The organism is Streptomyces iconiensis (assembly GCF_028657195.3).
Taxonomy (GTDB): Bacteria; Actinomycetota; Actinomycetes; order Streptomycetales; family Streptomycetaceae; genus Streptomyces; species Streptomyces iconiensis.
In genome coordinates this window covers 115,344-215,287 of record NZ_JANCPR020000011.1, presented here as the reverse complement: position 1 = coordinate 215,287, position 99,944 = coordinate 115,344, and the positions used below count along the sequence as shown (strand labels likewise).

Annotated in this window: 73 protein-coding genes and 1 tRNA gene (1 of these 74 only partly in view); 33 read left to right on the top strand and 41 right to left on the bottom strand. The window is 71.4% G+C overall.

Annotation, left to right across the window (positions count from 1 at the left end; all coding sequences use genetic code 11):
- Window positions 1–386: zinc-binding dehydrogenase (locus NMN56_RS13935; RefSeq protein WP_283742485.1), on the top strand; the 386-nt coding region annotated here is incomplete at its 5' end.
- The gene (locus NMN56_RS13930) at window positions 383–1,354 is read left to right on the top strand and encodes an NmrA/HSCARG family protein (RefSeq protein WP_274041239.1); all 972 of its coding nucleotides are present in this window, start codon (window positions 383–385) and stop codon (window positions 1,352–1,354) included. The genes NMN56_RS13935 and NMN56_RS13930, both read left to right, overlap by 4 nt.
- 344 nt (window positions 1,355–1,698) lie before the next feature.
- Here the strand turns inward: NMN56_RS13930 and NMN56_RS13925 are convergent, their stop codons facing one another.
- On the bottom strand, window positions 1,699–3,525 hold the full coding sequence (locus tag NMN56_RS13925) for a bifunctional metallophosphatase/5'-nucleotidase (protein WP_274041238.1): 1,827 nt from the start codon (window positions 3,523–3,525) through the stop codon (window positions 1,699–1,701).
- Between the two features lie 438 nt (window positions 3,526–3,963).
- On the opposite strand from NMN56_RS13925, the gene NMN56_RS13920 reads away from it, so the two are divergent.
- Entirely contained in the window at window positions 3,964–4,215 is a 252-nt protein-coding gene (locus NMN56_RS13920; RefSeq protein WP_274041237.1) for a hypothetical protein, read from the top strand.
- 524 nt (window positions 4,216–4,739) lie between these two features.
- Here NMN56_RS13920 and NMN56_RS13915 read toward each other — a convergent pair.
- Both NMN56_RS13915 and NMN56_RS13910 read right to left on the bottom strand, forming a co-directional pair.
- Complete coding sequence (locus NMN56_RS13915) at window positions 4,740–5,486, bottom strand: MIP/aquaporin family protein (RefSeq protein WP_274041235.1); 747 nt, start codon at window positions 5,484–5,486, stop codon at window positions 4,740–4,742.
- Between the two features lie 167 nt (window positions 5,487–5,653).
- A complete protein-coding gene (locus NMN56_RS13910) occupies window positions 5,654–6,424 on the bottom strand; it encodes a VOC family protein (RefSeq protein WP_274041234.1) in 771 nt (256 codons plus the stop codon).
- 138 nt (window positions 6,425–6,562) lie between these two features.
- On the opposite strand from NMN56_RS13910, the gene NMN56_RS13905 reads away from it, so the two are divergent.
- The 3 genes from NMN56_RS13905 (at window position 6,563) to NMN56_RS13895 (ending at window position 14,253) form a co-directional block, all read left to right on the top strand.
- Complete coding sequence (locus NMN56_RS13905; protein WP_274041233.1) at window positions 6,563–12,778, top strand: type I polyketide synthase; 6,216 nt, start codon at window positions 6,563–6,565, stop codon at window positions 12,776–12,778.
- Window positions 12,775–13,527, top strand: a complete 753-nt coding sequence (locus tag NMN56_RS13900) for a thioesterase II family protein (protein ID WP_274041232.1) — start codon at window positions 12,775–12,777, stop codon at window positions 13,525–13,527. The genes NMN56_RS13905 and NMN56_RS13900 overlap by 4 nt, the downstream gene beginning before the upstream one ends.
- A gap of 351 nt (window positions 13,528–13,878) precedes the next feature.
- On the top strand, window positions 13,879–14,253 hold the full coding sequence (locus NMN56_RS13895) for a hypothetical protein (RefSeq protein WP_274041231.1): 375 nt from the start codon (window positions 13,879–13,881) through the stop codon (window positions 14,251–14,253).
- 148 nt (window positions 14,254–14,401) lie between these two features.
- On the opposite strand, the gene NMN56_RS13890 is transcribed toward NMN56_RS13895, so the two are convergent.
- The 3 genes from NMN56_RS13890 to NMN56_RS13880 all read right to left on the bottom strand — a co-directional run bounded on the left by NMN56_RS13890 (window position 14,402) and on the right by NMN56_RS13880 (window position 17,451).
- Complete coding sequence (locus tag NMN56_RS13890; protein ID WP_274041230.1) at window positions 14,402–15,025, bottom strand: GyrI-like domain-containing protein; 624 nt, start codon at window positions 15,023–15,025, stop codon at window positions 14,402–14,404.
- Between the two features lie 232 nt (window positions 15,026–15,257).
- Complete coding sequence (locus NMN56_RS13885) at window positions 15,258–15,578, bottom strand: SCO5918 family protein (protein WP_274041229.1); 321 nt, start codon at window positions 15,576–15,578, stop codon at window positions 15,258–15,260.
- Between the two features lie 349 nt (window positions 15,579–15,927).
- A complete protein-coding gene (locus NMN56_RS13880) occupies window positions 15,928–17,451 on the bottom strand; it encodes a DEAD/DEAH box helicase (protein WP_274041228.1) in 1,524 nt (507 codons plus the stop codon).
- Window positions 17,452–18,469: 1,018 nt separating this feature from the next.
- Between NMN56_RS13880 and NMN56_RS13875 the strand changes: the two genes are divergently transcribed.
- Window positions 18,470–19,264 (top strand): maleylpyruvate isomerase family mycothiol-dependent enzyme, encoded by a 795-nt coding sequence (locus tag NMN56_RS13875; protein WP_274041227.1) that lies wholly within the window; start codon window positions 18,470–18,472, stop codon window positions 19,262–19,264.
- Between the two features lie 42 nt (window positions 19,265–19,306).
- Here NMN56_RS13875 and pip read toward each other — a convergent pair whose 3' ends face one another.
- Window positions 19,307–20,266, bottom strand: a complete 960-nt coding sequence (gene pip / locus NMN56_RS13870; RefSeq protein WP_274041226.1) for a prolyl aminopeptidase — start codon at window positions 20,264–20,266, stop codon at window positions 19,307–19,309.
- 116 nt (window positions 20,267–20,382) lie between these two features.
- Complete coding sequence (locus tag NMN56_RS13865) at window positions 20,383–20,997, bottom strand: nitroreductase family protein (protein ID WP_274041225.1); 615 nt, start codon at window positions 20,995–20,997, stop codon at window positions 20,383–20,385.
- Window positions 20,998–21,104: 107 nt separating this feature from the next.
- Between NMN56_RS13865 and NMN56_RS13860 the strand changes: the two genes are divergently transcribed.
- From NMN56_RS13860 to NMN56_RS13840, 5 genes are all read left to right on the top strand, one after another.
- Window positions 21,105–21,692: a DNA polymerase ligase N-terminal domain-containing protein gene (locus tag NMN56_RS13860; protein WP_274041224.1), complete on the top strand. Its 588-nt coding sequence runs from the start codon at window positions 21,105–21,107 to the stop codon at window positions 21,690–21,692.
- Window positions 21,689–22,705 carry a non-homologous end-joining DNA ligase gene (gene ligD, locus NMN56_RS13855; protein WP_274041223.1) on the top strand — a complete coding sequence of 339 codons (1,017 nt, stop codon included), beginning with the start codon at window positions 21,689–21,691 and terminating at the stop codon, window positions 22,703–22,705. The genes NMN56_RS13860 and ligD overlap by 4 nt, the downstream gene beginning before the upstream one ends.
- Window positions 22,706–22,885: 180 nt before the next feature.
- Window positions 22,886–24,448 carry an aminotransferase class I/II-fold pyridoxal phosphate-dependent enzyme gene (locus tag NMN56_RS13850; RefSeq protein WP_274041541.1) on the top strand — a complete coding sequence of 521 codons (1,563 nt, stop codon included), beginning with the start codon at window positions 22,886–22,888 and terminating at the stop codon, window positions 24,446–24,448.
- On the top strand, window positions 24,445–25,131 hold the full coding sequence (locus NMN56_RS13845) for an HAD family hydrolase (protein WP_274041222.1): 687 nt from the start codon (window positions 24,445–24,447) through the stop codon (window positions 25,129–25,131). The genes NMN56_RS13850 and NMN56_RS13845 overlap by 4 nt, the downstream gene beginning before the upstream one ends.
- Before the next feature lie 177 nt (window positions 25,132–25,308).
- Window positions 25,309–25,920 (top strand): hypothetical protein, encoded by a 612-nt coding sequence (locus tag NMN56_RS13840; RefSeq protein ID WP_274041221.1) that lies wholly within the window; start codon window positions 25,309–25,311, stop codon window positions 25,918–25,920.
- 19 nt (window positions 25,921–25,939) lie between these two features.
- Here NMN56_RS13840 and NMN56_RS13835 read toward each other — a convergent pair whose 3' ends face one another.
- Window positions 25,940–27,433: a cytochrome P450 gene (locus tag NMN56_RS13835; RefSeq protein WP_274041220.1), complete on the bottom strand. Its 1,494-nt coding sequence runs from the start codon at window positions 27,431–27,433 to the stop codon at window positions 25,940–25,942.
- Between the two features lie 114 nt (window positions 27,434–27,547).
- Between NMN56_RS13835 and NMN56_RS13830 the strand changes: the two genes are divergently transcribed.
- From NMN56_RS13830 to NMN56_RS13805, 6 genes are all read left to right on the top strand, one after another.
- Complete coding sequence (locus NMN56_RS13830; protein WP_274041219.1) at window positions 27,548–27,724, top strand: hypothetical protein; 177 nt, start codon at window positions 27,548–27,550, stop codon at window positions 27,722–27,724.
- A 124-nt stretch (window positions 27,725–27,848) separates the two neighbouring features.
- Complete coding sequence (locus NMN56_RS13825) at window positions 27,849–28,274, top strand: ester cyclase (protein WP_274041218.1); 426 nt, start codon at window positions 27,849–27,851, stop codon at window positions 28,272–28,274.
- Between the two features lie 230 nt (window positions 28,275–28,504).
- Window positions 28,505–31,774 (top strand): AfsR/SARP family transcriptional regulator, encoded by a 3,270-nt coding sequence (locus NMN56_RS13820; RefSeq protein ID WP_274041217.1) that lies wholly within the window; start codon window positions 28,505–28,507, stop codon window positions 31,772–31,774.
- A gap of 36 nt (window positions 31,775–31,810) precedes the next feature.
- A complete protein-coding gene (locus NMN56_RS13815) occupies window positions 31,811–32,521 on the top strand; it encodes a DUF2165 domain-containing protein (RefSeq protein ID WP_274041216.1) in 711 nt (236 codons plus the stop codon).
- 170 nt (window positions 32,522–32,691) lie between these two features.
- Window positions 32,692–33,705 (top strand): ATP-binding cassette domain-containing protein, encoded by a 1,014-nt coding sequence (locus NMN56_RS13810; RefSeq protein ID WP_274041215.1) that lies wholly within the window; start codon window positions 32,692–32,694, stop codon window positions 33,703–33,705.
- Window positions 33,702–34,496 carry an ABC transporter permease gene (locus tag NMN56_RS13805; RefSeq protein WP_274041214.1) on the top strand — a complete coding sequence of 265 codons (795 nt, stop codon included), beginning with the start codon at window positions 33,702–33,704 and terminating at the stop codon, window positions 34,494–34,496. The genes NMN56_RS13810 and NMN56_RS13805 overlap by 4 nt, the downstream gene beginning before the upstream one ends.
- On the opposite strand, the gene NMN56_RS13800 is transcribed toward NMN56_RS13805, so the two are convergent.
- The 4 genes from NMN56_RS13800 to NMN56_RS13785 all read right to left on the bottom strand — a co-directional run bounded on the left by NMN56_RS13800 (window position 34,477) and on the right by NMN56_RS13785 (window position 39,985).
- Window positions 34,477–37,695, bottom strand: coding sequence for an ATP-binding protein (locus NMN56_RS13800; RefSeq protein WP_274041213.1), 3,219 nt, complete (start codon window positions 37,693–37,695; stop codon window positions 34,477–34,479). The genes NMN56_RS13805 and NMN56_RS13800 overlap by 20 nt on opposite strands.
- Window positions 37,696–37,837: 142 nt before the next feature.
- On the bottom strand, window positions 37,838–38,305 hold the full coding sequence (locus NMN56_RS13795) for an SRPBCC family protein (RefSeq protein WP_280842687.1): 468 nt from the start codon (window positions 38,303–38,305) through the stop codon (window positions 37,838–37,840).
- Window positions 38,306–38,545: 240 nt separating this feature from the next.
- Window positions 38,546–38,899, bottom strand: coding sequence for a VOC family protein (locus NMN56_RS13790; protein WP_274041211.1), 354 nt, complete (start codon window positions 38,897–38,899; stop codon window positions 38,546–38,548).
- 3 nt (window positions 38,900–38,902) lie between these two features.
- Complete coding sequence (locus tag NMN56_RS13785; protein ID WP_274041210.1) at window positions 38,903–39,985, bottom strand: Glu/Leu/Phe/Val dehydrogenase family protein; 1,083 nt, start codon at window positions 39,983–39,985, stop codon at window positions 38,903–38,905.
- Between the two features lie 78 nt (window positions 39,986–40,063).
- Between NMN56_RS13785 and NMN56_RS13780 the strand changes: the two genes are divergently transcribed.
- The gene (locus tag NMN56_RS13780; RefSeq protein ID WP_274041209.1) at window positions 40,064–40,522 is read left to right on the top strand and encodes an Lrp/AsnC family transcriptional regulator; all 459 of its coding nucleotides are present in this window, start codon (window positions 40,064–40,066) and stop codon (window positions 40,520–40,522) included.
- A gap of 302 nt (window positions 40,523–40,824) precedes the next feature.
- The gene (locus tag NMN56_RS13775) at window positions 40,825–41,424 is read left to right on the top strand and encodes a LuxR C-terminal-related transcriptional regulator (protein WP_274041208.1); all 600 of its coding nucleotides are present in this window, start codon (window positions 40,825–40,827) and stop codon (window positions 41,422–41,424) included.
- Between the two features lie 111 nt (window positions 41,425–41,535).
- On the opposite strand, the gene NMN56_RS13770 is transcribed toward NMN56_RS13775, so the two are convergent.
- From NMN56_RS13770 to NMN56_RS13745, 6 genes are all read right to left on the bottom strand, one after another.
- The gene (locus NMN56_RS13770) at window positions 41,536–43,320 is read right to left on the bottom strand and encodes an ATP-binding cassette domain-containing protein (RefSeq protein ID WP_274041207.1); all 1,785 of its coding nucleotides are present in this window, start codon (window positions 43,318–43,320) and stop codon (window positions 41,536–41,538) included.
- Window positions 43,313–45,121: an ATP-binding cassette domain-containing protein gene (locus NMN56_RS13765; protein ID WP_274041206.1), complete on the bottom strand. Its 1,809-nt coding sequence runs from the start codon at window positions 45,119–45,121 to the stop codon at window positions 43,313–43,315. The genes NMN56_RS13770 and NMN56_RS13765 overlap by 8 nt, the downstream gene beginning before the upstream one ends.
- Before the next feature lie 67 nt (window positions 45,122–45,188).
- Window positions 45,189–45,320, bottom strand: a complete 132-nt coding sequence (locus NMN56_RS13760; RefSeq protein WP_274041205.1) for a SapB/AmfS family lanthipeptide — start codon at window positions 45,318–45,320, stop codon at window positions 45,189–45,191.
- 31 nt (window positions 45,321–45,351) lie between these two features.
- A complete protein-coding gene (lanKC, locus tag NMN56_RS13755; RefSeq protein ID WP_274041204.1) occupies window positions 45,352–48,138 on the bottom strand; it encodes a class III lanthionine synthetase LanKC in 2,787 nt (928 codons plus the stop codon).
- Between the two features lie 155 nt (window positions 48,139–48,293).
- Window positions 48,294–49,868: an alkaline phosphatase D family protein gene (locus NMN56_RS13750; protein ID WP_274041540.1), complete on the bottom strand. Its 1,575-nt coding sequence runs from the start codon at window positions 49,866–49,868 to the stop codon at window positions 48,294–48,296.
- 285 nt (window positions 49,869–50,153) lie between these two features.
- On the bottom strand, window positions 50,154–51,224 hold the full coding sequence (locus NMN56_RS13745) for a helix-turn-helix domain-containing protein (protein ID WP_347178593.1): 1,071 nt from the start codon (window positions 51,222–51,224) through the stop codon (window positions 50,154–50,156).
- A 51-nt stretch (window positions 51,225–51,275) separates the two neighbouring features.
- Between NMN56_RS13745 and NMN56_RS13740 the strand changes: the two genes are divergently transcribed.
- Window positions 51,276–51,671 carry a cupin domain-containing protein gene (locus NMN56_RS13740; RefSeq protein WP_274041538.1) on the top strand — a complete coding sequence of 132 codons (396 nt, stop codon included), beginning with the start codon at window positions 51,276–51,278 and terminating at the stop codon, window positions 51,669–51,671.
- 179 nt (window positions 51,672–51,850) lie between these two features.
- Here the strand turns inward: NMN56_RS13740 and NMN56_RS13735 are convergent, their stop codons facing one another.
- Genes NMN56_RS13735 through NMN56_RS13720 form a run of 4 tightly spaced genes read right to left on the bottom strand, consistent with a single transcriptional unit; the run spans window position 51,851 to window position 60,008 of the window.
- The gene (locus NMN56_RS13735; RefSeq protein ID WP_274041203.1) at window positions 51,851–52,507 is read right to left on the bottom strand and encodes a 4'-phosphopantetheinyl transferase family protein; all 657 of its coding nucleotides are present in this window, start codon (window positions 52,505–52,507) and stop codon (window positions 51,851–51,853) included.
- Complete coding sequence (locus tag NMN56_RS13730) at window positions 52,504–58,206, bottom strand: SDR family oxidoreductase (RefSeq protein ID WP_274041202.1); 5,703 nt, start codon at window positions 58,204–58,206, stop codon at window positions 52,504–52,506. The genes NMN56_RS13735 and NMN56_RS13730 overlap by 4 nt, the downstream gene beginning before the upstream one ends.
- Window positions 58,203–59,561 carry an acyltransferase domain-containing protein gene (locus NMN56_RS13725; RefSeq protein ID WP_274041201.1) on the bottom strand — a complete coding sequence of 453 codons (1,359 nt, stop codon included), beginning with the start codon at window positions 59,559–59,561 and terminating at the stop codon, window positions 58,203–58,205. The genes NMN56_RS13730 and NMN56_RS13725 overlap by 4 nt, the downstream gene beginning before the upstream one ends.
- Before the next feature lie 12 nt (window positions 59,562–59,573).
- Window positions 59,574–60,008, bottom strand: a complete 435-nt coding sequence (locus NMN56_RS13720) for a carboxymuconolactone decarboxylase family protein (RefSeq protein ID WP_274041200.1) — start codon at window positions 60,006–60,008, stop codon at window positions 59,574–59,576.
- Between the two features lie 495 nt (window positions 60,009–60,503).
- Here NMN56_RS13720 and tsaD point away from each other — a divergent pair, with 495 nt between their 5' ends.
- From tsaD to NMN56_RS13705, 3 genes are all read left to right on the top strand, one after another.
- Window positions 60,504–61,565, top strand: coding sequence for a tRNA (adenosine(37)-N6)-threonylcarbamoyltransferase complex transferase subunit TsaD (tsaD, locus tag NMN56_RS13715; protein ID WP_274041199.1), 1,062 nt, complete (start codon window positions 60,504–60,506; stop codon window positions 61,563–61,565).
- 32 nt (window positions 61,566–61,597) lie between these two features.
- Window positions 61,598–64,270 (top strand): alanine--tRNA ligase, encoded by a 2,673-nt coding sequence (gene alaS, locus NMN56_RS13710; RefSeq protein ID WP_274041537.1) that lies wholly within the window; start codon window positions 61,598–61,600, stop codon window positions 64,268–64,270.
- A 138-nt stretch (window positions 64,271–64,408) separates the two neighbouring features.
- Complete coding sequence (locus NMN56_RS13705) at window positions 64,409–65,047, top strand: nucleotidyltransferase domain-containing protein (RefSeq protein WP_274041198.1); 639 nt, start codon at window positions 64,409–64,411, stop codon at window positions 65,045–65,047.
- Between the two features lie 166 nt (window positions 65,048–65,213).
- On the opposite strand, the gene NMN56_RS13700 is transcribed toward NMN56_RS13705, so the two are convergent.
- Window positions 65,214–65,960 (bottom strand): HAD family hydrolase, encoded by a 747-nt coding sequence (locus NMN56_RS13700; RefSeq protein WP_274041197.1) that lies wholly within the window; start codon window positions 65,958–65,960, stop codon window positions 65,214–65,216.
- Between the two features lie 571 nt (window positions 65,961–66,531).
- Between NMN56_RS13700 and NMN56_RS13695 the strand changes: the two genes are divergently transcribed.
- Both NMN56_RS13695 and NMN56_RS13690 read left to right on the top strand, forming a co-directional pair.
- The gene (locus tag NMN56_RS13695) at window positions 66,532–67,803 is read left to right on the top strand and encodes a CapA family protein (RefSeq protein WP_430542562.1); all 1,272 of its coding nucleotides are present in this window, start codon (window positions 66,532–66,534) and stop codon (window positions 67,801–67,803) included.
- A 165-nt stretch (window positions 67,804–67,968) separates the two neighbouring features.
- A complete protein-coding gene (locus tag NMN56_RS13690) occupies window positions 67,969–69,540 on the top strand; it encodes an alpha/beta hydrolase (protein ID WP_274041196.1) in 1,572 nt (523 codons plus the stop codon).
- Between the two features lie 74 nt (window positions 69,541–69,614).
- On the opposite strand, the gene NMN56_RS13685 is transcribed toward NMN56_RS13690, so the two are convergent.
- Window positions 69,615–71,045: a GntP family permease gene (locus tag NMN56_RS13685; protein WP_274041195.1), complete on the bottom strand. Its 1,431-nt coding sequence runs from the start codon at window positions 71,043–71,045 to the stop codon at window positions 69,615–69,617.
- Between the two features lie 276 nt (window positions 71,046–71,321).
- Between NMN56_RS13685 and NMN56_RS13680 the strand changes: the two genes are divergently transcribed.
- Window positions 71,322–72,140, top strand: coding sequence for an SAM-dependent methyltransferase (locus tag NMN56_RS13680; RefSeq protein ID WP_274041194.1), 819 nt, complete (start codon window positions 71,322–71,324; stop codon window positions 72,138–72,140).
- A 187-nt stretch (window positions 72,141–72,327) separates the two neighbouring features.
- Here NMN56_RS13680 and NMN56_RS13675 read toward each other — a convergent pair whose 3' ends face one another.
- From NMN56_RS13675 to NMN56_RS13640, 8 genes are all read right to left on the bottom strand, one after another.
- Window positions 72,328–74,961, bottom strand: coding sequence for a GDSL-type esterase/lipase family protein (locus NMN56_RS13675; RefSeq protein ID WP_274041193.1), 2,634 nt, complete (start codon window positions 74,959–74,961; stop codon window positions 72,328–72,330).
- 651 nt (window positions 74,962–75,612) lie between these two features.
- A complete protein-coding gene (locus tag NMN56_RS13670; RefSeq protein ID WP_274041192.1) occupies window positions 75,613–76,500 on the bottom strand; it encodes a metallophosphoesterase family protein in 888 nt (295 codons plus the stop codon).
- A 387-nt stretch (window positions 76,501–76,887) separates the two neighbouring features.
- Window positions 76,888–77,853 carry a class A beta-lactamase gene (gene bla, locus NMN56_RS13665; protein WP_274041191.1) on the bottom strand — a complete coding sequence of 322 codons (966 nt, stop codon included), beginning with the start codon at window positions 77,851–77,853 and terminating at the stop codon, window positions 76,888–76,890.
- 218 nt (window positions 77,854–78,071) lie between these two features.
- Window positions 78,072–79,655, bottom strand: coding sequence for a penicillin-binding transpeptidase domain-containing protein (locus NMN56_RS13660; protein WP_274041535.1), 1,584 nt, complete (start codon window positions 79,653–79,655; stop codon window positions 78,072–78,074).
- A 598-nt stretch (window positions 79,656–80,253) separates the two neighbouring features.
- Entirely contained in the window at window positions 80,254–81,246 is a 993-nt protein-coding gene (locus tag NMN56_RS13655) for an aliphatic sulfonate ABC transporter substrate-binding protein (RefSeq protein WP_274041190.1), read from the bottom strand.
- A gap of 201 nt (window positions 81,247–81,447) precedes the next feature.
- Entirely contained in the window at window positions 81,448–82,227 is a 780-nt protein-coding gene (locus NMN56_RS13650; RefSeq protein WP_274041189.1) for an ABC transporter ATP-binding protein, read from the bottom strand.
- A complete protein-coding gene (locus tag NMN56_RS13645) occupies window positions 82,224–83,042 on the bottom strand; it encodes an ABC transporter permease (RefSeq protein WP_274041188.1) in 819 nt (272 codons plus the stop codon). Before NMN56_RS13645 ends, NMN56_RS13650 begins: the two co-directional genes overlap by 4 nt.
- Window positions 83,043–83,058: 16 nt before the next feature.
- Window positions 83,059–84,345, bottom strand: a complete 1,287-nt coding sequence (locus NMN56_RS13640) for an ROK family transcriptional regulator (protein ID WP_274041534.1) — start codon at window positions 84,343–84,345, stop codon at window positions 83,059–83,061.
- A 366-nt stretch (window positions 84,346–84,711) separates the two neighbouring features.
- Between NMN56_RS13640 and NMN56_RS13635 the strand changes: the two genes are divergently transcribed.
- Both NMN56_RS13635 and NMN56_RS13630 read left to right on the top strand, forming a co-directional pair.
- Entirely contained in the window at window positions 84,712–86,241 is a 1,530-nt protein-coding gene (locus tag NMN56_RS13635) for a sulfatase family protein (RefSeq protein ID WP_274041533.1), read from the top strand.
- The gene (locus NMN56_RS13630; RefSeq protein ID WP_430542561.1) at window positions 86,238–87,203 is read left to right on the top strand and encodes a formylglycine-generating enzyme family protein; all 966 of its coding nucleotides are present in this window, start codon (window positions 86,238–86,240) and stop codon (window positions 87,201–87,203) included. The genes NMN56_RS13635 and NMN56_RS13630 overlap by 4 nt, the downstream gene beginning before the upstream one ends.
- Before the next feature lie 116 nt (window positions 87,204–87,319).
- Here the strand turns inward: NMN56_RS13630 and NMN56_RS13625 are convergent, their stop codons facing one another.
- Window positions 87,320–88,690, bottom strand: a complete 1,371-nt coding sequence (locus NMN56_RS13625) for a family 43 glycosylhydrolase (protein ID WP_274041187.1) — start codon at window positions 88,688–88,690, stop codon at window positions 87,320–87,322.
- A gap of 568 nt (window positions 88,691–89,258) precedes the next feature.
- A tRNA-Pro gene (locus tag NMN56_RS13620) sits at window positions 89,259–89,335 on the bottom strand.
- 518 nt (window positions 89,336–89,853) lie between these two features.
- Here NMN56_RS13620 and NMN56_RS13615 point away from each other — a divergent pair.
- Window positions 89,854–92,496, top strand: a complete 2,643-nt coding sequence (locus NMN56_RS13615; RefSeq protein WP_274041186.1) for an ATP-binding protein — start codon at window positions 89,854–89,856, stop codon at window positions 92,494–92,496.
- Window positions 92,497–92,614: 118 nt separating this feature from the next.
- Complete coding sequence (locus NMN56_RS13610) at window positions 92,615–93,982, top strand: MFS transporter (RefSeq protein ID WP_274041185.1); 1,368 nt, start codon at window positions 92,615–92,617, stop codon at window positions 93,980–93,982.
- 31 nt (window positions 93,983–94,013) lie between these two features.
- Here the strand turns inward: NMN56_RS13610 and NMN56_RS13605 are convergent, their stop codons facing one another.
- A complete protein-coding gene (locus NMN56_RS13605; RefSeq protein WP_274041184.1) occupies window positions 94,014–94,586 on the bottom strand; it encodes an isoprenylcysteine carboxyl methyltransferase family protein in 573 nt (190 codons plus the stop codon).
- A gap of 27 nt (window positions 94,587–94,613) precedes the next feature.
- Window positions 94,614–95,702 carry a type III polyketide synthase gene (locus NMN56_RS13600; RefSeq protein WP_274041183.1) on the bottom strand — a complete coding sequence of 363 codons (1,089 nt, stop codon included), beginning with the start codon at window positions 95,700–95,702 and terminating at the stop codon, window positions 94,614–94,616.
- Window positions 95,703–96,000: 298 nt separating this feature from the next.
- Between NMN56_RS13600 and NMN56_RS13595 the strand changes: the two genes are divergently transcribed.
- Entirely contained in the window at window positions 96,001–96,510 is a 510-nt protein-coding gene (locus tag NMN56_RS13595; protein ID WP_274041182.1) for a mycothiol transferase, read from the top strand.
- Between the two features lie 7 nt (window positions 96,511–96,517).
- On the opposite strand, the gene NMN56_RS13590 is transcribed toward NMN56_RS13595, so the two are convergent.
- From NMN56_RS13590 to NMN56_RS13580, 3 genes are all read right to left on the bottom strand, one after another.
- Window positions 96,518–97,006 (bottom strand): DUF488 domain-containing protein, encoded by a 489-nt coding sequence (locus NMN56_RS13590; protein ID WP_274041531.1) that lies wholly within the window; start codon window positions 97,004–97,006, stop codon window positions 96,518–96,520.
- Window positions 97,007–97,093: 87 nt separating this feature from the next.
- Complete coding sequence (locus tag NMN56_RS13585; RefSeq protein WP_274041181.1) at window positions 97,094–97,594, bottom strand: hypothetical protein; 501 nt, start codon at window positions 97,592–97,594, stop codon at window positions 97,094–97,096.
- 206 nt (window positions 97,595–97,800) lie between these two features.
- A complete protein-coding gene (locus NMN56_RS13580) occupies window positions 97,801–98,118 on the bottom strand; it encodes a DUF2795 domain-containing protein (protein WP_274041180.1) in 318 nt (105 codons plus the stop codon).
- Between the two features lie 390 nt (window positions 98,119–98,508).
- Here NMN56_RS13580 and NMN56_RS13575 point away from each other — a divergent pair, with 390 nt between their 5' ends.
- The gene (locus tag NMN56_RS13575) at window positions 98,509–99,492 is read left to right on the top strand and encodes an SAM-dependent methyltransferase (protein ID WP_274041179.1); all 984 of its coding nucleotides are present in this window, start codon (window positions 98,509–98,511) and stop codon (window positions 99,490–99,492) included.
- Window positions 99,493–99,556: 64 nt separating this feature from the next.
- Here NMN56_RS13575 and NMN56_RS13570 read toward each other — a convergent pair whose 3' ends face one another.
- Window positions 99,557–99,944, bottom strand: partial view of an aconitate hydratase gene (locus NMN56_RS13570; protein WP_274041178.1) — the final stretch only. The gene runs 1,634 nt beyond the window's last position; only the last 388 of its 2,022 coding nucleotides appear in the window; its start codon lies beyond the right edge, outside the window; the stop codon is at window positions 99,557–99,559.

Sequence of the window (99,944 nt, the reverse complement as noted above, 5' to 3'; positions counted from 1 at the left end):
GCGCCGACGAGACGATCGACTACACCCAGCGGCGGTTCGAGGACGCCACCGGCGGAGTCGATGCCGTCATCGACCTGCTCGGCACGCTGGACGAGACCGATGTGCGGTCCGTGTCGGTGACCCGGCCGGGCGGCATCGTCGTCTCCGTACCCGGCGGCGTCTCCCCCGGCCTGGCCACCGCAGCGGGCCGGGCGGGCGTGCGCACCAGCCCGCTCCTGGTCGAGCCGGACGCGGCGGCACTGACGGCCATCGCGGGACTGGTCGACGCCGGCGCCGTCCAGGTCGAGATCGAACGCGCCTTTGCCCTGGAAGAGGCCGCCGAGGCCCACCGGCTGGGCGAGACCAACCGCACACGCGGCAAGCTCGTACTGGAGGTCGCGAAGTGACCGGGACGACCGCCCTCGTGATCGGGGGCACAGGAGTCATGGGCGCCCGCGTCGTCCGTACGCTCGCCGCGCGTAGCGGCGACGTCGTACGGGTGCTGACGCGGAACCCGTCCTCCGAGCGGGCCAGGGCCCTGGTCGGTGACACGCCGGGCGACGTGCGGCTCGTACGCGGCGACCTGGACGACGAGGAGTCGCTGAAGGCCGCCTTCCACGGCGTCGACCAGGTCTTCTGCAACACCGACTTCTTCGCGACGGCCAGCCCCGAGGGCGAGTACGCACAGGGTCTGCGGGCCCTGCGCGCGGCCCGGGAGGCCGGGGTCGACCGGTTCGTCTGGTCGTCGCTGGACAACGCGGCGGTCCTCACCGACGGGCGGATCCCGGTTCCGCACTACGACGCCAAGGCCGCAGTGGAAGCCCGTATCGCGCTCCACCGCTCCGAGGAGGCCATGCGGCAGGAGCCGGACGGCTGGTACTCGCGGCACGTCGCCGTACTCGTGACGGCACCGTATTTCGAGAACCTGTACGACCTGGCGCCGCGCAGGACCCGGCTGCCCGACGGCCGCGACGGCCTCCGGTTCGGCCTGCCGCTGGGCGAGGCCGGGCGCTGGCCGCTGATCGCGCTCGACGACATCGCCTGGTTCGCCCGTCATCTGCTCGACCACTGGGACGAGTGGGGCGGCAGGACGCTGCGCGTCGCGGCCGACAGCCTCACAGGGGACGAGATCGCGGCGGCGTTCGAGAGGGTGACCGGTGTGCCGAGCGCCTACGAGGCGGTGGAACTCGACGAGTTCGCACGCTCCATACCCGGGGTCGGCCATGATCTCGCCGCGATGTTCGCGTTTTTCCAGGAGCGCGACATCCTCTCCCGCGACCGTGACCTCCCGGCCCTGCGTGCCCGGCACCCCCAACTGGCCACGTTCACCGACTGGTTGACCTCCACCGGATGGGACGGCACCGCCCGCGGATGACACCGGGCGACCGCCCGGGGTGGCAGGGGACGGGAAGGAAGCCCCGGCGGTGGAACCGGCCCTCGGCCCCACCGCCGGCGTCCGGCCGCACCGTCCGGGCGCCCCGTGCGCCTTCCAAGCGCCCGGCCGCCCCCTCACAGCAGCCAGGCGCCCGCCGTGGCCACGTCCGTCCAGTCGCCGCCGCGCCCCCAGCCTCGTCAGCCCGGCGAGCAGGGCGTTACGGGGCTGGAGGACATCGGTGACGGCGCGGGCTGGTCTCACGGTCGCTGTGCTCCTGGTGAGCGGGGGGGGCGGGAGCACCCACCGCAAGTCCCCGTGCCAGAGCCGGGGTCCGCGCCGGGGCCCTACTGGAAGGTGATGCGGTCGGCGGCGGGCGGGTCGATGGGCTTCTGGGGCGAGGAGTGGTTCTTGAGGTAGTCCGTGAAGGCAGCCAGGTCCGTTGCGGTGCTCTCGCGGTGCGTGCCCTCCTTGAGCACGGTGAAGCCGTTGCCGCCCTCGGCCAGGAAGTCGTTGACGGTCACGCGGTAGCTGCCCGAGGCGTCGACCGGCTTGCCGTTCACGCGGACGCTGCCGGCCCGCAGCCGCTCGGCGCCCTGCCGTGACATGTCGACGTCGAACTTCAGGGCTGAGGAGATCTGGAGCACCTGCGCGTAGCCCTCGTTGGCACCGGAGAACTGCTGGCGCAGCACGTCCATGAGCTGCTTGCCGGTCAGTGTCATCGTCACCAGCGGATTGTCGAACGGCTGTACCTGGAAAGCCTCGCCGTAGGTGACGACGCCGTCCCCCTCCTTGCCGGAGGCTCGGTACACCAGGTCGGAGCGCATACCGCCCCAGTTGAGCAGCGCCAGCTCGGCGCCCTCGCCGCGGGTGGCCTCCACCTGTGTGTCGGTGATCAGGTCGCCCAGTGGCGTCTCCGGCTGGTCGGAGCCGCGCCCGGGGATGTCGCCCGAGATGTACCCGACCGGCTTGTTCGCCAGATCCGCCGAGCGCGCGCGCCACCTCTCGACAGTCTTGGAAACGGCGGGGTGCGCCGGCGTGTCCAGCGTGACGATGTGGTTGCGTGCCGAGGCCGAGGAGCGCACGATGTCGCCGCTTCCGCGGTCGATGTCGAAGCGCAGATCCGTGTACGTACGCCCGAAGGACGCTGCCTGCGTCACCAACCTGGGCCGCCCAGCAGGGTCGTTGACCGTGCAGACGTACGGCTCGTGCGAGTGACCGGTGACGAACATGTCCACCTTGGACGACGTCTTGCTCGCGATGCCCTTGATACGGCCGTCGATCCCGCTCGCCGGGCCGTCCTTGTCGCAGTCGGCGTCGTACGTCTTCCCCTTGGGCTGCGCACCCTCATGGACGAGTGCGACGACGGACTTCACGCCCTTGCGGTCGAGTTCCTCCGCGTACTTGTCGAGGGTGGCGACCTCGTCCTCGAAGACCAGGTCCTTGGTCATCGAGGCGCTGACGGCGGCCGGGGTGTCCTTGGTCGTCAGGCCGATGAAGCCGACGCGCTCCCCGGTGGGCAGCTTCTTGATCCAGTACGGCGGAAGGATGGGCCCTCTGTTCTTGGCCGCCCTCTTGGCGCCGGCGGCCTTCTGCCCGGCCTTGGGCAGCACATTGGCGGCGAGGTAGGGGAAGTCGGTGCCGTCGTACGGCTTGTCCGGTTCGGCGCAGCCGTCCTCCGGGTGGCAGCCGCCGTTCTTCATACGGCGCAGCTCAGCCGGGCCCTCGTCGAACTCGTGGTTGCCGACGGAGGTCACATCCAGGCCCATGGTCTCCAGGGCCTCGACGGTGGGCTCGTCGTGGAAGGCGGCCGAGAGCAGCGGGCTGCCGCCGATCATGTCTCCGGCGCCCACGGTCAGGGAGTTGGCGCCCTTCGCGTCGGCGCGGGCGCGGTCGAGCAGCGTCGCCAGCCGGGGTACACCACCGGCCTGCACCTTCTCCGGCTTTCCTCCGGGCCCGTCGCGGAAGACGGCGCCCGCGGGGCCCTCCACGGCGTCGAGGTTGCCGTGCAGGTCGTTGACGGCGAGCAGTTGTACGGGTGTGGTGCGGCCCTCGCCCGGGCCCGCCGCCGGGGCCGAGGGCGCGAGGGTCATCGCGGGAAGGAGGGCGAGCGCCGAGATGCCGCCGGCGAGAGCCAGCCGGCGGGCGAGGAGGCGGGGTGCTGGTGCGTGCAAGGTGGCGCCTTTCCAGGGGTGAGGAAACGGTGGTCAAGTGACCGCTGTGATCAAATCGCCCCGGCACCGCGCGGACACCCGCATCGCGCCCGTTCCACCCATAGGAGTGGCCCACCCGCTCCGGCCCGCCGCCCGCTCGGTGCCGTAGGGCGCACGCGTTGCCATGCCGGTCCATGGCCGCACCCTCGTCACGGCTCGCTGATTGAACTACGTACGGGTAGCCCAAGAGAGCGAGCGTGTACGGGAATCCGGCCACCTGGGCACCTGCCCTCTCGCCAGGAAATACAGGAAACTCCGGAATTGCGGGGTCGACGGAGCTGACAACTCGGCTCCGCCTGCGCCTTTTGTTACAGCACGTATGCGTTCATGTGCCTGTGAAAGGCCGGGATGTCAGCATGAGCGACGCACAAGGAAACATTCACGAAGAATCGGGGGATCATGAAAACCAGGCTCACGCACGGTGAGATCGGAAAGATGGTGCAAAGCCTCTTCGGCGCGGGGGTCTTCGACCGGGGGACGACGCTGGAGAAACTGCTGGAGGCGCAGTATTCCTCTCTCGCCGAGGGAGCGTCGGACGATCTGAGCCTTCATGTCCTGTGCTGCAACGAGTACTTCCTCGTGACCGAGGTGGTCGAGCAGCCGGCGGCGACATCGGACTCCGCGGGGGGTGTGCGAGGCGACCTTGCCTAAGGGCTGTCCCGTAATCCCCGGTGGATCAGCGAGCGGCGTCAGATGCGGTCAATCGCAAGGCAGCGAAGCGTCCTCATAGTGGGCCTATTCGGATGTTTCGACGGAAAAGGATTCGCGGGTGGCGGACGGAGTGCGTGCGCTGTGCGAAACACTCGTACCGCTCGCGCGCGGCGAGGACAACGCGGAACTCCTGACCCGCTGCCCGGCGGCGGCCGGTCCGTCGGCATTTCCCATCTGATGCTCGGACACATGGGATTTCCGGACCCCGCCTATGACGCCGTCCACCTGGCAGCGGCAGCCGCGGCGCCTCCCGGGTGCCCGAACGCCTTCCCTGTCGGCATATGGAACAGCCGGCACATGGAACAGGAGTGGCTGGCCACGCTCGCTGGCCCAGCAGCTCGGCCGGGGCACGGCGGGCGGGGGCGGCCGGAGTCCGACGGCGCGCGCTGCGGCCGGCTGCCCCGCCCGCCGGCGCGCCCCGCCTCGGGCGCGTCAGCGCGGGTCGGCACGGGTGAACGCGGCGGTCACGCCGCCGGATAGGCGAGGAAGAGCAGCGCCGCCAGCACCCCGCCCAGCAACGGGCCGAACACCGGAACCCATGAGTAGCCCCACTGGGCGATGCCCTTGCCCTTGATCGGCAGAACGAACGCGTACGCGATACGGGGTCCGAGGTCGCGTGCCGGGTTGATGGCGTACCCCGTGGGGCCGCCGAGCGAGGTGCCGATGACTAGCACGACGAATGCGACACCTGCGTAACCGAGTGCGGAATTCCCGAAATCGGGGATTCCGCCTTGCCCCTTGTCGTAGCCCGGCGAAAAGAGTACGAACGCGACGAGGACGAAGGTGCCCAGGGTCTCCGTGACCATGTTCCAGAACTTATGGGGAATCTGGGGTTCCGTGGCGAAGATACCCAGTGTGGCGGCGGGCTTGTCGTGGTCGTCGAACTGCAGCTTGTAAGTGGCCCAGCAGAGCACGGCGCCGAGCACGCCACCCAGCATCTGCGCGAGGAAGTAGACCGGCACATCCGCCCACTCGGTTTTGTCGGCGACGGCCATGCCGAGCGTGATGGCCGGGTTGAGATGCGCGCCGCTCGGTGCCCCGAGACTCGCGCCGGTGAACACGGCGAAACCCCAGCCGATGTTGACGAACAGCGTTCCGGTGCTGTTGCCGTTGGTCCTGCGCAGTACGTTGTTGGCGACGACGCCCGTACCGAGCATGACGAGCACCGAAGTGCCCAGTAGTTCCCACAGGAAGATGGAGCCCGCGGTCATCAGTAACCTCCACAGCTTCGCGGCTCAGCACGCCGTTCTCATGACGGCGAGTGGTCGCGCACCCTACTTCCTCGGGAACTGCCGCTCCAGCCTTGAACGGAGGAATGCGGCGGGAAATGCTCAGGAAAGCGAGTGCGGAAGGCGGCGGGTCGGCGAAGGGAGGAGAGTCAGTGCCCTGAGGGGACTTCAAGCACCGCGAAGACCGCCTCCCAGGGATCCGAGACAACGGCGACGCCGCGCCCTTCCGCATTGACGCCCGAATACAGCACCGTTGCCCCGTAATCCACTGACACATCGGTGGCACGCCGCGCGTCGGTAACCCCGAAATAGGGCATCCAGAACGGTTCGGCGTCCTTCCGCTCCGGGCCCAGCACGGTCCGCCCCGCGACGGCCTCACCGTCCGCCAGTCGGAAGGCCGCGTACCGCGCGTCGCCCGCAGCCGCGTGCGCCGCCACGCGCAGCCCGAGTACGTCCGCGTAGAAGCGGTCGGCCTCCGCCGTGTCCCGCACCGCGAGTTCCGCCCAGCACAGTGCCGAGGGTTCGTCGAAGAGCCCGGCGCCGAGGTGCGCGCGCGGCTGCCAGAACCCGACGTGCGCGCCGCACGGGTCCACGGCCAGCAGGTTGCGGCCCAGCACACCCACATCGGCGGGCCCGTGGTCCACCTCGCCTCCCGCCGCCTTTACCCGTTCGGCGAGCACGTCCACCTCCCGCGCGGCGAAGAAGACGATCCAGCTGCCCTTCGCCTCCTCCGTAGGTGCGATACCAGCCACCATCTGCCGCCGCGACGTGGCGTACCGGTAGTGGTCGAACTCGGGGCCCGTGTACACGTACCCCCATCCCAGCACGGCGGCGTAGAACCGCTCGGCGGCGCCGGCATCGGGCGCGTGCAGCTCCGTCCAGCACAGTGCTCCCGGACGGTAGGACGTGGGTTCGGGCACCGGTGTTCTCCTCCCCGAGCGGGTAGGACGCCGACAGGAGCAGCGGTCGGCGGCCGTTCGTCATTGCCGAACTGTACGCATTGACGCGCGAGTTGAGGGCCCTGCAGGATGCACGGACGTCTGTAAGGGGGCCGGAACGTGCACAGTACGAACCCGCGTGGACCCGGCGGTGACTCATCGGACGATCACGATGCCGTCGCCGTCGTCGGCATGGCGCTCCGGGTTCCCGGTGGCGCGGACCTCGACGCCTTCTGGGCCAACCTCACCGAGGGCGTGGAGTCCGTCACCCGCTTCGGCGAGGAGGAACTGCGCGCCGCCGGTATCCCCGAGGCGGAGCTGAACGATCCGCACTACATCAGGGCAAAACCGGTCCTGGAGGACGTGGCCGAATTCGACGCACCCTTCTTCGGCCTGACGCCGCGTGAGGCACAGGTCCGCGACCCGCAGCACCGGCTGTTCCTGGAGTCGGCCTACACGGCGCTGGAGCACGCGGGCTACGACCCGTTCCGCTTCCCCGGGTCCGTCGGTGTCTACGGCGGCGGTGCGCCCAACTTCTACCGCGAGTGGAACGTCAGCTCCCACCCCGACGCCTCCGCCTATCTCGGCGAGGTCGGCGTCATGGTGGCCAACGCCACCGACTACATCACCACGGCCGTCTCCCACCACCTCGGCCTGACGGGGCCCAGCGTGAACGTGGTGACGGCCTGTTCCACGTCGCTCGTCGCCGTGCACCTGGCCTGTCAGGCGCTGCGCAGCGGCGAGTGCGACGCCGCTGTCGCGGGCGGCGTCCAGGTCGAGCTGCCCCGCGTCACCGGATACCACTCGGCCGAGGGCGGCATGTTCTCGGTGACAGGCCGCGTGCGGCCCTTCGACGCCGCGGCCGACGGCACGATCTTCGGAACCGGTGTCGGCACCGTCGTCCTCAAGCGCCACGCCGAAGCGCTGGCAGCCGGCGACCATGTGCACGCCCTGATCCGGTCCTCGGCCATCAACAACGACGGCGCCCGCAAGACCGGGTTCACCGCGCCGAGCATCGCCGGGCAGTCCGCACTCATCCAGCAGGCCATGACCGCCTCCGGTATCGACCCCGCCCACATCGGCTACGTCGAGGCGCACGGCACCGGCACCAGGGTCGGCGACCCCATCGAGGTGAACGCGCTCACCCGCGCCTACCGCGACCTGGGCCTGACCGGCGTACGCACCTGCCCCATCGGCTCGGTCAAGGGCAACGTCGGGCATCTCGGCCCCGCAGCCGGTGTCATCGGGCTCATCAAGACCGTGCTGGCCCTCCAGGCCGGGAGCATCCCCCCGAGCATCAACTACTCGGAGCCGCACCCGGAGATCGACTTCGAGAACGGCCCTTTCTACGTCAACACCGAGCTGTCACCCTGGCGCCGCCTCCAAGGGCCCCGTACGGCGGCCGTCAGCTCCTTCGGCGTCGGCGGCACCAACGCGCACGTCGTCCTCGCCGAGGCCACGCCCACGCCTACGCCGGAACGCGCGAGCAGCGGAGGGCCGGGCCACGACCGGGCAAGCGAGGAGGAGCCGTCCGGTGATCGGGCAAGCGAGGAGGAGCCGCCCGGCGGCCAGGCAAACGGGGAGCCGCCTGGTGGCCAGGTGAGCGAGGGGGAGGACGGCGGTGAACTGGCGGTGCGGCGGCGCCCGTTGGTGCTCCCGCTCTCCGCGCGTACCCCCGAAGCGCTCGCAGCGGCGGCCGACCGGCTGGCCGACCACCTGGAGGCGCACCCCGGACTGCCGTACGAGGACGCCGCCGCCACGCTGAGCTGCGGCCGTCCACCCTTCCGGCACAGGACAGCGGTGGTGCCCGGCGACGCCCCCGTTCCGCTCGCCCTGCGCGCGGCCAGGACCGACGCCGCACCCGTGCGGGACGGGGCACGCCCTGTCGCCTTCCTCTTTCCCGGCCAGGGCTCCCAGCACCTCGGCATGGGCAAGCAGCTGTACGCGCAGGAACGGATCTTCCGCGCGGCCGTCGACGAGTGCGCCGACCTCGCGCGCCCCCACCTGGCCACGGACCTGCGCGCGGTGATGTTCGCCGCCGAAGAGCCCGCCGCCGTCCGCGCGTTGACCAGGACCAGCATGGCCCAGCCCGCGCTGTTCACGCTGGAGTACGCCATGGCGCGGCTGCTCATGAGCTGGGGCCTGGAGCCGAGGGCGATGGTCGGGCACAGCGTCGGTGAGTACGTCGCCGCCTGCCTGGCCGGCGTGTTCTCCCTCGCCGACGCCGTCCGGATCGTCGTCAGACGGGGCGCGCTCGTCCAGGAGCTGCCGGGCGGCAGCATGCTGGCCGTACCCGCGGCTGCCGAGGACGTCGAGGGCCTGCCCGGCGTCGACATCGCCGCCTACAACGGCGCCCGCCTCACCGTGATCTCGGGCCCCGACAAGGCCGTCGAGGCCGCGCGGACCACGCTCGCCGAACGCGGCGTGACCGGGCACAGGCTGCACACCTCGCACGCGTTCCACTCCGCGATGATGGAACCCGCCCTCGACGCGTTCGCCGCCGAACTGGCCCAGGTCGAACTGCGCGCCCCGCGCCTCCCGTTCGTCTCCAACGTCACGGGGGAGTGGATCACCGGGGAACAGGCGACCGACCCGGCCTACTGGACGGAACATCTGCGTGCCCCGGTCCGCTTCGCACCGAGCGTCGCGCTGCTGCTGGAGGACGAGGACCTACTGCTGGTCGAGACCGGCCCCGGACAGGTCCTCACCGGACTGACCCGCGCCCAGGCCCTCGCCACGGGACGCAAGGGACGGCCCGTCGTGCCGACCATGCCCATGCCGCAGGGCAAGGAGGACGGCCCCCACTGCCTGGCACGCGCCGTTGCCGCGCTCTGGACGGCGGGCGCACCCCTGGACTGGGACGCCTACTGGGGCCAGGACTGGCGCCGCGTACCCCTGCCGACCTACCCCTTCCAGCGCAAGGTCCACTGGCTCGACCCGGCAGCGCCCTCGACCGCCCCGGCAGGCGCGGAGAGGCCCCGCACCGCGGAGGAGGCAGAACAACGGGCCCGAGGAGAGGGAGACCGGGAGCCCGTACACGAGGAGGGGCGGCGGCCCGTCGAACGCGCGCTGTTCCGGCCGGAGTGGCGCGAGGACCAGAACCCCGCGCCGGCCACCGCCTCCCTCGCCCGCACCTGGCTCCTCTTCCGCAGGGGCACCGCGCTGGACGGGCTCGTCAACCGGCTCCGCGCGGCCGGCGGACAGGTCGTCACCGTCGAACCCGGCGCGCGCTACATACGCCTGACCGGCAGCCGGTACGTGCTGCGCCCGGGCGCACGGGAGGACTACACCCAGCTCGTCGCCTCGCTCACCGCCGACGGGCTCCTGCCCGAACGCGTCCTGCACGCCTGGCTGTTCGGCCCGGCCGACGGGCTGAGCCCCGGCGGTGATCGGAGTTTCGACGGAGGCCAGAGCCCCGGCGACGGCCGGAGCCCCGCCGCATGGCTGGACCTCGGCTTCTTCAGCGTCCTCTTCCTGGCCCAGTCCCTCGCGGAACGCACCTCCGCGCTCGCCGCCGGCCTGCGCTGGGACGTGGTCGGCTCGCGGCTGCGCGCGGTCACGGGTGCCGAGCAGATCGAACCCGCCCGCGCGGCCGTCACCGGCGTCTGCGACGTCATGGCCAAGGAACTGCCCGAGTTCGCGGTGCGGTGCCTGGACGTCACCGAAAACCGCTTCACCGAGGGCCTCTTGGAGGAACTGGCACGGGCGGGACAGCCCGCGCCCGCCTTTGCCGCCGGCGGAGACCGCTGGGTCGCCCTGCGCGGGCGCAGGCGCTGGCTCCTCAGCTACCCGCAGGTCCCCGAACCCCGCACCCGCGGCGCCTCGGGGCCACTGCGTGAGCGCGGGACCTACCTGGTCACCGGCGGACTCGGCGGAATCGGGCTCGCCGTCGCGGAGGGCCTCGCGAAGGCCGTACGCGCACGGCTCGTACTGACCGCACGCTCCGCCTTTCCGCCCCGCGAGGAGTGGGACGGGATCCTCGCACGGGAACCAGCCGGAGACGAAGCGGACCCCGCCGCCGTGCAGCGGACCGTCCGCCGGCTGTTGCGCGTCGAGAGCTACGGCGCCGAGGTGCTGGTCTGCCGTGCCGACGTCGCCGACGAGGAGGCCATGCGGGAGGTGGTGGCGCGTGGTGAGCGGGAGTTCGGGCCCGTACACGGCGTGTTCCACACCGCGGGCGTACCGGGCGGCGGCCTGCTGGCGCTCAAGACCCGTGCCGAGGCCGAGCGCGTCATGTCGGCGAAGGTCACAGGAACGCTCGTCCTCGACCGGCTGCTCGGCGACACCGCGGAGGTGATGGTCCTCTTCTCCTCCATCACCTCCGTCGCCGGCAACCTCGGCCAGACCGACTACGCCTCGGCCAACGCCTTCATGGACGCCTACGCGCATGCCCGCGCAGCCGAAGGACCCGGCTTCACCGTGTCCGTCAACTGGGACGCCTGGGCGGAGATCGGCATGGCAGCGAAGGCCGGCACGCTCGCACCCGCCGCCTTCCGCGCCCTCCAGACGGGCGCCCCCGCGCCGACCGGCATCCTGGTCACCACCCCCGCGGCCAACGGTCACGCCACGGCGAACGGCCACGCGCAGCAGACCGATGACCCCGCGCGGGCGAACGGCGAAGGCCAGGCCGACCGACACACACCCGGCAACGGTCACGCACCGGGCAACGGTCACGCGCAGGCCAACGGTCACGCGCAGGCCAACGGGCACGCACCGGGCGACGGCCACATTCCCGGAGCCACCCCTACCCAGGCCAACGGGCACCTGCCCGCCGAAGAGGCACCGGGTGTCCCGCCCTCCGGCAACGCCGATCACCCCGCACCCGAACGTGGCTCCGGCGTCCACCCGTTGCTCGGCGAGCGGTCCGAGGGTCCGGACGGCGAGATCCGTTACTGCCTTTCCGTGGACGGCGACACGCACTGGGTGACCCGCGAACACCGGGTCTCCGGGACACCGGTCTGGCCGGCGACGGCCTACCTGGAGACGGCACGCGCCGCAGGAGACGACGCGCTCGCGGCCGAAGGGGGGCCGCTGCGGCTGACCGATGTCACGTTCCTGTCCGTGCTGACCCTCACCGAACGCCGCGTGCTGCGCACGACGTTGGTACCCGAACGGGGCGGCTACCGCTTCTCCGTCGCCAGCTCGGCCGAAGCGGTGGAGAGGGGCGAGGCGGAAGGGAACGCCGAGTGGGACAGCGGTAGGGGGGAAGGCGCTGAGTGGACGGAGCACGCCACCGGCCTGGTCCGTACGGCGCCGCACAGCACGCCGCAGGTGCAGGACCTCGACGTGCTGCGGGAGTGCTTCCCGGTCGTCAAGCCGGACACCGAACCGTACGAACCCCAGCTGGGCCTGATCGAGTTCGGGCCCCGCTGGGCGAACATGGCGGAGATACGGCGCGACGACTCCTCCACCCTGGCCCGCGTCGAGATGCCGGAGGAGTACGCCGGGGAACTGGCCGACCACCCGCTGCACCCCGCCATGTTCGACGCGGCCACGTCCAACGCCGTCTACCTCCCCGAACTGGGCTCGACGGGTGAGAGCTATCTGCCCTTCTCCATCAGCGAGATCACCCTGCGCGCGCCGCTGCCCGCCACGCTCCATGTGTACTCGCGCCGCCGGAGCGCCCATCAGAACATGGTGACGTTCGACCTCACGCTCACCGACGGAACGGGCCGCGAAGTCGTGGACGTCACCGGCTACACCGTCCGCGTATGGGACCCCGCCGAGTTCCGGCGGAGCGTCACGGAGAAGGCCGCACAGGCGCCACCGGAGGAACAGCCCACCGAACCGGAGACCGGAAAGACCGCGGAACCGGCCCCGGCCCCGGGTCTCGGCGGGGAGTTCGCGATCCGCCCCGAGGAGGGCATCGAGGCGCTCTGGCACATCCTCGGCGCGCGCCTGGGGCCGCAGATCGTGGTCGTGCCCGAGGGCATCGACGCCCGGCTCCGCTCGGTCGAACGCCTCACCCGGAACGTGATCGCGGAGGCGGGCCTGAACAGCGGACCGCCCGGCGGCTCCGCTTCCTCCCGGAGCAGATCGCCTGCCACGGCCGACGGGGGAGACGGGAAGGGCGAGGGAGACGAGGGAGACGGAGAAGGCGAGGGGGACGGCGGCGGCACCACGCACCAGCGGCTCACCAGGCTGTGGGCCGACGCGCTCGGGGTCGGGGAAGGGGAGGTGGACGTGGACGACGACTTCTTCGCGCTCGGCGGGAACTCCCTCGTCGGGGTCCAGCTCGCGGCGCGCGTACGCAAGGAGTTCGACACCGATCTGCCGATCGCCACACTCATCGAGAATCCGACGGTCCGTGCCATCGCGGGCATCATCACCGCATGAGCACGGTCACCTCGGCTGCGAGCAGCAGCGCATGGCTCCCGTTCCCTCCCAGGGAGGGGGCGCGGCTGCGCCTCTTCTGCTTCCCGTGCGCCGGCCAGGGAGCCTCCGTCTACCGCCCGTGGCAGCGGCTGCTGGCACCGGACATCGACGTCGTACCGGTGCAGTTGCCCGGCAGGGAGGGGCGCGCGACGGAGGCGCCGTACCGCGCCATGGACCGCCTGATGGACGGACTGCTGCCGGTCCTGCGGAAACAGATCCGGGGCCCCTACGCGCTGTTCGGGCACAGCCTCGGCGCGATGGTCGCCTTCGAGACGGCACGCAGGCTGGAGGCGGAGGGGCGATCGCCGCTGCGGCTGACGGTCGCGGCGCAGCGCCCGCCGCACGTACCGGGCGAGCGCGCGCCGCTGCACGACCTGCCGTACGCCGCGTTCATGACGATGCTCGGCCTGTACGGGCAGGTACCGGTCGAGCTGTTCGACGACCGCGCCGCGCTCGATCTGGCGGCGAGCAGCCTGCGTGCCGACTTCGCCCTGGTGGAGACCTACGTGCCTCCCGGAGAACCCCCGCTGGCCTGTCCCGTCACCGTGCTCGCCGGGCTGGCAGACAGCAGCATCCCGCCCGCTTCGCTGCGCGGCTGGAAGGCGCTGACGGAGGGCGAGTTCACCTTCAGACCGGTCCCCGGCGGCCACTTCTTCGTGAACGAGCGCACGGAGGAGATCACGGGACTCCTGCGCGCCGCACACAGCTAGGGCCCTTCTGATGGATCTTGCCGGGCTCGCGCCGCCCTGCGACTCCTCCCCCAAGCTCTTCGAGCAGGGGGGTGCCCCCACCGGCGTTGTCGTCGGTCGCCGCTGCTGCGCAGGGTCCCCCGGCCTCCGGCCGGGAGGTGCCCCCACCTCCTCCGCCTTGGATCCGAAGCCCCAGGACGACGCTCCCTGATCCAGCCTGATCCATCAGAAGGGCCCTAGACCGGACGGGCAGCGCGCACTCGCCCGAACCCTTCGAGCGGGGAGAAGTCGCGTGCCCCGACAGCCCCGCGCCCGCGACAGGGGCTGTCGGGAGCGCGCCGTGCACGGGGCCTCCGCATAGAATCGGCTCTCATGCCGAACCCTGACGAGCTCCTCGTCGATATCGCCACCATGGTGGAGTCCGAGCAGAGCAATCAGATGTCCTTGACCGTGGTCGTCGGCGGCGCCGTCGTCACCGGCCGGCTCGCCCCGGAAGCCGTCTGGAGGCAGCGGGTTTCGGAGGTCCTCACGGACTCCGACCATCTGGGCCCGTTCTCCCGCATCTTCGCCCCCGATCCAGCGCAGACCCGACCCGGCCCCGGCAGGACCCCCACCCACCTGCACTTTCACATCGCCCGCATCCTCCAGGGCAGCATCGGAATTCCCGAAACAGGCGGGATGTACCGCGTCGCCATCCACGACGTCACCGCCTGGACGGTGGGCGACTTCAGCTACTCCGACCGCTGACCCTGCCGCTTTCCGTCCGCCGTCTTCTCACCCGCCGTCTCGCAGTTCGCCGTCGAACGGCCCCGGAGACGACTCCCGTCAGAAGGCGTCAGGCCCCCGGCTCGGGCCCCGGGGCCTGGCGCCCGACCGGTTACCCGTCGACGACCGGTCACCCGTCGAGGGGTTCCACCGGCTGACGCAGAACGGTCTTGAGTCTTTCGGGAGCCGTCTTCCGGGGGTCGCTGAGGTAGACCTCGTGGTGCATGCCCGTCGGCCTCAGGCCGTTGGCGCCGAGATAGGTCCGGTGGAGTTCGTTCATCACCGGGGTCTCGTCGTCGTAGGAGCCGATGTGCAGCACCTGGGCGCTGGGACCCTCGTGGAGGGTCAGGTGCCGGAGCTGCGAGATCGCGGGGAGCTTCTTCTTGGCCAGCGCGTTCCGCTCGGCCTCCTCGATCATGTCCTTGGTGACCCAGGAGGGCATGGTGAGGAGCATGGTCCAGTTCCAGGTGTCCTTGGCGCGGGCCGTGAACGCGTCGGGCCGGTCCGACCACCACAGCCCTTCCAGCGGAGGGACGACGAAGTCGCCGCCGGCCGTGCCTTTGGCGGCGAACTTGAGGGTGTGGGCGACCGTGTAGAGGGCCTCGACCGCGCGGGGGTAGGCGGGTGAGGCGTTCGGGTCCCCGCTGCCGTCGATGGCGATGAACCGCTGCTCGGGCACGTCGACGACGGACCACGTGGTGTTCCTGGGCGCGTAGAGCTGCTTCTGCTCGCGCTTGACGTCGTACGGGGCCATGGCTGTCCCTTTCGCTGGAGGGCGCGCATCGTGCAGCGATGCACGGTAACGGGCGAGCCACGCCTGTTCGGCTTCGAGCCGGCCGGGGCCGAGACCGCCACGGCGCTTCGGGGCCGGTCACGACCATGGCGCCGACGGCGAGAGTACGCGAGGAGGGCCCTGCCGGCGTGTGCCGGCAGGGCCCTCCTCAGTTCTCAGACGCGACCGTCCCCGGCTCTGGCGCCGGCTCCGGCTACTGCGCGGTGGGAGTGCCCAGGGGGGAGCCCAGCATGTCGGACGCCGCCTGGCGCTCCGTGACGGCCGGGGGCTGCTCGGGCTCGGGCTGGGCACGGCAGGTGAAGCCGAGGTGGGTCATGGCCAGGGTGACTTCCCGGGCGGAGAAGTCACGGCGGTCCTGGCGGGTGATGACGGCGCCCACCTGCTTCACCGGGAAGTGACGTCGGCCGATGATCACGGATTCGCCCGTGATGGGCTCGGGCTTGATGCCCTTCATCGCGGCCACCACTCCCTCTTTGGTGAGGTCGAACGGGAAACGGGCGATGACACAGTGCATGATGCCTCACAGGTAAGGGACGAGCTGCCTGACAGGGGCGGCGGTCAATGGGAGCGGGCGGGGAACGGCTGGCTGTGCCGGAGCGACCAGCCCCGTGCGCCGGCCGTCCTCGTCGTGGAAGGGCATGGGAGGGACGGATGACCGGCACAGGCGCCGGTCATGACGGGCAGTCCCACCTCGACAGTCCTAGCGTCCCAGACATACGGGCCGGATGCTCCATGATGTCGGTCGGGACTCTGCGGGGCGGGAGCCGCGGGACGGCGGTACCGCCCCTGAAACAGTGCCAAATCGGTCTGTTCCAGAGGCGGATGGCCCGGCCCTACGCGCGCCGGCCGTCCCGCGAAGAGGACTACGACCGGCCCGACCGGTATGTCGCGCGCTCGTTGTACCGCTCGCGGGCGCTGCCGCTGCGGCGGCTCCGTCCCGACGAGGAAGCACCGCTGCGGCGGGGGCGCTCCCTGGCGGCCTCGGAGAGAGTGACCGGAACACCCGAGGGTGCCTGGGCGCCCGTGATGCGGGTCAGCTCCGCGTCGCCCGAGCGCACCTGGGTCGTCTCCGGGGTGATGCCGGCCGTGGCCATCAGACGGCTCATCTCGCGGCGCTGGTTGGGCAGTACGAGGGTGACGACGCTTCCGGACTCACCGGCGCGCGCCGTACGGCCGCCGCGGTGCAGGTAGTCCTTGTGGTCGCTGGGCGGGTCGACGTTCACGACGAGATCGAGGTTGTCGACGTGGATACCGCGCGCGGCGACGTTGGTCGCCACCAGCACCGTGACACGGTCCGCCTTGAACTGGGCCAGGGTCCGGGTGCGCTGGGACTGGGACTTGCCGCCGTGCAGGGCAGCCGCGCGTACGCCGCTGTTCAGCAGGTGCTCGGTCAGCCGGTCGACGGCGTGCTTGGTGTCCAGGAACATCAGGACCCGGCCCTCGCGGGCGCCGATCTCGGTCACCGTGCGGTGCTTGTCCGCACCGTGCACGTGGAGCACGTGGTGTTCCATCGTGGTGACAGCGCCGGCCGACGGGTCGACGGAGTGGACCACGGGGTCGGTCAGGTAGCGGCGGACCAGCAGGTCGACATTGCGGTCCAGGGTGGCCGAGAACAGCATGCGCTGGCCCTCGGGACGCACCTGGTCGAGCAGCGCGGTGACCTGGGGCATGAAGCCCATGTCGGTCATCTGGTCCGCCTCGTCCAGGACGGTGATGCCGACCCGGTTCAGACGGCAGTCGCCGCGCTCGATGAGGTCCTTGAGCCGCCCCGGCGTCGCGACGACGACCTCGGCGCCCGTACGGAGCGCACTGGACTGCCTGCCGATCGACATCCCGCCGACGACCGTGGTCAGCCGCAGCTTCATGGTGCGGGCGTACGGGGTGAGCGCGTCGGTGACCTGCTGGGCCAGCTCGCGGGTGGGGACCAGGACCAGGGCGAGCGGCTGGCGTGACTCGGCACGCTGACCGGCGATACGGGCCAGCAGCGCGAGCCCGAATGCGAGGGTCTTGCCCGAACCGGTGCGGCCACGGCCGAGAATGTCGCGCCCCGCAAGGGAGTTCGGCAGGGTCGCCGCCTGGATCGGGAACGGGGCGGTCACGCCCTGGGCGCTGAGCGCCGACAGCAGCGGGGCCGGCATGTCGAGGTCGGCGAACGCCTCGACGGCGGGAAGTGCGGGAGTGAGCGTCTCCGGCGGCGCGAACTCGCCCTGCTGCGCGGCCGGCCGGCGGCCGTAACTCCCTGAGCGGTTGCCGGAGCCCGACCTGTTCGGGGCACCGCCCGACCGTCCTGCGGGTGCGCCACCGAAGCGGCTGCCGCCCCTCCCGGAGCCCGAGCCACCGCCGGTGCGGGTGCGGGAGTAGCGGTCGTTCGTACGTGTGCGGTTCAAGCGGGACCTTCCTCGATGCGGCACGTACCAAGGAATTCCCGCGGCGAATGCGCAACGCGGAGAATTATGAGAACGGGCCGAGTGAAATGCGTAAAGGATTCGTTCATGGTGCGTACTCGCCGGTGAATGACCGGCGAGGCGTGACACGGAAAAAGTGGAGCGAAACGGGCAGCGGGGTCGGGGCAGATCGGTCCGGCGGAGAGGCGGTGTGGCCTCATGGCCTGGCTGCGGGCGGCGGGGCCGTCCACGTGGGGCCAGGCCCCGGGGCGCGGCGGTCGGGGCTCACTCAGGAGGGTGCCCGGCCGTGGAGTGCGCGTCAGACGGGAACGATGTTCTCGGCGGCGGCGTTGTCGTCGGTCTGCTCGATGGGCCCGTAACCCTCTGCGGTGCGGAACCACTTCGCGGTGTCTGCAGTCATGCCACATCTCCTTCGGGGCAGTGCCAGGAGCCCGCACGGTGCGTACTCCGTGTCGCCGCGATGATTACCCTGCCGGAAATGACCGAAATGCAAAAGAGCTCCCACCGGGATGGAAACACGGTGAGGGTGCTCGGAGTTTCTGGGGACCATAACTGCAACCAACATAGACACTACCACGGAGTGCCGGTGCGGCGAAGAAAACCAATTCAGCACCCGTTGCCGGGAAAGAAATCCTCGGGGCGGCTCGCCCCGATTTTCTCCCCTCGCCGGCTCAGGTATGGGCCCCGCGGGCGGGTGGCCGCGCCCGCCGGCCGGGCGCCGTAGGCGGGCGGGCCCTTCCCGGGAAGGCCGTGCGGGAGCGCGTCCGGGAACAGGTCGGGGCGCAGCGGTGCGTCCCCGGGCAGCCGCTGCTCCTGGGCGCCGAGGGACTGGGTGTCGATGGTCTGGGCGCCGGTATGCCGTTCGCATCCCTCACCGTCGCCGCGGGCGGTGGCGCCGAGCCGTCCGTGACCTGGTCGGCCTCCGGGAAAAGGGGCACTGAGCGAGGAAGGGCAAGGGAGAGGCATGGAGCGGCGTAGCGCCAACTGACAGAGTGTGGCCATGGATTACCTGCCGCACTTCGAGCGTGAAGCCACGGCCTTCGCCGACGCCGTCAGGCGTACGGTCGGTGAGCAGGAGGCGCCGCCTGTGCCCTCGTGTCCCGGCTGGCGGGCCGGTGATCTGGCGGTGCACCTGGGTGGGGTGCACCGTTTCGTGCGCCGCATCCTGGACCGGGGGCTCCTGGAGCAGCCGGACCTCAGCGACCTGTCGCTCTACGAGCTGCCTGACGATCTCACGGCCTGGCCGCACCCGGACAACGCGCCCAACAGGACACCCGTACTGCCCGTACTGGTCGACTGGTTCGAGCGGGGAGCCGCCGGACTGGCCGAGCGGTTCCGGGACACGGACCCGGCGCAGCGCGTGTGGAGCTGGTCCGACGACTGGACGGCCGGGTTCTGGCTGCGGATACAGACGGTCGAGGTGGCCGTGCACCGCTGGGACGCCGAAGGGATCATGGGCCAAGCCTCGCCGTTCGATACGGAGTTGGCGGTCGAGGGCGTGACGCAGAACCTCGACACCATGGTGCCGGCCCGGCGCGCACGGAACGAAGCGCCTCCCGGCAAGGGCGAGAGCTACGGCTTCCGGCAGACCGACGGGCCCGGCGCGTGGACCGTCCGCTTCGACGGCGACACCGTCACGCACGTCCGGCGGGCGGCGCCCAGCGATGTCCGGCTCTCCGGTACGGCCTCCGACCTGATGCTCTTCCTCTGGGGAAGGCTGCCGGCCGACCGGCTGGAGATCGACGGCGAACGGTCCCTGATCGACCGGTACGCGGCCCTCGTGCCGCCGGTCTGACGCGTACGCGTACCGCTGGTCCGACGCGTAGGCACGCCGCGATCAGCGGGGCGCGAAGCGGTCGAGGGCCGTGAGTACGTGCTCGCGGGTCGTCGCGTCGCCGAGGTGGCCCGCGCTCTCGACGATGTGCAGTTCGGCGTCCGGCCAGGCACGGGCGAGCTGCCAGGCGGTGTCGAGCGGTCCGCCCATGTCGAGCCTGCCGTGTACCAGTACGCCCGGGATGCCGGCGAGGCGGTCGGCCTCGCGCAGGAGCACGCCCTCCTCCAGCCACGCCCCGTGCGAGAAGTAGTGCGCGCAGATCCGCACCAGCGCCAGCCGCGCCTCGGTGGGACGGTCGCCGTACGGGCGTGCGCCGCCGCTCGTCTCGCCCGAGAGCACCGCGTCCTCCCACGCGCACCAGTCGGCCGTCGCGCGCGCCCGTACGGCGGCGTCCGGGTGTTCGGTGAGCCGCGCGTACGCCGCCACGACGTCGCCTTCGCGCGGTGTGCCCGGGGCGCCGGCGAGGAAGTGCTCCCACTCGCGGGGGAAGAAACGACCCACCCCCCGGTACAGCCAGTCGATCTCGCTGCGCCGCGTGGTGGTCACGGCGGCGATCACGATCTCCGAGACATGTTCGGGGTGCCGCTCGGCGTAGGCCAGGATCAGCGTCGAGCCCCAGGAGCCGCCGTGCAACAGCCAGCGGTCGATGCCCAGATGCTCGCGCAGCAGCTCCATGTCGGCCACCAGGTGCCAGGTGGTGTTGTGGCGCATGTCCGTCGCCGGGTCGCTCGCGTGCGGGGTGCTGCGACCGCAGCCGCGCTGGTCGAACAGCACGATCCGGTAGCGCAGCGGATCGAAGAGCCGCCGCCACTCCTCGCCGCATCCGGAGCCCGGCCCGCCGTGCACCACCAGCGCGGGCTTCCCCCGGGGGTTCCCGCACGTCTCCCAGTACACGTGGTTGCCGTCCCCGACCTCCAGCATCCCGCTGTCATACGGCTCGATCGGCCCGTACAGCTCCGGCACGCCCGTGCTCCCCTCACTCGCTGTGTCCGTTCGCCCGGCCCGCGCGGTCTCCCGTACCGGCCGGGGCCGTCATCCGACCATGAGCGCCGGAACCGGGGAATCCACCCGCACGTGCCTCACCCACCACCGTGCCAGGTGACCAGGGTGTCAAGGGCGCGGCGGCCCGTCGGGATCGCCGGGGTGCCGGTGCGGGGGCGAGGGCGCGGGTAGCCGAGGGAGACCGCCGTGCGGACGCGCCAGCCGGCCGGTGCCGCGGCCAGGCGGGTGGCCTCGGCCGCCGCCTCGTCGGGGAAGAAGGAGGCGGGACAGCTGCCGATTCCGAGGGAGTGGGCAGCGAGCATCAGGTTCTGCGCTGCACGGCCCGCGTCGAACTCCGCGTCCTGGCCGCCGTGTTCACGGTCGACGGCGAGCAGCACGACGACGGGGGCCTGCGCGAGGTGCGCGGCGTAGGCGCTCAGCGCGCCCAGCCGGCGCCGCAGTGCCGGGTCGGTGACGACGGTGAAGTGCCAGGGCTGCCGGTTGCGTGCCGAGCCGGTCCAGCGCGCGGCCTCCAGGATCCGCAGCAGCACCGGGCGGGGGACGGGCCGCTCGTCGAAAGCCCTGGTGGCACGGAGGGAAGCGATCGCCTCGGACGTGAGGGTGCCGGGTGTGCGGGGATCAGGTGCGAGGGGAGACGGGGCAGCGGGCTCGGGCTCGTACGCGTACTCGGACACGGGATCGGACTGCGGCATTCCGCCAGTCTGCCGCGCCCGCTCGCGCTGCGGTCTCGCCGGGTGGGCGCCACAGTGGAAGGGCGAGCGAGGACGGACGTACCGGCGAGCGCCAGAGGAGACGGGCCGTGAGCGGTGAGGACCCGCTGAAGACGTACCGGGGCAAGCGGCACTTCGAGCGGACGGCCGAGCCCGAGGGCGAACAGGGCGAGGCAGGCGAGGGGCCGCGCTTCGTGGTGCAGATCCACGACGCGACGACGACGCACTTCGACTTCCGGCTGGAGGCCGAGGGTGTCCTCAAGTCGTGGTCCGTGCCCAAGGGGCCGTCCATGGACCCGAAGACCAAGCGGCTGGCCATGCCGACGGAGGACCATCCGATGGACTACCGCACGTTCGAAGGGGTCATTCCCCGGGGCGAGTACGGCGCGGGACCCGTGATCGTGTGGGACGAGGGCACCTACGAGCCGCTCAAGACGGACTTCGTCCGTGCGCTGGCGAAGGGCCACATCACCTTCCGCCTGCACGGCAGGAAGCTGCGCGGCGACTGGGCCCTCACCCGCTTCCGCAGCGCCGACGACGGGGAGCGCGAGGCGTGGCTGCTGGTCAAGGGGAACGACGGCCATGCCGCACCCCGCCCGGCGCCCAACCCGCAGCGCGCCCGTTCGGTCCTCAGCGACCGCACCCTCCACCAGGTCGCCGAGGAGACCGCGGAGTGAGTGGCCTTCTCGATGGGCTGCCGGAGGCCGAACGTGCCCTGCTGCGCGAGGCGCCGCCCGGCGCACGTATCGCCGAACGCCCCATGAAGGCGGAGCTGAGCGACCGCCGCGACTTCACCGAGGGCTGGATCTTCGAGCGCAAGCTCGACGGCGTGCGCGCGCTGGCCGTACGCGAGAACGGCCGCGAGCGGCTGCTGTCGCGCACGGGGCGGCGCGTGAACGAGACGTACCCCGAGATCGTCGAGGCCCTCGCGGCGCAGAACCGCGCCGACTTCACCGTGGACGGCGAGATCGTCGCGTTCTCGCACGGACGCACCGACTTCTCCCTGCTCCAGCAGCGCATGGGGCTCAGTACGGCCAGGCAGGCCCGCGCCAGCGGTGTCGCCGTCACGTACTACCTCTTCGATCTGCTGCGCCTCGACGGCATGGACCTGACGCGGCTGCCCCTGCGCACCCGTAAGTCGCTGCTGCGAAGAGCCCTGGACTTCCACGAACCGCTGCGCTTCACCACCCACCGCAACCAGGGCGGGCAGCGGCAGCTGGACGAGGCGTGCGCGCGCGGCTGGGAGGGGCTGATCGCCAAGCGTGCCGACGGCCGCTACCTGCGCAGGCGCTCGCCCGACTGGCTCAAGCTCAAGTGCGAGTGGGGACAGGAGATGGTCGTCGGCGGCTTCACGGACCCCGCGGGCAGCCGCTCCGGATTCGGCGCGCTGCTCGTCGGCCACTACGAGAAGGGGGCACTGCGCTACGCGGGCAAGGTCGGTACCGGCTACGACCACCGCACGCTGCTCGCGCTCCGGTCGGGGCTCGACCGGCTGGAGACCGCCACCTCACCGTTCGCCGATCCCGTGCGCGAGCGGGGCGTGCACTGGGTGCGGCCCCGCCTCGTCGCGCAGATCGGCTTCACCGAGTGGACCCGCGACGGCCTGCTGCGCCACCCCCGTTTCCTCGGCCTGCGCGACGACAAGAAGCCGCACGAGGTCGTCCGCGAAGTGCCCCGGGAGGAGCGGTGAAGGGCGGCAGGCGGCCGGCGCCCGGAGAGCGCCGTGACCGGCGCCGCGTGGGGAGGCCGGGCGCACGGGGCCGCACGGAGGACCGGCGCCGCCATGGGCGAGGGCGCCATGGGTGAGGGGCAGCCGCCGGGTGACGTCCCCACAGGTTCCCGGTCGGCCCGGCGGGGCACCACGGGACGCATGGACCACGAAGCGGCACCCGTACTGGAGGCACTCGCCAGCTATCAGAAGGCGGGCGAGCTGCCGTTCAGCCCGCCGGGACACAAGCAGGCCAGGGGCGCCGACCCGCGTGTGCGCGCCGTGCTGGGCGACTCCGTCTTCCACGGCGACGTACTGGCCTCGGGCGGGCTCGACGACCGGCGTACCCGCAGCGCCGTACTGGAGCGCGCCGAGCGGCTGATGGCCGACGCCGTCCACGCCGAGCACACGTTCTTCTCCACCTGCGGCAGTTCACTGTCCGTGAAGGCGGCCATGCTCGCCGTCGCGGGCCCGCACGAGAAACTGCTGGTGGGGCGGGACGCGCACAAGTCCGTCGTCTCGGGTCTCGTGCTCTCCGGCATCGAGCCCGTGTGGGTCGAGCCCCAGTGGGACGACGAGCGCCAGCTCGCGCACGCGCCGTCCGTCGCCTCCTTCGAGGCGGCCTTCGCCGCGCATCCCGACGCGCGCGGAGCCCTCGTCACCAGCCCCACCCCGTACGGCAGCTGCGCCGACCTCGCCGGTATCGCGCAGGTGTGCCACGCGCAGGGCCGCCCCCTCGTCGTGGACGAGGCATGGGGCGCCCACCTGCCCTTCCACCCCGACCTGCCGGCATGGGCCATGGACGCGGGCGCCGACGTGTGTGTCACCAGCATCCACAAGATGGGCAGCGGCCTGGAACAGGGATCCGTCTTCCACCTCCAGGGCCCGCACATCGAGCCCGCCGTTCTCGCCTCCCGCGCCGACCTGCTGGGAACGACCAGTCCCAGCGTGCTCCTGTACGCGGGCATGGACGGCTGGCGCCGGCAGATGGTGCAGCAGGGGCGTCAACTGCTCGCCGACGCACTGGAGTTGGCCGACGCGACGCGGGAGCTTCTGGAGCGCGTCGACGGGGTGCACGTCAACGACGCCGCCGACTTCACGGGCCCCCACCGGGGCGCCGACCTCGACCCGCTGCCCGTCGTGCTCGACCTGTCGGAGCTGCCCGTCACCGGCTACCAGGCGGCGGACTGGCTGCGCGAGCACCACAGTATCGATGTGCACGTCAGCGACCACCGCAGGATCAACGCCCAGCTCACGCACGCCGACAACGCCGCCACGACAGGAGCGCTCGTGGCGGCCGTACGGCAGTTGTCGGCGAGGGCGGGGGAGTTCACCGCCGCGCCGACCATCTCCCTGAGCGCGTCGTCGGCGCTGCGCATGGAGCAGGCCGTGCTGCCGCGCGACGCGTACTTCGGTGCCGTCGAGGACGTACCGCTCGCGGAGGCCGAGGGCCGTGTCGTCGCCGAGATGATCACCCCGTACCCGCCCGGCATCCCCGCCGCGCTCCCCGGGGAACGGCTGACCCGGGCCGTGCTGCGCTATCTGGAGACCGGCGTCGAGGCGGGCATGAACCTCCCCGACGCGGCCTCGCCCAGGCTGCGGACCGTACGCGTGCTCGCCGGGCGTGACGAGCGCGCGCTCACCGGAGGGAGCGAGCCGGAGAAGGGGGACGGCAACGGGGGGAGGGGCGCGCACGCTCCTGGCGGCTCAAGGAGGGACCGATGACCCGCGCGGCACTCTTCGACGTCGACGGCACCCTGGTCGACACCAACTACCTGCACGCCGCCACCTGGTGGGAGGCGCTCAGGCAGGCGGGCCACCGCGTACCGTGCCATGCCCTGCACGGGGCCATCGGGCTCGGTGGACGCGACCTGCTCGACCACGTGCTCGGCACCGGCGACAGGAACAGGGACAGGGACGCCGCCATCAGCGCGGCGCACAAGGCACTCTACGGAGCCTTCCACGAGCGCCTCACCGCGTTCGACAGGGCCGGCGACCTGCTGCGGGGCCTGGCGGACCGTGGCTGGCGCGTCGTGCTGGTGACCTCGGCCGGCGTCGGTGAACTCGGCGCGCTGCGCCGTGCGATCGGCGCCGACGACGTGCTCACCGAGATCGCGAGCGCCGACGACGTCAGCGAGGGCAAGCCGGCGCCCGAGCCGGTGGAGCAGGCCAGACGGGTCGCCGGAGCCTCGGCCGAGGAGACCGTGTTCGTCGGGGACTCCGTCTGGGACATGCGCGCCGCGGTCCGCGCGGGCGTGACTCCGCTCGCCGTGCTCTCGGGCGGAATCCCGCGCGCCGATCTGGAGCTGGCAGGGGCCCAGGAGGTCTACGCGGACCCCGCCGACCTTCTCGCCCGCCTCGACGGGAGCGCCTTCGCCCGCCTGGAGGGCAGCACGGCTCCGGACTGAGGCCGCCACCCCGACGGTGCCGGGCGGGCGCCCGACGGGGCGGGGGCGCCATCCCGACCGGGCGGGGCGGGCGCGCGGCAGCGCTCCCCGAGAGGCACCCGGGCCGCGCGTGTCCCACCCTGGTCAGGGGTACCCGTACACGCCCCGGAAGCGGAACCGGAAGCGAAGGAGGCGACCATGGCGGAAGACGACAGCGCACGCGAAGCGCGCGAGGACGTCGCCGGAAGCGATGTGCGGCAGCCCGAGATCGCCGAGGGCCCGGTGGAGGGCCTGGAGCCGGGCGAACGCGTGGAACGGGGCCCCTGGACCCCGCCCCTCGCGGAGGACGCGCCGCCGGGCAGGGCGGCGGACGCGCGCGCCGAGGACGAGGACGCCGTGGGCCCCGACCGCAGCTCCGTCGAGGAGGAGACGGCCACACCGCCGCCCGACCCCGGCGCCAACCCCGAGGACGAGGGCATCCCCGACCTCCAGGACGGCACCCCCGAGCAGCAGTGGGCCAGCGATCCCCAGCAGCAGCCCGTGCCCGGCGACAGCCCCACGGCCGTGACGCGCGCCGCGCCCACCCCCAACGAGATGCGCGAGGGCGAGTCCATGGACGAGCGGCTGGCGCAGGAGGAGCCCGAGCCCGAAACCGTCTCGGGAGAGCCCAGCGCGGCGTCGGGGCGGCTGGCCACGGAGCCCGAGCCGGCGCCGCCCCGCCGTCAGGACATCCACAGCCGCGAGACCGGCGGCAACGGGCTCTCGGGCGAGGAGGAGGCCGTCAGGACCGTGGACGAGGACGAGGTGTGAGGCGCCGGCTCCCCGGCGGTCACCCCTCGTCCCGGTGCGCGGTGTCCCGGTGCGCGGCGTCGCGGTGCGCGGCGTCCCGCCGCACGGCGTCGCGGTGCACGCGGAAGCGCAGGGCGAAGTGGTCGAGCGTGGCGGGTACGGGTACCGAGGGGTTCAGCCCCGGATGTGAGGCCAGCGTGTAGGTGTGCGCTTCCAGCAGGGTGGCGAGCAGGGTGCTGACGGTGAGCAGGACGAGGTTCTCGCCGGGGCACCCCGCCGGGCCCGAACTGAACGGCAGCAGCGCCGGGTTGGCGCGGGCCGCCCACTCCGAGGCGCCGGTCCACAGGCCCGGTGTGAAGGTGTCGCCGTACGGCTCAGCCGGCTCGCCCCGGTGCAGGTACGGGGTGTGGAGCACGAAGACCGTTCCCGCCGGCAGCGTGCCGTCGCGCCAGACCGTCTCCTCCGTGCTCTCGCGCAGGATGAGCGGCGTGGTCGGCCACAGCCGTACCGCCTCCAGCGCGCAGCCGCGCAGGTACGGCAGTTCCCTGGGGCCCTCCAGAGCGGTCTCCGCCGCCTCGGCGCGGGCCGTCGCCGCCTGAGCGGGGTGGGTGGCCAGCAGCGCGAGCGCGCGCATCGTGGCCATGCCGGCCGCGTCGTAGGCGAACAGCCAGTGCGGGATCTGCCCGGCCGGATCGGCACCCGGGGCCGCCGGGGTCGCCGCGACCAGCGCGGCGAGGCTGTGGGCAGCGCCGCCCGTACCTGACCGCTCGCCCGTACCTGACCGCTCGGCCTCGGCGGCCTGGTCCACGTAGCTACGCACCCGCCGCAGGAACGTGGCGCGCAGGTCCCTCCTGCGGGGGCCCACCAGCGACCAGTTGGCTGCCGAACGCAGCTGCTGGAGCTGCTCCGTCAGCGTCCGGTCGTCCCGCGCCGCGTCGCCCAGGACCAGGCGCCGCACGGTGCGCCACCACGAGTCCTGGAACGCGTCCCAGGTGAGCAGCCCGGAACGCTCGGCCTCGCCCAGCAGCCGCGCCGCCTCGTCGCGCACGGTCGCCGTCAGCCGCTCGGCCGTACGGTGCACGGGCTGCGGGGTGTCCAGCACCTCCTCGACGAACCTCCTGCGCGCCGCGCGCTCCTGGCCGCCGGAGACCAGCACACCGTGCGGCTGGAACTGCGCCAGTGCCCCGCGCTTCTCCCACGTGGCAGGGGTGAAGGTCTCCGGAGTCCCGGAGAGCACCCGGTGCGCGTCCTCCGGCTCCAGCACGAGCGCGTAGGTGCGCCCGCGCGCGCTGAAGCGCAGCGGGTCGGGCCCGTACCGCTCGCGCAGCCCCCGTACACGTTCGATGCCGCGCCGGTCCCAGCCCGTCTTCTCGACCGCGCGCATGGCCAGTGGCCGCCGTACGATCACGCCGCCCGCCAGCACAGGCAGCAGCACGTCGCCCACCACGGCGGCGGCGTCCCGCGCACTCGCCGGTGGCAGTTCCCCCGGTTCCTTCCACTTCGGTTCCGTGGTCCGCGCCGGCTGTGTGGTCACCGTGCTTCACCTGTCCTCACCGGTTGCCGTTCCCGTTCTCTCCGGCCGCGTGACGCGTGCCGACCAGAAGAGGTTCGCGGTACCCGCGCCCGGCCCCGTGAAACGACGCGCCGTTTGGCACGGGGGACGGTGCTGGCCGTCGCGCTCGCCGGCACGGCCGTGCGTGCCAGGACAGGGGGCCGCGCCCAGAAGTGGTCGGTGCCGCTGCGCCGCCTGCACTCGGGACACCTCGGCGACCACGTGGCCTGCGCGCTCGTCGGCATCACGCTCTTCGCCGCCCTGCTGTGGTGAGCCCCGCCGGGTCCCCGCCACCCGCTCGCTCCGTCGCATGACCGCCAACCGGGGGGCGGCGTGACCCGCCGGGCAGGAGCGAAGGTCCGCTTCCCCGGCCGCGCAGTCCGGTATCAACCCAGGCATGGAACACCACAACAAAGCCGTCGCCCGCCGCTTCCTGGAAGAGACGGAGGAGCGGAACCGCGAGCCCGCCTACGCCGACCTGTGCACCCCGGACTACGTTGAGCACGACCCGGTCATGCCACGGGAGTCGGTGGGCAGGAACGAGGCCGCGCAGGTGTACGGGGAACTGCTCGCGGCCTTCGAACTCAGGCACACGGCGGAGAGCGTGGTGGCCGAAGGCGACCTGGTGTGCGCGCGGTTCACGGTGCGCGGACGGCACGTCGGTGAGTACCACGGATTCCCTCCGAGCGGCAGGACCTTCGAGGGGGTGCCCGGCCAGGTCACCCTGAGGTTTCAGGAGGGCAGGATCGCGGAGGCATGGTTCAACTGGTACCTGCGGGGTCTGCTGGAACAGCTCGGCGCTCCCCCGGGTTCTACTCTGTGACACCCGCGGCTGCGCTGCGACGCCGTCCCGCTGTGCGCCGGGGCGCCCGACACCCGCCAGGTGCCGGGCGACGGGTTGGGCACGGGACGGGTAACAAGTCGAACGACAGGCGAGCGCCCCGGCCGGATGTGTGGTCCCGGTGCGGGGCAAGTGCGCGGTCCGTACGCTGCGTCGGGTGATCTTCCCTGCCGGGGCGTGGGGGTGGCGCAGGGGGAGCTGAGGAGTAGCAGGTGGAGTTCCGTGTGCTCGGGCCGCTGGAGGCGCGGGGGGCGCGAGGTGAGCAACTGCCGGTCAGCGCACCGATGTTGCGTGCGCTGCTGGCCGCACTCGTGCTGCGTGCCGGGCGCGTCGTGCCGGTGGAGGAGCTGACACGGCAGCTGTGGGGCGAGGACCACCCCCTCTCCGTGCCCAGGACGCTGCGCAACTACGTGATGCGGCTGCGCAAGGCCGTCGGCGAGGAACGCATCCTCACCACGGCGGGCGGCTACCAACTGGAGGCCGACTGGCACGAGACGGACCTCGGCCGCTTCCACGACCTCCTGCGCCGCTCACGCAGGAACACCGTTCCGCCGGAGGAGGCCGCCGAACTCCTCGACCAGGCGCTCGCCCTGTGGCGCGGCACGCCGCTCGGCGGAGTCGGCGACTGTCCTCTGCGTACGGCCGAGCTGCCCCGGCTGGAGGAGATGCGCCTGGCGGCCGTCGAGGAACGGTTCGCGCTGCGGCTCGGACTGGGCCACCACGAGGCGCTCACCGAAGAACTCGTCGCCGCCGTACGCCAGCACCCGTTGCGCGAGCGGCTCGTCTCCCACCTCATGCTCGCCCTCTACCGCAACAGACGCACCGCCGAGGCGCTCGCGGTCTACCGCGAGGCACGCCGCACCCTCGTACGGGAACTGGGCATCGAGCCGGGCCGTGAACTCCGCGCGCTCGAACGCGCGATCCTGCGGGGCGACAGGGAACTGGAGACCCCCACCCTCCCCGTCTCCCGCGTCCCCGTACCCGCACAGCGCGCCCCCGCGCCCCCGGCGCCCTCGTCGGCCGACGAGGGGGGAGCCCCCACGGCGCCCTCGCCATCCGACGCCGGGGGAGCCGAGCCACCGCCGCGGTTCCCCGCCGGCCAGCCCACGTTCGTCGCGCGGAGCGTGGAGAGCGCGCGGCTGCGCGAACTGCTCACCGGCGCTGTCGCGGCCCCCGCCGTCTGTCTGCTCGACGGGCCGGGCGGCGCCGGCAAGTCGGCGCTCGCCGTGCGCGTGGCGCACGAGGTGGCGGACCAGTTCCCCGACGGGCTGCTCCACGTGGACCTGCGCGGCGCCGACCCGCACAGCCCGCCCCTGGACCACACACAGGCCGTACGTGCACTGCTGCCGGCGCTCGGTGTCGCCCGCGAGTCGGTACCGGGGGACCAGGAGGCGGCCCTCGCCCTCTACCACAGCGCCCTCGCAGGGCGCCGCGTCCTTCTCCTGCTCGACAACGCCCACGACGCCGCGCAGGTCGCGTCCCTCGTGCCCGTGCACGCGGGCGCGGCCTGCCTTGTCACCAGCCGCTCGCTGCTGACCGGGCCGAGCGGGGCCCACCATCTGCACATCGACGTGCTCGACGGCGCGGACGCTGTCGAGCTGGTACGCACGGTCTCGGGCCGCAGGCCCGGCGCGGGAGACGAGCCGGGCGCCTGGGAGGAACTGGCCGCGCTGTGCGGCCGGTTGCCGCTCGCGCTGGACATCATCGCCCTGCGCATGGCGTCCCGGCCGCGCTGGAGCCTTCAGGACTGGATCGACACGCTGCGGGACGAGCGGGGGCGGCTCGACCAGCTCGTCGTCGCCGACCGCGACGTACGCGCCAGCCTGCTCACGGGCGTCGGCCGGCTCCGCGACAGCGCCGACCCCGTCGACCGCGAGGCAGCCGCGCTCTTCCCCTTCCTCGGTGCGGCGCATGTGCGCTGCCACAGCGTCTCCGCCGTCGCCGCGCTCGCGGGAAGCGAACCGGACGCTGTGCGAGCCGCGTTGGAGCGGCTGGCCGACGCGCGCGTCCTCGCCAGCCCGCGACCCGGCCTGTACACCCTGCACGACCTGGTGCGCGCCGTGGCCTCCGGCGAAGCGGACCGGCTGCCTGAGCCCGTCACCCGTGCGGCACTCGCACGGCTCGCCCACTGGTACGCCGGCGCCCTGCACCGGCTCAACCTCCCCCTCCGACTCACCGTCCGGCACACACGCCGCCACCGCGAGGGCGCCGAACTCTTCCCGTACGGCCCCGAGTTCACCACCCCGCACGAGGCGCTGACCTGGGCCGACGATGCGGTCACCGATGTGCTGGCGCTGGCACGACAGCTCGCGGCGCCCGCGTACGACACCGTGGGGGCCCACGGCGCCGTGCCGGAACGGGGCGCGGGCGATGATGCCGAGTCGGGACCGGGGGCGGGTGATGATGCCGGTACGGGACCGGGGGCGGGTGACGCTGCCGGGTCGGGGCCGGGGGCAGGCGATGGTGCCGGTACGGGGCCGGAGGCGGGCGATGACATCGGTACGGGCGCAGGCGACGAACTCCGTCGTACGCACGTGGGCGACGAGGCGGGTACGCGGCACGTAGGACACGGGCCCGGTCCGCGTGCAGGCCACGAGCCCCGTACGTACGTGGGCGGCGGGCGCGGCTCGTACGCGGGCCGCGGGGGTGGTTCGCCGTTCGCGCGCGGGCAGTTGTCCAGCTTCGCGCTGGAGGCGCTGACCGCGCTCGACGGCTACCTCGCGCTCCGGCTGGACAGGTCCGGCCGTCACACGCTGTGCGAGCTGGCCTGGTCCGTCGCCGAGCGCTGCGAGGACCGGCACGCCATGGCCACCGTTCTCGCGCGACTGGGCAGGGCGGAGGCGCTGGCCGGCGACAGCGACGAGGGCGTGAGCCGACTCCGGCGCGGCATCGGCCTGTTCCGCGCGGTGGGCGCCGACGAGGACGCCGCCGTGGCGATGAGCGACCTGGTGCCCTGCCTCGTCTCCCAGGGGGAGTTCGCCGAGGCGGTACGGGTGGGCGAGGCCGCGCTCACCGAAGCGGAGCGCGAAGGACTGCCGGATGTGGCCTCGTCCGTCCGCTCCCACCTCGCCGGATGCCACCTCCACCTCGGTGACCGCCACCGGGCACTGCGGCTGCTCGGCGAGAACTACGAGAGAGCCGACACCCCGGCACTCCGGGCCTCGGCCGCCGGCGCGCTGGCCGAACTCCACCTCCAGGCAGGGGAGTTCACGGAGGCGGCACACTGGGCACGTACCGGAATCGGGCACTCGGCCGAGCTGTCGGGCGCGTATTCCGACAGGCTCTCCGGCGAGGCCCCCGCTTCTGCCGTGGACCCGGCCGTGGACCCCGACCCCTCCACCGCGGCCGAACAGCACATCGTGCTCGCCACGGCCCTCGAAGCCCTCGGCAGGAGCGAGGAGGCCCAGGCGGCCGAGAGCCATGCGCTCACCCTTCTCGACGGCCTCGAAGCCCGCGAATGCGCGGCTCCACCCGGCCCGTGACCCGTGACCCGTGCCCGTGATCCCGAGGGAGTTTCCATGTCCGAACGTCCCGAACCCGCCGAGCAACCCGAACCCCCCGCCGAACGTCCCGAACCGGCCCAGCAGTCCGAACCGGCCCAGCAATCCGAACCAGCTGAACGACCGGACCACACCCTGCAGTCCGGCTCCGCCGAAGGATCCGGCACCGGGGACCCCGCGAGGACACGACCGCCCGGCACTCCGCTGTGGCGGCACGCGCGGGTCCTCGCCTCCTCCGTGACCGTCATGGTGGCGCTGTACCTCCTGCTCGTCGCCTTCGACAACATCACCAACCCGGGCAGCAACTGGGAGTTCGTCAAGGGTGTGCTCTCCGGCGACGGAACCCCGGACGACGACGGCTTCGAGTGGCGCGAGATCCACGCCACCTGGGTGGGCGTCATCGCCTACGTCCTGATCATCGCGGGCGAGACCGTCTCCGGGGCGCTGCTCCTGTACGGAGGCGTCAGGGGCATGCTGCGCCGCCGCGACCACGCCTCCTGGGAAGCGGTCCAGGCACCCGTGTTCGCCGGAACCCTCGTCGGACTGCTCGTCTTCTTCCTCGGGTTCATGGTCATCGGCGGCAACTGGTTCGTGATGTACCTCAACGACAAGTGGAACGGCATGGATCCGGCCTTCCAGAACACCGTCATGCTCCTGTTCACCCTCACCCTGACCCTCGCAACCGCCGTCGGAGGCCGCGTGGCGGGCGAGCGCGAGCGCACCGGCTGACCTGCGAGCCCACGGCCCGCACGACGATGGCGACGCCGCGCCCCCTACCGTCCGTCCGCGCGCTGTGCGCGAGCTGAACGGGCGGTAGGGGGCGCGGACTTGACGTGTGCGCGCGGCACTGAAACCACCGTGAAACCGCGCTGAATGCGCCTTGCCGCAATCTCTGCGGCATGACGACAACGACACCGCACTCACCCGCCATCGTGGCCAACGGGCTGCGCAAGGCGTACGGGGACAAGCTCGTGCTCGATGGCATCGACGTGTCGGTGCCGGCCGGCACCATCTTCTCCCTGCTCGGCCCGAACGGCGCCGGTAAGACCACCGCCGTGAAGATCCTCTCCACCCTCATCTCTGCCGACGGTGGTGAGCTGCGGGTGGGTGGGCATGACGTGGCAGTCGATCCGCAGGCGGTACGCGCCGCGATCGGCGTCACCGGACAGTTCTCCGCCGTCGACGGACTCATCACCGGCGAGGAGAACATGCTCCTGATGGCCGACCTGCACCACCTGTCCAAGCGGGAGGGGCGCCGGGTCGCGGCCCAACTCCTGGAACGCTTCGACCTGGTGGACGCCGCCAGGAAGCCCGCCCAGAGCTACTCCGGCGGCATGAAACGCCGCCTCGACCTGGCCATGACGCTGGTCGGCAACCCGCGGATCATCTTCCTCGACGAACCCACCACCGGACTCGACCCCCGCTCCCGCCACAACATGTGGGGCATCATCCGCGAACTCGTCTCCGACGGCGTCACCGTCTTCCTCACCACCCAATACCTGGAAGAAGCCGACGAACTCGCCCACCACATCGCCGTCCTCAACGACGGGAAGATCGCCGCAGAGGGCACCGCCGACGAGCTGAAGCGGCTCATCCCCGGCGGGCATGTGCGGCTGCGCTTCTCCGACCCCGCCGCGTACCGGACCGCCGCCGAGGCGCTGCGTGAGGCCAGTACGGATGACGAGGCGCTGTCGCTGCGGATTCCCAGCGACGGCAGCCAGCGCGAACTGCGCGCCGTCCTCGACTGGCTGGACACCGCCGGCATCGAGGCGGACGAGCTGACTGTGCACACCCCCGACCTCGACGACGTCTTCTTCGCCCTCACCAGCGGCAGCGGCCGGCCCACGACCCACCGATCCAACCGGCCCAACCAGTCCAACCAGCCCCACCAGTCCAAGGAGAACGTCCGATGAGCGGCGCCCTTTCCCTCGCCCTGCGCGACTCGAACACGATGCTGCGCCGCAACCTCCTGCACGCCCGGCGCTACCCCTCCCTCACCCTGAACCTGCTGCTCACACCCGTCATCCTGCTGCTGCTCTTCGTCTACGTCTTCGGCGACGTGATGAGCGCGGGCATCGGCGGCGGCGGAGCCGATCGCTCCGACTACATCGCCTACATCGTCCCCGGCATCCTGATGATGACCATCGGTGGCACCGTGGTCGGCGCTGCGGTGTCGGTCTCCATGGATATGACCGAGGGGGTCATCGCGCGCTTCCGTACGATGGCGATCCACCGCGGCTCCGTGATCATCGGGCATGTCGTCGGCAGTGTGCTCCAGTCGCTCGCCTCCGTGCTCCTCGTCGGGGCCGTCGCGGTGGCCATCGGCTTCCGGTCGACCGACGCCACGGCGCTGGAGTGGCTGGCAGCGTTCGGGCTGGTGGGACTGGTCGCTCTGGCGCTCACCTGGATCGCGGTCGGCATGGGACTGGCCAGCCCCAACGCGGAGGCGGCGAGCAACAACGCGCTGCCGCTGATCCTCCTGCCGCTCATCTCCAGCGCCTTCGTTCCGATCGACGCGATGCCGGGCTGGTTCCAGCCCGTCGCCGAGTACCAGCCCTTCACCCCGGCCATCGAGACCCTGCGCGGACTGCTGCTCGGAACCGAGATCGGCAACAACGGCTGGGTCGCCCTCGCCTGGTGCCTCGGACTGAGCGTGCTCGGCTACCGCTGGTCGACGGCGTTGTTCAACCGCGACCCGAAGTAACCGACATGAGTGCGCGGGCGGCCTCCCGCAACTCCTGCCCCTCCAGCGCCGCGTACTCCGCCACCGCGTCGGCGTACGCGGCGCCGGCAGCGTTCCCTGCGGCCTCGACCGCCTGCCGGGCGCGGGCCGCCGACATCGTCGGCTCGAACTCACGCTTCACCCGCAGCCGTTCGGCCAGCGCGATCATCCGTGCGCCGGAGGTGTCGCCGGACGCGAGCCCCGCCATGCCGAGCGCGTGCAGTACGGTCCCGAACACGGGGAGTTCCACGGGTGAGTGCGACGGGCGGGAGAGCAGCGTCCGCAGCCGCTGCCGCAGCCGGTCGAGCGGCCCCGCGACCAGCTCAAGACGGCCGGCGTGCGCGTGCGCCGTCACCGCGGCCGACTGGACCTGCAGTCCCCACGGATCGAGCCAGGGGTCGTCGCCGCTGTACGCCGAGGCGGTCCCGGGCGTCCGCTCCGCGACGCTGCGCCACAAGCCGAGCCCGACCTCCGTCAGTCCCCGCACGAGCGCGATCTCGGCGCGTGCGCCGATCTCGGGGTTGTAGAAGGCGTCCTCGTGCGGGGCGTTGTCGCTCTCCGCCTGCCGCAGCCAGTACTCGGCCTCGTCGGGGTCGCCGCGCTGCAGGCAGGCGAGGACGAGGCCCGAGCGGATGCCGATGTAGTCGTGCCCGTCGCCGAGCCGCGGCAGCACCGTGAGCGCCGTGACGAGGTGCCCGTACGCCTCCTCACCCCGCCCCATGCGCAAGCACAGCTCACTCAGCCGGGAGTACCCCGTGAGCTGCACGGACGGGTTGTCGACCGGAGCCATGCCCGCGATCATCCGGCGAGCCGAGGCGAGTGCGCTGTCGAGGTCGTGCTCGTACTCCCAGACATAGGTGGCGACGCCCTCGGCGATGCACGCGACCAGCGGCTGTTCGCTCCCGCACAGCTGGTGCAGCACTTCGTAGTCGGGCGGCACCATCTCGGGAACGGCGCTCAGCACCGCGGCGATGGCGCGCAGCAGCGTGTCCGGCGGGGCCGGAGGCAGCCGCCGGAGGGTGACGAGGTGGCGTACGGCGCGTGGTCCGTGGCCCATGAGCAGGCTCGCCGTGCACACCACCGCGGCGGCGCGGGCGACTTCGACGTACGCGGGCTCGGGGTAGTAGTGCGACAGCGCCGGGCCCGTGTCAGCGGCGAGGGCGGCGAGGCGGGGGAAGTTGGAGTCCGTGGACCACAGAGCGGAGAGGGTGGCGGTGAGCGCCGCGACGGTGGGACCGTCCGAACGCGCCAGGGCGTGCCGCAGGGCCAGTGTGAGGTTGTCCTGCTCGGTCTTGACCCGCTCCCATGTGGCCGGCCGGTCCGTACCGAGGAGCATGTCGTGGTGCGCGACCCCGAAGTCCCGCGCCCAGGCGAGAAACCGGCCGACGGCCTCCTCGTCCTCGCCCGCCTCGGCGCGCAGGGCCGCGCTGAACTCCCGTACGGTCTCCAGCATCCGGAACCTGCCGCACGCTCCCTGCCGGTCCTCCGGCCGTCGGCCGGGTGACGCATCCGGGCCAGGGGAGGCCCCGGGCACCGCCGGGGCGTCGGTGAACGTGAGCAGCGACTGTTCGGTCAACTGCTCCAGCACAGACAGCGCGTCCTGGCCCAGCACGTGCTCGGCCGCTTCACCGGAGAAGCCACCGGGGAAGACGGACAGGGTGCGCAGCGCCGCCCTGGCGTCAGGAGCGAGCAGGTTCCAGCTCCACTCCACGACCGCGTGCAGCGTGCGGTGGCGCTCCGGCACGTCCCGCGCTCCGCCGCGCAGCAGCGCGAACCGGTCGCCGAGCCGGCGGGCGATCTCCTGCACGGACATCACCCGCACCCGCGCGGCGGCCAACTCCACGGCGAGCGGCAGCCCGTCGAGGTGACGGCACAGCTCTGTCACCGCGTCCTGCGGCAGCTCCACACCGGTCCTGGCAGCCCTGGCCCGCTGTGTGAACAGCTCGACCGAGGTGTCGAGGCCCAGCTCAGGCAGCGCGTACACCGCCTCGGACGTGAGGTCCAGCGGGGCCCGGCTGGTGGCGAGCACCCGCAGGTCCTTCGAGGCGGAGACCAGAGCGTGTACGAGATCGGCTGCGCCCCGGATGACCTGCTCGCAGTTGTCGAGGACCAGCAGCGCGGGCCCTGGGCCGAGCACGCCGAGGATCCCGGTCACCGGGTCGACCGGGGTCGGGCCGCTTCCCGGGCTGTGCCGCGCCTCGCCGGCGCCCAGCGCCGAGGCGACCTCTGCCGCCACGTCCTCGTCAGCCGTGACACCGGCGAGCGGCACGAAGTGCACCACGCGCTGCCCGGCCCGGCGGCTGACGGCGTGCGCCAGCCGGGTCTTGCCGAGGCCGCCGGGACCGACGACGGTGACGGCGCGTGAGGCGGACAGCAGCCGCTCCACCGCCGCGATGTCCTCGTCCCGCCCCAGCAGCGGGTTCGGCTCGTGCGGCACGCCGTGCCTGACGACGGGTGCCTCGCCGTGCAGCAACTCACGCTGTACGGCCTTGAGTGCGGTACCCGGGTCGGTGCCGAGTGTCTCGCGCAGCTCACGGCGGTACGCCTCGTAGCGCGTCAGCGCGGCGGAAGGGCCGACCGTCGCCGCCTCGCAGCGCAGCAGTTCGGCGAGCACCTCCTCGTCGCGCTGATGCTCCGCCGCCAGCACGGCCAGCGGCCCTGCCGCCTCCCCGTACCGCCCCAGCCGGGCGAGCGCGAGCGCCTGCGCGCGTACGAGCGTGCCGCGTACGGGGGCGCGCTCGGCGCGCAACGCGGCCACGGGGTCGCCGGATTCGCAGGCCCCACCGTCAGGAGCGCCCTCCCACAGCGCGAGCCCGGCCTCGGCAGCCGCGAGCGATCCCGCGTGGTCCCCCGCCCTGGCCCGGTCAGCGCTTGCGGCGGCGTGCAGCAGCAGCGCCGAGCTGTCGACCTGGTCCTCGGCGAGGGCGAGCCGGTACCCGGTCGGCGTGCTGGCGAGGACATCGGCACCCAGTTGCGCCCGCGCCCTGGACACGAGAACCTGCACCGCCTTTCCCGGCCGCTCGGGCAACTCGTCGGGCCACAGCCCTTCCACGAGCCGCTCGGTGCTGCGGCCGGCCCGCAAGTCACCGGCGAGCAGCGCGAGGAGGCCGCGGAGCCGGGGTGCGGTGACCTCTTGCCCGCGATAGGCGACGCGCGGCAGCAGGGTCAGGTCGGTGGTCATCCGTGCAGATTAGCCAAGGCGCCGTGTACCTCGAACTCCTGCCTGGTGGCGGCCGTCACGGCCCCTCGGCGGCGACACGGTCTCCCGCACACGTGCCGCCGTCCCACCCCCGGCCCCGCACCCCTCACACGGAGTCGGCCAGTCACACGGAGTCGGCCAGCGCGCGCAGACCCGCCGAGAAGATGTCGTCCCGGAAGGTCTTGGTCAGTTCGTCGGCGTCGGCGGGGTCGCAGTCGAAGGTGACCGACCAGCTGACGAACGCCTCGTCCGTGGTGGTGAGCGGCAGCACCCGCATGGTGGCCAGGTAGGAATGCACGGGGAACGGGGAGCTGACGATGGCGTAGGTCAGGGCCCGTGTGTGGTCGTCCAGCGCCACGAGGGACTCCACCACGGTTCCGCCGTCGGCCATGAGCAGAGTGCGTACGCAACCGACGCGGTCGGGTGCCTCCCCTTCGGGCAGGTCGCAGCGGACGACGGGCGGTAGCCATGTGTCCAGGCCGCCGAAATCGCGGACGACGCGCCACACGGTGTCGGCGTCGGCCGGAACGACGGCGCTGGCGAATGCCTCGGGCATCAGGTCCTCCGGTGGTGAGGGGGAGTAAGGCGTCACAGCGGCAGGGCAGGCAGATCTTTCCCTTCGCCGCCCTCGCCATTGTCGTCGCCGTCCGCGCCATGACGAGGGCAGCCCCGCCCTCGGGCGGACGGCGGACGGTGGCCGGACACCGGCGTGGCCGACGTACTGGACCACTGCGCCCCGGAGGGGACCGGCTGCGTCCCCTGGGCGAGGCGGAGCTCGACGAGTTCACCGACGCGGCCCGATCAAGCGGTTGACGCGGCCCGATTCAGCAGGTCAGTAGTACTGGACGAGGCAGAAGGCGTGCTCCTCGGGGTCGGTCATGACGACGACAACGCCCTCGTCGTAGTCGTGCCGTTCGCCGGTGAACCGGCCACCGAGCGCTGTGACATGGGCGATGCCCTGGTCGATGTCGTCGACCGCCACATCGAGGTGCAGGCGCACCTTGCCGCGGTTCGGCTCGGTCACCGGCTGGAAGACGAGGCGTGGCTGCGGGTCGTCGAGATGGCCGAGGTAGACCCAGCCGGGACTGGAAGGCCCTCGCGGGCGGTCCAGCAGTACGCTCCAGAAGTCCGCGACCCGCTCCACGTCGACGCAGTCGACGGTCACTCCGACCCAGCGGTTGGCCATGGCTCAGCCCTCCCGCCGCGTCGCGCGGATCCGCTGTCCGGCGAGCTGTCTCGCCGCGAGCGCGGGTGTGGTCCGCCGGGTCCTGGCCGTGTGGAAGACCTGGCGGAGGGTGGCCGCGATGCCGTCGATGCGCTCGGTCAGCTGTTCCTCGGATTCCTGGCGCAGTTCGACACCTGTGGCGTGGATGACTCCTCCGGAGCTGACGAGGACATCGGGTGCCCAGAGGATGCCCCGTGCCGCGAGGAGGCGGCCGGTGGCCGGTTCGTCGAGCTGGTTGTTGGCCGGGCCCGCGATGGCGGCGCACCGCAGCAGCGGCACCGTGCGGGCGGTCAACAGGCCGCCGAGCGCGGCCGGTACCAGGATGTCGACCTCCGCGGAGAGCACGTCGTCCGGGCGCACCCAGGTCGCGTCCAGCTCGTCGGCCAGGCCGCGGGTGGCCGGGTCGACGTCGGTCACCACGAGCCGCGCGCCCGCCTGTGCCAGCAGCCGGGCCACATGGGCGCCGACAGCGCCGAGGCCGATCACCCCGAAGGTCAGGCCGGCGAGTCGGGGTGAGCCGTAGGTCTCCTTGGCCACGGCGCCCAGCGCCGCGAGGGTGCCGCGCGCCGTGTGGAGGGAGGAGTCGCCGCTGCCGCCGTCCTCGACCGGCCGGCAGGAGACATGTGTGGTGCGCTCGCCGATCACGGCCATGTCGGGCGGGCCGCTGCCCACGTCGGGCCCCGTGATGTAGCGGCCACCGAGCGCTTCGACGATGTCGCCGAGGTCGTGGAGCAGCGCCGTACGCCCGGTGCCGGACGGGCGGTCGGGGCTCGGCAGCGCGACGACCGCCTTCCCGCCGCCGTGGTCCAGGCTGGCCAGCGCGTTCTTCTCGGTCATCGCAACCGCCAGCCGCCGCGCGTCGGCGACCGCTGCGGCCGGGTCGGGGTAGTGAGCGATCCGGCACCCGCCCGCGGCGGGTCCCAGAGCGGTCGAGTGGATCGCGACGCTGATCGGGAGGCCGCTGCGGCGGCCTCGTACGATCTGCACCAACTCGGGGGAGGAATCAGGGGTGTTGAGGGCCAGGGCTTGTTCCAGTGTTGCGGTCATGGCGCTGAAGCTAGCCGCTCGGGCGAGGCTCCCGGCCCTCGCCCGAACAGAATTCGGTACGGCGGCCATACTCGCCGTATGGACGAACTTGATTCGGCGATCGTCCGGCATCTGCAGCGCGATGCGCGGCAGACCAACCGCGATCTGGCCCGCACCCTCGGCGTCGCCCCTTCGACCTGCCTCGAACGCATCCGCGCGCTGCGCGCTCGCGGGGTCATTACCGGCTACCACGCCGCGGTCGACCCCGCGGCCCTGAACCGGCACGTCCAGGTGCTCGTCCACTTCCAGATCCGGCCCCTCAGCCGGGCGGTCATCGAGGCGTTCAAGACCTATGCCGCCGGACTGCCCGAGGTGAACGCGGTCTATGTCGTCACCGGCGGCGACGACATGATCGTGCACGTCTCCGTGCCCAGCGTCGACTACCTCCACGGCTTCCTGATGGACAAGTTCACCGAGCGCCGTGAAGTCGTGGGTTTCCGCGCCTCCGTGATCTACCAGCACACCCACAAACAGGTGCTGGAACCCCTCACACCATGACCCGGCAGGCGCACGCCGCCGCGGTCGTCGGCGGGGTCGAGCGCGGTGCGGATACGTCCGGGACCGGCCCGCGCTGGGATTCCGGCGTATCCGGAAGCGCGTTGCTTCTCAGAGCGTGCGAAGGAAAACGAGCGCGTATGGACTTCATTCGATCGTTCTAGGTGCCATAACCCAACGAATGTCCTTTGATTTCAGTCGAGTTCCGGCATGGCTGAATCTACTGGTCTCTTCGTTCCCCCGAGCTTGTATGTATTGAGCTGCGCCTGTCACGCGTCGAGGTCATGGGGCGAGGGGGAACGAGCGTGATCCGGGTACTTCTGGTGCACGATGTGCGGATTCTCAGGTACGCCCTGGCCGCACTGGTCGACAGGGCGCACGACATGGCCATAGAAGTGGCGCCCTGGCGGGAGGCGCTACATCTGGCCTCGTCGTCCGGTACGGACGTCTGTGTCGTCGACGCTGATCACGCGGGCAGGACACCGCTGCGCGAGCTGGCGGGCCCTTCGGTGCGTGGTACCTCGTTGCGGCTGCTCGTGCTGGTCAGCCAGAACAGCCCGGGCGCGCTGCGGCGGGCCCTGGACGCGGGGGCCAGGGGATTCGTCTGCAAGGACGCCCTGCCCGAACTGCTGCTGACCGGTATCCGCAGGGTCGCGGAGGGAGAGCGCTTTGTCGACAACGCGCTCGCGAGTACGCTGCTCAAGGCGTCCGAAGTGCCGTTGAGCGAGCGGGAGTTGGGTGTACTTTCAGCGGTGGCCGAGGGCGCCTCGGTCGCGGAGATCGCCCGCAGGCTGGGCCTGTCGGCCGGAACGGTGCGCAACTACATGTCCGCCATCACCCGCAAGACAGGCGCCCGCAACCGCGTGGATGCCATACGCATCTCCCAGGGCGCCGGATGGCTGTGAGCGGTACGTGCGCGACCGGCGCGTCCGGCGGTGGCCAGGATAGGCCGGTGCGACGGGCGGTGGGGGAGACGGGGGCCGCAGGACGGTGGGCCGCGGGGCGCGGTGTCGGCGTCAGCGGCGCGGGCCCGGGACCCAGTGCGCGGTGAGGTCGCGGTAGAGGGGTGAGTGCTCCAGCAGTTCCGCGTGGGTGCCGCAGCGGGTCCGTACGCCGTCCAGCACCAGGACGCTGTCGGCGCGAAGTGCCGAACTGATGCGGTGCGCGACCACGACCAGTGCGCCGGGGCGCCGTGCGAAGGCGTGCTCGGCCCGCTCCTCGGCTGCCGGGTCCAGCTGGCTGCCCGCCTCGTCCAGCAGCACCAGCGGTGCCGGGGTGAGGTACGCGCGTGCCAGCGCGAGCAGTTGCCGCTCGCCGGAGGAGAGCGCCCGGGGCTCGACGATCGCGCGCAGACCGCCGAGGCGCCGCACCAACTCACCGGCGCCGACCGCCTCCAGCGCGGCAAGCATCCGCTGGTCCGTCGCTGAACCGCCGGCGGGCAGCAGGCAGCCGAGGTTGTCCCGCACGCTCCCCGAGAAGACGTACGCCTCCTGCGGGATCAGAACTCTGCGCTCCACGGAGGTGGGTGGTTCCCCGCCGACCCGTACCGTCCCCGCCGTGGGGGCCAGCAGACCGGCGACGAGCAGCGCGAGCGTGGACTTGCCCGCACCGCTGGGGCCGACGACCGTCAGGTGCCCGTCGGACGGGAGGACGAGATCCAGCCCCCGCAGCACGGGTTCGGCCCCGGGTCCGTACGCGAAGGTGACCCCGCGCAGTTCGAGTGCGGGGTGCACCGGTTCCGGTTCCGGCGCGTGTGTCGGCGGCGGGGTGCCGGGGGTGGCCTGGGCGCGGGGGAGTGCGGCGCCGGGCTGTGGCTCCTCGCGCAGCCTGCCGATCACGACGGCGAGGCGGGCACCCGCGCCGCCCAGTCCGTGCACGAGGCTCTGCAGCGCGGGCAGCAGCGCCTGCGTCAGATAGGTCAGTGCCCCGGCCAGCGCGCCGGCCGTCACCCCGCGCGCCAGCAGCCACGGCGCCATCACCAGCAGCAGTACGACCGGGAGCCGTCCGCCCAGGCCGAGCGCGAGCGCGCGGAAGACGCTCCAGCGGGCGAGCGCGTCGGCGGCCCGCCGCTCCGTCTCGATCCGCAGCAGCCCCGTACGCCGTACGCGTTCCTCGGCGCCGCAGGCCGTCACGTCGCGCAGCGCCGCGAACGTACGGCCCACCTCGCCCGCCAGCTCCTCGTCCGCCTCCAGGAACATCCGCTGCCGTCGTGCCAGGGGCCGCAGCGTCAGCGCGAACACGGCCAGTCCTGCGGCCAGCGGCGGCAGTACGACCACCAGTAGCGCGGGGGCCAGCAGGAAGAGCCCCGCCAGGGCGCCGACCGCCGTGAACACGAACGAGCGGGACACCATCACCAGCCCGGCGAAGCTGTCCCGTGCGATCTCGACCTGGTGGGTGAGCCGGGAGACGACGGAGGACGAGCCCGCACGCGCGGCGCCCGAGGGGGTGTTGCCGCCCGCCACGGCCTCGTACAGGCCGCGCCCGACCACGCGGCGCACCAGCGCGTCCCGCAGGGGTTCGGTCAGTGCGGCGACCGACCGGTACACGCGGCTGGTTCCCAGCGCGCCGGCCAGTAGCCCGCAGACCGCCGCTGCCAGCCACCACAGGCCGACGGCCGGGCGGCCCCTGAGGAAGCCGTCGTCGAGGGCGCGGGCGAGCGCGAAGCCCAGCGCGAAGGTGTGCGCGGCCTCCAGTACCGACCAGCCCGCCAGCGCCACCAGCACCCGTGGCCGCCGCAGCAGGAAGCGTGTCCCCGCAGCGACCAGCCCCCGCCTGCCGTCACCGCCGCCGTGATCAGCCACCGGCGATCTCCTCGCCAGAGCCGGACCGCGGGTCGGGATCCGGGTCGAACTCCGAGCGGGGCCCCGAGCCGAACAGGGCGCGGTAGGCGGGCAGTTCCCACAGGTCGTCGTGCGGTGCCAGCGCGCGGACGCGTCCGTCCTCCAGCCAGGCGGTCAGATCGGCGCGCGCGGCGGTCGAGGCCCGGTGCGCCACCACCAGCCGGGTGCCGGCCCGAGTTCCGGTCCGGTCTCCTTCGCCCAACAGGGCCCGGGTGACCTGGAGTTCGGTCACCGTATCGAGGCTGGAGGTCGCGTCGTCCAGGATCAGCAGCCGCCCGCGGTGCGCGAAGGCACGCGCCAGGCCGAGCCGCTGGACCTCTCCGCCGGACAGCGGCGCCTCCTCGCAGGGCGTGTCGTAGCCCCGGGGCAGCGTGCGGACGAACCCGTCGGCGCGCGCCGCGCGTGCGGCCCCGGCCACCCGTGCGGCGCGCGCCGAGGCCGTGCGCTGCTCGCCGCCGGGTATCCCGGCGGCGATGGCCTCGCCGACCGTGCCGCCGAACAGCACGGGGCGCTCGAAGGCGTAGCCGACCGCGCGCCGCAGCTCCGCGCGGTCGAGGCTCGCCAGGTCCGCACCGTCCAGCAGTACGCTGCCCGCCTCCGGCTCGGCGAGCCGTCCGGCGAGCGCGGCCAGCAGCGACTTGCCCGCGCCCGAGCGGCCGACGACGGCGACCGTGGCGCCCGCGGGTACGGTCAGGTCCACGCCGCGCAGCACCTCACGCCCGCCCCGCGAGGCACGTACGCCGCGCAACTCCAGCCGCGCGGCGCCCTGTTCGGCCCGCCCCGCATGCGCGGCGCGCGCCTCGCCGTACACGGGAGCGGGCACGTCCAGGACCCCGGAGAGCCTGCGGGCCGCCGCGTGGCCGCGCACGAGCGCGTTGAGCTGCCCGACGAGCGTGCCGATACCGGCGGCCAGCGCCGCGTAGGCCCCGGCGGCGACCAGCCCGCCCACGCTCAGTTGTCCAGCCGTCAGCAGCAGCCCGCCGACGGCGACGACGGCGAGCTGGAGCAGCGGCACCAGCACGGCGGCCTGCCCGGTGGCACGCCCCTGTACCCGCCACATGCGGTGCCCGTGCTCGCCCAGTTCACCCAACGGCTCCAGTACGCGGGCCCGTTCACGCTCCCTGATGCCGGCAGCCGCGATCGTACGGGCGCCGCCCAGCGCCTCCACCAGGCGTCCGGCGATCCGCGCCTGTGCTTCCTGGTAGCGCGTGACGCAGTCGGACGACGTACGGGAGAAGGCGCGCAGCAGCAGATAGAGCGCCGGTGTGCCGGCGAGGAAGACGGCGGCGAGCCGCAGGTCCAGCAGTGCGAGCGCCACGAGGCCGCCCACCGGCGTCACCAGTGCGGCGAGTGCCGAGGCGGCGGCTGAGGGGCCCGTGCCCGCGTGCGCCGCGTTGCCGGTGCAGCGGGTGACGAGGTCGCCGTGACCGAAGCCACCGGCGCGCGCGGGGCCGAGCGCCAGCACGTGCCCGAGCAGGCACGTGCGCAGCCAGGCGGTGGTACGGGAGTTGAGGGTGCCGGTCAGCACGGTGTCCACCGCGTCCAGCAGGACCAGCGCGCCCATGAGCCCCGCGCACAGTGCGAGCCAGGGCCCAGCGGCTGCGCCTGCCAGCAGCAGGTCGAGGGTCTTGCCGAGCGCGGCCGGCAGCGCGAGCGCGGCGCCCGCCGAGGCGGTGGCGGCGAGACACAGGACGGCGGCGCGCAGGGCACCGTGCCCGCACGCCGCGAGAAGCAGCCGGTCGGCGCCGCGCCGGGCGCTCACGGAAGGTGGGCCCTCCCGGGCGGGGGACGTGCCCCGCCCGGAAGAGCCGTTCAGCTGCTTCACCTGGTCACAGGCACAGCAGGGTGCTGTGGGAGCTGTGCTTGTCGCAGAGGAGCAGGCTGGCGCTGCTGACGTCGCCGCCCCCGCCGCCGCTGGTGGTCTCCTCGGGCTCCAGGGTCTGCAGGTCGAGAAGTGCCATGGTGTCTTCCTTCCGTCGCGTTCATGGGCAGTTACAGGAACAGTGGTGCGGGTGGTGCTTCGTCACGGTCCCCGCTCGGGAGACCGGTCTGTGGGCCGCCGTGCGGCGGCGGGAGGAAGGGCAGCGAGGGCGGGAGTCCGCCGTCACCGGCCCTGGCGTCCGTAGTGTCGGTGCTGGTCGCGGCCGTGGCCGTGACTCCGGCGGTGCCGGCTGTGGCGGCGGCGCCTGCCGCGAGCAGGCAGCCGGCCGTGCCGGTCGCCAGGTCCATGGACAGCCGCATCATCTGGTCACCGGGGAACGCCAGCAGCCCCTCGTAGGACATGCCGTACCAGCCGAGCCCGTCGAGCTGCGTGGCGATGTCCTCGCCCGTGACGCCCGGCGTCAGGGTCCGGCAGAGGTGGAGCAGCATGCCCGCGCGGCCCTGGAAGAGGCCGGGTTGCGCGTAGTAGCGCATACGGGCGGCGGGCAGGATGCCCGATCGCATCTGCGTGAAGCGCTCGTGCCCGGGGCGGTGCCGCAGGAAGTCGTCGAGCACCATGGCGATGCCGACGCTGCCCGCGCCCAGGTACGGCATGATCCGGGTGCCCTCGTCCACCTGCCAGGTGCCGGAGGAATCCTGGACGCAGCGCGAGAGGTCCTGTTCCAGGGCCCGTTCGGCGAGGTCGAGCAGGGCGGTGTCCCCGTAGCGCTCGTACAGGCGCAGGAACAGCAGTGCGGATCCAGTGGCGCCGTGCAATAGCCCGGCGCGTCCCTCGGGCTTCGCGTCCGCTTCGGGGAGCCGGTCGGCGAGCAGCCTGGCCGCCTCCCACGCGTGGGTGCGCAGCTCCCGCTCACCCGTGGTGCCGGCGAGCTGGTCGAGGGCGAGGCCGAGTCCCGCGAGGCCGTCGTGGAGCGAGGAGCCCAGGTGCTGCCACTTCTCGTCCAGGACCCGTTCGGCCAGGGAGAGCGCCTGCTTGGTGTGCCCGAACCCGGCCAGCGTCCATGCGACGCCCAGCAGTCCGTCGTAGAGGCCCAACGGGGCGCCGCGCGGCGGGGGTTCGGTGTGCCGCAGCAGCCACTCCTCGCCCTCGGGGTAGGGGCCTGCTCCGGTCTGGGCGAGCGCGTACAGCACTCCGGCGGCGCCGTGCGCGAGCCCGAGCCCGCCGCCGTCGGCGAACTGGGCGATGTCGCCGGGGAAGAGCCTGTCGTCGCGTTCGGGGGTCGCCGAGGCGAGGATCGCCGCGGCCATCGAGTCGCGCGCGGCCGGCCAGTCCGCCGGCATCACGGGCGGGGTGGCCCCCGGCAGCGGAGCCGCGTGGCCGCGTGCGCCCGAGCCCCGGCCTGTGTCCGTGTCCCGGTCCGCGTGCACGCCCGTGTCCGCGGCCTGTCCTGTGCGGCTGTCCGTGCCCTCGATGGTGGCGACGGCCTCGCGCAGGAAGTCCTCCGGGATGCCGGGGAACTGCGTTGCCGCGATCCGTGCGAGGTGCGCGGCCTTCCTCCTGTCGACGGCGAGCAGCGTGGTCATCGGGACGAACAGCGCCAGCCGCAGACAGGCCAGCGCGTAGCGGTCGATGTCGTAGCCGCTGCGGTCGGCCGGCGCGATGAAGCCGGGGTGCGCGACGATCTGCCGGGGATCGTCCTCGGCTGGTGCCGCTGCCTCGAAGTCGAGCAGCGAGACGGACTGTTCGTCGGGCGCGACCATGATGTTGAACATGTGCAGGTCGTTGAAGACCACTCCGCGTGCGTGCACGGCCTCGACGGCTTCCTCCACCATCCGGTGGATGCGCAGGGCCCACTCCGTGTGCCGGTCGACGGCCTCGGGGTCGGGGTCGGCCGTCAGCAGGGGGTGGCGCTTCGCGAAGAAGGCGTTGAGTGTCTGGCCCGGCAGCTCGTTCATCACCAGGAACCTGTGCCCGTCCAGCACGAACCAGTCGAGGACCTCCGGTACGACAGGCAGCCCCGCCAGGCGGTCCAGCGCCGTCTTCTCCCGCTCCAGCCGCGCCACCGCGTCGGCGCCGTCGGCGGCGAGCCCGGCGTGCGGGCGTGCCTCCTTGAGGACGACGCGCCGCCCGTCGCGGGTGTCCGTTCCGCCGTACACGCCGCCGCCGTTGGAGAAGTGCAGCGCGCGTTCGATGCGGTACGGCAGGTCGCTGACCGTCGCGGCGCCACGTGCTTCCAGGTGCGGCCGGAGGAAGGCGGGAAGCTCGATCCCCTCGGGTATGTGGAACGTCGGGTCCTTGCGGTCGGGCACCAGGTTGCCCCGTGCGTCCTCGATGGCGGGCACGAGATGGCCCTTGCCGTCGAGGCAGTAGCGGGGCGCGAACCCGCCGTAGCGCACGTAGAGCGGCCCGTCGCCCCAGCGCAGATCCGTGAGAATGTACGGTCCCGGCTCTCCCGTGAGTGCGGTGCCGAGTTCGTTGAGCACGCTTTCCAGCTGGGCCTCGTCGGCCGGGTAAAGGGTGGCGAATTTTCCGCTCGTGCCGCGTCCCGCGTATTTGGCGTTACGGAGGTACAGCAGGGTGCGTTCGGGAACGAATTTGAAGGGAATGCCGCGCGGTACGCAGTGGTCCCAGACGGCGGCGGCGACGGTGTTGGCGTTGCCCAGGCAAGCGGAGGCGTGGATCTTCCAGCCCTGGAGGGGGAACTCACCTGCTACTGGACGCAGTTCGAGCCAGTCGCCTGACCGTGTCTCCCGCCACCCCTCCGGTAAGGGCCGCCGCGCGACGGCGAAGTCGTCGCGCTCGCCTGCTGAACCGTCGGAGCGGGTGACTGACAAACGCTCTGGGCTTTCATAGAAATACCTGTCAGCGAGGCAGAATATCTCGTATCGTTTGTCCATTTTCCCCTCTCACGAGCAGCACGGGACAAGACTGCTACACGGGTCGGGAAATGGGTAGTCGGAATTGTCACCAGCCGGGGGTGAGGAACGCATGAGTAACATGTGGGAAATTCCCGGGTGTCGCGCTCCCCGTCCCCCGGCCGTACGTATGCGGATCAGACCTCGACCAGCCCGGGATTGCCGGCCTCGGTGACGAACGAGGCCGCCGTGCGGAGTTCGCCGCCGGGGGTGGTGACGGCCGAGAGGGTCTTGAAGTCGGCGCGCGCCTGCTCGCGTCCCAACTGGACGGTCACATAGCCGCGCCGCCCGTTGTAGAACTTCATGTGCGGGTTGGCCGCCATGTAGGTGCCCCAGTTGGGCGGCTTGTCGGCGCCGTCCTTGCCGCTCGAAATGGACGTGGTCACCAGCTCGGTGCCGATGGTGCGCGAGGAGGGGTCCTCGAAGTTCTCCTTCAGGTCGAAGCCGTAGTGCACGTGCACATCGCCCGTCAGCACCATCAGGTTCTCGACCCCCGCCGACCTGGCGCCCTTCAGGACGCGCTCGCGGGAAGCGGGGTAGCCGTCCCAGGAGTCCATGCTCAGCTTGTAGTCGTCGCCTGTCCTGTCCCGGCGCCGCGCGAACGTCACCTGCTGCGGTACGACGTTCCACAGCGCCTTCGAGGAGCGCCAGCCGTCGATGAGCCACCGCTCCTGCCGTGCGCCCGTCATGGTGCGCGAGGGGTCCTCCGACTCGGGACCCGGGCGCTGCCAGCCGTCCCCGTACGCCTGGTCGGAGCGGTACTGCCGGGTGTCGAGCACGTCGAACTGCGCGAGCCGTCCGAAGGTGAGGCGCCGGTAGAGCGCCATGTCGGGGCCCTTGGGCCGCTGCGGCGCCCGCAGCGGCTGGTTCTCCCAGTACGCGCGGTAGGCGGCGGCCCTGCGCAGCAGGAACTCCTCGGGCGGCGTGTCGTTCTCGGGCGTTCCGCCCGCGTAGTTGTTCTCCGTCTCGTGGTCGTCCCATGTGACGACGAACGGGTGCGCTGCGTGCGCGGCGATCAGGTCGGGGTCGGACTTGTAGAGCGCGTAGCGCAGCCGGTAGTCCTCCAGCCCTGTCGTCTCCCGGTTGAAGACGCCCGGCAGGACCCGGTCGGTGTACTTGCGCGCGCCGCCCGCCGAGTCCACCGCGTACTCGTACAGGTAGTCGCCGAGATGCAGCACCACGTCGAGGTCCTCCTCGGCGAGGTTGCGGTAGGCCGTCCAGTAGCCGTCGTGGTACGCCTGGCAGGAGACCATGGCGAACCGCACGCTGTCGGGCCGTGCGCCGGGGGAGGGCGCGGTGCGCGTACGGCCGACCGGGCTGATCCAGGAGCCGACGCGGAAGCGGTAGTAGTAGTCGGTGCCGGGCTCCAGCCCCTTCACCTCCTCGTGCACCGCGTGGTTGAACTCCGGGTGCGCGGGCGTCGTCCCCCGTCTGACCGTACGGCGGAACCGCGCGTCGCGTGCCACCTCCCACCGCACCGTGTACCGGTCGCGCGGCAGCCCGCCGCCGACCTCGTACGGGGAAGGCGCGAGTCTCGTCCACAACAGGACCGAGCCGGGCAGCGGGTCGCCCGAGCCGACGCCCAGCGTGAAGGGGTCCTTGGAGATCCGCCCGGGCACGCCCTCGGCAGCGTGCGCCGTACCGGGCAGGTTCACCGCGAAGGCGAGCGCGGCTGCGGCACCTGTCGTGGTCAGAAAACGCCGCCGGCCCATGTGCCGTGCTGCGGCGCGCAGTTCGGCGGATGCGGAGGACCGAGCCGGGGCGGACGGCCGAGCCGGGGCGGACGACGGTACGGAGGAGTGGTGCGAGGCGTACGGCGAACGGGACACGGGGCGCTGCCTCTCTCTTGACGCGGGGTCAGGGAGATTGCAGCGTCCCGTGAGGACAACGGGCTGACGCGTACACATCCAGCACGTGGCACCTTGGTGGCCATCCGTGTCCGCTGTATCCGCCGTGTCCGCCGCGCTCTGTCCGGGGCCCTGTCCGCCGGGCCGCGTTCAGGTGGCCCCTGCGAGCCGGCCCCCGCCCGTGCCGAACCTGTCCCGGTAGGCGGACGGGCTGAGGCCCGTCTCGCGGCGCAGTCTGGCACGCAGGTTCGCGGCCGTGCCCAGGCCGCTGCGGCGGGCGACGAGGTCGAGCCGTTCCTCGCCGCGTTCGATCAACCGGCAGGCCAGCGCGACACGTTCGGCGCTGAGCCACGCCAGCGGCGTCGTACCCAACTGGGCGCGGAAGCGCCGGTGCAGCGTGGCGGGGCTGACGGCGGCCCGCGCGGCGAGCCCGGCCACGGTGAGGGGCTCGCCCAGCCGCTCCTGCGCCCAGGCCAGTACGGGCGCCAGCGACTCGCCGGGCACGTCGGGCACGGGCCGCTCGACGAACTGCCGCTGCCCGCCGTCCCGGTGCGCGGCGAACACCAGGCGCCTGCTGACCGAGTTGGCGACCTCGGCGCCGTGGTCCCTGCGCACGAGGTGCAGCCCCAGGTCGAGCGCCGCCGCGCTGCCCGCCGCCGTCAGGATGTCGCCGTCGTCCACGAACAGCACGTCGGGTTCGAGGTGTACGGCGGGAAAGCGTTCCCTGAACTGGCCGGCCCACTGCCAGTGCGCCGTCGCCCTGCGCCCGTTCAGCACGCCGGCCTCGGCCAGGGTGAAGGCGCCGCTGCAGAAGCCCACCAGCCGCGCCCCGCGTGCGTGTGCCCGCCGGATCGTTGCCAGTACGGCCGGGCGGCGCGGCACCTCGATGTCCGGACGGTTGGGCACGATCAGCGTGTCAGCGGTCTCGGCCGCCTCCAGTTCGGCGACCCCGGTGAGGGTGAAGAACCCGTCCCGCATCACCGTGTGCGGCGCGGGGGAGCACAGCGTGAAGTCGTACAGGTCGCGGCCCAGTTCGGGGCGGCTCAGCCCGAACACCTCCGTCGCGCAGCCCAGCTCGAACGGGTTGGAGTTCTCGTCGACGATCACGACGACGCGGTGCGCGCGGTCGCCGTCCGGCGATACGGGGGCAGGCGCCGGGGCCGATACCGAAGCCGCTGGCGAAGCCGGAGCCGGAGCCGCCTGCGAGGATTCTTGCGTCATATGCGATTTCTAGCACTCGCGGCGCCGCGCGTCACGGCCGAGGATGCGGGCATGAGCAACGAACCCATCGCCCTCGACCAGGCACTCGCCTCCTTCGACGCACTGTGGAGCCCCCGCATCGTCACCCGCGTCAACGACTACGAGGCGCGCGTCGCCAAGGTCCATGGCGAACACGTCTGGCACGTGCACGAGAACACCGACGAGTTCTTCCTCGTCCTGGACGGCGAACTCCGGATCGGCCTGCGCGACCCCGAAGGCGAGCGCTCCGTCACCCTGCCCACCGGCTCCGTCTTCACCGTGCCGCGCGGCACCGAACACAGGCCGTACGCGCCCGAGGGCGCCTCGATCCTGATGTTCGAGCCGACCGGTACCTCGTCCGTCGGAGACCGCCACGAGGAGGTACCCGCCCACGTGGACACCACCACGGGCCACTCCCTCACACCCTGAGCGGGGCCGCCGCCCGGCTCGGCCGCTGCCCGGCTCGGCTGCCGCCCGGCTCGGCCGGCGGCCCCGCGGCTCGGGGGAGCCCGGCCCTGCGCAGCGCACCGGACAGCTGTACGGCGAGCAGCGAGTTGCCGGTGGAATGCCCCCGCGAAGGCGGGGTGGAAACGGTCAGCCGTCGGCTTTCACCCCGTGGACGCGGGGCGCCAGTACCACTTTCTGACGTGGGGCTCATCGGTGGACGAGGCGGCCAGCGCGGCCACCCACGTGTCGTACTGGTTCCCGGGCAGGTCCAGCTCGGTCATGTGCAGTGAGGGGTTCCCCGTGGCCACGGCCCGGTGGAAGGGCAGCAGCCTGACCTGCCCCGGAGCAGGGGCCAGGTCGCACGCTTTCGCGTAAGCCTCCTTCCGCACCCACGTCGGGCGGTGGGTGCCGGCCGTCTCGCTCACGCCGGGGAGACAGGGGGCGAGGACTTCGACGTCGACACCGACGGGGGTTCCGGACGGTGCGAGGGCGATGAGTGCTTTGCCCCTCGTGCGGGAGACCGATACGGACAGGCCCGGTACGCGCGGGCGCCCATGAGGATGCCCGCAGCTCCCGCAGGTGCTGTCCAGAGGCACCGTCTCGGCCTCCATACCGAGGCGCCGTCCCGTGATGTGCCGGAGGGCGGCTCTCGTCAGGCCGAACTCGTAGGCGGGACGGTGCAGGCGATACCGGGAGAAGCGCTCCTGTTCCTCAGCCGACAGGACGGACAGACGCTCGCACGTGGCCAGGGACGGCCGCAGGTCGACGGCCCAGACGTGGATGCCGGGTACGGCCGCCGCGTATGTCGTCGCACTCATGGCGCCGTGCTGTCCGTACTTCCGTCGGCGGCGACGCTCCCGAGGGACGTCATGGTGACGCCGGACAGTTCGAAGAGGAGGGTGCCGTCGGGCCCGCAGGCCCGGAATCGGTCGTCGCCCGAGGTGCTGAGGCTGATGGCGTCGTAGTGCTGTGTCAGTTCGAGGTCGTTCGCTCCCGGCACGTACAGGTCGATGCGGTCCATGGCGCGCGGCACGTACACCGGATGACCGGCGCCCGCTGCGGGTGTGAGCGCGACGGTCCTGGACGCGGCACACAGCATGAGGAAGGGGGTCCGCATCGCAGTAAGTTTTTCTGCCCCGTCGAAATCGGGAGCCCACGTCGACCATGCCGCACCGTCGGCCCCGTGATGACCGTCCGTGGTGTTGGAGAAGATACTGCTCAGCCGTACCGGTGAACCGGCCTGGTAGTAGGGGTCGTCGACCTGCTTCCCCGGCCCCCCGTGCGACGAAGGCGACATCCTGTCCCCGGCCGGGCGGGGAGGGCCCAGGAGGACCTTGGTGCGGAAGTGCCTTCGCCCCGTACGCAGGGTGCGGCCGTCAGGGGCGACGACGTCCGACTCGATGGTCACGGCGACCGAGGTGATTCCCTCAGCCGCGTGTTCCGCGGTTTCCTCGACGGTGGCGATGACGTACAGGTCCAGGGGGCGGCGGCCGGCGAACGGCTTGATGAACGCTTCGAACCGGGCGTCACGGAAGCCGTGGGGTATGCCGTCGGGCAAGAGGCGTCCGGCGGCCTCAGCGGCGATCTCCAGCATGAGAGTGCCGGGGACCGTGGGCTTCCCGTCGACCAGGTGATGTTCGAGGTACGCGTCGCGTTCAGGATCGAGGCGCAGCCGCCACCTGGCGCTGTCGCTGCCGGCCTCGCTGCGGATGCTGGGGAGAAGGTATCCCCGGGTGTCGGGTTTCCGCAGGTAGCCGGGGTACTGGACGGCGAATGCCGCGCGTTCCCTGTCGCCGAGATAGGCCCCGACGCTGCCGGGGACGGCTTCCGAGATCTCTGTACGGAAGATGCGGGTCCCCTCCTCGTCGCCGACGGGGGTCAGGAGGCCCTGCCGGTCCAGATAGTCGCGGTTGACCGGTGTGGAGCCGAACCCGGACTGGGACCACAGAGGGAAGCCGATGGTCAGCTCGCTGCCTCCCTCTTCGGCCGCGTACCGGGAGGCTGCGGCGAGGAAGTCGTTCGCGCCGGCGTAGGCGAGCTCGCCCGCCATTCCGTACGTTCCCGCCGCGGATCCGATGTTGCACCACAGCTCTGGCGGGTCGGCCGCCAGGGCCTGCTTGAGGTGGTGGTACCCGAGGAGCTTGGTGTCACGGACCGCCCGGAAGTCCACGAGCGATGCGGTCCTGAGCAGTCCCGGCTTGAAGACACCGGCACCGTGGAGCACCGCGTTGACGTGCCCTGCCTCCTCCAGGACCGCGCTGACGGCTCCCTCGACGGATCCCTGGTCCCGGAGATCGCACAACTGGTAGTGGACACGTCCGGGTCCGAAGCACTCCCGGAGTTCCTCCAGCGTCTCCTGTATCTGGCGAGCGTGCAGAAGCCGGTCGCTCTTGGAGAGGGCGGAGCGCGGCGGGAGCCCCTCCTCCTGATGGAGTTTCCGGACCATCTCGCGGCGTCCGACGGGCTCACGCGGACCGGCGAACGAGTCCTGACAGGGGCCGAGTTCGGACACGTCGGTGCGGCCCAGGAGGAAGATCCGAGGGCGCGCGTGCTGCGCGAGGTCGGTGAGCATGGCCGTGAGGAGGCCGCCCGTACCGCCGCTGACCAGCACGACCGACTCGTCGGTGAGGGGCAGGGGTGCGCCCGTGTCCGGCAGCGGTGCGGGTACCAGGGTCTCCTCGTGGCGTACGCCCTCAAGGTGCCACACGAGTGGTGTCGTACGTGTCGCCTCCCGTTCGGCGGCCAGGAGGCCGGCCACGGCGTCCGGCACGGTCTCGTCCGTCAGCAGGGCGAACATCTGTGAGGCGGGGTACTCCCACCTCAGGCTCTTCACGAATCCCGTGAACAGAGCCGCGTGCGGGTGGGGCCGCAGTCCCTCCGGCTGTCCGGGCAGCACCATCTCCAGTGAGCTGGTCCGCGTCCAGCGGGGCTCCAGGTGCTTGACCGTGAGCAGCAGCAGGTCGTGCAGCCGCTGGACGGCCGGGTCCGGAGCGGAGGGCCAGGAACGTGTCGCCCCCTGGCAGTCGACGAGCAGCGCGACCGTGGGTTCGGCGCCGTCCAGGAGACGCAGTACGCGTTGCGTCTCGTCGTCATCGTCCAGATCGGCGACGACGTGGGCGCCGTCGGGTACCTGGTCGGCGTCCGTGGTGAGGACTGTCGTCTCCTGGCAGGACAGGGCACTCACATAGCGGTTGCTGTTGGTCAGGAGCACGCCGTTGGCTGCCGTACGTGGGGGGTCCGTCCCCCGTACGGGCCGGGCCGGGACCGGTGTGAGGCGCTGCTCGTAGCGGGTGGTGGCCGACTGCGGGGTCGTGTTCCCCTCTTCGGTGGCTTCGGTGGCTTCGGTGGCTTCGGTGGCTTCGGTGGCTTCGGTCGCTCCCGGCTCGGGGGCTGTCGCCCTCTCGGGGATGACGCGGATGCTGCTCGACGGGATGTGCGCGGGCGCGATGTCGACCGGGCTCGCGCTGTCCGGGGCGGCTTCGGTGGCCTTCAGTACGGCCAGCGCGCCCTGTGCTCCCAGATAGTGGGCTCCGGTGTGCCCGGGCGCGGTCGATGTGCTCCGGTCGGGGGCGTGCGGGGCGCTCAGCCGCAGTCGGGACAGGACGGGCCAGTCGTGCTGCCGGGCCTGGCGTGCGGTGGTGACGGCCAGGAGGAAGGCGCCTTCAGCGAGCGCTTCGGCGTCGTGCCCGGTGAGGGCGGCCAGTTCGCTGGTGCTGTTGCCGTTGAGAGCCAGGACGAGGGCCAAGTCCAGCTCGCCGGTGTGCAGATGGCGCTCGGCCGCCTTGAGTGCCGCCGGCGTCGAGTCCTCGCCCGCGTCGAGCGTCATCGACGCCCCGTGCAGGTCAAAACGGGCGGCGATACGGGAGGCGATGACGTTGGTCATCACACCGGGTTGCGTGTCCTCGTTGCTCTCGGGCACGTGGCCGCGCACTCGGTCCAGCACCTGCTGCCCTCCGGCGGCGACGGCCGGGTCGGCGTCCTTCAGCAGAGCGGAGAGCCGGTCGGCGTGGCAGCGCAAGGTCGCTTCGGCCAGGCGCAGGGGGATGCCGGTATGAGCGGCGAAAACGCCTGTGGTGTCACGGACCGGGTTCCACAGTTCTCCGTGCTCGCCGAGGAACCTGCTGGTCACCTCGATGGCCATGAGCTGGCAACGGTCGATGGTCTGGATGGTCCGGGGAGACAGCCGGATATCCGCCGGGGCCGGAGCGGGGTAGCTCTCCCCGAAACCGCGCTCGGGGGCCGGCCCGGAGCCGCCGAGCCAGCGGCGCACGTCGTCGTGGGAGGGGACGCCGGGCAGGTGGGCGCTCCAGGCGACGAGTACGGTCTCCTCCTCACCTGCCGCCGGTACCGAACGCTGGTGTTCCTGGCCGGGGCGGTCGGCGACGAGGAGGTGGCCGTTGGTACCGCCGAAGCCGAACGCGGAGACACCTACCGTGCGGGGACGGTCGTCGTCCCGCGGAAAGCTTCGGCCGGTCTCGGGTACCGAGATGCGCGGAATCGAGATGTCCTGGGGCGGCGAGACGAAATCGCTCTGTCCTGGGATGCGCTCGTGCTCCATGGCCTGGACGGCGTGGGTGAGGGACGCGGCGCCTGCCGCCCAGCCGGTGTGTCCGATGTCGGCCTTGTTGGACGTGCAGAGGTAGCCGTCTTGCGGGGCGAGTTCATTGAGCGCTTCCAGCTCCGAGCGGTCGCCCGCCGGCGTGCCCGTGGCGTGCGCCAGGATCCAGGAAATGTCTCCCGCTTCCGTACCGTTGACCGCGCGAGCACGCCGGACGGCGAGGCTCTGCCCCTTGGGGTTGGGGGCCGAGATCGACTTGCCCCGGCCGTCGGCGGCGGCGCCGAAGCCGCAGAGCACGCCCTGGATGTCGTCGCCGTCCTCCTGGGCCCGGGAGAGGAGCTTCAGCGCGACCATGCTCGCGCCGTCGCTGAAGAGCGTTCCGTCCGCCCGGGCGTCGAGCGAGTGCACCCGCCCTGTGGGTGACAGCCCACGCAACTTGGCGAAGAGCACGCAGGCGGTGGGGTCGAGGACCTCGATGCCACCGCAGAACGCGATGTCGCACTCTCCTGCCAGCAGAGCCTTGGCTCCGAAATCCGCCGTGTACAGGGAGGAGGAACATGCCGTATCGACGACAACGGCCTCGGTCAGCGGTTCGAGGATTCCCCGGGCCGCCCGCTGGAGCATCCGGTCCGGCAGTACGTGCTCCTCTCCGGCCCGCGTGTAGTGCTCGCTCAACAGCGTGCGGAGCGCCGCAGTCTGCTCCGGCGGCAACTGCGCGCGCGTGGTGAGGGTCTCCACGATGAGGGCTTCGGCAAGCGCCTGGCTGCCACCTGGCCAGGCACCTACGTAGAGGCCGCACCGGTACTCGGGGCGCATCGAGGTCTCCTCGCGCGCCTGGAGCAGTGTGTGGCGCAGCCACCGGGTCGTCTCGTCGGCGACGGTCCCGTGCTCTTCCTCCTCTTCCTCCAGCAGGTGGTGCGGGTGGAAGTCGTGCACAAATCCCGCGACCCGGGAATAGGTCCGGTCGGGGGCTTCCGGGTCGGCGGACCAGAAGTGCTCCAGCGGCCAGCGGTCGTCCGGCTCGGTGAAGGCAGCGGGGCTCTGTCCGACGGATTCCCAGAATTCGCGGGGGCTGTTGGCTCCGGGGACGGTCATGCCCGTGCCGACGATGGCTACGAGGTCTCCGCCGGAGCGCGGAGAGGCAGCCGTCCGCGGTTCCGGACCAGCCAGCGGTTTCACTTGCCCGGACGGTGAGAAGCTGGCCGAGCACAGGGTCAGGCCGCCGTCGGCGAGGAGGGTCTGGCCCGTGATGAAGGCGGAACGTTCCGAGGCGAGGTACGCGACCACCTCGGCCAGATCGGTCTCATCAGCAAGGCGGCCCAAAGGTGTCGCGCGGACGAGGGTCTCGCGCAGCGCGGCGCTCTGAGAGAACTTCTCCAGCGTCTCGTTCTCGATGACGCTCGCCGAGGCGGTGTTGACCCGGATTCCGTGGGGTGCGTACTCGACGGCCAGATACCGGGTCAGTGATTCCGCGGCGGCCTTGGCCACTCCGCCGGCGGCGTAGTCGGGGATCACCCACCCTGCCCCCGCCGCTGAGAGGTTCACGATGGATCCGCCGCCCCGTGGGGCCATGAGGCGGGCGGCGTGCTGCGAGCACCAGCGGCTGCCGTCGAGGTTCACCGCGATCGTCTTGTCCCAGTCCTCGTCGTGCAGGTCGCCGACGGCTCCCATGCCCCGCGAGGCGTTGTTGACCAGGATGTCCAGCCCGCCGTGGCGTGCCTCGACGGTCGCGAACATGTGCGCGACCGCGTCCCGGTCGGCGACAGAGGCCCGTATCGTCTCCGCCGCGCCACCGCCGCGCCGGATCTCCTCCGCGGTGCAGCGCGCGGCCGGCTCGGAGTGGAAACAGTTGACGATCACGTGCGCGCCGCGTTCCGCGAGAAGGCGGCACACGGCGCGGCCGACTCCCTTCCCGCCGCCTGTCACCAGCGCCACCTTGCCATCGAACTCCCGGCTCATGACGCGGCCTCCTCGTCGGGGTCGAGGTCCTCGATCAGTGCGGCGATCTTGGGCAGCGTCGTGTACGAGGTGGTGCGCAGGTCCTCCGGCGGTCGCTTGCGGTGGAGTTTCCTGCGGGCCAGGTCGAAGACCTCGATCTGTTTGATGGAGTCGACCCCCAGGTCCGCCTCCAGATCGATCTCCTCGTCCAGCATCTCCTCGGGAAGATCGAGGAAATCGGCGTAGATCGAGCGCACTTCGCCGATGACGTCGCCGTCCGTGCCGCCCTCCGCGTGGGCCGCCTCCTGCGGGGTGTCGGAGGGGGCGGTGGGCTCACCCTCGTCAGCCACGGGGGCTGGGCCGTGCGCGGGCGCTGGGGCGTCCTCGGCCCCAGCACTCCCTGGCTCGTCTCCGGTGAGGGGGGCGAGCAACTGGGCAAGCTCGCCCGGCGAGAGCCGTGAGACGAAGGGCGCGACGGTGGTGGGCCCGCCGGGCAGGCACGCCTTCACGAGCCGCGACAGCGTGTCGTGGCCGCCGGACTCCACAAAGGTCCGGACGCCGTCGCTGTGCAGCCGCAGCAAGCAGTCGTAGAACATGACAGGGCGCGTCAGGTGGATGTCGATCAGGGACCGGATGTCCGAGGCGGATTCGACGTACCTGCCCAGGATCGCGGAGTACACCGGCAGGGACGGTGCCGACAGCGCGATGTCCGTGGTCATCTCGGAGAGGACGGAGTTGGTGCGGCGCAGTATCGCGTTGTGGAAGGGCATCGCGGCACGGAGACGCACCGGTGACGCGTCGGCCGCCTTCGCGAGTTGCTCGGCACGGGCGAGCGCCGCGTCCGGCCCGGAGACGACGCACTGCTCCGGCCCGTTGTCCACGGCGAGCGCCACCTCGGGGTCGTCCAGCACTCCGACCAGGTGCGCGGCCCGGCGCGCGTCCAGCGCGACCGCGAGCATGCCTCCGTCGGCAGGGGGCGCCTCCCGGATCGCCTGCACGCGCATGCAGACCATCCGCGTGGCGTCCTCGGTACTCACGGCACCGGCGGCGGTGAGGGCCGACAGTTCCCCGAAGCTGTGGCCTGCCAGGACGTCCGCGCGTACGCCCCGTGCTGTGAGCATCTCGAAGCAGACCAGATTCGCGGCGAACATCGCGAGGTCCAAGTCCCCCGGTCGTTGTGACATCAGCTCGTCCGCGCCCGGCGCCGCGGCGTCGGTCAGCAGATGCGAGACGGGCTCGTGCCCGGCGTCGCCGCATGCGGCGTCCACTGCCTCCAGCACACCGCGGGCCCTCGCGTGCTCATGCCGTAATTCCCCTACGAGGCCCGGCACGTAGGAGCCCTGTCCGGGAAAGAGGAAGGCGGTGCGAGTGGACATGAGCCTCTCCGATCACGATGCCGGACGGCCGCGGTCCGCGACCACCGGCAGCAGGTTCATCTCGTTGAAGATCTCGCGCAGGACCAGAACGGCGTTCAGGGCGCGCGGTACCCCTGCGTAGGGGGCTATCTGGAACATCGTCTCGATGATGCGGGCCGGGCTGAGCCCCGCGTTCAGCGCGACTTTGGCGTGCAGGCGGATTTCTCTCTCACAGTCTCCGAGGGTTGCCAATACCACGAGCGTGGTCAGCCCCCTTTCGGCCGGGCTCAGTTCCGGCCGTTGGTACAGCTCTCCGTAAATCGTGCTGACAATGTGTTCTCCCAGGGCCGGGCATACGCCGGACAGCGCCTCCAGGAATTCATCCGTGACTGTCTGCCCACCCAGTTGGTACATGGTCCGCACGCCCAGTTCGTAGCGGGCATCCTGGGAAGGTGCATGGTCTGTCATCGCGCGGCCTTCGGTTGGTGTCGAAGAATCCGGGATGTGCGCTCCCTTACGCGCCATCCACCGTCGCAGGAGTCCTGTTCGGCAACGAGCCGACCGACGCGCTGACCCCTGACCAGCGATGCCGGCTTCGTTGCGGACTCGGTTACTTCCACACAACAACCTCGTGCAGGTGAGGGCCAGGGATTCATTGCCTGGAAGCGTGAACGCGTTGAATCTCCTGGTCATAGCGCGTCTTCAGCGTGCGCGACTGAGGTCGCCAAAGGGCCGGAGGGACCTGCCCCCAGCAACTCCGCCGAGCGCAGCCTCGGTTCGCCCTATTCACCATGTCGCAGCCCGGACCCCTTTCCGACGCCCGGCGTCCCGGCGCATCCGGCGCCGCGGCTCCCGGCACCCGGCGCCCCGGTCCCGACCCCCACCCCGTCACGTTGCGGGTACCATGCAATTGCAACCCATGTGCAATAAGAGGTGCCCCGACAAGACAGGGAGGGTGGGCCGATGGGAGCGACCGCGCCCGTCGTGCTGGGCATCGAGTCCTCGTGCGACGAGACCGGCGCAGGACTCGTGCGCGGCGGAAGGCTGCTGGGCCAGGCGCTCGCTTCGAGCATGGACGAGCACGCCAGGTACGGCGGCGTCGTCCCCGAGATCGCCGCACGCGCGCACCTCCACGCGCTCGGCCCCGTCGTCCGCGCGGCCCTCACCGACGCCGGCCTCGGGCTCCGGGACATCGGCGCGGTCGCCGTCACCACAGGCCCCGGCCTCTCCGGCGCGCTCCAGACCGGGGTCGCCGCCGCGAAGAGCTACGCCTACGCGCTCGGCGTCCCCCTCTACGGCGTGCACCACCTGGCGGGGCACGTCGCCGCCGACACCCTCGAACACGGGCCGCTGCCCGACCCCTGCGTCGTCCTCGTCGTCTCCGGCGGCCACACCTCGCTGCTTCTCGTGACCGACCTGGCGCGCGAACCCGTCGTCCACCTCGGCGACACCGTCGACGACGCGGCGGGCGAGTGCTTCGACAAGGTCGCCCGCGTTCTGGGCCTGCCCTACCCGGGAGGGCCCGCCATCGACAGCGCCGCGCGCGAGGGCGATCCCCGCGCCATCGGCTTCCCGCGCCCGATGACGGGGCCACGGGTCGACCCGTACGCCTTCTCCTTCTCCGGGCTCAAGACCGCCGCCGCACGCTGGGCCGAGCGCCACCCGGACGGACATGTGCCCGACGCGGCGGCATCGCTCCAGGAGGCCGTCGCCGATGTGCTGACCGCCAAGGCCGTCGCCGCCTGCCGCGCACACGGCGTCGGCACCCTCGTGGTCGTCGGGGGAGTGGCGGCCAACTCCCGCGTCCGCGCCCTCGCCGAGGAGCGCTGCGCCGCGGCCGGTGTCGCGCTGCGCGTACCGGGACGCGCGCTGTGCACCGACAACGGCGCCATGATCGCCGCCGTCGGCGATCTGCTCGTACGCGCGGGCGCCGACCCCGCGCCCCCTGACGTGTCCATCGACCCCTCGGCGCCTCTCCACCACGCGGCGCTGACCCCCCGTACCGCCGTCACCCTCCCTCTGTGACCCACGCGGTCCCTTCTGTCACGGAGCCCTCCTTGCTCACCGCCGAGATCCGCAGCCGCTTCCTCGACCACTTCGCCGCGCGCGGCCACACCGTCGTTCCCAGCGCACCGCTGCCCACGCCGGACCCGACGCTGCTGTTCGTCAACGCGGGCATGGTGCCCTTCAAGCCGTATCTGACGGGCGAGGCACCCGCTCCCTGGCCGCGCGCCACCAGCGTGCAGAAGTGCGTGCGCACCCTGGACATCGAGGAGGTCGGGCGCACCACACGCCACGGCTCCTTCTTCCAGATGAACGGCAACTTCTCCTTCGGGGACTACTTCAAGGAAGAGGCGATCGCGCTCGCCTGGGAACTGTCCACCACCCCGACGGCCGACGGCGGTTACGGACTCGACCCGGGCCGGATCTGGGTCACCGTCCACCACACCGACGAGGAGAGCGCGGCACTGTGGCGCCGTACCGCCGGACTGCCCGAAGCGCGCATCGTGCGGCGCGGCGACGAGGACAACTTCTGGTCCATGGGCGTACCAGGACCCTGCGGGCCCTGCTCCGAGATGTTCTACGACCGCGGGCCCGCCTTCGGCGCGGGCGGGGGCCCCGAGGCCGACGAGGACCGGTTCATGGAGTTCTGGAACCTCGTGTTCATGCAGTACGAGCGCGGCGAGGGCCCCGGCAAGAGCGGCTACCCGCTCCTCGGCGAACTGCCCCGCCGCAACATCGACACCGGCATGGGCCTGGAGCGCATGGCCACCCTCCTCCAGAACGCCGACAACCTCTACGAGACCGACGAGACCCGCCCGGTGCTCGACCGTGCCGCGGCGCTCGCCGGCCTGACCTACGGCCGTGACCCCGAGGCCGACATCCGGCTGCGCGTCGTCGCCGACCACGTACGTACCGCGCTGATGCTGCTCGCCGACGGCACCGCACCCGCCAACGAGGGCCGCGGCTACGTGCTCCGCCGCATCCTGCGCCGCGCCGTACGCGCCATGCGCCTCCTGGGCCACGAGGACCCCGCGCTCCCGGAACTGCTGCCGGTGGCACGCGACCGCATGGCACCCGGACACCCGGAGGTCGCGGGGGAGTTCGCGCGCATCTCCCAGCAGGCGTACGCCGAGGAGGACGCCTTCCGCTCCACCCTGAAGCAGGGCACCACCGTCCTGGACACCGCCATCTCGCATATCAGGGCCGAGGGCGGGCGCTCCCTTCCCGGCGAGAGCGCCTTCCTGCTCCACGACACCTACGGCTTCCCCCTCGACCTCACCCTGGAGATGGCCGCCGAACAGGGAGTCGAGGTCGACCGCGAGGGCTTCACCGCGCTCATGACCGCACAGCGCGAACGTGCCCGCGCCGACGCGCGTGCCCGCAAGTCGGGCAGCGCGGGCGCCACCGCGCTGACGGGCGCCTACCGCACGGTCCTCGACGCGCACGGGCCCACGGACTGGCGGGCCCACGACACCCTCAGCACCGACTCCACCGTCCAGGCCGTACTCGGCGCCGACGGACCGCTGCCCGTGGCAGGCGAGGGCGGGATCGTCACCGTCGTACTGGACCGCACCCCGTTCTACGCCGAGTCCGGCGGGCAGGAGAGCGACGCCGGACACCTGACGGCCGCCTCGGCCGAGGCCGAAGTCCTCGATGTGCAGCGCCCGTTGCCGGGACTCGTCGTCCACCGGGTGCGCGTCACGGCGGGCGAGCTGGCGCCCGGCGACACCGTACGCGCGGCCGTCGACCCCGAGTGGCGCCTCGGCGCCCGCCAGGCACACTCCGGAACGCACGTCCTGCATGCCGCGCTGCGCCAGGTGCTCGGCCCCGCGGCGCTCCAGTCCGGGTCCTACAACCGCCCCGGCCACCTCCGCCTCGACTTCCCCTGGCGCGGCCCCCTCGGCACCGCCACCCGGGCAGCGATCGAACAGACCGCTGCCCGTGCCCTGCGCGGCGACCTGCCCGTCGGCGTGCGCTGGATGCCGCTGACCGAGGCCAGGGAACTGGGCGCGCTGGCCCTGTTCGGCGAGACGTACGGGGAGCGGGTCCGCGTCGTCGAGATCGGCGGCGCCTGGTCCCGCGAACTGTGCGGCGGCACCCACGTCGAACACGCGGCGCAGATCGGCGTGATCGCGCTGACCGGCGAGTCGTCCGTCGGAGCCGGTACGCGCCGCCTGGAAGCCGCCGTCGGCATCGAGGGCTTCGGCTACCTCGCCCGCGAACGCGACCTGGTGGCCCAGCTGTGCGAACAGCTCCAGGCACCCAGCGCCGAACTCCCCGACCGGGTGGCCGCGCTCCTGGAACGGCTCAAGGCCGCCGACCGCCAGACCGCGGCCCTACGCGAACGCGCCACCCTCGCCCGCGCCGCCGACCTCGCGGCGGGCGCTGCCGACGTCCACGGCATCAGCACCGTGACGGCCACCGTCACCGCCGACGGCGAACCCGGCACCGACGCGCGCGCCCTCGCCGCCGCCACCCGCGACCGCCTCCCAGCACGCCGCCCCGGCGTCATCGCCATCGGCACCGTCGCCGGTTCCAGGGCCACCCTCGTCCTCAGCGTCAACGAGGCGGCCCGACAGGCAGGCCACTCGGCATCAGCCCTGGTCAAGCTGCTACTGGAAGGCAAGGGCGGCGGCACGGACGGCACAGCGCAGGGCGGCGGCATCACCCCGGACCGCCTCACGGCCGTACTCCACGACCTGCCCCACGCGCTCACGCGCGACTGAGCTTGCGGTTCACCGGGTGCGGCACCGTTGGGCATGGAATGCCGTCAAGCGGCGAAGCCGTATGCGTGCTGCCAGTTGGCCTGGGCGCGGTGTTCGGCGCGGGCGTCCCGGTTCGGAGGGTGACGGTACGTTGTGCCGATGGCTGAGTATCTGCCGCCCGGCGGCGCTGTGCTGGACGTCGGTGAACTGGACGCCCGTTGGGCGGATGCCTGGCGTCCGGAACATGTCGCGGAGCGGTTGGCGGGTGTGGGGGCGCCCTGGTGCATCGCGGCGGGGTGGGCGCTGGATCTCTTCCGGGGGGAACAGTCGCGGTCACACGGCGATCTGGAGATCGCGGTACCGGCGGCGGGGTTTCCGGAGATTCAGGGCTGTTTCGCCGAGGAGGTGTTTGACGCCGTGGGTTCCGGGCGGATCTGGAGGGAGCCGGGCGCTGAGGTGCTGGCGGCTACGTACCAGACCTGGCTGCGCGATCCGGGGAGCGGTCAGTTCTTGCTGGATGTCTTCCGTGAGCCGCACGAGGGCGAGGTCTGGATCTGCCGGCGGGAGCGGAGGCTGCGGCTGCCGTACGACATGGTCATCGAGCGGACCGTGGACGGTATCCCGTATCTGGTCCCGGAGTTGGTGCTGCTGTTCAAGGCGAAGGCGACACGGCCCAAGGACCAGGCGGACTTCGACGGGGTACTGCCCTTGCTGAGCCGGGCACGGCGGGGTGCCCTTGGCGGGTGGCTGGAGCTCGTACACCCCGGGCATCCCTGGCTGGCACGACTGGAGGGGTGACCCGGGTGGCCCGTGACGGCAGGCGACCAAGGACGACCCAGCCGGTGAGGCACCCCAGCCGGGACGGCCGACGAGCACCGCACCGCCTCACCCGCACGCACGCCTCAAGGGCAGGACAACCGGCAACTCCCGGAGTCATCCCGGCCGGATGGCACATGGCCGACCCCTATGCGCGGGGATGTCGTCCCGGCGCGGACGGAGGGCTCGTGACGAGCGAGGGGAGTTCGGCCAGGCTCTCGACGCGGGGAACGGACAACGGTCCGGGCCGGGCGGCCTGCCGGTCGAGCCATACGCCGTGGAGCCCGGCCCCCGCGGCGGCCTCCGCGTCCGTGCCCAGTCGGTCTCCTACATAGACCACCTGCGCCGCGGGCAGTCGGAGTGCGGAGCACGCGGCACGGAAGATCGCCGGATCCGGTTTGGCGGCACCCACCTCGCTGGAGGCGATGACGTACGGCAGCCGGCCGGCCAGCCCCACCCGGGCGAGCTTCCGCCGCTGCTGAGCGGCGTCTCCGTTGGTGACCACACCGAACAGGAGGCCGGCAGAGGTTCTGCGCAGCGACGCCAAGGCCGGCAGCACATCGGGAAAGGCACGCCACTCGGCTTCGTACCGCTCCAGGTACCGGGCGAACCAGGTATCCGCCATGTCGTCCGACCACCGGCCGAGCCCGCACCTGTCCGCGAGACCCGTCACGCGCAGTCGACGCTGCTCCTGGAAGGTGATCTCGCCCGCCAGATAGCGGTCCATGGCCGACGCCTCCAGCTCGCGCCACCACCGGATGATCTCCTCAGCCCCGACATGCGAGAGCCGCCTCTGCTGGGGCAGGGCGGCCACGACAGCGGCATCGGACGCGGCATCGTGATCGATCAACGTCCCGTCCAGATCGAACAGCACCGCAGCGCAAGAGACAGTCACGGCAGAGTCTTTCGTCGGTCGCGGTTCGCCGGGTTCGCCGGGTTCAGCGGAACGGCGTCAGCGCTGTTGGTCACTCTCAGGTTCCCATGCCCGTGGACCCGTAGAAGTCGGTGCACACCCCGCCGGCTCACCGCCAGCCCTCGGGCCCTCGGGCGGCATGGAACACATCAGCTCCGGGCCTGTGCGTGGAGGCCACGCGGCGTTGGGCGGTGCCTGCCGTCTCCCGTCCGTCCTGGCGAACCGGGCCCGTGACCGGACCCGCGTCCGGGCGTGACCGGACCCGTGACCGACAGGGACCGGACCCGTGACCGACAGGGACCGGACCCGTGACCGACAGGGACCGGACCCGTGACCGACAGGGACCGAGCCCACGCCGGCCGAGCGGCGTCCCGCCGGCCCGCCGGGCCCGCCACGTCTCCCGGCCTCCCGCCGCCGCCCCGCTACGTCCCGCCGTCCCGGCGCCTTGTGGGCCGTACGGGCGGTGTTGGGCGCGGTGGGGGTCTGAGGGGGGACGGGTGGTCGGGCAAGGGTGTGTTTATCGCACTAATGCCGGACCGACCCGGGAGTACACGTGGACGCAGACGATCTGACGAGACCTCACCACCGGCCCCGTACCGCAGCAGTGCAGCACGGCACGCGAGGAGCACGGCGTGCGCTGGCTGTTCTCGCTGCCGCCGCCGTCCTCGGCGGTATCGCGGGGTGCGGCACAGCGCGGGAGCAGGATGCCGAGCGCGGCGGCGGTCCCGAAGCGGGGAGGCAGGCGCAGGCCAGGGCCGAGGCGCAGCGGGACGGGGAGCGGACAGGTGCGGCGCGGCGTGGGTTCTCGCTGGTCGCCACGGGGGACCTGCTGGTGCACGACTCGATCATCCGCCAGGCACGCGCCGACGCGGGTGGCTCAGGCTACGACTTCAGCCGCATGATCGCCGCGGCAGGACCGATGGCACGCGGCGCCGACCTGGCGATCTGTCACATGGAGACCGTCTACGGGCCCGACGGCGGTCCCTTCTCCGGCTACCCGCTGTTCAAGACACCGCCCCAGCTCGCACGGTCCGTCAAGAAACTGGGCTACGACTCCTGCTCGACGGCCTCCAACCACACCCTCGACGCGGGCAGCGAGGGGGTGACCCGCACCCTCGACGCCATGGACGCCGTCGGGCTCAAGCACGCCGGTTCGGCCCGTTCCCGGGCCGAGAGCACCAAGCCCACCCTGATGCGCGCAGGCGATGCCAAGGTGGCGCAGCTCGCGTACACGTACGGCACCAACGGGATCTCGCTGCCCCAGAACAAGCCGTGGCTGGTCAACCTCATCGAGCCGGAGCGGATCATCGCCGACGCCCGTGCGGCACGCCGCGCCGGGGCGGACGTCGTCGTCGCCAGCATGCACTGGGGCACCGAGTGGCAGCAGGAGCCCGACTCACTCCAGCGCTCGGTCGCCCGCAAGCTGACCGCCTCGCGCTCCCAGGGGCGCCGCGACATCGACCTCATCCTCGGTACTCATGCACATGTGCCGCAAGCGTACGAGAAGGTCAACGGGACCTGGGTCGTCTACGGGATGGGTGACCAGATCGCCGGCAAGATGAACGACCCGCGCGGCACCATGGGTTCAGCCGCGCGCTTCCGCTTCGCACCGCCGAAGAAGCGCGGTTCGGGCGAATGGACCGTACAGAAGGCCGAGTTCACGCCGTACCTGATGCAGACCTCGCCCCGGCACACGCTCATCAACCTCGCGGGCAAGGCCAGCAGGAACGCCGGGGACGCCGAGCAGGACAAGGCGTACGACACGATCCGCGGCGCCGTCCTCAGCCGGGGCGCGGCCAACGACGGGCTACGCATGACTCCTTGACCGACGGGCTACGCATGACTCCCTGACCGTACGCAAGGGCGCTCACCCCCGCCTCCGCGCTGGAGCCCGCACCACCGCTGACCGGCAGTGGGCTGCATGGCGGTAGGCAGCGCATCCGCGCGAGCCTGGTGATCGACCCGAGTACGAGGATGGTGAGACCCCGTCATGAGACGAGGAAACGCAGGACGCACCGTTGCCGTGGGAGTGCTGGCGGGCGCCGCAGCGTTCGCCGCGCTTCCGGTGCCCGCGCAGGCGGACACGGTGGCACGTGCCACCGTGTCCGCCTCGCCCGCCGCGACCGGTGACCTCCACCGCTTCGTCCAGCAGCGCCCCCGCTGGACGGAGTGCGGCCACAAGGAGCTGGACAAGGCCGGGGCGCGGTGCGCGAGCATCCGCGTACCGCTGGACTACCGCGACCCGCAGGGGCGCACCCTGCGCATCGGCTTCTCCCGTATCAAGGCCACCGACACCCGCCACCGCATAGGTCTGATGATGCACAACTCCGGTGGTCCCGGCGGCCCGACCCTCGACATGCCGCTGCTCGACGCGCCGGTCATGGGCAAGAGACTGGCAGCGCGCTACGACCTGATCGGCATGGACCCGCGCGGTGTCGGCCGCAGCAGTCCCGTTCACTGCGGCACCTCGGGCCACTGGCTGCGTTCGGCCGGGTACGACACGGCCGGCTTCCGTGCCCAGAGCGCCTACTCGGCCCAGTTGGTCGAGGGCTGCCGTCGCGCCTACGGGAAGGGCGTGGAGCATCTGCGGCACTTCACCACCCGCAACACCGCGCGGGACATGGACCTGTTGCGAGCCGTGCTCGGCGAGCGGAAGACCTCGTACTACGGGATCTCCTACGGCACCTACCTCGGTGCCGTCTACGCGAAGATGTTCCCCGGCCGTACCGACAGGCTGCTGCTGGACAGCGCCGTGGACCCCGCGCGCTGGAGCGTGCGGACGCTCCGGGACGCGGCAGGCGCCAACGAGGAGTTCCTCGACGCCTGGGCGAAGTGGACGGCGCACCGCGACCGTACGTACGGGCTCGGCGGTACGCCCGCGAAGGTACGCGCGACCGTCGAGGGCATCGCACGGCAGGCGGCACGCGAGCCGCTGAGGGTGGGCACGTACACGGCGGACGGCCAGCAGGTGCCGATGGTGCTGTCCATGCTGATGGCCAACGACCGCGACTTCGCCAGGGCGGCCAGGACGGTGCGTGTCCTGCACGACGCCGCGCGGGGCAGGCCGGTCGAGCCGAACGAGGAACTGGCGGAGGCGCTCGGGAAGCCCGACAAGGGGACGGACAACGGCACCTCGCTCCAGATGGCCATACTGTGCGGTGACCGCGAGGCCCCGCGCGATCTGTCCTGGTACCGGCGCAACATTGAGAAGAGCCGCGCCGAAGCGCCGGTCTTCGGACCGCTCTTCAACGCCGTGACCCCGTGCGCCACGTGGCCGGCCAAGCCGGTGGAGGAACCCGTACTGAGCGGCAACGAAGCGCCGGGACTCATCGTCCAGGCCACCGGGGACACCCGTACGAGCTATGCCAACGGGCAGGGCCTGCACCGCCGGATGCCGCACTCCCGGCTGATCACGCTCAAGGCCCGGGTGCACGGCGTCTACGGCCTCTACCCGAACCGCTGTGTCGAACGGCAGGTCAACGACTACCTGCGCACCGGCAAGCTGCCCGCCCGCGACACCACCTGCGAGAAGGACAAGGCAGCGGCGGGCGGCGGAAGCTGAGCCCTCCCGCCGCCGCGTGAACCGCCGTCCGCCCGCGGGTGGACGGCGGCCCGCACGGTGATTGCCCGCGGGCTTCACATCACCAGGCTCATGCCCTGGATGAGCAGCAGGGCGATCACCGAGGCGCCCGAGACCGTGACGGTGCACGTCTTGAGCGTGCCCCGGGTCGTCTGGCCGAGCAGTGTTTGCAGCAGCCAGAAGGTGTTGCTGGTCGCGTGGATGGCGAAGAGCGAGCCAGCGCCTGCGGCCAGGGCCACGAGCACGGGCTGCACGTCCAGTTGCGGCGCGACCGGCGCCAGGATGCCCGCTGCCGTGATCGCGGAGGTCGTCACCGAGCCGATCGCCATGTGCAGGACGGCCGCGATGACCCAGACGAGGGCCAGGGGAGCCCAGGTGCTCGCCGAGAACGAGTCCTTGACGAGATCGCCGAGCCCGACGGCCTCCACCACGGCCGCCAGCGAACCGCCCACGCCGGTGAGGATCAGAATCTGTCCGCTCGTACGGAACCCCTGCCCGAACGCCTCACCGACAGCGCCCGGCGGCAGGCTGCGCAGGGCGACCAGGCAGGCGCACACGAGCCCGGTCAGCAGCCCCATGAGCGGGTCGCCGAGAAAGCGGACGACGGGCGAGCCCCAGCCCGCGACCTCGGCGAAGGCACCGGTAGCGATCATCACCAGTGCGGGCAGCAGCGGTGCGAGCGAGAGCGCCAACGGGGGTGTCCGTACGGGCTGTTGGGCCGTCTCGCGTACGGGCTCGTGTACGGGCTCGTGCCCCACTGCGCCTTGACCGGCGGATGCGTGCCCAGCGGTTCCGTGTTCCGCCGGCGCGGCCGGTGCCGGCCGCTTCTCGTCCATGGACAGGACCAGTTCGTCCCGTTCGGGGTTCCAGAAGCCGCGCTTGCTCACCACGGTGAACAGGAACAGCGCGCACACGATCGTCACGGCCGCGAGCGGGAAGCCGTACAGCAGCATGATGCCCAGCGGTATGTCCAGCAGCCCCGCCAGCGCGAGGGCGCCGACGCCCGGGACGGACAGGGCGATGCCGACCTCCACGCCCAGCGCCATCGCCGCCGCCATCCGCGCGACCCCGTACGGTCCGATCCTCGTGCCCAGCGAACGGGCAAGCGGCGCCGTCATCACCAACAGGACGTCCGCGAAGATCGACTGGAGCACCGTGCCCACCGTCACGGCGAAGGAGTACGGCATTCTGCGCGGCCCGAGCACACGCAGCAGCAGGGCGACCAGTTTCTCGATGGCACCCAGCGCGGACAGCAGCGTGCCCAGCAGCACGCCGAGCACGATGAGCAGGCCCACCTCGGCCATCAGCGCGCCGAAGCCCTTGTTGACCGTCTCCAGCGTGCGTTCGGCGCCGAGACCGCCCGCCAGGCCGAGGTAGACGGCGCCCAGTACCAGCGCGAGGGCCGGGTTGACCTTCGCCTTGAGGATGAGAACGACCAGCCCCGTGATCGCGATCGCCGTGTGCACCAAAGGTGCCGCGCTTCCCACCGCTTCCCCCCTTCGGGCCGCGTGCACCGGCCCGGCCGCCTCCGGCCACCGGGGACCCGAATGCCCCCGAGGCGCCAACATCGTCCGTGCGCCCGTCCGTTCACCGGATCGCCGTCTCACGATGTGACCAGCGGGGGCGGGCGCGCGACGGCGTGCGGGGTGGCAGGCTGTCCCCTGATCCACAACGGCGCCCCGGCTGCGGACGTGGCGCGGCGACGCGAGAGACTCACCGCGCGCACGCGGTTCAGCGGAGCGAGTGACAGAGGAGAGACCGACGTGAGTGAGAGCAGCGGACCCAGGGACGCCGAACACGGGCCCACGGGCGTCGCACACAACGCCAGGGTCTGGAACTACTGGCTGGGCGGCAAGGACTACTACGACGTGGACGGGCAGGTCGGCGACCACGTCACGGGCATGTACCCCATCATCGGCGAAGTCGCCCGCGCCGACCGGGCGTTCCTCGGCCGCGCCGTGACCCATCTGGCGGGCGAGGCCGGAATCCGCCAGTTCCTGGACATCGGCACGGGACTGCCCACCGTCGACAACACCCACGAGGTCGCCCAGCGCATCGCGCCCGAGTCGCGGATCGTGTACGTCGACAACGACCCCACCGTGCTCCTCCACGCCAACGCGCTTCTCACCAGCTCACCCAAGGGCGTCACGGACTACATCGAGGCCGACGCGCACGACCCGGACACGATCCTGCGCGCCGCGGGACGCACGCTGGACTTCGACCGCCCCGTGGCCGTGATGATGCTCGGCATCCTCAACTTCGTCCTGGACACCGAGGAGGCACGTTCGATCGTCGAGCGCCTTGTGGCCGCCGTTCCCTCCGGCAGCTACCTCGTCCTCACCCACCCCACCGTGGAACTGGGCGGCGAGGCCAACACCGAGGCCATGCGCTTCTGGAACGAGAACGCCACGCCCCCGATCACGGCTCGTACCCGCGCCGAGGTCGCCGGCTTCTTCGAGGCGCTCGAACTCCTTGACCCGGGCATCGTCTCCTGCTCCCACTGGCGCCCCGAGGCCACCTCCGGGTCCACGGACGAACCCCAGGTGGTCCCGCAGTTCGGCGCGGTGGCCCGCAAGCCCTGAGCCCGACCCGGCGGCGGCGCCGAGCCCGCCGGTGGTTCTCTCCTTGCACACGACGGGAGAACTTGCACACGACGGGAGAAGGGGCCGGGAGGCTGCCGGCGAATTCCCGGGCCGTACGCGGCCGGGTGGGGTTCGTGGGAGGTACCACGAACCCGACCCGGCCTGAACATCGTGGGTCAGTGCGTCATCAGGGGTGGAAGACCTTGAAGTCTTCCGCCGTCAGTTTGTTGAGCCAGGCATGTGCCACGCCGGTCCAGCCGATGCGCACGAAATCCGCCTTGCCGTCACCGTTCATGTCGGCGAACTTGATGTCCTTCGGAGGAAGGCCGGAGTCGCCGGCGATCCTGCCGATGTCGCGGTATTTCCCGCCTGCTCCCTTGGCTCCCTCGTTGATCCAGGCACGGACGCCGCCCTTGGCGGTGATCAGGAGACGGTCGTCGCGCTTGTCACCGTTGATGTCCGCGTACCGGATCTGGCGGGGATTCTGGAGTGGGCCTGAAATGTTCTGCGGCGGGGTCCAGTCGAGATACTTGCGGCCGTTCGCGAGCTGGAAGTCCCGGTTGTACCAGGCGGTCGTGGAGCCATCGGGTTCGATCAGCAGGTAGTCGTCGCGTCCTCCGCCGGTGACGTCGGCGAACCGGATCTGCGTGGATGCGTCGATGTGCGGCCGGTCACCTGTCGAGCCCTTGGAGAAGACGCTGCCGACACCGTCGTACTTCTTGGTGCACATCCGCTGGCCGGACGGCTTGGAGGCGTTCCAGGTGCTGATGTTCACATGGCCCTGCAGGTCGACGACCATGCAGTCGGGGAAGCCGTCACCGTCGATGTCGCCGAAGCGCAGGGCGTTGCCGACCGCTCCGGCGGTTGGCTTGTAGGCGTTCTCCCCCTCGACGAACGGCACCCACTTGCTTCCCGAGGGACCGCCGTTCCACCAGAACCGCATGTTCTGGTCCTTGTCCACGGTGACGAACTCGGCCTTGCTGTCCTTATTGATGTCGACCAGCCAGAAGCGGTTCGAGGAGCGGAATTCCTTGCTCTGGATGACTCCGCTGTCTGACCATTTCCCACCCAGGTCACCGCCCCCGGGAACGGCGCCGGTTCCGTCGTCCTTGAGACCGCAGGGATGCGAACCGGCGTTGGGCGCCTCGGGGTTCGGCTTCCTGATCCAGCCGCTGCTCTTGGCCGAGGCGGCCGTGGCAGCGAATGCGCGCCCCATCTTCGCGTAGCCCGCGTCATTCGGGTGGATGCCGTCAGGACCGATGTCGGACACCTGGAGTCCGCCGTCGGTGAAGGCGATGTGCATTCCGCCGCCGGCCAGCCGTTTCACCATGTCGGCCATCTGTGCGTTGAGTTTCCCGGCCCGCGCGTTCCTGGCCGCGTCGGGGAAGGGCTGGATCGCACCCACCATGACGACGGCACCGGGTGAGTCGGCCACGACCTGTTTGGCCAGGGCCTCCAGCCGGCCGATGGCGCCGTCCATCTGGTAGTCCTGGATCACGTCGTTCGCGCCCGCCACCAGCGTGACCATGTTTGGCTGGTACGTCTTGACGGCGCATTGTGCCTTGCCGGCGATCTCGCTGATGCGGTATCCGGGCCAGCCTTCGACGTCGCGGTCGGCCATCGTGCCGACGCGTACCGAACCGACCCAGTCCAGCGTGCGGGACTGCTTGCGCAGCTCGGCGTCGGCGGCACCACGGTAGCCGTTCCCGTCGGAACTGCCCTGCCCATAGGTGCTGGACGAGCCGAGCCCCATCACACGCCAGTCCCCTGACGGCTCCTCGGGTCTCCCGGGGTCATCGGGAGGCGTGACGCCGATGTACTCGTTCCAGAGGTACTCGGTTTTCGTTCCCGAGGGCTCACCGGGCCAGTCGAAGTAGTTGCGCGCGAGTTCTTCCGGGCGATAGGCGAGATGCCCAGGGCCGGGAAGGTCGTTCTTGTCGTCCCACGCCCAGGGCGGGTTCGCCGAATCGATGCCGCACTCACCCGAAGCGGGACCGAGAACGCCGCCGTCTCCGCAGGCGCCGCCTTCGTTGGGATTCGAGCTGTCGTCTCCGGCGAATTTGTTCGGCTCGGCGAAAAGATCCTTGTTGTTCTGCTGATCCCACATGCCGTTCGGCGCGAACACGTCGATCAGGTCGTACTGCGTGTCGCGGTCATTGGGACCGCTGGGTTCCTCGGCCGTGTTTCCGGGTTGGTAGAGGACCCCGTCTCCATGCAGGTACTCGCTGTAGACGATGTTCTTGTCGAGACCCTTCCACTTCGCCGTCGCCGACCACGCGGCGTGGGTGCCTGCCTGCTGCGCCGTGAACGGGCGCGCGTGGCCGTCCCCGTGTGAGCTTGCCAGCAACGGGAGTTCACCGTCTTTGGTCTCCTCTCCATCCTTCCAGTCGCTGTCCTTGGGGATATAGGAGTAGAAATCGGAGTGCGAGACCGTAATGGCTGACGTGAGCTTCCCGTGTTCGGAACCGTCACGTTCCACGACGACGAGAACACCTTCGGCGTCGTTCTCGTGCTCCGAGGCGTCCGCCAGATAGTCGTCCAGAGAGGCATCGGCCCAGTCGCGCGGATGAAAGAACGTGTAGAGCACGTAGGCGTACTTCTCGGTCTCGACGACCGAGTAGTAGACATGCGCCTTCAGCTTTTTCTCGCTGGTGTTCTCCCAGTTGTTACGGCCGTTGAGGTCGCCGTCGAAGTCGTAGGAGGTGATGTAGTCTGACTTTCCGCCGAGAGCGGTTTCGCCGCTCGTATCGACGTCCTGGAAGTGAACGGGTGCCCACCAATTGGCGAGTTCGCTTCTTTCCTGTTCATTGGGTGCTGTCACTGCTGCGGCGGGGGCCACCACAGAGACGCACCAGGTCGCAGAGAACACGACGAGCGCGATTAACGCGCTGAGCAGCGGAACCGATCGCACAGAAAGCGACCGACCTGGGCCGGATCTCAAAAACGCTCCAAATGCTCACTCAGTCTCGACGAGGCTTCGCGACACGAGAAACCAGATCGGGACTCAGGAACCCTGCGGCCACATCGCGCAGTTCACCCGAATCTCCATCAAGGCGATGAGGTACGGCCGATGGTGACCGAAGAGGGTGGTACCTCGTGCGCGAAGACTCCTTGAGAGGAAGACTACTCAACAGGAACCTCGTGTATGTAACAAATAGTTATCAGTACCTTGAAGGCCCATCAATTCACCAAAGGGCGAACGGAGAGGGCGATCTGCGCCTCAGCCGCAGAGGGCGGCAGAGGCGAACAGGGGTGACAGGGGGTGACAGCGCTGCTCTCCTGGCCGCCATCCGGCAGCCAGGACGGAGGGGGGAGAGGAGGCGGAGGAGGCGGAGAAGGCCGACGCCGTGCGCGGTCCCGTACGCGGACGGCCGGCCCATCGCCGCGTGAACCCCGACTCACACCACCAAAACCGGCGGTACCGCCTTGGTGCACGCCATAGGGGCGCCCACGGGGGCCGTCCCGCCAGGGCTCATTCCCTCTGCCCGCGCGTGAACCCCGCACCCGCCGGGCCGCCGTTCTCCGGGAGTATGGTGCGGAGCCCCACGCGGGGGTGCTGCGGCCTGCGCCACTCGCGGGGGTAGCCGACCGAGACCTCCTCGAAGCGGACGCCGTCGTGCCATGTCGTGCGCGGGATGTGCAGATGCCCGTAGACCGCGGTGACCGCGCGGAACCTGCGGTGCCAGTCCGCCGTTCGGACGGTGCCGCACCACTGCGCGAACTCCGGGTGGTACAGCACCCGGGTCGGGTCCCGTACGAGCGGGAAGTGGTTCACCAGCACGGTGGGCAGCGCCGGGTCGCACGCGGACAGGCGCCGTTCGGTCTCCTCCACCCTCGCCTCGCACCAGGCGGCGCGAGTGGGGTAGGGGTCGGGGTGCAGGAAGAACTCGTCGGTGCACACCACGCCCTTGGCGTATGCCTTGGCGAGAGACTCCTCAACCGTCGCCGTACCGGGCGTCAGGAAGCTGTAGTCGTACAGCACGAACAGCGGCGCCACCGTGACGGGACCGCCGGGTCCCTCCCACACCGGGTACGGGTCCTCGGGAGTGCTGATCCCCAGGCCCCGGCACAGCTCGACCAGGTGCTCATAGCGCTCCTTGCCGCGCAGTTGGAGCGGGTCCTCGCGCGGGGTCCACAGCTCGTGGTTGCCCGGGGTCCAGATGACCTTGGCGAACCGTCTGCTCAGGGTGGTGAGCGCGTGTTCGATGTCGGGGGACTTCTCGCCGACGTCTCCGGCGACGATCAGCCAGTCCTCGTCGGAGCCCGGCCGCAGGTCCTCCACCAGTTGGCGGTTCTCCGCGTGGATGACGTGCAGATCGCTGATCGCGAGCAGACTCCCGCCCCTGCCGCCCCCGTTCACGCCGCACCGGCCATGTGAGCGCCGTCGCCGGGCAACTCGCAGGCTTGTTCCGGCCGTTCGGGGTACTCGGGGAGCAATCGCCGTCCTGTGCCCGTGCCCCCGGTTGTGTCGCTCATACGCGCTCGGCCCCCTTCTGGTGCGGCTTCCGGGCGGCCTCGTCGCACTTGAGTCCGGCCCCGCGATCAGACCTCATTCAAGGCCACGAATCACCGTCACCGCCACACGGCCCGTCCCGTAACGCGGAAAGCGCGGAGAGCGGAGCCCTCACAGGCCCCTGCTCTCCGCGCCCTCAAGTGTTTCTTCGTACCCTCAAGTCCGCACCTGCGGAGCATTGGTGACGGGGCATCAGGCAGGCTTCCCCGGTGACCCGTCAGGCGCGGGTGTCCGTCAGGTGAGTGCTCCGGCCGCGAGCTCGGCGGCCCTGGCCACCAGCGGGTTGTCCGTCGGCCCCTTCGGGTCGAACTTGGTGGAGAGCACCGACAGCACCAGCGGGGGACCCTGCGGAGGCCGGACGACGCCCACGTCGTTGGCTATTCCGTACTGTTCGCCGCCGCCCGTCTTGTCCGCGAGGACCCAGTCGGCCGGCAGTCCGGCGCCGAAGCGTTCGCCGTTGGTGGTGTTCGCCTCCAGCCAGCCGTTGAGCATCTTGCGGTCGTGCCGCTCCAGCGCGTGCCCGACCAGCAGGTTCCCGAACGTCTTCCCCACGGCCGAGGGGCTCGTGGTGTCCGTGACCCGCCAGGGCTCGGCGGAGTTCAGCTCCGGCTCCCAGCGGTCCAGCCGGGTCGTCCCGTCCCCGATCGAACGGCAGAACTTCGTGATGGCCGTGGGGCCGCCCAGCTCGCTGAGCAGGAGGTTGCCCGCCGCGTTGTCGCTCTCGCTCACCGCGGCTGCGCACAGCGCCTCGACGGTCATGCCGTTGGCGATGTTCTCGGCCTTGCCCGTAACCGGTGCGTAGCCGGCCTTCCGGACGAACTTCTCGGTGTAGTGCAGGCGCTTGGCCAGGAACTCGCCGTGCCTGTCGAGGTCGCGCAGTACGGCTGCTGCGGCGAGCGCCTTGAACACCGAGCACATCGGAAAGCGTTCCCCGGCGCGGTAGGCGACCGTCTTCCCCGTATCGGTGTCGAGCGCGAACACGCCCAGCCGTGCCGCGTACTTCTTCTCAAGCGCCCGCAGTTGCCCGGCGAGCGCACCGCCCTTCGCCGATGGCGCGGTCCGCGTGGCCGCGTGCGCCGTACCGGATGCGGCCACCAGTGCTGTCGCGGCCGTACCGGCGCCGAAGGCCAGTACGGTGCGGCGGGACGGAACTGTCTGGGTGAGGTGCACGGACGTCCTCGTTTCTGCTCGTGTGGTCACGATGGTTCTCTTGTGTGGTCACGATGGATCTACGGGATGGCTGTGTCGGTAACTGTGGTGCTGCGTCGGCCAGTTGGCGTGCTGCCCCTGTGCCCCGTGCCCTGTGCCCAGTGGCCCTGCGGCGCGGTGACGGCGGTGTCCGGGGATCTGCGGGCCGGCGGGCCGTCGGGTCGGCCGGTGAGCTGGCGAGCTGGCTGGCCGGTCAGCGGGTCGGCCGGTCAGCCGAGCCCCTTCAGGAACTTGGCCGCCACCGGGCCCGCGTCCGAGCCGCCCGAGCCGCCGTCCTCCAGGAGCACGGCCCAGGCGAGGTCGGGGGAGCCGCCCTGGTAGCCGATCATCCAGGCGTGGGTGCGCGGCGGCTTCTCGGTGCCGAACTCGGCCGTACCCGTCTTGGCGTGCGGTTCGCCGGGCAGGCCCTTCAGCGCCTTGCCCGAGCCGGAGGTGACCGTCGCGCGCATGAGCGTACGCAGGTCGGCGACCACCTTCGGGTCCAGGTTCTTGGGGGCCCGGTACTTCTCGCGTACGGCGTCGGGGACCAGGACAGGCTGCTGGAACGTCCCGTTCTTGACGGTGGCGGCGAGGGACGCCATCACCAGCGGCGACGCCTGCACCCTGCCCTGGCCGATGACGGAGGCGGCCTTGTCGTTGTCGCTCTCGTTGACCGGAACGCTGCCGTCGTAGGTGCTGGTGCCCACGTCCCACTTGCCGCCGATCCCGAATGCCTGGGAGGTCTCGCGCAGCGAGGAGTTGGACAGCTTGTCGCGGGCGCCGACGAAGAAGGTGTTGCAGGACTGCGCGAAGGCTTCACGGAACGTCGAGCCCTTGGGCAGCGTGAACGTGTCCTGGTTCTCGAAGCGCTGGCCGTTCACGTGCTCGTACTTGGGGCACGGAGCCGGGTCCGAGGGGCGTAGCCCCTTGTCCAGCAGTGCGGCCGTGGTGACGACCTTGAAGGTGGAGCCGGGTGCGTAGCGCCCGGTCAGCGCGCGGTTCGCGCCACCAGGCTTGTTGGCGGCGGCCAGGATATGACCGTTGCGGGGATCGACGGCGACGACGGCCGCCTTCTTCTTCACCCCCGACAGCGCGTCAGCCGCCGCCTGCTGTACGCGCGGGTCGATCGTCGTCTTCACCGGACGGCCCTTGGCGCGCTTCGCGGAGGACAGCGTCTTCGCTGCCTTCCCGGTGCCGCGGTCAGCGACCACCACCGCCTTGCGGGGGCCCTTGCCGCCGGCGAGCCGGTCGTCGTAGCGGGCCTCAAGACCCGACACTCCCTTGCCGCTCTTACCGTCCACCACACCCGTGAGCGAGGCGGCCCGCAGCTCGTCGCCCTTCCTGTCGAGGATCTTCGCCCTGTCGCCGCCGCCCGAGAGCGCGAGGGTCTGACCGGGGCGCATCTCCGGGTGGATCATCGGCGTCGTGAACGCCACCGTCCACTTGCCCGAGCGCTTCAGCACACGCGCCTCGGACTTCCAGTCGTAGGCACCCACACCGGGAATCCGCATCGCCACCGTGAACGGCACCCGCACCTCGCCCTTGTCCTTCAGCTCACCGCTGCCCGCGGTGATCTTCGTGCTGGACGGCTTGAGGTTGGTCATGACCGAGTCGATGAGCGACTCCGCCTCGGACGGGCTGTCGGTGTACGTTCCCGCCCGCTCGGCCCGGTCCTTCTGCCAGGCCAGCAGAAACGGCCGCAGGCGCTCCTGCGCCGCTGTGACCTGCGGGTCTTCTGCGTCGTCGCTGAGGAGCCAGTAACCGGCGAAGCCGCCGCCCGCAAGGAGCAGTACGCCGGCGAGCAGCCCGAACATCCGCCGTCTGCTGCGCGGTTGGCCGTACACTGCCGGACTTTTCGGTTCTTCCGGATACGACAAGGCGTCCTCCTTCGGTGTGCCGGTACGTCGCCGTCGCGGGGACCCGGTGTGCCGGGTGCTCTCCACCGCGTGCGGGAGGCCGATGCCGCTCCGCAGGCTGGACCGGGCCGGGCCCGGCCGGGACCCGCCGGATCGTCGCCGGGAGCCGGGGGCAGGGCCGAATGGGCAGGCCAGGTGGGCCACCGTGGTGGCCCTGTTGCATGGCACTCAGTCAAGCCCGGGCGCGCGGAACGTGTCGAATACGCTCCTGGGCTCCGCGTGATTCCGTCTGGATATCCGTGCAGGTCACAGGGCTTTTTATGGCCCGGGGACGCGCCGAAATCCCTCTCGCGCGCGTGCGGGTCCGCACCCACGGGGGCGGTCCTGTGCCCTCCGCGTGGGGTCCGCACAGCAGCGTGGGGGCCGCACAGCAGAGAGGCCGTCCCCGCCTTGCGGCGGGAACGGCCTGGGGCCCGAGGTGCGGGGGCGGCGCTCCGCTGCCTGCCGGGCCGTTCGGAACCCGCAACCCGCTGGACTCCGGCAGACAGCCTTCGAACTACTCGGAGTGCACCTTCTGGTACAGCTCACCGTTGTAGTAGTCGGCCGGGTCGGGGTTCTCCTCAAGCTGCTTGTTGCGGACGAAGAAGTCCCCGAGTTTCTTCAGCGAGCGGCCCATCTCGCCGCTCTTGGTCTTCGCCGCCAGGTCATCGGTGGAGAGGGTCTCGACGTGCGAGGCATCCGCCGTCGCCTGCGCCTTGCTGACGTTCAGCATCTTGGCGGTGAGGGCGATGGATTCCTCGGGATGCTTCTTGCGCCAGTCGTTGGCCTGCTGCAACACCTTGACCACCTTGGTGTTCTTCTTCTCCGACACCGTGTTGGCGCCGGTCCCGGCGACGAAGGCGGTCGGGAAAGTGTCCCCGGTGTCCTTGGTACTGGCCACCTCCCGCATCTTCGGGACCTTCTCCTTGATGGTGTCGATGGAGGGGTAGAAGATGCCGGCGCCGTCGATCTTCCCCGAGGTGAAGGAGGACACCACGGTGGACGGGTCCATGGCGATCTTCTGGATGTCCTTCGTGGTCATCCCGGCCTTCTCCAGCGCGATGTTGAGGATCATGTCGCCGGATGTGCCCTCGGGCACGCCCACCCGCTTGCCCTTGAGGTCCTTCATCGTCTTGATGCCGGGCTGGGCGATGACGCGGTCGGCGTAGGTGAAGGTGTTGACCGAGACGACCTTCGCCTTCCCGGAGGCGGGCAGCCACATCGCGCCGGGGCCGATGTAGCCGTAGTCGAGGTCGCCGGAGCCGAGCGCCTGGATCTGCACGGGCCCGTTGTTGAACACCTTCGCCTTCGCGGTGAGGCCCTGCTTCTTCCACAGGCCCTGTTCCTTGGCGATGGCCAGCAGACTGGCGCCGTTGTAGTCGCCTATGTAACCGAAGTTGACCGTGTCGTCGTCCTGCGAGGCGCTGTTGGAGCACGCGCTCATGGCGAGGGAGAGGACCGTGACGGAGAACAGCGCCGACAGAGTACGGCGGATGGTGCTTCCGGGCATGGCGGAGGTGTCCTATCAGAGGGAGGGAAGGCGAGCGGTGCGTGCCCCGACAAGGCGCGCAGCTGGGTCTGTTGTGCGGCTGTGCGGCTGTGCGGTTACACCGCGCCGGCGGGACCGGGCACGCCGTCCTCGGGCACGGCGGCGGCATCCCCACCGCGGGCGGCATCCGCACCGCGGGGCGCTGCGCGTCCGACGAGGCGTTCAGGCGGCGGGAGCGGCGTGCTCCTGGTGGTAGACGGAGGTCCATACCGTGTTGCGGATCTGCCGGAACTCGGCGGAGAGCCGGATCTCCTCCGTACGGGGATAGGGCAGGTCCACGTCGATGACACGGTGGATGCGCCCCGGCCTGGCGGCCATGACCACCACCCGGCTGGCCAGATAGACCGCCTCGTCGACGTCATGGGTGATGAACAGCACGGTGCGCTTCTCCTGGCTCCAGGTCGTCAGCAACTGGTCCTGGAGCTGCACCCGGGTGAGCGCGTCGAGCGCGCCGAACGGCTCGTCCATGAGGAGCACCTGCGGATTCACCGCGTACGCGCGGGCGATGGCACAGCGCTGCTTCATACCGCCCGACAGCGTCTTCGGCAGCGCGTCGGCGAACTCGTCGAGCCCGACCAGGCTGATGGCCTGCTCGGCCCTGCGGCGGCGCTCCTCGCCCGGTACGGAGGCCAGCTTGAGGCCGAACTCCACGTTCTGCCGTACGGTCAGCCACGGGAAGAGGGCGTACTGCTGGAAGATCACCCCCCGGTCGGGCCCCGGCCCCTTCACCTGCTTCCCGTCCACCAGGACCTGGCCTGCGCTGGGTTCCTGGAGCCCGGCTGCCATGCTCATCAGGGTGCTCTTGCCGCATCCGGAGGGGCCGACGACGGTGACGAACTCCTGGTCCGCGATGTCCAGGGACACCCCGTTCAAGGCGGTGAACTCGGTCCCCTTCAACGGGAAGGTCTTCACCACGTCCTGAAAACTGATCTTGCTGTTCATCGCCGCTCCTGCCAGCCGGTGAGACGTCGTTCTGCGAGCAGCAGCAGCCGGTCCATGAGCAGGCCGAGCACGCCGATGGTGATCAGGGATACGAAGATCGTGTCCATCTCGAACCAGGTGGACGCCTTCTGCATCCGGTAGCCCAACCCCTCCTGGGCGCCGATGAGTTCGGCCGCGACCACGGTTGCCCAGGAGGCGCCGAGCCCGATGCGCATGCCGACGAGGATGAACGGCGTCGAGGCCGGGACGACCACCTTCGCGAAGATGACCCGGTCCGAAGCGCCCAGTACCCGGGCCGCGTTGATGAGGGTGCGGTCCACGTCGACGACGCCCTGGAACGAGGAGACGACGCAGGCCATGAAGGACGCGAGGTAGATCACCGCGATCTTCGGTACCTCGCCGATCCCCAGCAGGACGACCGTGAGCGGGATGAGCGCGAGCGGCGGGATGGTGCGGAAGAACTGGATGTAGGGCTCGACCACGGCGCGGATCGTCGGGTACCAGCCCATGAGGAAGCCCACGGGCACGGCCACGACCACGCCGAGCGCGTAACCGAGGAACACCCGGCGCAGGCTGGCGAGCGTATCGGTGGCCAGCGTCCCGTCGGCGACCATGTCGCCGAACTTCTGTGCCACGGCCGACGGAGTCGGCAGGTTCTCGACCAGGCCGAGCGCGGCCACGACAGCCCACACGGAGACGCCGGCCACCAGTGCGAGGACGTTCAGGACGAGCGGCCGTCGCCGGGAGCGGCGTGCGGTACGGCGTGGGGCCTCCTGCGCCACGGCGGTCTTTTCGGGAGGGACGATCACGGCCATGGATGCCTCACTGGGTTCATGCGTGCTCCTCGGTGACGGGCTGGGGGTAGCGGGAGAGCAGCGGGGTTTCGTGCAGGGCGAGGGCGATTCCGCCCAGTGCGCTGCCGGCTTCGCCGAGGGAGGCACGCCGTACGCGCACCCGGTGCCTGGCCATCGGCATCACGTGGGTGTGCAGGGCACGTTCGACGGGTTCGAGCAGCGCGGCACCTGCCTGGGCGAGTTCGCCGCCGATGACGATGACGCCAGGGCCGACCGCGTTGCACACGGCGGCCAGTACGGTGCCGATGTCGGTGCCTGTGCGCTCCAGCACCGCGTGCGCGGTGTGATCGCCGGAGGCGGCGGCGGTCAGGAAGGCGGAGATGTCCCCGGCCTGTCCACCGGCCGAGCGGTACCGGTTGAGCACGGCGTCGAGCGAGGCGACGGTCTCCAGACAGCCGGTGCCGCCGCATTCGCACGGCGTGCCGTCGGGGTCGACCGTGATGTGCCCGAACTCGCCCGACATGCCGTACATCCCGCGGTGCAGCGAGCCGCCGACGACCAGACCGCCGCCCACGCCGTGCGACAGCCGCAGGTACAGCACGTCCCCGTCGTCGGATGCCGCGCCCCATACGGCCTCGGCGAGCGCGGCGAGCCTGGTGTTGTTGTCGAGCAGCACCGGCACGCCGAACCGCTCGCGGAGCAGCCCTGGCAGTCCTTCGATGCTGCGCGCGTGGGCGCCCGCTCCGCCGGGGTCGGCGATCGGCCCGACGACGCCGACCCCGATCGCGCTGAGCGACCCGAGCCTGAGCGTGCCCTGCCGTGGGGTACGCGCTGCAGGTGCGCCGCCCCGCGCGGTGCCTTCGGGGACGGTGCCACCCCCCGCCGTGCCGCCCGGGGCCGGGCCGCCGAGGGAGCCGAGGAGCCGCTCGGCGATGTCGGCGCGCTGGGACCATGTGAGGTCGGAAGCGTGGGCCTCGCTGGCGGAACCGATCATCTCGTGGGCGACGTTGACCGCCGAGACATGGACGGCGCGGCGGGCGAAGTCGATGCCGATCGCTTCCCCCGCATCCGGGTTGAGACTGAGCTTCTCGACGGGACGGCCCCGCCTGCGCACCTCGGCCTGCGGGGTGGAGGTGACCACGGCGCCGCTGTCCACCAGGCCGGCGACGATGTCGTACAAGGTGGTACGGGACAGGCCGCTGTGCGTGCCCAACTCGGCCCTGCTGAGTGGGCCGTGCTTACGGAGCAGGTCCAGAACGGACTGCTCATGACTCTTGCGCAGCCGCGTCAGCGGACCGTCGTGTGCCTGCATGCCGCACAGCATGGAGAGCCCCATGGTTTTTCGTCAATGAGTCGGAACAAAAAGATTCCCGAACCTGGGCCAACGGCAACAGGGCATCGCCGCCGCACCGTTCCGGTGCCGCACGGCCTGCGGAGGGCAGGAGCTGCGGCAGCGGGGACCGAATAATGTTCGCACTATTGACATAAATCTTGCGCGGGTCAGAACATGCCTCGCACGGCACTGGCCAAGATCGCCCCACCCCCCGGCGGCGACGGAAGCGTTCGTGGGCGTGTGCCCTCGGCGGACGGGCGGGCGGACAGGATGCCAGTCACCCGCGACGCCGCCTGCCCCGGTCGCTCCCGCTGACCCCAGGCCGACCGAACCGAAAGGGTCATCGTGCGCCCCAACATGCTCTTCCTCATGACCGACCAGCACCGGGTCGACACCCTCGGTGCCTACGGCAACCCCCACGTCAGCACCCCCAACCTGGACCGGCTCGCCGCCGAAGGCACCCGGTTCGACAACTGCTACACCCCCACCGCGATCTGCACCCCCGCCCGCGCCAGCCTGCTCACCGGCGCCGCGCCGTTCCGCCACAAGCTGCTGGCCAACTACGAGCGGAACGTCGGCTATCTGGAAGACCTCGCCGACGACCAGTTCACCTTCGCCGGCCAACTGCGCTCCGAGGGCTACCGGCTGGGCCTGATGGGCAAGTGGCACGGAGGGGTGCGGCGGACCGCGGCCGACTACGGCTTCGAGGGCCCCGACCTGGCGGGCTGGCACAACCCGGTCGACCACCCCGACTACCTCGCCTACCTGGAGGAGCACGGCCTCCCGGCGTACCGCATCACCGACCCCGTACGCGGCACCACACCCAACGGCAGCCCCGGCAACCTCCTCGCGGCGCGGCTGCACCAGCCTGTCGAGGCGACGTTCGAGCACTACCTCGCCACCCGCACCATCGAGATGCTGCACCGCTGGGTGGCCGACGGCGCCGGGGCAGCGGGGGAGGGGCCGGGCGGCGACGACCCGTTCTTCCTGGCCACGCACTTCTTCGGCCCGCACCTGCCCTACATACTCCCGGACGCGTACTACGACATGTACGACCCCGAGCTGGTCGAACTGCCGGCCTCCGTCAGCGAGACGTTCGACTCGAAACCGCCGGTGCAGAGCAACTACAGCAAGCTGTGGGCCTTCGACACGATGCCGCTGGAGGAGAGCCGGAAGCTCATCGCCGTCTACTGGGGCTATGTGACCCTCATCGACGAGCAGATCGGGCGCATCCTCGACGCCGTTCGCGAACTGGGCCTGGAGGAGAGCACCGCCGTGTTCTTCACCGCCGACCACGGCGAGTTCACCGGCGCACACCGGCTGCACGACAAGGGCCCGGCGATGTACGAGGACATCTACCGGATACCCGGTCTCCTGAAGGTGCCCGGCGCCCCGCGCGGCCAGGTCCGTGACGAGTTCGTCTCGCTCACCGACTGCGCCGCCACCATCCTCGACCTCGCGGGCAGCGACACCAAGCCGGCCGTCGACAGCCGCAGCCTGCTGCCGCTGGCCGCCGGTGAGCGTCCCGAGTGGGCCCCGTACCATCTCGCGGAGTTCCACGGCCACCACTTCCCGTACCCCCAGCGCATGCTGCGCACCCGCCGCTACAAACTGGTGGTCAACCCCGAGTCACGGAACGAGCTGTACGACCTGCACACCGACCCCGACGAGCTGCACAACCGCTACGACCACCCCGAACTCCGCGATGTAAGGGGCGAGTTGACCCGTACGCTCTACGACCTGCTCCGCGAGCGGGGCGACAACTTCTTCCACTGGATGACACCGATGTACGACGTGGAGACCGACTACGACACCACGCTCTCCGCGTTCGAGAGCGAGCCCGCCACGGCCTCCGCGCCCGGACGGGCGGGGGAGGAGCGCTCGTGAACCCGGCGGGTTCCGGGGCCGCGACCCCTTCGTGCTGCGCCCCCGCCCGCGGGTCGGCCGAGTCCGTGCCCGCGGCGGCGGGGGCGCCCGCCTCAGCCGCACCGGCCGGCGCCGCTGAGGCGTACAGGACCCGGATCGAACTGCCCGGCGGCACCTTCCGCATGGGCAGCGAGGACAGGGACGTGAACCCCGGGGACGGGGAAGGGCCCGTACGCGCGGTCACCGTGGCCCCGTTCGCCGTGGACGCCTACGCCGTGACCAACGCGCGCTTCGCCGCCTTCGTCGAGGCCACAGGCCACCGTACCGACGCCGAACGCTTCGGCTGGAGCTATGTCTTCGCGAAGTTCCTGCCGGGCCCGCTGCGCAAGATCTCCCCGCGCCCCGACGCGACCCCGTGGTGGTGCGGCGTGGAGGGAGCGCGCTGGGACGCGCCGGAGGGCCCCGGCAGCGGACTTGAGGGGCGCTGGGACCACCCCGTCGGCCACGTCGGCTGGTCGGACGCGCGCGCCTTCTGCGCCTGGGACGGCGGTCGCCTTCCGACCGAGGAGGAGTGGGAGTACGCGGCACGCGGCGGACTCGACCTGGCCCGCTACCCCTGGGGCGACGACCTCACCCCTGGGGGAGTGCACCACTGCAACATCTGGCAGGGCACGTTCCCCACCAGGAACACAGCCGAGGACGGCTACGCGGGCACCGCTCCGGTGCACGCCTTTCCGCCCAACGGCTTCGGGCTGTTCAACGTCTCGGGAAACGTCTGGGAATGGACGGCCGACACCTGGCACCCGCGGCAGCCGGGGCTCCGCGCGATGCGCGGCGGCTCGTACCTGTGCCACGCGTCCTACTGCAACCGCTACCGCGTCGCCGCACGCACCGCCAACACCCCCGACAGCACCTCGGGGAACGTCGGCTTCCGCGTGGTCCGCGCCCCCGCTGCGCCGCCGCACGCGCACACCGACGCGTAACACCCCTGATTCCTGAACGGCGCTCGTACCCGGGCGAGGACTCGGGTGGGGGCCCCGGGTGGGGGCCCGGGCCGGTCGGCCCCAGGCCCCCACCCGCCGAGGCCGCTGACGCCCCGTCAGCCCTGGTGCGGGCGCCCCTGGTTCCTCCGCTTGACGTACAGACGGTTGCCCTTCGGGCCTGTCCACTCCACCCGCACGACACCGGGCACGGCCGCTTCGTCGATGCGCGAGGGGTCGGACCAGTGGCCGAAGGCCGGGTTGCGGAAGAACGTCGCCCACAGGCGGCCTTTGCCGTCCACGAAGAAGTTGTTGTGACCGGCGCCGACACCCGCGGTCCACCGCTTGGAGTACGGGCCCTCGAAGCGGTCGGCGACGGCGACGACGGCGTCGTACTGGTACTGCACACGGCCCTGCCCCGGCGGGTCGTAGGCGTACCGCGTGCTGCCGTCGGGACGGAGCGAGGCGCGGTTCCACGCGGCGTGCAGGAGGTAGTACTTGCCGCCGTGCTTGAGCACGTACGCGCCTTCGAGATACGGCTCAGGTGAGTAGGGCTGCTGCTGGAACCTGGGGAGCTTCGTCGTCGGAACGATGTCCTCCATGTCGTCCCTGAACTTCGCGTACTCGTGGTTGTGCAGTACGAGCCACGCGTCGTCGCGCTCGGTGTAGAGGCTGCCGTCGATGTGGTGGTAGGCGCCGGGCTCGATGAAGTCGGGGCCACCGGCGACCGGATCGCCGAAGGGCTTCTCGCGGTTGCCCTCCACGAGCCGGTAGGGGCCCTCGATCCCACCCTCGCTCACCAGCATGAAGGAGCCGACCTTGCGGGAGTGGTCCCCCATGCACGCGACGATGTACCACGTGCCGCGGAAGTAGTGCAGCTCAGGAGCCCACGCCTGCCCGCGCTTGCCGAACCGGTCGTCGTGCCAGTACTCCTGCCACGCGGCGACGACCGTACGCCCCGGCCGGTTCTCGCCGGCGAACTCGGGCGACCACACCTTGCCCTTCTCGGCGCCAGGCCGGATGCCGGTCGTGTCCACCAGCGACCACGGTCCGCGAAGTGACCTGGCCACCCAGACGAAGATGCCGTCGTTCCACGGCCCGGCCGCTTCGAGCCCGGGCACACGGGTGGTGCCGGTGGCGACGTAGAGCGGACGCCCCTGGACGGTGAAGCAGTTGACGTAGGTGTCCCGCATCCACACCGTGCCGCGTTCCTTGTCGCGGGGGCGCAGCTCAAGCGGAAGGACGAAGGAGTTGTCCTTGCGCGGCCACAGGTCCTTGTGGGTGTCAGCGAGGCCGTAGGGCTCAAGGCCGGGCCGGTTGGGCGGGTACCGGCGCGACGACGCGACATCCGCAGCCGCCGCCTGTGCGGATGCGGGTCTGGGTGCGGCCTGCGCCGAGGCCGCGGGCAGCGCCACCGCCACTCCCAGGGTGCCGACACCGGCGAGCAAGGACCGCCGGTCGAGAGGGGACCCGTTCTCGGAGCTGGTCATCAGTCACGTCCTTCTTCGCTTCGTGCAGGACACCGTCGCCCCGCCAGGAAGCGTCCCGGGAGGGCATGCCGCACAGCATGTGAAGGTCCGCTGATTTTCGTCAACACTGCGGAAAAATAATCCGGAGCGCCCCTGGTCCCAACTGCCCGGCGCCCCACCGCGTTTCCGCAGGCCGCAGGGGGCGGCAAGAGGCACATGGAGGCGTCACGATTGCATAACGGGCCGACGCGTGATCGCCGCCGCACCGGGTCCCCGCCGTCGAAGTGCGGGAGGGACGGCACGGGTGCGGGGCACTTGGCGGTCGTGTGGGGGTGTTCGGCGGCGGTGACGTGGGCGGGTCATTCATGGTCGGGTGCGCGATGCGCGGTGAGGGACATGGGCGGGGCGAGGCATCGGCGGGGCCCTCAACGGGCGGTGGGGCGCGGGAAGTTCGGCAGAGACCGCGTCGCTCCGTCTGCCGTCCGCCGGCCGCCGTCCGCGCCTCCATGCGGCCACGCAACGTACGCACGCACAGCAGAAAGGCCGTCCCCGCCTTCCGGCGGAAACGGCCTGCGACCTGCGATTTCGCTGGTCGGGACGACAGGATTTGAACCTGCGACCCCTTGACCCCCAGTCAAGTGCGCTACCAAGCTGCGCCACGTCCCGGTGTGTGCCGCGTAAGCACATCGCAGAGTGTATCAGCAGGTCAGAGGGCATCGCGACACGAATGGACGCGGGCACCACCGGACCCTGCCGAGGCGGGGCGAGAGCTTCCCCGTGTGGGAAAAGCGCCTCCGCCGCGCACGGCGGCGGAGGCGTCCGCCCACAGCAGCCAGCAATGGATACGGATGCTCCGAGCATCCCACCACCCACTGACAACGGGGCCGGTCCGCCCGCGCCGGACCGTGGGACTGCGCGCGAGGGCCGTCGGCCGCGAGTCCTGCATGGCATGCGGAACGGGCCGTTCGACGTGTCCCTTCCGGGTCTCTGTCCCGGGTGCCTATTCCGTTCAACGGGCCACTGCTGAATGCTGTTTCCCTACGCTGCCTACGTACCGGGTGCCGGTGGGCCGCTGTCCCGCCGGCTCCCGGGGCGCATCCACGGACACCGGGACGGGATCAGTGAATCCACCATGGTCGGTTCTTCGTTCGTCGCCGTCCTCCGGGGCGGAGGTCTCCGCTGCGGTGAGACCGCGCGCCGTCGCCTGGGTGACTGCCGTCGGGGCCGGTGTCGCCGTGTTCGCGAGCATCGCGGCGGGCTTCTCGGCTTCCGAGGGGCAGCTGCCTGACACGCTGCAACTGTCCCTGGCGCTGCTGGCTTCCGTGCTCTCCGGCGGTATGGCCTGGTCGCAGACCCGGCAGCGGGGGTGGGGTGGCGCCCGCGGCGCGGGCGGTGACCGGGGGTTCCTGGCCGCCGAAGTGGAGGCCGTTCCACGCCAGTTGCCGGCGGACCTGACCGACTTCGCCGTGGGCGACAGCGATCCTGAGTGGGTCGTGGCCAAGGTGGCCGAGATGCGCGAGGCGTATCCGGCCGTTCCCGCCGTGGTGGCAGTCTCCGGGCCGCCAGGGGTCGGGAAGACGACGCTCATCGTGCACAGCGCACACCGGCTCCAACGCGACCACCCCGACGGCCAGTTGTTCGTGAACCTGGCCGGAGGCAGCGGCGCCGGCACCACCCGTCCCACCACCTCCGAGGTGCTGGGGCACTTCTTGCGGTCCCTCGGGGTGGACGGCAGCCAGATCCCGGCCGACCCCCATGAACGGGCCGCGCTCTTCCGGGCCAGGATCGGCAGCCGGAGGATGCTGATCGTGCTCGACAACGCCGAAGGGGAAGCCCAGGTACGCCCGCTTCTTCCCGGCAATTCGCCGTGCTGCGTCCTGATCTCCAGCCGCAACAGGCTGGCGGGGCTGGAGAACGCGGTCTTCGTCAACATGGGCGTGATGTCGCCGGAGTCGTCGATGGACATGCTCGCGCGGATCGGCGGCCGGCAGCGGCTGGCCGCCGACCCGGCGGCGGCACGTGAACTCGCCCGGCTCTGCGGCCACCTGCCGCTGGCCCTGCGCATCGTCGGCGCCAAGCTCGCGACCCGCCCGCAACTGCGCCCCGCCCAGCTGGTGAGCGAACTGCGCGAGTGCCAGGACCTGTTGGGCGAGTTGGAGGCCGGGGACCTCGGCGTGGAGGCCAGCTTCGCGCTCAGCTACGCCGGCCTGGACGAGCAGCCGCAGCGGCTCTTCCGCCTCCTCGCGATCACCGGAACCGGCACCTTTCCCGCCTGGGTGTGCCCGCTCCTGCTGGACCTGCCGGGCCACGAAGGGCGCCGCATGCTGCGGCCCCTGGTGGACGCCCAGCTGGTGCAGCTGCTGGAGGCCGCCGACGACACGGTACGTCCGCGCTACCGCATGCACGATCTCGTACGGGTGTACGCGCGCAAGCTGCTCGCGGAGAACGACACCGCCGAGGCGCGGGCCGCGGCGCACCAACGGTATGCGGCCGGGTATCTGCGGCTCGCGCGTGCGGGAGCCGAGGCGCTGGAGCCGGGCAACATGCGGGTGGTCGGCGGTGACAGCGGACTGTCCGTCGACTACTTCCCGGCGGCCGAGGTGCCCGGCACCCCGCAGCTCGCGCTGCGCTGGTTCGAGGAGGAGCGCAGAGGGCTGGCCTCCATCGCCGAACAGGCGCTGGAGGCCGGGCTGCGGCCCCTGGTGTGGGAGCTGGCGAGCGCCCTGCGCCCGTACTGCGACTACACCTCCGCCTGGGAGGACTGGAAGCACACCCAGCACCTCGCCATCCGTGCCGCCGAGGCAGCGGGCGAGACGCTGCTGGCCGCCGTGAGCCGCTGCAACCTGGCCCATGTCCACCGCGACGCCTGGTCCTGGGACGAGGCCGACGCCGAACTCGACCGCTGCGAGGAGGTCTTCGCCCGGTACGGCGAGCGCCACTGGCAGGCGTTCGCGCTGCTCGAACGCGGCCTGGTGCGGCGCGGACGCGCCCGGTGGGAGGAGGCGGTGGCGACGCTGCGGGAGGCAGCCGCGCTCTTCGACGCCTTCGGTGACCTGCGCAGCAAGGCCGTCGCCGTGCACTACGAGGCCGACATCTTCCGCGACCGCGGCGAAGGCGTGCAGGCCAAGCAGCGCTACGACCAGTGCCTGCCCGTCTTCGCCATGCTGGAGGACGCGCGCTGGATCGCCATCACCGAACTCGATCTGGGCATCGGCGAGCGGAACCTGGGCAACCCCGGCAAGGCGATCGCGCACTTCGAAGCGGCGCTGCGCGTCTTCGAGACGTTCAAGGACAGGCGGCTGCGCGCGTACGCGGTGCACGGCCTGGGCGACTGCCACCTGGAGCTGGGGCAGCACCGGCGGGCGCTGGAGGAACTGGAGCTGAGCCAGGAGGCGTTCGCCGTCATCGGGGACAGACTGGCCGAAGGCTATGTGTGGCACAGCCTGGCCACGGCGCACCAGCGTGCGGGCCGAGGTGTCGAGCGCGAGGAGTGCCTGGTCCGTGCGGAGGAGATCTTCCGCGAGACGGACGAGGCGAAGGGCCTGGCGATGGTGGCCTATCTGCGTGCCGTGACCCAGTCGGCCGCGGGGGACATGGCCGGTGCCGAGCAGCGGTTCGCCACTGTGGTGGCGGACTTCGCCGCCGTGGGCGACGTGGAGTGGCGGGCCAGGGCGCTGCTGGCCCAGGGGCACGCGCTGGCCGCCACCGGCCGCCCGGAGGAGGCCCGCGAACTGTGGGAGCAGGCGCAGGCCGTCTTCCGGTCCAACGGGTCCGAGCGGCACACTGAAGTGGCCCAACTGCTGCGGAAACCCGAGGTCCAGCCGTGACCGGCGTGCGGTGAGCGCCCCGCACGCCGCCCTTCCCCCGAGCCGAGGAGTGTGTGCCCTGCCCGTCCGTGGAACCCTGACAGCCATACGCGGGCTGTCCCCGCGACGCAGTGTGTACGTGCTGACGGGCACGGTGCTCGGCTCCGCGATCTCGTATCTGGACGTCGCCGTCGTCAACATCGCGCTGCCCTCGATCGGTGACTACTACGACCTGGACCTGCCGGCCCTGCAGTGGGTGGTCAACACCTACCTTCTGGTGGTGAGTTCGCTGCTGCTGGTCGGCGGCTCCCTCGCCGACCGGCTCGGCATGCGGCGGATCTTCCTGCTGGGCACGGTCGTCTTCGGAGCGGGCTCCGTGCTGTGCGGGCTCGCGCTCTCACCGGGGATGCTGCTGTGCGGCAGGGCGGTGCAGGGGCTGGGGGCCGCGCTGCTGCTGCCGACCAGCATCCCGCTGTCCACCAGCGGCTTTCCCGCGTCGAGCAGGGGAGTGGTAGTCGGACTGTGGACCGCGTTCGTGGGCGTGGGGGCGATCCTGGGCCCCGTACTGGCGGGCGGGCTGCTGGACTCGCTGAGCTGGCGGTGGGTGTTCTTCCTGAACGTGCCGCTGGTGAGCGTCTCGGTCGTACTGATCCTGCGGTACGCGCCCGTACTGGCCGAGTCCGAACGGCGCGCGCGGCCCGGCGGCCGTCCTGACCTGGCCGGCTCGCTGTGTGTGGTGGTCGCCTTCGGGGCGCTGGCCGTGGCACTGATCGAGGGCGCCGCTGCCGGCTGGGGCGGCCCCGTGGTGACCGGAGGGCTGGTGGTGGCCGCGGCCTCCTTCCTGGCCTTTCCCCGTATCGAACGGCGGGCGGAGCGGCCGGTGATCCCGCCGTTCTTCTTCCGCGCCAGGGGCCTGTGGTACGCGAACGGGCTGACGGTGGCGATCTACGCGGGCTTCAACGTGATGTTCTTCCTCACCCCGCTCTACCTCCAGCACACCGGCAACCGTTCGGCGCAGCTGACCGCGCTGGTGATACTGCCCGTCGAGGTGCTGTTGCTGCTGCTGTCGCCGCTGATGGGACGGCTGACCGACGTGGCACCCCTGCGCCCGATGCTCGCGGTGGGCACCGCGCTGTGCGGCACCGGTACGGCGGTGCTGGGCGTGGGCGCCGCGACGACGGTGAGCACCTGGCACGTACTCGCCGGAGTGGGCCTCTTCGGGCTCGGGTTCGGCATCGCGGTCGCCCCCCTGAACCGGGTGACGCTCGACTCGGTCCCCGACGAGCACGGCAGTACCGCCTTCGGCACCAACCACGTGGTCGCACGGGTCTCCGCCATGATCGCCGTCGCGCTGGTCCCGCTCGCCGCCGGTGCGGGCAGCGGCTACGTACCGGACGGGGACTTCAGCGGAATCTACGCCCGCGGCATGCTCATCTGCGCGGCGCTCCTCGCCCTGGGCGCCGCCTGGGCGGCACTGGTGCCCCTGGGCCCCCGCAGGCACGACTGACCCGCGCCGCACGCCCGTCGGGCCGCGCCGGTCACCCCGGCCGTGAAGGACGGGCGGGCAACTCCGGTGCCCCGGCGAGCGCCGACTCCTCGCAGCGCAGGCGTATCCCCAGGAGAGCGGCGTTGCACACGGTGAAAACCAGCGCGGTCAGCCACGCGTCGTGCACCATCGGAAGGGCGATCCCCTCGACCGCCACGACCACGTAGTTGGGGTGGCGGAGCCAGCGATAGGGCCCCGTGGTGACGCGGGGCATCCCGGGCACGACGATCACGCGCGTGTTCCACTGCCTGCCCAGCGTCCCCACGCACCACCAGCGCCCCGCCTGCGCTGCGGCGACGAGGGCGAGCATCGGCCACCCGACGGCGGGCACGAACGGCCGGTCGGCCAGCCGCACTTCGGCCAGGCACCCCAGAAGCAGAGCGGTGTGGAGCGCGACCAGGGCCGGATAGTGCTGCCTGCCGCTCTCCACGCCGCCGTTGGCCAGGCTCCACCGGGTGTTACGGCGCGAGACGGCGAGTTCGGCGACCCGCTCGGCCGCGACGGCGGCGAGCAGCAGGAGGTACCAGGTCTGCGACGAGAGGCCACCCACCAGGCCGGCACCCACGCGACCACCCCTTCCCCTTCCCGGAGTTCACCAGCGCAGCAGCACCAGTTCGGCGCAGAAGCCAGGCCCCAGCGCGAGCAGCAGACCGAGGGTGCCGGGGCGTGGGCCGCGCCGCCTGGTGTCCTCCAGGACGTGCAGTACGGAGGCCGAGGACAGGTTTCCGACCTCGGCCAGCGAATCCCAGGTGACATCGAGTGCCCCGTCCGGCAGTTCGAGCGTCGAGGTGATGGCCTCCAGGACCTTGGGCCCTCCCGGATGGCACACCCAGGTTCCGATGTCGCCCCGGGTGAGGCCCTCCCCGGCGAGGAAGGCGTCGATGTCGGCGGCGAGATGCGTGCGGACGATGTCGGGGATGCCGGGGTCCAGCACGATACGGAAACCGCTGTCCTTCACATCCCAGCCCATCGCCCGTTCCGTGTCCGGATAGAAGCGGCTGCGGCTCGCCACCACGGTGGGTCCCGGCGTGCCCCGGCCCGTACCGGAGGCCGCCCCCGTGGCGGGCCACGGGTCCGGTGCCTCCTGGCCGCGCGCGACCAGCGCTGCGGCGCCGTCACCGAACAGGGCGCTGCCGACGAGGTTCGCCATCGAGGTGTCGTCACGCTGGAACGTCAGCGAGCACAGCTCGACGGACACCAGCGCCGCCGTGTGCCCCGGTTGGCCCCGCAGGTAGTCGTGCAGCCGCCCGATACCGGCGGCCCCGGCCGCGCACCCCAGCCCGAACAGGGGGAGACGCGTGACGTCGGTCCGCAGCCCGAGCGCCCCCGCCAGCCGGGCGTCGATGGACGGCGCCGCCACACCCGTCGTGGAGACGAACACCAGCAGATCCACCGCGTCCGGCGGCAGCCCCGCCGACTCCAGTGCGCCGTCGAGCGCCTGGGCCGCCATCTTCTCCGCCGCGGCGACATACGCGTCATTGGCCGCGCCGAACCCGCTGAGCTGCTGGTAGGCGTCCAACGGCAGCACCGTGCAGCGCGAGCGGACACGCGCCGAGGCGTGCAGACGGTCGAGCAGCGCCCGGTTCTCGCCCGGCACACTGGCCTCCACCATGTCGGTGACGGCTCGCTGCGGATGCCGGTAGGGCGCAAGCACCTTGTGCACGGCTGCGATTCGGGTCATACGACTCCCTCGCACGCGGACCGCTCCCCGGATGGAGATCATCGCGGCCCGGCTCCTCCTGATTATCAGCGGGCGCCGACCCACCCGCGACTCGGCCCCAGGGTCCCGGCCCCGCGGGCCGCCTCCTCCGCGCGACGTTCCCGAAGGCGAGCGCCCGGTCGGCCACGGGTACTCCGAGCCCGCCACGGGTACTCCGGTCGGGCGCCGCACCGACCCCCGCCGCGGCGCACCGGCGGCGCCCCGGTGGCGCGGCGGGCAGGCTGGGGGAGTCCCGACCCCTGGACGACGAGGAGCACCGATGGACACCAGCGCACTCCTGCTCGACGGCTTCACCCGCATCCGCGAGGAGGTGCACGACGTTCTCGACGGGCTCTCCGAGCACGACCTCAACGCCCGCCTCGACAGCGCGGCCAACTCGGTGGCCTGGCTCGTCTGGCACCTCACCCGCGTACAGGACGACCACGTCTCCGAGGTGGCCGGGCTCGAACAGGCGTGGACGACCGAGGGCTTCGAGGAACGCTTCGGCCTCGACCTGCCCGCCGGCTCGACAGGCTTCGGGCACTCCTCAAGGGACGTCGCCAAGGTGCACGTCGCCGACCCGGCGCTCCTCGCGGAGTACTACGACGCCGTGCACGCCCGGTCGGCCGACTACCTGCGCGGTGTCCAGGACCAGGCGCTCGACGAGGTCGTCGACGCCTCGTGGGACCCGCCCACCACCCTCGGCGTCCGGCTGATCAGCGTCCTCGCCGACGACCTCCAGCACGTGGGGCAGGCCGCCTTCGTCAAGGGCGTACTGCAGCGCCGCTGAGGCACCCTCACGCCGCGTGCCGGGTGTCGTCGTAGACGAGGAGGCCGTCGTCGCGCACCCGCGCCCCGGGCAGCGGCGGGTGCGGGGTCAGCCGGCCGTCGTGCATCAGGTGCAGCACCGGCACTCCGGCGACCAGCACAGCGAAGTCGGCGATGACGCGGCGGTGGCAGCGCCACCACACCGTCTCGCCGCACATGACCGCCGTCGTCCGCCGCTCCGCGCCGTCCAGCAGCTCCTCCATGGCGCCGAGGAACTCCGGCTCCCGCGTGTACCCGGCGTATCCGCGGAAGGACTCGTTGCGCCAGACCACGTCCGGCGAGTCCGCGGCGGCGGAGCGGAAGCCGCCCAGGCGCTTCTCCCACCGGTAGCCGATCCCCTCTTCCGGCAGCCAGATACGCAGCCGTTCCCGGCCGGCGTCCGGATCACGGCGGCTGCCAGGGGCCGTACGGACGTCCACCACAGCCTCGACTCCGGCGCCGCCGAGCAGGGCCGCCATCTGCTCGCGGCCGGCGGTGCCGTGACCGAAGGTGAGCAGGGCGCGGCGCTTCACGCTCCCACCACCCCCGGAACCGCCGGCCGCGGGTCAGCGACGCGCCGAGGTGGTGTACAGCGCGCCCTCGGCGTTCGTCTGGATCTCGGTGGCCAGGTTGTGGACGCTGACCAGGTCGTGCAGGAGCACACGGGTGTCCTCATCGGTGAGCCCCGCTGCCTGCGCCACGTCCTGGAGCGCCACCGGATTGCCGCCGTTGTCCGCCTCGGTGGAGGCGAGCGCACGGAAGACCTGCTCGTGCTGGTCCCCGTACGGAGGGCTGCCGCGTCCCTGGAAGGTGCGCGCCGGCTCGGTGGCGGCCGTGTCGACCAGTTCCTCCTCCGCCAGATCGCCCGCGCGCCACTCCTGCTTACCCCGGTGCTGGGAGGCGAGCTTGTCCTCGTGGGTCAGCGTGTTGCGGGACGTCATGTGCCGTCGCTGCTTGGAGGCGCCCGTCGTCTCGCCCCGCTCGCTGGGCCGCTCTCCGACCCGCTCGGCCTCGCGGGCGGCGGCCCGGCGTTCCTCCTCGTTCCCCTCGACCTTCTTGCGCACCATGCCGCGGCTCCTCTCTGTCCTTACGCCTTCTGTCCTTGACGCCTAAGGGCTGTCCCGCAACCCCCGGCGGGCTCCCGACGCCAGCTACGGCCACTCGCGGCGTTAGCGAAACGCCCGAATAGACCCACTATGAGGACGCTTCGCTGCCTTGCGATTGACCGCATCTGACGCCGCTCGCTGATCCACCGGGGATTACGGGACAGCCCTTACTCTTCGAGTTCTCGCTCGACCGGCGGCTTCTCGGCGTCGCGAAGGTGCTGCGAGAGGCCCGGCTTTCCGCCCTTGCGCGCCTGCTGCGCCTTCTGCGCCGCGCTGTGGGGGATGTCGGTGTCGGCCGGTGTCCGTACGGAGCGGGCCACCTCGTCCTTGTTCGCGTACTCCTCGGGCGGTATCCCCGCCAGCGCGGCCATGACGCCCGGGGAGGCGCCGCTGCGCTGCGCCACCTGCTCAAGATCGTCCTTTCCCGCGGGGAAGGACACGTCGCTGATCGCCTTGAGTACCTCGTGCACGTTTGTCTCTGCCATGCCCGACGGGTCCCCAGCGGCAGGCGGCTTATGCGGCGTAGATCCGAAAGGTTCCGCTTCCTGCCGTTTTCCGGTCGACAGGGAGCGGCGCGCCGCGCCTATGTGTAGAACACTGCGAAGTGTCAACCCGTACCTCATGGCCGCTCCCGAACGGGCCGCCCGGCCGAGACCCGTAAACCTTCTTCGATCCGCCGGAATGCACGCAGCGTTCCGCGCGCGTGCGACCGGGCGACACCGACCGGCTGCGGCATTAGGCGTTACGGCGAACTCCGGGTACCCGCGCGCGGTGCACGCCGATCCCGCCCTTCCGCTGTGATTGGCTTTCGATTTCCCGGCATCAGGCGGGAGGACAACCTGAAATCAGGACGGACCCGGAGGCAGGTGTTTGCGTTGGCCGGAACGAACGTGGAGACAAAGGACCAGTCGAGCTACAGGGGGACCTCGCTGGAGGCGATCCGCCATCAGTACGACTTCCTGGGCGAGTTCTACCGACTCACTCTCGGCGAGGACCTCGTCTATTCCTACGGGATGTGGGAGGACGGCGACACGCTGGAGTCGGCCCAGCGGCGGAAGCTCGACTACCACGCCGAGGCCGCAGGAGCGGTGGGCGCCGCACGGGTGCTCGATGTCGGCTGCGGCTGGGGCAGTCTCATGCGGCGTCTCGTGGACAAGCACGAGGCGGGCCACGTCGTGGGCCTCACCATGAGCCCGGCACAGACCGCGTGGATCCGGGAGCAGGGCTGGCCGCGCTGCGAGGCACGGGAGGAGAACTGGTTCGACCACGTACCCGAAGCCCCGTACGACGCGGTGATCGCCATCGAGGCGATCGAGCATTTCGCGGGAACGACCCTGCGGCGGGCGCAGCGCATCGCCAGCTATCGCGCGTTCTTCCAGAAATGCCATTCCTGGATGAGGCCGGGCGGCCTGCTGTCTCTCCAGACCAATGCGTGGAACGGTCCTGGATGGCTTTCGTCCCTGATGATGCCGGTGCCTGCGCCCGATGAGATGCAGACGGCGGGAGAATCCCCGACACGCAGGCCGGGACCCAGGGACATCTATCACGGCGTGAAGAACCTCGCCGCTGGAATGCACGCCTCGCGGAATGTTTTCCCCGAGGTCTTCCTGCCGACCCGCTCCGAACTGACAGAGGCGAGCCGCGGTCTGTTCCGGCTCTCGTCGGAACGCAGCGACCCGAAGGACGGTGTCCTCACCCTGCAGAACTGGCTGGAGCGGGGAGAGGCCAACCGCGCGCGCGGAAACGAAATCATCGGTGAGAAATCCGTCTCCGATGTCTTCAGGGAGCAGAGCACCGCTCTGCGATTCATGCGCGAGCGGCGGTACACCGTCCTGCGCCTGACCTTCGAGAAGGAATAGCCCGAGGGCTGCATACGGTTCCGCTCCGCACCGGCCGCACGGCCGGTGCGGAGCGGAACCGTCCTCACCCGCCCTCGCCTCCGCCTCCGCCGCCGTTCCCGCTCCCGTCCGCGGACGCTTCCTCCTCCGCGAGCGCGGGGATGATGCCGCCGGCGAGCACGCTGCGGCGCTGGCGCGGCGAGAGCCGGTGCCGGACGGTGCAGTCCTCGCCCTTCGTGACGTTGCGCAGGCGCAGTCGGGGCGACGCGTCGCCGGCCAGCGCGGTACGCAGCCGCTCCAGCCGCAGCGTGTCCCCGGCGTCGATCCGGTCCGCGTCCGCCTCGTCCTCGAACTCCAGGGCCAGCACACCGAAGTTGGCGAGGTTCTGCCAGTGGATCCGGGCGAACGACTTGGCCACGACGGCGCGCAGCCCGAGGTGGCGGGGTGTGATGGCGGCGTGTTCGCGGGACGAG

Bases quoted from the DNA above. Each gene is read 5' to 3' on its own strand.
- NMN56_RS13920 (WP_274041237.1), top strand. From the start codon at position 3,964: ATGAAAACCAGGCTCACGCACGGTGAGATCGGAAAGATGGTGCAAAGC.
- NMN56_RS13915 (WP_274041235.1), bottom strand. From the start codon at position 5,486: ATGACCGCGGGCTCCATCTTCCTGTGGGAACTACTGGGCACTTCGGTG.
- NMN56_RS13900 (WP_274041232.1), top strand. From the start codon at position 12,775: ATGAGCACGGTCACCTCGGCTGCGAGCAGCAGCGCATGGCTCCCGTTC.
- NMN56_RS13895 (WP_274041231.1), top strand. From the start codon at position 13,879: ATGCCGAACCCTGACGAGCTCCTCGTCGATATCGCCACCATGGTGGAG.
- NMN56_RS13890 (WP_274041230.1), bottom strand. From the start codon at position 15,025: ATGGCCCCGTACGACGTCAAGCGCGAGCAGAAGCAGCTCTACGCGCCC.
- NMN56_RS13885 (WP_274041229.1), bottom strand. From the start codon at position 15,578: ATGCACTGTGTCATCGCCCGTTTCCCGTTCGACCTCACCAAAGAGGGA.
- NMN56_RS13875 (WP_274041227.1), top strand. From the start codon at position 18,470: ATGGATTACCTGCCGCACTTCGAGCGTGAAGCCACGGCCTTCGCCGAC.
- NMN56_RS13865 (WP_274041225.1), bottom strand. From the start codon at position 20,997: ATGCCGCAGTCCGATCCCGTGTCCGAGTACGCGTACGAGCCCGAGCCC.
- NMN56_RS13850 (WP_274041541.1), top strand. From the start codon at position 22,886: ATGGACCACGAAGCGGCACCCGTACTGGAGGCACTCGCCAGCTATCAG.
- NMN56_RS13845 (WP_274041222.1), top strand. From the start codon at position 24,445: ATGACCCGCGCGGCACTCTTCGACGTCGACGGCACCCTGGTCGACACC.
- NMN56_RS13840 (WP_274041221.1), top strand. From the start codon at position 25,309: ATGGCGGAAGACGACAGCGCACGCGAAGCGCGCGAGGACGTCGCCGGA.
- NMN56_RS13825 (WP_274041218.1), top strand. From the start codon at position 27,849: ATGGAACACCACAACAAAGCCGTCGCCCGCCGCTTCCTGGAAGAGACG.
- NMN56_RS13815 (WP_274041216.1), top strand. From the start codon at position 31,811: ATGTCCGAACGTCCCGAACCCGCCGAGCAACCCGAACCCCCCGCCGAA.
- NMN56_RS13810 (WP_274041215.1), top strand. From the start codon at position 32,692: ATGACGACAACGACACCGCACTCACCCGCCATCGTGGCCAACGGGCTG.
- NMN56_RS13805 (WP_274041214.1), top strand. From the start codon at position 33,702: ATGAGCGGCGCCCTTTCCCTCGCCCTGCGCGACTCGAACACGATGCTG.
- NMN56_RS13800 (WP_274041213.1), bottom strand. From the start codon at position 37,695: ATGACCACCGACCTGACCCTGCTGCCGCGCGTCGCCTATCGCGGGCAA.
- NMN56_RS13790 (WP_274041211.1), bottom strand. From the start codon at position 38,899: ATGGCCAACCGCTGGGTCGGAGTGACCGTCGACTGCGTCGACGTGGAG.
- NMN56_RS13785 (WP_274041210.1), bottom strand. From the start codon at position 39,985: ATGACCGCAACACTGGAACAAGCCCTGGCCCTCAACACCCCTGATTCC.
- NMN56_RS13780 (WP_274041209.1), top strand. From the start codon at position 40,064: ATGGACGAACTTGATTCGGCGATCGTCCGGCATCTGCAGCGCGATGCG.
- NMN56_RS13760 (WP_274041205.1), bottom strand. From the start codon at position 45,320: ATGGCACTTCTCGACCTGCAGACCCTGGAGCCCGAGGAGACCACCAGC.
- lanKC (WP_274041204.1), bottom strand. From the start codon at position 48,138: ATGGACAAACGATACGAGATATTCTGCCTCGCTGACAGGTATTTCTAT.
- NMN56_RS13750 (WP_274041540.1), bottom strand. From the start codon at position 49,868: ATGGGCCGGCGGCGTTTTCTGACCACGACAGGTGCCGCAGCCGCGCTC.
- NMN56_RS13745 (WP_347178593.1), bottom strand. From the start codon at position 51,224: ATGACGCAAGAATCCTCGCAGGCGGCTCCGGCTCCGGCTTCGCCAGCG.
- NMN56_RS13740 (WP_274041538.1), top strand. From the start codon at position 51,276: ATGAGCAACGAACCCATCGCCCTCGACCAGGCACTCGCCTCCTTCGAC.
- NMN56_RS13735 (WP_274041203.1), bottom strand. From the start codon at position 52,507: ATGAGTGCGACGACATACGCGGCGGCCGTACCCGGCATCCACGTCTGG.
- NMN56_RS13730 (WP_274041202.1), bottom strand. From the start codon at position 58,206: ATGAGCCGGGAGTTCGATGGCAAGGTGGCGCTGGTGACAGGCGGCGGG.
- NMN56_RS13725 (WP_274041201.1), bottom strand. From the start codon at position 59,561: ATGTCCACTCGCACCGCCTTCCTCTTTCCCGGACAGGGCTCCTACGTG.
- NMN56_RS13720 (WP_274041200.1), bottom strand. From the start codon at position 60,008: ATGACAGACCATGCACCTTCCCAGGATGCCCGCTACGAACTGGGCGTG.
- tsaD (WP_274041199.1), top strand. From the start codon at position 60,504: ATGGGAGCGACCGCGCCCGTCGTGCTGGGCATCGAGTCCTCGTGCGAC.
- NMN56_RS13705 (WP_274041198.1), top strand. From the start codon at position 64,409: ATGGCTGAGTATCTGCCGCCCGGCGGCGCTGTGCTGGACGTCGGTGAA.
- NMN56_RS13690 (WP_274041196.1), top strand. From the start codon at position 67,969: ATGAGACGAGGAAACGCAGGACGCACCGTTGCCGTGGGAGTGCTGGCG.
- NMN56_RS13660 (WP_274041535.1), bottom strand. From the start codon at position 79,655: ATGTTCGGGCTGCTCGCCGGCGTACTGCTCCTTGCGGGCGGCGGCTTC.
- NMN56_RS13655 (WP_274041190.1), bottom strand. From the start codon at position 81,246: ATGCCCGGAAGCACCATCCGCCGTACTCTGTCGGCGCTGTTCTCCGTC.
- NMN56_RS13650 (WP_274041189.1), bottom strand. From the start codon at position 82,227: ATGAACAGCAAGATCAGTTTTCAGGACGTGGTGAAGACCTTCCCGTTG.
- NMN56_RS13645 (WP_274041188.1), bottom strand. From the start codon at position 83,042: ATGGCCGTGATCGTCCCTCCCGAAAAGACCGCCGTGGCGCAGGAGGCC.
- NMN56_RS13640 (WP_274041534.1), bottom strand. From the start codon at position 84,345: ATGCTGTGCGGCATGCAGGCACACGACGGTCCGCTGACGCGGCTGCGC.
- NMN56_RS13635 (WP_274041533.1), top strand. From the start codon at position 84,712: ATGCTCTTCCTCATGACCGACCAGCACCGGGTCGACACCCTCGGTGCC.
- NMN56_RS13625 (WP_274041187.1), bottom strand. From the start codon at position 88,690: ATGACCAGCTCCGAGAACGGGTCCCCTCTCGACCGGCGGTCCTTGCTC.
- NMN56_RS13600 (WP_274041183.1), bottom strand. From the start codon at position 95,702: ATGACCCGAATCGCAGCCGTGCACAAGGTGCTTGCGCCCTACCGGCAT.
- NMN56_RS13595 (WP_274041182.1), top strand. From the start codon at position 96,001: ATGGACACCAGCGCACTCCTGCTCGACGGCTTCACCCGCATCCGCGAG.
- NMN56_RS13590 (WP_274041531.1), bottom strand. From the start codon at position 97,006: ATGGCGGCCCTGCTCGGCGGCGCCGGAGTCGAGGCTGTGGTGGACGTC.
- NMN56_RS13585 (WP_274041181.1), bottom strand. From the start codon at position 97,594: ATGGTGCGCAAGAAGGTCGAGGGGAACGAGGAGGAACGCCGGGCCGCC.
- NMN56_RS13580 (WP_274041180.1), bottom strand. From the start codon at position 98,118: ATGGCAGAGACAAACGTGCACGAGGTACTCAAGGCGATCAGCGACGTG.